We start from the raw sequence: 115343 nt of genomic DNA, 5'->3' as shown, positions 1-115343 counted from the left end.
TATGAGACCACGAATTGCTTTCATTTCAGCAATGCCAGATATGTCAGAAATGTTATCGAAAAAGCTATCCGGTATCAAGCCGTACGTTTGTTGAACCGCCGCCATCCCGCAAAACCAAGCAAGGACGATCTCATGAGTATTTATCCTGAAGATATTCAATTCGATAAGAGCAAGGAAACAGCTTTTCCCATGAACGATTTCACCAATTACAGGGTTATGGATTCGTAGAAAAATAGTGGCTGCACAAAGTACACTTAGGGAAAGAATAGATAAGAACCATTCATTAAGTTGTAATTACGCATAGGGACGTTTACAATTACTGTGAACGCCTCTTTTTGCTGTATAGGAAGGAAATCAGCAAAGCAGATTCCTCTGGCTCTTGGGAGGGATTTGTTCCTATTTCTGAACGGATGAGCGAAAAAAATGAGCTGCAGCTGAAATTTGGTTGCTTATAATTGGCTAAACTAAGCTCTGGGCTCATTTAAGCGAATACCTTCAAAGGAGATTTAATACTATGAAATCTAATGTACATATCATTGAACACGAGCAGCCGCGGGCTGTATTAATGAGCTTGATCACGCCAACGCAGAAGAGACAGGAAGCTTTTGTTGCTGAATATTCATTATCTGAGCTCGTAAGCTTGGCTGAAACCGCAGGTGTAGAAGTGCTTGCCACCATGACTCAAAACAAAGAATCGGTAGATTCCAAATGGTTCGTTGGCAAAGGCAAAGCTGAGGAGTTAAAGCAGCTACTGGAAGAGCATGATGCTAATACAGCTATTTTTGATCAAGAATTGTCCGGAGCGCAAGTTCGCAATCTGGAACAGTATCTGGATGTAAAAATTATCGACCGGACTCAGCTTATACTGGATATTTTCGCTCAGCGTGCAAAGACACGGGAGGGCATTATTCAAGTCGAGCTCGCTCAACTCAGCTATCTGTTGCCACGTCTTTCTGGCCAAGGCAAAAATTTATCCAGATTAGGTGGCGGGATAGGGACGAGAGGACCCGGGGAAACGAAGCTGGAAACAGACCGCAGACATATCCGTGACCGGATAACCGAGCTGAAGAATCAATTGCAGGAGGTAGTTAAACACCGGACTTTGCATAGAGAGCGTAGAAAGAAATCGGGTGTTTTTCAGGTTGCGCTGGTTGGTTATACAAATGCAGGGAAATCGACACTGCTGCGTCAACTGACTCATGCGGATGTGTATGTGGAAAATCAACTGTTCGCGACATTGGACCCTACTTCAAGAAACCTGGAGCTTCCCGGGGGGAAAGAAATTGTGTTGACGGATACGGTTGGGTTTATTCAAAACCTGCCTCATGACTTGGTCGCTGCATTCCGTGCAACGCTGGAGGAAGCTTGTGAAGCCGACCTTATCTTGCATGTTGTGGACAGTGCATCCGATATGATGGCTACACAAATGTATGTCGTTGACCAAGTTCTTCAAGAGCTGGGGGCTCATCAAACGGAGCAAATCACGTTGTTCAATAAAGTGGACTTGTGCTCGCCTGAGCAAGAGGAAATGTTAACGGACAAAGGGGAATATTTGCGTATCTCTGCTTATCGTGACGGGGATTTGAAGCGGGTGTGCGATGCGATAGAATCCAAGCTGATGGGGGATTGCAAAACATTCCGGATCCCGGCAGAAAAAGGCGACGTCATATCGCTTGTTTACAGAGTCGGGGAAGTATTGGAGAATGAAGTAGAAGGTAATGATATGCTGATCCAGGTAAGGCTGAATAACAAAGAATACGGTAAATTGGGGTATTTATTAGCAGCTTATGCCTTGGATCAGGCTTACAATGAGGGAGAGAACAGCGAGCATGTTTAATGAACGGATTACGGCATGGATGGAGAATGCCGAGGAACAAATTGAGGGCAGGATAAAAGAACTGGACCGGATCGTTGACCAGAATCAATGGAAGGTAATCCGAGCTTTTCAGAAGCATAAAGTGAGCGATTATCACTTTTCCGGCTCCACAGGTTATGGATATAATGACCGTGGCCGCGAAGTACTGGATTTAGTTTACGCTGAAGTATTCGGAGCAGAGGCCGCCTTAGTGCGGCCACATTTTGTGTCCGGGACCCATACGATCGGGACAGCTTTATTCGGCGTGTTAAGGCCTGGAGATGAGCTTCTGATGATTACAGGGAGTCCTTATGATACGTTACATAAAGTAATTGGTAAACCAGGTGATGGAAAAGGCTCACTTCAGGATTGGGGTATCGTTTATAACGAAGTAGCCTTGCTATCGGATGGAAGCCCTGACTATGCTTCCATTCGCGAACAGTTATCCGATAGAACCAAAGTGGTCGGTATTCAACGGTCACGAGGTTATTCCTGGCGTCCATCGTTTACCGTTGCTCAGATAGGCGAAATGGTTCGTTTTGTGAAAAGCTTATACCCTAACGTTATAGTCTTCGTAGATAACTGTTACGGCGAATTTACGGAGCTGCAGGAACCGACAGAGGTTGGTGCAGATTTAATTGCAGGCTCACTGATCAAAAATCCAGGCGGTGGAATAGCTGCTACCGGCGGCTACATTGCCGGGAATAAGGAGTATGTGGAGCTGGCATCCTATCGGCTTACAGCACCTGGTATCGGAGGGGAAGTTGGGGCGATGCTTGGAACTGTCCGGTCGATTTATCAGGGATTATTTCTCGCGCCTCATCTTGTTGGACAAGCGGTTAAAGGCTCAATATTTGCTGCGGCGGTATTCGAGCAGCTTGGATTTGTAACTCACCCGCATTGGAGCGATCCCAGAACGGACTTAATTCAGGCGATCCAATTTACGAGTGACCGACATCTGATTGCTTTTGTCCAAGGGATTCAGCAAGCAGCAGCTGTTGATGCCCATGTTGTGCCGGAGCCTTGGGACATGCCGGGCTATGAGCATCCTGTCATCATGGCCGCAGGGACGTTCATTCAAGGCGGCAGTCTGGAGTTGTCAGCTGATGCGCCGATCCGCGAACCCTATATTGCTTATATGCAGGGCGGGTTGACGTATTCGCACTGCAAGCTTGGAGTGTTGACTGCATTGAGCAATATGATAGAACGGGGACTACTGTAAAATATACTTACATCTTGCATGAACCTAACATAACTTGACATGTTTATGTAGGAGGGGTACAATGAGGGTAGTTTTTAGTCCACAGAGGTGATGGGTAGTGACGGATGATATTCGCCGTAATATGGCACTTTTTCCAATCGGTATTGTAATGAAGCTGACCGATTTAACAGCCAGACAAATCAGATATTATGAACAGCATGAATTAATTATTCCAGCAAGAACAGGTGGCAATCAGCGTCTATATTCTTTTAACGATGTTGAGCGTTTGCTAGAAATCAAGGATTTGATTGAAAAAGGAGTAAATATCGCGGGGATTAAGCAGGTACTCCTGCCGGTTTCCAAAGACTCCGAAGAAGCTACCGTTCTAAGTGAGCAATCCGAAGTTAAGCGTAGAGAATTAACGGATACTCAGCTTCATCGTATGTTGAAGCAACAGCTGCTCGGCGGAGGCAAACGGGGTCAGGTTTCACTGATTCAAGGCGAGCTTTCGAGATTTTTCAAGAAGTAAAATGTTAGTTTGTGCATGTTCGGGAGACGTAGTATTTCAGAACATGCGCTGTCAATTTTTCATATTTAAAGGAGGAGTTTCACAGTGACGGAAAAGAACTACACAAAAGAGGATATTACGCGCATTGCGAAGGAAGAAAATGTGCGGTTTATTCGCCTGCAGTTTACTGACTTGCTCGGTACGATCAAGAATGTGGAAATCCCTGTTAGCCAGCTTGAGAAGGCGCTTGATAACAAAATGATGTTTGATGGTTCTTCAATCGAAGGATATGTTCGTATCGAAGAATCCGACATGTACTTATATCCTGATTTAAATACTTGGGTTGTGTTTCCTTGGGTTGCTGAAGACCGCATAGCCCGGTTAATTTGTGATATTTATTTGCCTGATGGCAGACCTTTCCCAGGAGATCCACGTGGAATTCTTAAACAAGCATTGAAGGAAGCTGAGGAAATGGGCTTCACTGCAATGAACGTAGGTCCTGAACCGGAATTTTTCTTATTTAAAACCGATGAGAACGGCAATCCATCCATGGAGCTTAATGACCAAGGCGGTTACTTCGACTTGGCACCAATGGATTTAGGTGAAAACTGCCGGCGTGAAATTGTGTTGACCTTGGAGGAAATGGGATTTGAAATCGAAGCATCCCACCATGAAGTAGCTCCAGGACAGCATGAGATTGACTTCAAATATGAGAATGCAATCAAAGCGGCTGATCAGATCCAAACGTTCAAGCTTGTGGTCAAAACAGTGGCAAGACAACATGGATTGCATGCAACTTTCATGCCAAAACCATTGTTTGGCGTGAACGGTTCCGGTATGCATTGCCATCAATCACTGTTTACTGGCAAATCCAACGCGTTCTATGATGAAAGCGACAAATTAGGACTTAGCACAACTGCGAGACATTATATGGCGGGTATATTACGTCATGCACGCGCATTTGCAGCCATTACGAATCCAACTGTCAACTCGTATAAACGTTTGGTACCTGGGTATGAAGCACCTTGTTATGTTGCTTGGTCCGCGAGCAACCGCAGTCCGATGATACGTATTCCAGCATCCCGCGGCTTAAGCACGCGTGTTGAGGTCCGCAACCCGGATCCTGCTGCTAATCCATATTTGGCATTGGCTGTTATGTTGAAGGCCGGTTTAGACGGTATTAAGCATAAAATGCAGCTTCCGCCTCCTGTGGATCGCAATATTTATGTGATGACAGAAGATGAGCGTGAAGATCAAGGCATCCCAAGCCTTCCAGTCAATCTGAAAACAGCTATCGATGAGCTGCTTCGTGACGATGTCATTTGCGATGCGCTGGGCGATCATGCTCTGGCTCATTTTGTGGAGTTGAAGGAAATTGAGTGGGATATTTACCGAACTCAAGTTCATGCTTGGGAACGCGAGCAGTATTTGACGCTTTATTAATAATCATAACCCTTGACGCTCCAAGCGTTGAGGGTTTTCTTTTTGTGGGCGATTGAAAGGTTGCTGAATAGCATGAGTAGCATGAGGAATAGCGTTTTCGGCTGCTTATTTAAATAAGCTCTGAATCCATCTTTTCTTCTTTCTATGACGCATTGAACGAGGTGGGTAAGGTGTGTCAAGCGGTTTATTGGACTCGACCTTGCTGTCTTTATCTTCTTCATTAGAAAGTAACATTCTAAGTTCTTCATCAGACAAGATGTTATGTTTATTCAACAAATCGCTCACCTCAGAGATTGATTTTTGCTTGTTGTATGATCAAACTATGTATATTAAAGAATACCACATTGAGGCTGTACTTGAAACGATTCTGGGTATAACTTTGCTTAGATGGCAGGTAATATTTAAAATGATGAAAAAACTTGATTTAACGCATTCCTAATTAAATGAAACTCTTGACGCTCCAAGCGTTGAGGTTTTTTTTGTTTGTGGTCGTGATTAGAATTTTGTGATAAAGAGCACGGTTAGGTATGGTGTTTTTTAGGCAATCGCCTGTACATCAATTGGTGGATTATCTGTATCACATCTTATGAAAAGCAAACAGAGTGGAAGCGACTTCCCTATTTTTTCCTATGAAAGCGCCTATTTTTCGAAACTGTCCAATCAGGTAAGGGCTAACATTCATAAGATGCAGAAGTTAAAGCGGAAGGAGGCGGCAACTATGGGATTAGGAGTTGGAACAAGTTGTGGTAGTTTTTTTACTAGCACAGCTACAATCCTTGTTTTATTCATTTTGCTTGTTATCGTTTCTCGTTCCTTTATCTAACAAATATGATCCCTCTTTCCTTCGGGATTGAGGGGCATCTTTTGTTAATCAGAAAAATTCTCCGTACCCCGCCAGCTCTTCGCTAGCGGGGCTTTTTCGTGGTGAAGGGTTAGTACCCATTCGCCCATCAATTTTTAATTACTTGTCAACTTTTATTGCGGTCATTCTCCTGGGGTTGAAAAACGATACCCCTCTTGATCAACTCTTTTTCCAGAAGTTCAATAAATGCTTTGTCCAATTCCAGTTCTCGAGCCAAGTTGTAGGATGCAAGTAAATGATTGTCATTAAGATTCAATAGAAGACCAATCTCCTTGTAGCGAACGGGACCTAACTCCTCACCTATATAATGATTTACACTATTTCCTTTATTATCCTGTATGCCAATGTTGTTCGCTATCAAAATTCACGTAGATGGTTAATCGAAGCAGCATGAGAATAAATAAAGCCAAGAATCAGATCGAGCGACCGAATTCTTGGCTTTATAAATTTGTAATCTTACATCATATTGAATGGTGACTTGCATGGATTAATGGATATCCCGGAATACACCTACGACTCGACCTAAAATGGTTACTTGATTCAATAGTATCGGCTCCATAGTGACGTTCTCGGGTTGTAGCCGGAAATGATCTTTTTCTTTGTAAAAGCGCTTAACAGTAGCTTCATCATCTTCTGTCATAGCCACAACGATCTCTCCATTGTTTGCAGATTTCTGCTGACGGACGATTACATAGTCTCCATCATGAATGCCAGCGTCAATCATACTCTCACCGACTACGCTAAGCATGAAAACGTTATAGTCTCCTACATAATGGCTAGGCAACGGGAAATAATCTTCGATGTTTTCAGTTGCCGTAATGGGAACACCTGCAGTTACACGTCCGATTAAAGGTACACGTGCTACCGAGAGAGCGAACTGGGTACCTTCTGCCGAAGAGCCGTCGGTAATTTCGATCGCCCTTGGTTTGGTGGGGTCGCGACGAATAAGTCCTTTTTTCTCAAGTCGTTCCAAATGTCCGTGAACCGTAGAGCTGGATGCAAGTCCGACTGCCTCACCGATCTCACGAACGGAAGGCGGGTAACCTTTATCCTTGACTTCGTTCTTAATAAAATCCAAAATCGCCAACTGACGATTGGATAGTTTACTCATCTGAATCACTCCCGTATGGGTAATTATTGAAAAAAGTATAACATAGAACCGGAGTTCGTACAAACATAAGTTCGAAAATATATTGACACAAACAAGTGTTCGTGTTAAATTGAGAACAGAACAAATGTTTGGGAGTGATTAATAATGTATATGAATGAACAATTATTTGATCGTTCGGCTGGTTCCACTAATTCTAAACCTGGTGCATACAGTAACGGCAACAATTCGAAATTATCCAAATTTTTTATTTTGCTTGCTGCTGTTGTACTTGTTTTAGTTTTCAGCTTATGTGCTCCCTTGCTTGGTGGAGATCAAGATGCTCTTGCTGCTTCAAGCGGCAGCCATCTGAAACAAACTTTTGAAATTGAAAAAGGGGACACCCTTTGGAAGATAGCAAATCAACATGCGCCTAAAGGACAGGATGTCCGTGAATATATGTATGAGATTAAATTGTTAAATGGATTGAAGTCGAATTTACTGCAAGAAGGTCAACTTCTTCAATTGCCTTAATAGGGAACTGTTAAGCTCACACTCTTGACAATCGAAACCTGTAATGTCAAAGTAGAGGTTGATGTATTCACTGAGTTGGTGAAACTTCATTAATGACACAGGCTGGACATACTGGGAGGATTGGCATGAGTAGTGAAGCAGGGCACGAACAGGACATCAAGCGAATCAATGAGCTTGCCCGTAAAGCCAAGACGGTCGGGTTGACTGATGAAGAAATTGACGAACGCAACATATTACGCAAGCGATATATTGATGCGTTCAAAAGCTCACTCCGCAATCAATTGGATAACATTACATTGGTTGATAAAGAGGACAAGCAATAAGAACAATTAATCTTTAGATTAATTGTTCTTAAGCAGTTCTCTGCTCTGGAGAATGAATACATGCATGTTTGATCTGGAAGTACAGGATTCAATTGAAAGCTCGTTGAAAACATCCTTTGAGGAGAAATGCTATGTCACGTAAGTGGGAACGAATGGTCCAGAAAAACACGAAAATAACGAATAAGGTTAGAGCGAAGCAAGGTAAGCCATTGGTAAGCGAAGCTGTTGCAGATGGTACAGTAACGATTAAGGGGCGCAATTGGCTTATGCCGCTTCTTTTTGTTTTTGTCGGCATATTCTGTTATATTGCCTTCCGAAATACTTACCAAGATGATAATCTGTATTGGATAACAGGTGGAAGTTACATATTGCTGGGAATATTTACTTTTCTAGTTAGACGTCCGTTTATTAAAATCGGTAAAAACTTTTTGGGGACACGCCGGTTTACAGGAGATAAAAGGGCTGAGCCATCGCAAATTCAGGAGATCGTGGTTTCCAAGGATGCTGTTGTTATTTCATTACAGGGCAAGGGCGGCAAGTGGGTATTTACGCGTCTTTACCATCGGATTGATATTTCGGATGCATCCGAACGTTTGAAAGAGTTTGCAGAGCAAAATTCGGTTACTTTTAAAACAGAGTAGTGCTAATTTATATAAATACATAAAAATTTATAAGTTACTTAGGAAAGAGGAAAGAGCGAAGATGACGATTCGAGCCGTATTATTTGATTTAGATGATACCCTGCTTTGGGATGATCGAAGTGTTAAGGAATCTTTTCAAGCAACTTGTGAAGAAGCTGCCAAGCATGTTCAGGTTCAACCTGAAGCACTTGAGGAAGCGGTAAGGAAAGAAGCGCGGGAGCTTTACCAAACATTTGAAACATTTCCTTTCACCAAAATGATTGGAATTAATCCTTTTGAAGGTCTCTGGGCTAACTTCACTGAGGGAGAGAACGAAAACTTCCGTAAGCTCGAACAACTGGCTCCGGGATATCGTACCGAATCATGGACACGTGGATTGAAGGCACTTGGGGTGGACAATCCAGAGCTTGGATACCGTTTAGGAGAGTTGTTTCCTGCAGAGCGCCGCAGCCGCCCTATTGTGTATGATGAAACTTTCGAGGTTTTGAACCAGCTGAAGGGAAACTACAAGCTGCTCCTGCTAACAAATGGCTCTCCTGATCTGCAGAAAGAAAAGCTGGCTGGAGTACCTGAACTGGCGCCCTATTTCGATCATATTATCATTTCCGGAAATTTCGGAGAAGGAAAGCCAGCCGTTTCTATCTTCCATCATGCAATAGAGCTTCTGGGCATTAGCGCTAATGAGGGAGTTATGATCGGTGATAAGCTAACAACCGACATACTAGGATCGAACCGTATTGGGATGCCGAATATGTGGATCAATCGTCATGGACTGCAGCGCACCAATGAAATTATACCCGCGCACGAAATCGTTAATCTCCGGGAAATTCAAGGCATCATTGATACTATTTCTAAATAAATGTCAGGATAAAGTTTCACATCTAACAAGCCGGAATGAAAAACCCGCCAGCTCCTTGAAGGGATCTGACGGGTTTTGATGTATATTTTATGAATTTTGGAAGGAAGGGTCAGCATAAGGATGTGCAATCCAGCCTTCTGTTTCAATGAATAAGCGTACAGCAACAATTTGACGGTTATCCATTAATGTAAAGAAGTGCGCCTTATGCTCAGGAACGGAAATTACGTCGCCTGCTTCAAGCTCTACATCAAAGTAACCCACATCGTCCGTACCTTTAATAATAAATATACCTTTTCCAGCTGTAATTGCGCGAACTTCATCCTCGGTATGCGTGTGAACTTGCTCGAATTTTTTCAACAACTCATCCAAATTTGGAGTTGCATCGGAGAGTGCAATCAAGTCCCAGGTTTTGTAGCCGCGGCGGCTTGCCAAATCATTGATTTCAGAATCAAATGTGGCTAGAATTTGTGCTTTTTCCTCATCGGAAAGAATGAATTTTTCTTGCAGCGCTTCCGGTAGCTTAGTTGCATCCCAATGCTCGTATAATACTTCTTGCTTATCCAAAAATGCCTTCACATTTTGCTCACCAGATATACGATCATTAGTATTGCGGATTCTAATTTCAGCCATGGCCATCCTTCTTTCATTATGAAATTTACGTTCTTAGATGTATTATAGTGGAAGCAGCTGATTCTGTCGATATCACAACTTGATAAATCCGATAGGAATCATTGTATATAATGGGTTGTGATGTATTCTATCTTTTCATGAACATAGCTTTCTGTTACACTTAGTTTTACATTATTCTAAAAAATTCGCGGTATTCCTTTAAGATTTTCAAAATAAATTAACATTTACAAGACTGTTTGTCGGACGGATGTCATTGAAGGGAAGATAAGAATGAGTAAACCAACTCTACAAGAACAGCTAAAGAAAAAAATAATGATTTTAGACGGTGCCATGGGTACAATGATCCAGCAAGAGAATTTAACCGCAGAGGATTTTGGCGGCGATGACCTTGATGGTTGCAACGAATATTTGGCTATTACCCGTCCAGATGTCATTACTAAAATACATGAGGCTTATTTTGCAGCCGGAGCGGATATTATTGAATCCAATACTTTCGGAGCATCGAGTGTGGTATTGGCGGATTATGATTTGCAGGACCGGGCAAGGGAGATCAACCTAGTATTGGCTAAGCTGGCTGTAGATGCAGCTAACAAATACAGTACACCTGAATGGCCACGTTATGTAGCTGGAGCAATGGGGCCAACAACCAAGACATTATCCGTCACAGGCGGGGTCACGTTTGATGAACTGGTGGACAGCTATTATGAGCAGGCTTTAGCACTAATTGAGGGTGGAGTCGATGCTTTACTTCTGGAAACTTCTCAGGATGCACTGAATGTGAAGGCCGGTAGTATTGGTATCCGCAAAGCTTTTGAAACATTGGGCATTAAACTGCCGATTATGATCTCCGGTACGATTGAACCGATGGGAACGACATTAGCAGGTCAAAATATAGAGTCCTTCTACATCTCGATGGAGCATCTTGAGCCAATAACCTTTGGTCTGAACTGTGCTACAGGACCGGAATTTATGAGAGACCACATTCGGACATTATCTGAGCTGGCCCAAACAGCCGTAAGCTGTTATCCCAATGCAGGACTTCCGGATGAGAACGGCAAATATCATGAATCTCCTGAATCGCTTGCCAAGAAGATGGCTGGTTTTGCTGAGCAAGGCTGGCTCAATATGGCCGGTGGATGTTGTGGAACCACTCCTGATCATATTCGTGCGATGGCTGAGGCGTTGGCCCCCTACAAGCCACGTGAGCACGCTGCTGCGCATCCTCCCGCGGTTTCAGGTATTGAAACGGTATTTATTGAGGACGCAAACCGCCCATACATGGTAGGTGAGAGAACTAACGTTCTGGGTTCCCGTAAGTTCAAACGGTTAATTGCCGAAGGCAAGTACGAAGAAGCTTCCGAGATTGCAAGAGCGCAGGTTAAAGGCGGAGCGGCTGTTGTCGATGTCTGCCTACAGGACCCGGATCGCGATGAAGTTAGCGATATGATTAAGTTCCTGGAGCTTGTTGTTAAAAAGGTTAAGGTTCCTTTAATGCTAGATTCCACCGATACAAAGGTTATCGAGCTGGGTCTTAAATATTCGCAAGGTAAAGCGATCATTAACTCCATCAATTTGGAGGACGGGGAAGAAAAGTTCGAGAGTGTTGTGCCTCTTATTCACCGTTATGGAGCAGCGGCAGTTGTCGGAACCATTGATGAGCGCGGTCAAGCAATTACAGCTCAAGACAAGCTGCAGGTTGCTCAACGTTCACATGATTTACTTGTGCACAAATATGGGATGAATCCCAAGGATATTATTTTTGATCCGCTTGTATTCCCGGTTGGGACGGGCGATCAGCAGTACATTGGTTCTGCCAAAGAAACGATCGAGGGTATTCGCCTTATTAAACAAGCTATGCCGGACACACAGACCATATTAGGATTAAGCAACGTATCCTTTGGTTTGCCGCCTGCAGGACGCGAAGTATTGAATGCTGTTTATTTGTACCATTGTACAAAAGCAGGATTGGACTACGCTATCGTTAACACGGAAGCGTTGGAGAGATATGCTTCTATCCCAGAGGAAGAGCGCCGTCTATCCGAAGAGCTTATTTACAATACGAATGATGACACACTTGCCGAGTTTGTAGCCCATTTCCGTGTCAAAAAAGTTGAGAAGAAAGAAAAGATCTCCAATCTAACGCTTGAGGAGCGGCTTGCATCCTATGTTGTCGAGGGTACGAAGGAAGGATTAATTCCTGACTTAGACGAGGCGAGAGGCAAATATCACCCTCTTGAAATCATTAATGGACCCTTGATGAAAGGGATGGAAGAGGTAGGCCGTTTATTTAATAATAACGAGCTTATTGTTGCGGAGGTGCTTCAAAGTGCCGAGGTCATGAAAGCTTCTGTTTCTCATCTGGAGCAATTTATGGAGAAGACAGAGAGTGCCGTTAAAGGGAAGATCATTCTTGCAACAGTTAAAGGTGATGTTCATGATATCGGGAAAAACCTGGTTGAGATCATTCTTTCCAACAATGGTTACAAAATCATCAACCTGGGTATTAAGGTTCCGCCTGAACAGTTAATTGAAGCGTTCCGTCGGGAAAAAGCGGATGCAATTGGTTTGTCAGGCCTACTGGTGAAATCTGCCCAGCAAATGATCATCACAGCCCAGGATTTGAAGAATGCAGGAATTGATGTTCCAATCCTGGTAGGTGGCGCGGCATTAACTCGTAAGTTTACGAAGACACGTATTGCTCCGGAGTATGAAGGTATGGTGTTATATGCCAAGGATGCGATGGACGGCCTGGATATTGCCAATAAGCTCAGCGATCCGGATCAAAGGCAGCAATTGATCAAGGAGCTGCGCGAAAGCAAGGAATCCGATGTAATGGAAGCCGGCAAAAAGGAAGAAACAATGCCTACGTTGACACGCGTCAAAACATCGTCCATAGACAAAACGCTTCCTGTCCAAGTTCCGCCTGACTTGGAGCGCCGCGTGATCCGTGACTATCCTATCAGTCATATTATGCCTTACGTTAATATGCAAATGCTGTTAGGTCATCACCTGGGCTTAAAAGGGAAAGTAGATAAGCTTCTGGCGGAAAAGGATTCAAAGGCCGTTCAATTGAAGGAAACGGTAGATGACATATTCGCACAAGCGCAAAAAGAAGGCATTATTCGCGCTCACGGTATGTATCGCTTCTTCCCTGCACAATCTTCGGGGAATGACGTGCTTGTATATGATCCTAATGATACTACAAAGGTGCTTCAAACGTTCTCGTTCCCACGTCAGGATAAGGAGCCATTCTTGTGTCTTGCAGACTTTTTGAAGTCTGTTGAGAGCGGGGAAATGGATTATGTCGGTTTCTTGGTGGTTACAGCTGGGCATGGCATCAATGAGAAGGCTAGAGAATGGCGTGATAATGGTGATTATCTGCGCTCCCATGCGCTGCAGTCGTCCGCATTAGAAACAGCCGAGGCACTCGCGGAACGCGTTCACGAAATGATGCGTGATGTGTGGGGCTTCCCTGATCCGGCAGGCATGTCGATGCAGGAGCGCTTTGGCGCTAAGTATCGTGGACAACGTTTCTCATTCGGTTATCCCGCTTGTCCTAATCTGGACGATCAGCAGCAGCTGTTCGCCTTGCTAAATCCTGAGGATATCGGGGTGGAATTGACCGAAGGAAGTATGATGGAGCCGGAAGCATCCGTATCGGCGATAGTATTTGCACATCCGGAGGCTCGCTATTTTAATGTAGACAAAAGTTAGGCATGCTAGTGTAGAGTGGAGTTGTTATCGACTCCACTCTTTTCCCTATGTTTACATGAAGAAAGCATGAAACGGAGTAGATGAGGTTTGGAAATTTACTTTCTTGGTACAGGTGCCGGCATGCCCTCAAAAGATCGGAATGTCACATCAATCATCCTGAACCTGTTAGCAGAACGGAATACATATTGGATGTTCGATTGCGGCGAGGGAACTCAGCATCAGGCTTTGAGGTCCCCGATCCGCATTGGTAAGCTCGAAAAGCTGTTCATTACTCATCTGCATGGAGATCATATTTACGGGTTACCGGGCTTGCTGACCAGCCGTTCTTACCAAGGCGGGGTTACCCCCTTTACTGTCTATGGGCCAAGGGGAACCGAGCAGTTTATTTTGACTGCTTTGAACCTGAGTCAAGCTCATTTATCTTATGAGCTTATCATTCAGGAATTTGATGTCACTGAGGAAACGATACTGTTCGAGGATGAGCAGTTTGTAGTCAGCATTGCACCGCTTATACATCGTGTGGATAGCCATGGTTATCGAATCGTCGAAAAACCGCAAAAAGGACGTCTGCTGGTGGAAAAGCTCAAGGAGCTCGGAATCACCTCAGGTCCATTGTTCGGCAAGCTTAAACAAGGGTTTGACGTAACATTAGAGGATGGCACTTTCCTGATTGCAAATGAGTATATCGGCCCTTCTTATCCCGGACGCATAGTCACTATCTTGGGCGATACACAGCCGTGTGAGAATACAAGCAAGCTGGCTAGAGGTGCAAACGTGTTGGTTCATGAGGCTACGTTTGCCGAGCAGAAGAAGCATTTGGCTGTAGAATACGATCATTCCACAGCAATGGATGCTGCACGTGCAGCACGAGAAGCGGGAGTGGAAACATTGATATTAACTCATATTAGCTCGCGTTATCAGAGGGATGAGGCGGAATTGCTGGTACAGGAAGCGAAGCAAATTCATGATTGTACCTATTTGGCCAAAGATCACTGGAGCTATGAGGTGCCAAGGTCCAAAAGATAAGGGTACGGGCAACATTGGAAAACGAGAAAATGGTTAGTCAAAAAAGTAGAAACCCCATCCTTGGGATGGGGTTTTCGTATGATTACCAGATGCCGTACTATTGATTTTGCTGATTTTCGGATTCGTCCTGAATCTCACTTCGAAAGCCCTGCAAGCTTCTTTCACGGCGTTGATTTTTTTCTTGAATGGTTTGCTTTTCGCTTGGACTAATTTCATCGGCATGTTCGGATAAGTAGGCTTCAGCCTCTTCCTGATTTTCAATAGTGTTATTAATGCTGCTTTGCAGTTTTTCTACGTTATCTGCGCGGTTATCCGGTTTTGCCATTGTAATAAACAGCTCCTTTTTCTAAGTTGTGGGTATGCTTGCTGCACACCCTGTTTACGATCCCACAAAGGGATGAAAAATATGCACAGGTTATTGTGATCGTCCTTTTGAGAATGAAAGACACTGAATTTCATATAATTTATAGGTTTATTTATAAAATGATTTTAATGGAGGGAATAAGTTTGCTTGGTTTTTCAATTGTAACCGGTTTCTACTTATTGGGCATGCTTTTGCAGACGGCTTTGCACATTCCAATTCCGGCGAACGTGATAGGACTCATTTTATTCACACTAAGCTTATTTTTGAAGCTGGTAAAGCTGGAGTGGGTAGAGGATGCAGGACAATTTCTCATTAAACACATGCTGCTGTTTTTTACTCCTTTCGTTGTAGGAACGATGGTGTTCTTTCACTATATCGGTGATAATTCGATGCAACTGCTAGTCAGTCTTTTTGCAAGCACCTTTGGCGTTCTAATAATAACAGGCTGGTCGGCCAAACTTTTCAAGGGGAAGGAGAAGAGCCGGAATGAGTCTTTATGATATTACGGAGCAGCCGATTTTTGGATTGGCCTTGTCAGTTATCAGCTATTCGCTAGCACTCTATTTGTACCGAAGATGGCAGTGGCTTCATCCGCTATTCGTAAGCTCGGGGCTTATCATAGCTTTTCTGTTGACGACGGATATACCCTATGAAGCCTATAGGAAGGGCGGAGATACCCTTATTTTATTTCTGGGCCCGGCTACGGTAGCTTTGGGCATTCCTTTCTATAAAAATGCAAAACGTATACGCTCGAGTCTGCTTTCAATTGTTGGGGGCGTTACGGTGGGCTCTGCAAGTGCATTGCTGCTATCCGCTGCTCTAGTATGGAGTTTAGGCGGGTCGAAGGAATTGATGGTGACTATGATGCCGAAGTCGGTAACCTCACCTATTTCTTTGGAAATTTCACGTCAAGCCGGAGGGCTGCCGGAGCTTACTGCGGTATTGACAGTGTTAACAGGGTTGATTGGAAGCATGTTTGGACCTGCATTGCTAAGACTTTGTGGAGTACGTGATGACATTTCGATCGGAACAGCTATTGGTACAGCGGCACATGGCATTGGAACCGCACGTATAATTAAGGATTCCGAGCTTCAAGGCAGTGTAGGTGGCTTTGCTATGGGAGCTGCGGCAATAATAACCTCATTCTTATTTATTCCGCTATATATTTGGCTTCGATAAGTTACAAAAGTGAAAATTCAATGATTCTGCAAAGAGCCCTTAGAGGCTCTTTTTTTTCGTTAAGAGGCGATCCTGTAAAGTAATTTTTTTTGAACTAATCAGGGGAATCAATGGACAAGCCAACCTAATCCTTACAAAACATTAACAACGCGAAAATGCCGGATTAATATTCGTTTGCTACGCTGAAGAGGTAAGAAATACTCCAACTCCGCTAAAGAAAGGTGTGTTGACTTGTGACTCAAACTGCCGTTCAAACAGTACCTCAGCAGACTCGTTTATGTGTCAAGTTGGCTTCAAATAGTGAGGAGATTGAGCAGGCGATGCGCTTGCGGTACCGGGTTTTTGTTGAAGAGGAAAAAAACATGCTGATGTTAAACGATAACGGCTTGGAGCAGGATGAGTATGATGTTTATTGTGATCATTTAATCGTTAAGGACTTAGACAATGACAGAATCATAGGAACGTACCGCCTATTACCGGGAGACCTGGCTATTTTGAACAAAGGGTTTTATTCAGAATCGGAGTTCGACCTGTCTTCTTTTCATAGCTATAAACCTCAGACGTTGGAATTAGGACGCAGCTGTATCGATCCGGCTTATCGCGGCGGTAAAGCTATACAACTATTGTGGGAAGGTATTGCCAGCTATATTACAGAACGCAATTACTCTTATCTAATAGGTTGTGCGAGTGTGCATGTTCCTTCACTGAATGAATTGAATGTGATCTACAGTATGCTCTGCGAAAAGCAAGTGATAACTGACAAATACGGTATTCAACCCCTTGAATCACATAGGATCAGAGGACTGCAAAAGGTTGAAAGCGGACTTAGCGAAAAGGAAGTGTTCCGCAAGCTGCCCCCGCTCATGAAAGGCTATCAATGGCTTGGAGCAGAAATTGGGGGAGACCCGGCCTACGATTCATTATTCGATACGATTGATTTTTTCATCATTTTAGAAAAAGACAGAGTAACCCGTAGATACAAAAAACATTTTTTGAACAACTAAGATCGGGATACCGAAGACATGAGCAAGGGGAGACCTATAACATTGTACGAATGGATTGGAAAAATAACTGGCAATTCCCAAGCAACAAGAAGATTCGCTATGCTATGCAGGTTGCTTCCACAGAGCTTGATGCTGGTACTTTGTAAGGGAATGGGATGCATATTATACTGGCTGGCTGGCGACAAGCTGAGAAGCAAAATAGGGCGTAACATGCTGGAATTGCTGCCAGATCGCAGCGATAAGGACAGGAGCTCCTACAGCCTGCAGTTTTTTCAAAATTTGCTGATCACTTTATACGAGCTGCTATTGGATTCGTATCAGCTGCAGGGAAGTGAAGCACAGAGGTTCTGTGTTAAAGGGGAAAAGCATCTGGAGGAAGCGTTGAGTATGGGCCGCGGGGCCATAGTATACTCACCTCATGTAGGCAATTTTTTCTATTATTACTGGTATTTATGTCAGAAATATGCCTGCTTGACTATTGCTACTTCGGGGAGCTCCGAATTGCGTCCTTTGTATTTGAGATTTAAGGACCTGGGTTGTCCAGGTTTGGATTATGACAGCACGCCTCCATTGGAGCTGCTTCGTAAGCTTCGCAAACATTTATCCGGAAATGGTGTTGTTTATATTTTAGGTGATTTTTGGCGGCCGACGTTTCCTGAATCGTATTTTTTTGGTAAAAGGACCCGCACACCGGAAGGCGCTGCATCATTGGCCATTGAACATCAGGTGCCGTTAGTTCCGTTTTATGGTCGAAGACTCAAAGGCTTCACACATGAACTAATCTTCGAGCAGCCCTTGCAATTGTATGACTTATATTCGAGGTCGCAGAGGGCAGAAGCAACGCTCATGCTGAACCACCATATGGAGAGGGTAATTCGCAAGTATCCTGCTCAATGGTTTTATTGGTTTAATGCAGAGGAGCGATGGGAAAAAGATAAAGCGGCAGACTTAAAGTTAGCGAAAGCTGAATAGAAGGGACACATCAGGAGGGGAACTGGCGATGGATACGGGAAGTCACTTATTATTTGGCGCTACATTAGCTGGTCTAGCAATGCTTGATCCTGTTATTGCTCAGGATCCTGGGCTGTCACATGCGATTTTGACGGCAACCTTGATAGGCTCGCATGCACCGGATTTTGATTCTTTTACAAGATTGCGAGGTTATTCGGCGTATATCCGATTTCATCGTGGTATAACACATTCGCTCCCGGCCATGCTGTTATGGCCTTTGTTAATCACCGTGCCGGTTGCAGCGATGTTTGGTGTATGGCCATATGCTTCGTTACTGTTCATATGGTCATTGGCAGCTGTTGTTTTTCACATTGCTTTGGATTGGTTCAATGCTTATGGTGTACAGTGTTTTCGGCCAATATCCAATAAATGGAGCCATTTGGATTTCATGTCGCTGTTTGATCCTTTTTTATTTTCCATCCATGGGATTGGGCTGCTTGTTTGGATAGTTACCGAATTTTCGCCAGGAATGCTGTTTCTATGTATTTATGGGATATCGATAGCTTATATAGTCGTTCGGGCTATTCAACATCGGCAAATGATAGCTAAAGTTCGCAATAAATTACAGTTGGATGGAAATTGCCAAGTGATACCGGGTCTCAGTTGGTTTCGTTGGCAGTTCGTAATGGAAACCCCTTTATTATTTTATATAGGTACTATTCGTGGTAAAGAAATTGTAGTAGAGGATGTTTATAGCAAGGACGAAACCAACGAAGCTATTCGTGCTACTTTATCGACAGATGGTGTGAGAGCGTTTTTGTATTTTGCACAACGAGTTCATGTAAGCTGTAAAGAAAGGCAAGACGGCTATATGGTGGAGTGGCGTGATGTCCGATTTTGGCATAATCATAAGCTCCCTTTCGGAGTTGATATACAATTGGATCATAATTTGCAAGTGGTCGATCAATGCTTGGGATGGCGAAAGAAAACGTGGGAGCCTCCCTTTGTTTAGAATCTGTTTAGAATCAATAAATGAATGATTTTTGCCTTTTTTGGTTAGAATAGGTCAAGAAGAAAAATTGTTGCTCAGGAGGGGCTGCGGTATGGATTTTACAAGTCACGATATCGCCGTAATCGAACAAGCTTTGCAGTTAGCCATTAATGCCGAAACCAAAGATTCGAAGGTGAATCACTTTCGCGAGGTTCTGAACAAGCTGCAAAAAAATGCGGCTGTGGCTATGCACGGAACGTATCTGCAAACAGCTTCGCAAGACGGAGTTCGATATGATTACGATGATTCCTCGGACTTACTGTAAAAAATCAGAACACAATCCATCCCAGGTTTTGTATCTTAATGCGAATTCTACTTCCCGACAAGTTCCCTTATGTTAATGCAAGAATTAGTTGAAATGAAAAAAATAGATGCTTGGATAAAATGACCCTGATGCAGTGCTGATCAGGGTTTTCTTTTGTTAAATTCACGATTGTAGTGCGAACGTGCATTCGGTATAATGGAGTAGTACTATTAAGCCTAATATTCATTCACTCTGTTCTTCAAAAGGCTTCAAGTATAAGCTTCATAATAAGGAGTCTGAGCTTATGAACCGCTTAACTGGAAAAGTTGCTTCCATAGATGAAATGATAGATTTAATTAAAGACACGCCGGAGCTTATGTCTCAAGTAACCTATTGGCGAACGATACCGCCTAGAGACCCTTCATATGAGGCCTTTCCAGAAGGGACACATCCGCTTATCAAGGCGGCTTTGATGGAAAAAGGCATCGACAGGCTGTATACTCACCAAGCTGAATCCTTTCGAGAGGTGCTCGCAGGTCGTCATCTGGTGACCGTGACGCCTACAGCATCAGGTAAGACGTTATGCTATAACCTGCCGGTACTACAGGGCATATTGGAAAATGACAGTGCGCGTGCGCTATATTTGTTCCCGACCAAAGCATTGGCCCAGGATCAGGTGGCGGAGCTGCAGGAAACGGTCAACCGGATGGGCGCGGATATCAAGACACATACCTATGACGGAGATACTCCGCCAACGGTAAGACAAGCGATCCGTAACGCGGGCCATATTGTAGTTACCAATCCAGATATGCTCCATTCCGCCATATTGCCTCACCATACCAAATGGGTCAAGCTGTTTGAAAATATTAAATACATCGTTGTTGATGAAGTTCATTCGTACAGAGGAGTTTTTGGCAGTCATGTAGCTAATGTGATCCGCCGGCTGAAACGGATTTGTCGTTTTTATGGCTCATCTCCACAATTTATTTGCGCTTCTGCGACCATTGACAATCCACAAGAGCATGCTGAGCGTTTGATCGGCGAGCCCGTGTCACTGGTTGACCGCAACGGGGCTCCGTCTGGAGAAAAGCATTTTGTATTTTACAATCCTCCGGTAGTTAATCAACAGCTTGGAATCCGCAAGAGCAGCGTGCTGGAAACACGAAAAATTGCCGGTTTGCTGCTTAAGCAGGGTGTACAGACGATTGTATTCGCTCGCAGCCGCGTGCGCGTCGAGCTGCTGCTTACCTACTTGCAGGAGCTGGTCAAGCATGAGCTGGGCTCGAAGTCGATCCGCGGCTATCGGGGAGGCTACCTTCCCAAGCTGCGCCGCGAGATTGAGCGCGGCTTGCGCAATGGCGAAATTCGCGGCGTTGTGAGCACGAATGCGCTCGAGCTGGGCATTGATATTGGCCAGCTGCAGGCGTGCGTGTTGAACGGCTACCCGGGCACGGTAGCGAGCACATGGCAGCAGTCCGGCCGAGCGGGCCGTCGCCAGGAAAGCTCGATCACGTTTCTCGTGGCGAGCAGCAACCCGTTGGATCAATACATGATCCAGAATCCGCGTTACTTCTTCGAGCGTCCGCCCGAGCAGGCATTGATCCATCCGGATAATCTGATTATCCTCGTGGATCATGTCAAGTGCGCGGCATACGAGCTGCCCTTCGAAGAAGGAGAAAATTTTGGCGGGGAATCGCTGAAGGATATATTGGAGTTTTTGACCGAGGAGCATATACTTCACAGCGTAAAAAACCGCTACTATTGGATGGACCAATCATTCCCGGCACACGATATATCGCTGCGTTCGGCTGCGCAGGAAAACTTCGTTATTATTGATATAACGAATGGGAGTCGGGTTATCGGCGAGGTCGATCGTTTCAGCGCTCCGACAATGATTCACGAGGAAGCCATCTATATTCATGAGGGAATTCAATTTCAGGTGGAGAAGCTGGATTATGAAGAGAAGAAGGCTTTCATACGTGAGGTGAACGTGGATTATTATACCGATGCCAGTATGGCGGTCCAGCTCAAAGTACTGCATGTTCATAGAGAAGCAGAGGAGGAAGGGCTGCTGCGCCAATATGGAGAAGTGACTCTTAATGCGAAGCCAACGATTTTCAAAAAAATCAGGTTGAGGACACATGAAAATATTGGTTCAGGCCCCATTCACCTGCCGGAGGAGGAGCTGCACACAAGCTCTTATTGGATTACATTCTCCGATGAGATTGCCGCATCGACAACGACCAACGACATGCAGTTTGCGCTGCTGGGTGTCTCCAACGTTCTGGTACATATAGCGCCGCTCTATTTGATGTGCGATCCGCAAGACATTCGGGTGGTTCCGCAGGTGAAGGCGGTTCACAATAAGAAGCCGACCATCTTTTTCTACGACCGATACCCGGGCGGCGTAGGGTTGAGCGAGCGGCTCTACGATGTGCACGGTGAGCTGATGGATGAGGCAAGACGGCTGATCACGGCTTGCGGCTGCTTGAGCGGCTGCCCGGCCTGCGTCGGGCCGATCGAGGAAGTTGGCCTCACAGGCAAGCAGCTGTCGCTGAAGCTGCTGGATCAGCTGAGGGCCGTGCGATGAGCGGTCTGAGGGAAAGGCTGCTGCGGCACAAGAAGCAGAGCGGCGAGGGACCTGGAGCAGATGCCGCAGGTGCCGCAGATGGAGCGGACCTTGCGGCTGTGAAACAGGGAGAGGCTGCGCCCGACGGGGAATGGGCGCAGATTGGCGCGCGCATGGAGCAGGGCGAGTGGGGCTCCTTCGTAATGCGGCGCCGCGTCTACGATGGCGAAGCGATGCACGGTCGCTACGCGCTCCATGAGCTGATCGGACAGTCCGATCAGCTGAAGGCAATGCTCGCGCCGGCAGGCACGAAAAAGCGGTCGGCAGCGGCTGGCACTGACGATCTCCCCAGCTGCCTGCCGCACGATCAACTGCTCTACCTCGACACCGAGACGACAGGTCTCGGCATAGGAGCTGGCAATGTGCCGTTTATGATCGGCATTGGATTTTATGAGCAAGAGCAATTTATCGTCGAGCAGATGTTCATACGCCATCCTGGTGAGGAGCTGGCCATGCTTCATTATTTGCAGTTAAAGCTGCAGGAGCATCCGTATCTGGTGTCTTATAATGGAAAAACATTTGATTGGCCGATTATTAAGAATCGGTATATTTTGAATCGTATGCCGTCCGAGCCTGATATTGCCGGGCATCTGGATTTTCTGTACCCTTCGCGCAGCCTTTGGAAGCACACCTTGCCCTCCTGTCGCTTAGGCAAGGTAGAAGAAGAAAGGCTTAACGTGGTCCGACTTAATGATGTGCCGGGTTCATTAGCGCCTGCCTTGTACTTCCAATACTTGGCGGAGCGGGATGTCTCTATTGTCGAAGGAGTTTTTGTTCATAACGAGCTGGATATTTTATCATTAGCTGGCCTATCGATTCACTTTGCCGATGTGTTGAATGGAAGAAGCAAAATGGCCGAGATGGGCTTGGAAGAGCTGTACCGGCTTGGATTATGGCTCGATAAGCTCGATCAGGGGAGGCTTGCTGAGCAAGCATTAGCACTTCTGGAAGAAAGGCTGTACGAATCGGAATCAGAAGAGTCTGCTGATTATTTGCAGCCATTAGCGCTAGTGTACAAGAAGCAGCAACGTTTTGCCGAGGCATGTCGCTTGTGGACCCTATATGTTGAGCGTAAGGAAGACCGAAGCTCTGCATCCGCTGAGCCGTTCATTGAGCTTTCTATGCATTATGAGCACAGGGAGAAGCAGTTGAGCCAGGCGTTGTATTACGCTGAGCAGGCCTTGCTCAGGGCAAGGCAGCGTCAAGCCTTGAAGCATACCTATGGCATTGACAGCTTCAGAATGGGGAAGGGGCGCGGCGCTGTATCGCCAATGGACGCTAAGCAGCTTGAGGAGATCGCAGCACTGGAGAAACGAATTCAGCGTCTGCGTCATAAGTCAGAGCTTGCTGATCAAGCCTTATCATCGGGGCGGTCCTCCGGTATTAAGCGTAATGTCCTTAAAAACAACGCAAGGAAGGTAACAAAAAAGGAAGCGGATTATATGATGGATCATTTGATCTAATCGCCGCATTGTAAGCCTGGACAAGCCATAGCATAAATAAATGGTTATGGCCCCACAGGATAACTTCACATAAGAGCAACTATTAAATACCCGCCACTCAAGCTGCATTTTATGCTTGAGTAGCGGGTATTTCGGCATTTTCTTGGTTGTTTCGCAAATTTTGCAGAAAATATTGTTGAAATAATACATTGACAAATGATCACCTGAAAACTTATATTTTAATAAGGAATAATTAAGGAATAATTCCTATATAAATTTAGTTCCTTTACGGTTTCATTAGGAGATGATTAGAGTCGGATGGATATCAGTCAGGATGTGCAAGCAATTCAAGACAAGCTTACGCAAAGAAGACGGGATTTCCACATGTTCCCTGAATCGGGTTGGGTGGAGTATCGTACCGCAGCGATTGTCGCGGAGCAATTAAATCAATTGAATTATCAGGTTTATGTGCGGGAGGATGCGAGCAAATCCTCGTCCCGTATGGGCGTTCCCGCAGCCGAAGTACTTCAGTTTCATGAGAATAGGGCAATTTCCGAAGGTGCCGATCCAGTTTGGGTCGAGCAGATGAAGGGTGGACATACAGCTGTTGTCGGTGTCATTCGAACCGGAAAACCGGGTCCAGTTATTGCACTGCGGTTTGATATGGATTCGAACGATCTGAACGAATCTGCCAGTGAGAGCCATCGTCCGGTACAGGAAGGCTTTTCTTCCCGACATGAAGGTATGATGCATGCCTGCGGACATGATGGGCACACGGCTATTGGACTCGGAGTGGCCGAAATTTTGGCTAAACATAGGGATCGGTTGTGTGGGGAAATTCGCTTGCTGTTCCAACCTGCCGAGGAAGGTAGCCGGGGAGCCAAATCGATGGTCGACGCGGGATGGCTAGACAATGTTGATTACTTTTTCGGCGGGCACATTGCTTTCAAGAGTAAAACATTAGGAGAAATCGTAGCCTCGATAAACGGTTTTTTGGCTACTACCAAAATTAATGTCACTTACACGGGCATAGCTGCGCATGCAGGGGCTGCTCCGGAAGAAGGACGCAGTGCGCTGCTCGCGGCTGCTGCCGCTTCGCTGCATTTGAACGGAATTAGCCGTCACAGCGGTGGAGCTACAAGAATTAATGTAGGTACGCTTGAAGCGGGCTCGGGCCGCAACATTGTTGCGGACAAAGCATTGATGAAACTGGAAACTCGCGGCGGTACGACGGAATTGAACCATTTTGTGAAAAATGAGGCTATCCGCATCATAGAGAATGTGGCAATAATGTACAATGTAGCCTGCGAATGGGAAATTGTCGGTGAAGCTCCCGGGGCAGAAAGCAGTCTTGAGCTTATTCCTGTCATCCGTCAGGCCGTGGAACAGATGGGCAGCGTGAAATCGTTTATCCCGTCCATGGATTTAGGTGGCTCAGAGGATATTGTGTATATGATGAATCGCGTTCAGCAGCAGGGTGGAAAGGCATCATATCTATTATTCGGTTCTCCGCTGGAAGATGGACATCATCAGGTAGGATTCGATTTTGATGAAAATGTGTTGGTTATCGGAACGGAGCTGCTCATCAGACTTGTGCTAGCATGTCAAGAAACGATCTTGTAGAAAAGGGGAACTGCAGATGAACCCATCCATGACATTTGTTGCAACAGGGGACAGTTTTATTACACGCAGACTGCCGTCTGTGAAGGAGGAGCGGTTTACTGGTGTTTCGAGCCTTATTCAAAAGGCGGATGTTCGTTTTACGAATTTGGAAGTTACTGCGCATCATTTCGAAGGAACGCCATCAGCTTTAAGCGGGGGCACCTGGGCAATAGCCCAGCCCGAGGTGTTGAAGGATATTAAAGATTATGGGTTTAACATGCTGGCATGGGCCAATAACCATACTTTGGATTACTTGTACGACGGATTGAAAGCTACGGTCAAATATTTGGATCAATACGGCTTTATTCATGCAGGGGTCGGCCAAAATTTGGCGGAGGCTAGTCAAATTAAATACATGGAGACCGCTTCAGGTCGAGTTGCGCTCATCGCGGCGACATCGACTTTCCATGAATTTTGGCTTGCTGGGGAGCAGCGCCCCGATATGAAGGGCAGGCCTGGCATTAACCCTCTTCGTTATCAAGCGAACCATATCGTTTCTGCAGAGAAAATGGATCAATTAAGAGCGATAGCGGATACGGTGTATATCAATGCCCAGCAAAATATGTCTAAAAAGGAAGGGTTTCTTGCAGCATCAGACTCCAATGTGTTTCAGTTTGGCAAATACCGTTTCCAGACTGGTGAGTCAGAGGGCCTCACAACAACACCTCACGAAGCTGACATGCAGCGGATGCTGGATAGAATTGATGAGGCAAAGCGGCAAGCAGACTACATCCTTGTAAGCATTCACGCTCATGAAATGGAAGGAGATGCCAAAGATAAACCTGCGGAATTTTTGAAAACGTTTGCCAGAAAGTGTATCGACCAGGGAGCTAATGCCATCATTGGGCATGGACCGCATATTGTGCGCGGGATTGAAATTTATAAAAATCGACCAATTTTCTATAGTTTGGGGAATTTTATTTTCCAAAACGATACGGTGACGCATTTGCCTGCCGATTTTTATGAAAAGTACGGCTTAGGAAATAATGACAATATTTCGGATGCTTTTGACAAAAGAAGCGGCAATGAAACAAGAGGGCTGGGAACAGACCCCAAAGTGTGGTCTTCTGTTATTCCGTACTGGACGATGGAAAACGGTGATTTAAAGGAACTTGTTTTACATCCAATTGAAATCGGTTACGGGCAACCGAGGTATCGCAGAGGCTGGCCGGATTTGACAGCAGATACTCAGGTATTAGAAAACATACAGCTGTTGTCGGCTCCATTTGGAACAAGAATCGAAATTGAAGGAAACATAGGAAAAGTTATCATTTTGTTAATAAGAAAAGGTGGTCTTGCAGAGATGACTATGCAAATGCGAACGGAAAAAGATTTTCTTGGACAAAAGGAAGTTCCGGCAGAGGCGTATTACGGGATTCAAACGATGCGCGCCGCGGAAAACTTCCCGATTAGCGGCTATACTATTGACCGTGAACTAATCAGGGCAATGGCTGTGGTTAAGAAAGCTGCTGCGATGGTTAATATGGAAATCCGGCAGCTGCAGCCGACATTAGGCAATATGATCGTGCGAGCAGCAGAAGAGATATTGGAAGGGAGATGGCATGACCAGTTTGTTGTAGACCCGATACAAGGCGGAGCAGGCACTTCTATTAATATGAACACCAATGAAGTTATTGCCAATCGGGCCATCGAGCTGCTTGGGGGGACTAAAGGGGATTATTTTACAGTGAGTCCGAACACCCATGTCAACATGGCACAGTCCACGAATGATGCCGTCCCTACAGCTGTACATATCGCTGTCCTTAAGTTGATCGGCAAATTGTTGCAGACAATGGAGGAAATGAGGGGCTCATTGGAAGACAAAGTGGCTAAGTTTGATCATGTTATAAAAATGGGGCGAACACATTTGCAGGATGGGGTGCCGATCCGCCTGGGACAGGAGTTTGGCGCTTATGCCAAAGTACTGCAACGCGACATTAAACGAGTCATGCAGACGCGTGAGCATCTGTATGAGGTGAACATGGGGGCCACTGCGGTTGGCACCGGATTGAACGCAGATCCCCGCTATATTAAAAGGGTGGTCGTGCTGCTCGCAGAACTGACAGGGTTACCGCTTATTAATGCGGACAATCTGGTGGATGCTACGCAAAATACCGATGCTTATACGGAGGTGTCGGCAGCTCTCAAGGTTTGTATGATTAACATGTCGAAGATGGCCAACGACCTTCGGCTGATGGCCTCAGGTCCGCGGACAGGCCTTGGAGAAATAAGCTTGCCTGCCAGACAGCCGGGTTCTTCAATTATGCCGGGCAAGGTGAATCCGGTCATGTGCGAAGTCGTCAACCAGGTTGCATTCCAGGTGATCGGCAACGATCATACGATTTGTCTCGCATCTGAAGCAGGACAGCTGGAACTCAATGTCATGGGTCCTGTTCTTGTATTTAATTTAATTCAGTCACTAAGTATGATGAATCAAGCATTCACAGTATTCAGAACCCATTGTCTGGAAGGAATTGAAGCCAATGAGGAGAGATGTGTCGAAAATGTAGAGAAAAGTGTAGGTGTGATAACCGCACTGAATCCTCATCTGGGGTACGAGACCGCGGCAAGAATAGCTCGGGAAGCAACGCTGTCAGGCCGTTCTGTCCGCGAGTTATGCCTTCTGTATAACGTACTCACGGAGGAAGAACTCAATCTCATACTGGATCCTTATGAAATGACACATCCCGGAATAGCAGGGGCGGCATTATTGGATAAATAAAAACATACAGGCCGGGCGCAGTTTTGCGGCCAGCCTGTGAGGTGCGTATGCTTCAAGTGTTGGAGGAACCTCTTAACGATCAGACCGATTGAGTTAGAGGATTGATACGGTATATTTTGCTTGGTCTGCCGCGGTTGGAGGGAGCCTCTTCGCCTATTAGCTCGGCGAGGTTATGCTCTTCCAAATCCGATAGGATACGGCGTGCGTTTCGTTTCGTCATGCTAAGGGATTCAGCGATGAGCGACGCACTGATGGCATTCTGGCCCAAGTTCTTCTGTACCGACAGCATCTTGTTGTAAGTCGTAATGGTTACTCCGGCCTTTTTCAGCAGCTCGAGCATCTGAAGATCTTCCGTGCGGTAATTAAAATTGATGCTTTTGGCCTGCTGCAGCGGCCCTTCAATTTCTCCCGTGTCTTTAACGAGAATGGCGATGAAATTGCCCGATTTTTTAGCGTGCTGGATCGCAAGCTGAGCATTTCGTTCCGCCGCCAGTGCAGTCACACCATAGCCGATTCCGATATTAGTTTTCAAATCGGTGATCAGGGCCAGCTTTTCGAGCAAAACGGAGGGATCGGCTATAGAATCAGCAGCTTCAAACGCTCCTCTTGTTGTAAACACGAGGAACTTGCCGTTGCCTAAAGCGATAAATGATCCCGATAACGCCTCCACATGGTCAATAATCATTTCTTGAAATTGGAGGTCGAGACGGCGTATATCGTAAGAGCTTTTATTTTCGATGAGCTTTTCCGTTTCTTCGATGTTTATGAGCATGACGGCAATCTGCGATTTTTTGAAATGCATCGTCTCACCCTCGGTGCTGGCCAAATTCAGCATAGTTCGAATGGTCATCCGGTTGGGCTGAATCCGATAGACAGGGATGCCCTTCGCTTTCAGTTTCTCGTAGACGCCGCTCAAGCAAGTAGCGCAAGCATCCACTTTTCCTAAGGCGAACAGCTGGCTGTGAAATTCCAGCAGTTCTTCCTCCGGCTTGAAGCCGGTATACGATAAAAGATGGATATGATCACAGATGAGATCAAGTTCGGTACAGGTTTCGTTGAAATGATGCGGCAGTATTGTATCGAAGCTGACCCGATCCAGAATCAAACGATCGCGGTACACGATTTCCATCAGCACCTTGGTGAGGCTGGAGCCGTTTAATTGGGGAAACAGCGCTTTGCGTTTGATTGGCTGCTCGAGGGCGATCGAATAAGGGGCTTGTCCTGAAAATACCCAAATATCTATATCGTGTTCTTCCCGCATGACAATTTCGCTCGTTTCGCTCATTGAATTGTAAACGAAAGGAATAACAGACAATTGATTTTGAAACTCTTTGCCGATTTCGGCGATCAACTCAATAGAGTCCTTAGGACCGACGGCTCCAACTCTGGCAATCATGTGTTTTAGACTCCTTTCAGGCATTTTCCGGTATAGTTAAGTTTCGTGATGGATAATATTCGCTTACAATATGGAAAATCCTTCTGTATTATGTGATGTTTTATTACACTTGCTTATTGACACTATCATAACACATGTTTTATATTTATTTAAGGAATAATAAAGGAAATATTCCATTATAAAAGAGGTGGCGGGTTTTGAATGATGTGTTTAAATATGTCGAGCTAAACAGGAACAAATATATCCAATGGCTGCAGGATATTTGCCGACAGCCCAGTGTTGCCGCACAAAATCGCGGAATGACAAAAACGGCTGGCATGGTGGAATCTTTGATTCAACAGCTTGGCGGAAAAGCGGCACAGGTTCAAACTTCCGGTTATCCGGTTGTGTATGGAGAGTTTCAAAACTATAAAAAGAGTACGCTTTCTTTTTATAATCATTACGACGTTCAACCAGAGGACCCTATTGAATTATGGGACTCACCACCTTTTGCGGCTGAAATAAAAGATGGTCGAATCATTGCCAGAGGGGTTGCTGACAATAAAGGAAACCTTATAGCACGATTGGCTGCAGTTGACGCCTATATGGCAGTAAAGGGTGAGCTTCCGCTCAACATCAAGTTTATCATCGAAGGTGAGGAAGAGATCGGCAGTCTTCATCTGCGGGAGTTTGTGGATGCGAATAGAGAATTGGTTCAAGCTGACGGATGCATTTGGGAATTTGGTTATAAGGATGCGGACGGCAGTTTGCAGGCAAGCTTTGGGGTCAAGGGGATGTGTTATGTTGAGCTGGTTTGCCGGGGAGCGAACACCGATATGCATTCTTCCAATGCGGCTATTATCGAAAATCCGGCTTGGCGTTTAATCTGGGCTTTAAACACATTAAAAACGCCGGATGAGCGAATTCAAATTAAAGGCTTTTACGATCAAGTAGCCTCTTTAACGAAAACAGACCTTGAAGTATTGAACAACATGGATTACGACGAAGAAAGCACATTGAAGAAGTTTGGACTGGACTCATTCGTTCTTGAGCTGTCGGGCTTGCCGTTGAAAGAAAAGCTAATATATCAGCCTACCTGTACGGTTTGCGGCTTCAAATCCGGTTACATAGCCGAAGGTAAAAAGACGGTGCTGCCATTAGAAGCAAGAGTGAAGATTGATTTCCGTCTCGTACCAAATCAAGAGCCGCATACCATTTATGAGCATTTGCGGAAGCATTTGGACGAGCACGGCTTTTCAGATATTGAAATGATTCCGCATACAATGACTTATCCCGCACGTTCGCCGCTTGACGGACCATTGGCTCGCTCGGTTATTAAAACAGCCAAGGAAATTTACGGCTCTGAGCCTACAATCAAGCCTATGTCACCGGCAACGGGGCCTATGTATATTTTGTGCCAACGAATTGGAATTCCTTCTGTTTCCGTTGGAGTAGGTCATTTCGCATCCAATAATCATGCTCCCAACGAGAACATTTTTGTGGAAGATTTTATTCAAGGTATTAAACATATAGCAGCAATTATGGATGAGTTTTCCAAACAAACATAGGAATGTGTATGAATAAAATCGAGGGGGAAATTATTAATGAAACGATTTGGGACCACGAGTCTGGCCATTATTATTGCATTATCCGCTGCGCTTGCCGGTTGTGGCAAACCTGATGCAAACGATTCAAGCCAAGGGGCCGGTATGGGTGGAGAAAAAGTGCTGACGATAGCCAGAAGCAGCGACATTATCGGATTTGATGTGCATAATCATGGCTTCACAGGTACAGAATCGGTCCATGTCAACATGTTCAATTATTTGGTTAAAAAAAGCCCGGATGGCAAATTTCAGCCGGATCTCGCTCTATCCTGGGAAACGACAAACCCGACAACCTGGAGATTCAAGCTGCGGGAAGGCGTGAAATTTCATAATGGCGACTCCTTTACTGCTGCTGATGTGAAGTTTTCACTGGAGCGCGTGGCTAAAGATCAAAAGCTGGTTGAATACGGAAACTACAAGCAAATTAAAGAAGTGAAAATCGTCGACGATTACACGGTTGATATCATTACAAGTGAAACGGAGCCGGTACTGCTATCCAGACTTTCCCGACTGGGCTCAAGCATGCTGCCATTTAAATATATTCAGGAAAAAGGAATGGAAGCGTTCCTCAAAAATCCTGTTGGAACCGGACCTTATAAATTTTTCGAATGGCTGCGCGACGACCGCGTGACTTTGGTGAAAACCGACACTTATTTTGGAGATAAGCCGAAATGGGATAAGTTGGTTTTCCGGTCTATTCCAGAAGAAGCGACAAGGGTTTCCGAGCTGATGACCGGTGGGGTTGATATCGCGGTGCAAATTCCGCCGACTGACATGAAGCGGGTTAATGAGAACAAAACCACTCAATCGTTATCCGGACCGACAACACGTGTGATGATGCTGGCGCTTCGCACGAAAAGCGGACCTACTGCAGATCCGAAGGTTCGTGAAGCGATTGATTTGGCCATTGATAAAAAAGCCATCATCAAAAATCTGTTTGAAGGCGATGGGAAAGAAACAATGACAGCGATTACTCCGGGTATTTTCGGGGCTAAGCCGGATTTGTTCGGCAAATCGCAGTTCGATCCTGATCGAGCCAAGCAATTGTTGAAGGAAGCCGGGTATGAAAAAGGGTTGACGATTAACTTTACAGGTTCGGTTGGAAAAACGTTGAAGGATAAGGAAACTTCTGAGTTTATTGCCGCTATGCTTGGCGAAGTGGGCATTAAAGTGAACCTCGAAATATTAGAAAGCAGCAAGTTTAATGAAAAACGCAACGCGGGTACAACCGGAGATATGTTTCTGGTCGCTTATGCCAATTCTATGTTTGACGCAGCACTTCTATACAAACGCCTTGCCCCGGATACCGGTTACGACAATCCGGAAGTGCTCAAGCTGTTAAGTGCAGCTGAGAAAAATATGAACGCTCAAGAACGGGAAAAGCAGTTCCAGCAAGTTCAGGATATTCTAGCAAAAGACCGACCGCAAATCAACTTGCTGCAATTGGTAGCTAACTATGGAACGAACAAACGCCTTAACTTTACACCAAGAATCGATGAAATCACCTATGCAGATGAAATTACTATGAAGTAGCCGCTTTTACGCTGGGGGTCTCAGAGGTGGGGCCCCTTATTAATTCAAGGCTTACATTGGGAGGTAAAGCGTGAGGCAATTTTTATTAAAATCGATCATTCAGGTCATCCCGGTATTGTTTATGATTTCCATTATCGTTTTCTTGTTGGTGCATGTTTCAGGTGATCCTGTATCGTTGATGCTCCCGGACACGGCCACTGATGAAGACCGCCGAACACTGAGCATCGCACTAGGCTTGGATCAGCCGTTAATCAGTCAATATTTCAGTTTTCTTGGCAACTTGCTGCAAGGGGATTTCGGTAAGTCATTTCGTTACAACGAGCCTGCGCTGCCAATCGTATTAGCCCGGCTTCCGGCTACGTTCGAGCTTGCTTTTTTTGCGATGATTGTTGCTACAGTTATTGCGATTCCACTTGGCATCATTTCGGCAACGAAGCGGAATTCCTTCTGGGACGTGCTAGCAACAGGAGCGGCGGTACTCGGTAAAGCAATGCCCCACTTTTGGCTAGGGATCATGTTTATTTTATTGTTTTCAGTTAAATTGGGCATATTTCCGGTATCTGGTCGAGGAACGTTCGCTCATCTGATCTTGCCTGCGTTTACGCTTGGAACAGGGATAGCTGCAGAGATGACACGTTTGATTCGTTCCAGCATGCTAGAAATATTGGGCCAGGATTATATTCGTACCGCCAGAAGTAAAGGCTTGGGTGAAAAAATTGTTATTTATAAACATGCTTTCCGCAATTCATTAATTCCTGTTGTTACGATCATGGCGCTGCAAATTTCATCTTTAATAAGCGGGGCATTAATTACGGAGGCGATCTTCGCTTGGCCCGGCATGGGACAATTAATTGTTCAAGCGGTCAATACGAGAGATATGGCGATCGTTCAAGCAGCCGTATTTGTGATCGCAATATTGGTTATAGCAAGCAATATGCTAGCTGATCTGGTATACCGGTTATTGGATCCGCGAATTAAATTTAATTAGCAGCAAGGGGGGGAACATATGAGTTCATTGATCGAGACGCAGAGCGGGCAGGTTAACAGACGAGAAACTACAAAAGGTGTCAGCAAGGCAAGGCGTTTAGCACGCTCACTGTTGAAAAGCAAAACGGGTACGATTGGATTTGTTATCATAGTCGCTGTTGTGTTCATGGCGTTGTTTGCCGGTGTTGTTGCTCCGCACGACCCGGTCAAAACTAGTGCGGCAAAGCGGCTGCTGCCGCCGATGTGGATGGATAAAGGCTCCGCTGATTATCCGCTTGGCACGGACAATCTTGGGCGGGATGTGCTCAGTCGCATTATTTATGGTTCGCAGATATCGCTGCTTGTAGGAATATGCGCGGTAGCCGTAGCTGGTACGATCGGCGTTATTTTAGGGCTTGTTTCTGGATACTATGGGGGTTGGATCGATAAGGTCATAATGAGAACTGTCGATACATTTTTGGCCATACCGAATATATTATTCATCCTTGTGATTTTAGCTGTTTTGGGGCCGGGATTATCCACGCTGATTTTCGTTATTGGGATAACCAATTGGGTTAAATATGCGCGCATTATCCGAAGTGAAGTGCTTAGTGTTAAAGAGCGCGATTATGTGAGAGCAGCCCGTTCGGTAGGTGCGAAAAATTACCGGATTATAGTCAAGCATATACTTCCTAATGTTATTTCTTCATTTATTGTCGTTTCCACTTTAAGTGTGGCTACAACTATTATTTTGGAAGCGTCCTTAAGCTTCCTGGGTCTGGGCATTCAGCCGCCGACTGTTACGTGGGGAGGTATGCTGAGTGATGGCAGACAATATCTTGCCACTAGCTGGTGGGTCGCTACATTCCCTGGAGTTGCTATTACAATCACAGTTCTGGGCATTATTTTCCTAGGTGACTGGCTGAGGGACGTGCTTGATCCTCGAATGAAAACAAAATAATACTACTATTATGATACGGAACAAAAGAGGTGAGAGTATTGGTACAATTGCTGGAAGTTAAAAACTTGCAAACGCATTTTAAAACCGAAGGCGGGGTCGTTGCTTCTGTCAATGATATTTCGTTTTCCGTATCCAAAGGGGAAACGTTGGCTATTGTTGGTGAATCCGGTTGCGGTAAAAGCGTTACCTCACTTTCTATCATGGGGCTCGTAGCTGCACCTGGGAAAGTAGTTGGCGGTGAAATTTTGCTAGATGGTGAAAATTTGCTGAATAAAAGCAATTATGAGCTGCGCAAGCTCAGGGGGAATAAACTTTCAATGATTTTTCAGGAGCCGATGACATCGCTTAATCCTGTGTTTACGGTTGGAAACCAGCTTGGCGAAGTATTTGCGCATCATCAGGGGTTGAATAAAAAACAAGCCAAACTTAAAAGCATACAGATGTTGGATGATGTTGGAATTCCACGTGCAGACAAAGTGGTTGATTATTTCCCTCATCAGCTTTCTGGGGGGATGCGGCAAAGAGTAATGATCGCAATGGCCCTTGCCTGCAACCCGGCTTTATTAATTGCTGACGAGCCGACGACGGCCCTTGATGTGACGATCCAAGCGCAAATACTTGAATTGTTGAAAGCATTATCCAAAGAGCGTGATACAGGAGTCGTTCTGATCACTCACGATCTTGGAGTTGTTGCGGAAATGGCTGACAGAGTGATCGTTATGTATGCCGGAGAGATAGTGGAAGAGGCTAATGTATTCGAATTGTTTGCCTCTCCGAAACATCCGTATACAAGAGGGCTTCTGGGCTCATTGCCGAAAGTCGATGAACAGCTCGATGAGCTGGATTCCATCTACGGCTCCGTACCGAATCCGCTGCAAATGCCGAGCGGCTGTGCATTCCACCCGCGCTGCCCAATCGCCACGGAACAATGCAAGGCCAATAAACCATTGCTTGAGACGGTGAACGACAGCCATCGGGCACGTTGCTTTTACAGCCAGTAAGGAGTGATTTAGCATGAATCAAACGCCCCTGCCGTTATTGGAGGTTAAAGGGTTAAAAAAACATTTTCCGTTTAAACAAGGCTTATTCAGCACACAAAAAGGTTCCGTACGCGCCGTTGACGGTATTGATTTGTCAGTATACCGCGGAGAGACGCTTGGAATTGTAGGCGAGTCCGGATGCGGTAAGTCTACAGCTGGACAGCTCATTCTGCAGCTCATCGAGCCAACGGAAGGGGAAGTATGGTTTGAGGGAAAACAGATGACCGTCCTATCCAAAGAGGAGCTGCGCAAAGCACGCCGCAATATGCAAATCATTTTCCAGGATCCGTATTCCTCACTTAACCCGCGGATGAGCGTGGAGGATATCGTGTCTGAGCCCTTGGTGGTACACGGTCTTTATAAGGGTGCAGCATTAAAAGAAAAGGTTATAGAGCTATTGCGGCTGGTCGGTCTCGATACACATCATCTTTCGCGCCATCCCCACGAATTCAGCGGAGGACAGAAACAGCGGATTGGAATAGCCAGAGCGCTTGCGCTTAATCCGAGTCTGATCGTTTGCGATGAAGCGGTATCGGCTTTGGACGTATCCATACAATCACAAATTTTGAATTTGCTCAAAAAGCTGCAAAAGGAATTGCAGCTGACCTATATTTTTATCGCTCATGGCTTGCCGGCGGTCAAACATATCAGTGACCGTATTGCAGTTATGTATTTGGGCAAAATTGTCGAATTGGCTGATCGCGAATCTTTATTCGCTCATCCAAGACATCCTTATACACAAGCACTGCTTTCAGCTGTTCCAGTCCCTGATCCGACACAACGGAAAGAACGTATCATTTTGCAGGGTGACTTGCCGAGCCCCGCGAATCCGCCCAAAGGCTGCAGCTTTCATACACGCTGCCCTTATGTACAAGAATTGTGCCGCAACATAGCACCCATTTTGCAGGAACAAGCGAATGGCCATGCAGCTGCCTGCCACTTCCCGCTATAATGGGGTATCGGGGCTTACGCCTAATAACATTCGGTAAGGAGTTCAAAAACGATGGAAAACAATGAACATACAGAAGATAACAGCACGCTCCAAGCTTATTTAAACGTAATATTGGCTTACCAGCCGCAGGTAGTACCTCATCGAAACCGGGTTACATTTATAACGAAAAAAACGGGATTACCCCAGCTTTGGAGTTGGGATGCAGCAGAGTCGAGCTGTAAGCAGGTCGTACAGCTGTCGGATCGGGTGATGGCCGTGAAGCATTCTTCCTGCGGCTTCAGGACAGTTATAGGCATGGATCACAAAGGAAATGAGAAGCAGCAGCTGTATCTGTTGGACAACGAGACGCTGCAGGTGCAGGAGCTTGTCTTTTCCCCGGATCATTTCCACCATCTGGGCAGCTGGTCTCCATGCGGGAAAAAAATTACCTTCTCCAGCAACCGGAGAGGTCCCGGTTTATTTGATCTTTATGTGCTGGATGTGGAGACGAAACAGTTGGAGGTCGTCTATCGGCACGAGAGCAAGTGTGTTCCTCTCTGCTGGCTGCCAGATGGCTCTGGACTATTGTTCGTTACCGACGAGACGAGTATCTCGCAGCATTTGTACGTACTTGATCTTCAAGATGGAGGCACCCGTCGAATTGGTTTGGAGGGAGCGGGGGTTTATACTTCCGTACAGCTCTGTGAGGATGGTACAGGTTACTTAATCACGAATGCCGCTGAAAACACGATGGCGCTGTACTGTTTTTCCGCGGATCGAACAGGAGCGGATTTGCTCTGCCATATTCCCGAGTGGGATATTGAGGAGGCCAAGCTGTCACCCGATAGAAGCCGAATTGCTTATACAGTAAATGAAGGCGGCATGTCAGTTTTATATATGTATTATTTGGAAAATGGAAGCTCAGTAGCAACTAAAGGGCAGCCGAAAGGCGTTATACAATCTTTGTCCTGGTTGAACGAGGAGCAGCTCGTTTTTGCCCTCAAGAGTCCAATACAGCCAGGAGATGTCTGGTCCTACCGGACAAACGACACATCGTTCCAGCAGCTTACTCATTTCGGTGCGGCGGAGAGCATCGCGCATTTACTGCGTAAACCTGAGCTTTGCACATTCAAATCCTTTGACGGTGTTGAAGTTCCGTATTTTTATTACAGACCCGATCCATCGAGGTATACAATGGGGCAATCCAAATCGGAAGGAGCAGCGCTGACGGCCCAAAAGTCACCAACAGTCGTTTACGTACATGGCGGGCCGGAATCGCAAATTCGCTTCGAGTTTCAACCGGTCATCCAATATTTGGTTGGAAAAGGGTTTAACGTTATTGCACCGAATGTTCGCGGCAGTATGGGCTACGGCAAAAACTATTTGAATCTCGATAACGGACGGAAAAGGATGGACACAGTCGCGGATTTGGCAGAGATGGTGAAGGATCTTGGCCGCTTCGAGGAAATCGATACAGCCAACATTGGCATCATGGGACGGAGCTACGGGGGATTCATGGTACTCGCTGCGCTCACGCATTATCCTGATTTATGGGCAGCGGGAGTGGATATCGTAGGGATAACCCATTTCCGTACCTTTCTGCAAAATACAGGCGAATGGCGCAGAAAGCTGCGCGAATCGGAGTACGGTACGCTCGCTGACGATTCTGACTTTTTTGAGGAAATCGCGCCATTCAATCATTCGCATAAGATCAAGGTACCGCTGCTCATCTTTCACGGACGCAATGATACACGGGTTCCGGTTACGGAGGCCGAGCAGTTGTTCGCGGATATGCAGGCTAGAGGTCAAGAAGCCGAGCTGGTCATTTTCGAGGACGAAGGGCATCAGACAGAGAAAATGGAAAACCACATCGCAATGAATTCGAGAATCATTCGCTTTTTCCGTCGTCATTTAGAAAAATAAAGCTGCATATTGTAAAATGAAAATCCTCTGACGCCTGTATTGGTGCAGAGGATTTTTTGTGAAAGAACCTACGCGGATATGGCTGGAGTTGTTTCCGGAACGATCTATTTCAACGCATACTGGGATAAAGCAGCCAAAAATTGGTTACATATAGAAAGACAAGTGTTACCAATTCAGCGAAGTTAGGTTAATTGGTACACATAAGAGTCTCTTATTCATTATGATAAGGAGCCGAGATATGTATGCCTGAGCTACCGGAAATGGAAAATTACAGGCTTCTGCTAAACCCGAGAATTACCGGCATACCGATAACAGCAGTTGAAGTCGGAAGAGAAAAATCAATCAATACTTCAGTGGGGTTTTTTCAGCAGCAGCTGATAGGTGCCTCCATTCACACGATTGAACGCAAGGCTAAGCATCTTTTGTTCCATCTTAACACGGGTAAGGTGCTTGTGCTTCATCTTATGCTTGGTGGAATGATGTATTACGGAAGCGGCGATGATAGGCCGGAACGGACTGTACAAATAACTATAAGCTGGGGAAACCGTCATTTATATTTTATTGGATTGAGGTTGGGGTATTTGCATTTATACGATGTCTCGGATGTCGAGAGGCTGCTGCAAAAGCTCGGACCTGAACCTTTGGAGCCCGGGTTCTCCTTCAATGATTTCGCCCTATTACTGCAAAGGAATCGGGGAACCTTAAAGTCAACATTAGTTGACCAAAGTGTTATTTCTGGAATTGGCAATTGTTATTCCGATGAAATATGCTTTGAAGCGGGCTTGCTTCCGTCACGTCGCTGCCAGCAGCTTCACCAAGAGGAGCTGGAACGTCTATTTCTTTCTATGCGACATGTACTTCAGACCGCTGCACATCAGGGTGGGTATATGGAAATGCCGCTGTACTCGGGAGATCATCTAACGGGCGGGTATGATAGTCAATGCAAAGTATACGACCGGGAAGGAGAGCCCTGTGTACGCTGCGGGCGTCCTTTGCTCCGGCAGGATGTGTCATCCAAGAAGTCTTTTTGCTGTTTGAACTGTCAGAGCTAGTGATTGAATTTTGTCTGAAAGAGCACTGGGAGGTGGGAAGAAACGATGAAAATAGGCTGTCATATTAGCATACGCAAAGGTTATGAAGAAGCAGCCAAAACAGCGATTAAGCTGCAAGCGGGAGCATTTCAATACTTTCCCAAAAACCCGCGAAGCTTAATCATTAAGCGCTGGAATCCCAAAGATGCCGAAGCTTGCTTCTCGCTGTGCCGTGAACAGGGCGTCCTTTCGATCGCACATTCTCCCTATCCGACCAACCTGGCCTCTGAGGATTCCGAGCTTCGTCATGCAACCGTTATGTCATTGCGCAACGATCTGGAGATTGCCGAGGCTTGTGGTTCCGTAGGCGTTGTGGTGCACTTTGGCAAATATAAAGGCGGGGATACGTTACAAGGCTATAAAAATATTATACAATGTTTACATGAAGTGCTTTCAGACTGGCAGGGCCAAGCCAAGCTGCTTATTGAGAACCAAGCTGGAGAAGGCACGAGGATGGGCACCTCTTTGGAGGAGCTTATGCAAATTCGGAATTTGTCGGATTGCCGTGAGCATATCGGTTTTTGCTTCGATACATGCCATGCTTATGCTAGCGGTTTATGGCCATCACACCCGAATGGATGGGGAGAGCTGGCTGCTAAAGCCTCTTCACTTGGGTATTTTGATCATTTAAAAGCTATTCATATTAACGATTCGTTGTATCCCGGAGGTATGGGGAAGGACCGGCATGAGAATATAGGCAAGGGATATATAGGTGAGCTGCGGTTCCGAGAGTTTCTACAATCACCATCCTTATGTTCTCATCCACTTGTACTAGAGACCCCGACTCCTGCCAATGGATCACATGCTTCTGAGATTGAATTTGTTCTTGAGTTGTCGCGCACCAAGGACGTTCAATGAAGTTAGTTTTATTCCGGTTCATAGTTTCATACTTCATAATTTATGTGAGAATACGGCTTAATAAAGCTTTCTTTTGAAAAGAGGTGATTTCCATCATTCATGTTTATCTGGACGATATGAGACCTTGTCCCAAAGGATTTGTAGCTGCCCACAGCGCCGAAGAGTGCATTCTTTTGCTTCAGGAATGTGAGGTTGGTATTCTTTCCCTCGATTTTGATTTGGGTTGGGGGCAGCCTGATGGTTTGAATGTCGTACATTATATAGTTGCTGCGGGACGATATCCGGAAGAAATCTACCTGCATACCTCCAGTCTAAGCGGCAAAAAAGCTATGTATCAGCTGTTGTACCAGAATAAACCTGAAGGTGTGCAGCTAATTAATGGGCCCATGCTTTATGATACACTACAAAAAATTTCCAATACTGTACAAGAATAGGTTGTGATCCTGCGCATGCAAGTTTTATCATTGAAAAATATTCATTTTGTCCGCGAGGAGCGGGCGATTTTATCCGATATTGAAATTCAGGCCAACTTGGGTGAGCACTGGGTTATTCTCGGTAAAAACGGTTCCGGCAAAACGACCATTTTGGAACTGATTAACGGGTATCAATTTCCGAGCCGCGGTCAAGTTCAAGTGTTAGAGCATACATACGGTCAATGTGACGTAAGAGAAGTGCGTAAAAAAATTGGATACATCAGTCAATCCTTATATGAGAAATTAAACCCGGCCGATCCCGTTTGGGAGGTTGTTGCTACCGGTGAGTATGCATTTTTGCGGTTTTATGAAGAAATTCCTGATGAGGTTCGGCAAAAGGCATTGCGTATGCTGGAAGAGGTAAGACTGCCGCATCTAGCTGATCAAGCACTAGGTTCATTATCTCAAGGTGAGCGCAAAAAAATCATGCTGGCTCGATCGCTTATGACTAATCCCTCGATTCTTATAATGGACGAGCCCTGCTCAGGCCTGGATTTATTCGAGCGGGAAAGGCTGCTGGAGACAGTGAACCGACTGGGGCAACAAAACATTACAGTATTATATGTAACTCATCATATCGAAGAAATAATGCCGATGTTTACTCATGTGGCGCTTATAGATGATGGAAAGCTTATCGCATCGGGCCGCAAAGAGGATGTATTGACAGAAGATAATTTACTCAAGGCGTTTCAGGTTCCGGTATCGTTGGAATGGTTCCAGGGGCGGCCTTGGATTAAGGTGCTGTAATGATAGTAGATACGGTAAAAAGCAGCGTTTTTATTGGAACAGCGAACCATGGCTTCGGACAGCAGGCACAAGAAGAAATTCGGCGTTTGTTTGGCAACGAGGCTAAATTTAGTCATGTGGTGCCTGCCGAAATATTTCTATATTCCTTGCCCCTTGGAAAAATGGATGCGATAAGCAAGGTGTTGGAGCAAGAGCCTATGTTTCTTCGTCATATGCAACCTGTGGATACTGAGCTGGACTGGGATGGTTCCATAACCTCGCTTCAGTCATGGATTAGCAACAGCTTTCAACTGGCTGAGGGGACCAAACTCGCGATACAAATTCGTAAGACGGAGCAGACATCCCAATTGTCAACAGGCGAGTGTAAAAAGGCTTTGGATAGTGTTCTGATGGATGCTTATGCAATTGTGCCGGTTGCCAAGGATGCGGAGCTTATCTTGTCGGTCTATTTGACACCGGAGAGAGCGTATGCCGGAATTTCCAAGCCAACAGACAATTTATCCGATTGGTCGGGTGGGGCTATTCGTTTCCGTAAGGAGGATGGTCAAGTATCTCGGGCCAAGTTCAAGCTGCTGGAATCAGAAGTAGCGTTTGGTCTTGATTTCACACAATATCGATCGGCAATTGATATTGGTGCGGCGCCGGGTGGATGGACGTCTTTATTGCTGGAAAGAGGAGTTAAGGTCACTGCGATTGATCCGGCCAAGCTCGATGCAAGTCTTCTTAAACATCCGAATCTGACATTTCATAAGAAAAATGCAAGTGATGTGCTACTTCAGCCAGATTCTTTTGATCTTCTCGTATGCGATATGAGCTGGAGCCCACGCCAAATGGGCAGACTCGTAAAAGGGCTGCTTCACGCACTTCAAAGTGGAGGAACTGCAATCATTACGGTCAAGCTAATGCATAAAAAGCCGTTTCAAACTGTTCGTGAGCTGCTGGAGGATATTGAGCCTGAGCTGAATTTGCAGAAAGCGAAGCAGTTGTTTCATAATCGGGAGGAACTGACCTTGTTTTTTATCAAATCCTGATGACGGTTAAGGGAGGACTCTATGCAGAAAGAACAAAATTATTGGAACCAAGTATTTGCTGAAATGGATAATGGCAAGCCCGTTTATGATGACTGGCTGGACAAACATACGTCTCTATTGGAGCTGACACGCAATATTCCTGTTATTGATCTGGGCTGTGGCGTTGGCTGTGACACTCTATATTTAAACGAGAGGGGATTTCGCGTCATTTCATGCGATTTGTCAGAGGAAGCGCTGCAGAAGGTTCAGCAATATGTGCCTGATGCGGTAACCATGCAGGTAAATCTGTTGGAAAAGCTTCCATTTGAATCGAATAGTGCTATGACCGTTATCGCCGATTTAAGCTTGCATTATTTTTCCTGGTCTGATACTGGGTCCATCCTTGCGGAGCTGCAGCGTGTGCTGCAGCCTGGCGGGAACCTGCTGTGCAGGCTGAATTCCGTCCATGATGTGGATTTTGGAGCGGGTCAGGGAATGGAGATCGAACCTAATTATTACGAGCATGAGGGGCGCCGGAAGCGATTTTTTAATGAGGATCAAGTTGATCATTTGTTTGAAAAATGGCGTGTCGTTTATAAACAGGAGGCCGTCATGACTCGTTACAGGCTGCCTAAGCAATTATGGGAGCTTGTCGTAACTAACACAGATGTATAGTTGAGCAGCAGGAAGCTGAATAAACCAATAACCGATTACATCGGAGAAGGGGAGAATTCAAATGAAAGCCGTTTATGCGGGAAGCTTCGACCCTATTACATTAGGTCATTTATCCGTTATTGAACGTGCCTTAAAGCTGTTTGAAAATGTGCATATCATTATCGCTAATAATCGTTCGAAAAAACATTATTTTTCATTGGAGCAAAGAACGGAATTAGTGAAGTCGTCTGTAGACAGCGAGTTTTTAAATCAGGTAAATATTGTCCCGTTTGAAGGTATTGTTGCTAATTATATAAATGCTCATCAGATTGATGTAGTCATTCGGGGGATTCGAAATGCAACGGATTTGGATTACGAGCTCCAGATGGAGCAGTATATTCGAAATACGACTTCTGCGGATACGATATACTTATCACCTTATACGCCTGATATGCTGACAAGCAGCTCGCTGGTGCGCATGTTTTTTCAATCGGCTAAATCAGAGCTTGCTCAAAGATATATGCATCCGGTAGCGTATCGCAAAGCAATTGGGTATTTGAAGGAAATGAACCAATCATAAACGACTATGATATTGGCTATCCAAACAGCTCATTCCTCTTAGAGGAATGAGCTGTTTTTGTTTTGTTTATTTTCAAATATACATCTGTTCACAGAAGGAAAGCAGCCAAGATTGTCGAATGTACAATTGACGCATTTTGGAAATGGAAAACAAAAAAATAGCTTAAGCCGGAGGAAAGTCATCTATGTTAAGTTATTTCAAAGATTTTATCGTCAATATATTTTTTATCTTTTCTCCATTAGTCTTTTACCCGTATATATATAGAACCAAAAGCAGAGTGCCGTTATACAAATTTTTATTGTACATCTTGTTTTCCGTTGCCTTAGTAATAACGATGTCTTTCCCGCTCAATATAAATGGAATGGTTTATGATTTCCGCTCCATCCCTATTGTACTTGGTGCACTATATGGAGGCCTTGAGGTCTCTATTTTATTGTTTGTAACTCTTATCACATATCGGCACCTATTGGGAAGTCCAGTCAATTTGCTGTATAGTGTAGCGTCAGTGCCGAGTTTTACAATGATTGCAGTCTCATATAAAAAATTCGTTAATCTCAAGTTATATCAAAAAATTGCAGCGGCAGTCATTTTATGTACATTTTTTAAATTGATAACGAATCTAATTTATTATCTTCTTACTCATAGGATTCAATTTTTTTTCAAAAGTGTGATAACAACTATAGAGACCTATTTGTTGCAGGGGCTCATTATCGGCATATGCGTTTATTTAATAGAATTTTTGAATAAATACTTCCATATGCAAGAAGAGGTTATAAAAAGTGAGAAAATGAAAATCGTTAGCGATATGGCTGCATCTGTAGCTCATGAGATTCGTAATCCGCTTACAACGGTGAGAGGATTTATCCAATTGTTTGGAGCACAAAATTTAGGTGAGGAAAAGAAGCTTCTTTACCAGAGAATTTGCTTGGAGGAATTAGATCGTGCACAATTAATTATTACAGATTATCTTTCTCTTGCGAAACCGGATCCTGAAATTATTGAGAAGATGAGTGTAAAGGACGAAATTAGCTATATGTCAAATGTTCTCCTAACTTATGCTAATTACAATCATATAGAGATAAAGGAAATTTTATCGGAAAATGATGCGCTTTATATTGTTGGAGACCGTCATAAATTTCGGCAAGCGTTAATTAACATTGGCAAAAATGCAATTGAGGCCATGGACAGTAAGGGTATTTTAGAAATAAAAGCCGTTAAAATCAACCATAATGTTGCAATTATCATTACCGACACGGGGGTGGGAATGACGTCTGAACAAATCAAAAGACTCGGAACCCCTTATTACTCAACAAAAGAAAAAGGAACAGGGCTCGGTACTATGGTATCGTTTGGTATTATTAAGAAAATGAATGGAAAAATAGATATTAAAAGCGAACTCGGTAAAGGCACCCAATATACATTAATATTTGCAGAGGCATAATCAAACATAATATTCCAAAATAGTTGATAATTCCTAATAATGTGCTATAATTCAAAGTAATATTAATAGAACCGCAGGCGGAAGCACCGCTGATCAAGAGTTTTTCTTGTTCAGTGAGTGCTTTTTTTGCGTTCCTATTTGAGGAGGCGATAGGTTATTACAAACAAAGTTAAAGCTGCGGTCGTGCTGGCGATACTATCGGCAGTTCTGATAGGCAGTGGACTTTTGCAATTAAAGGGGATGATGTAAGCATCAACGAAAGCATGACCGCCGCTTTTCAGGTGTAGTGCGGGGGCTTAGTGCTCTTGAGAATGCTGTCAGATAAAGGGGGAGGGGCCGGAAGGATATGTCTAAGATGAAGCTCGTTTTGCTGGAGCAGGATAGTTATTTTATCGATATGATTTCGTCGTACATCCGGACTTCAGATTATGCAGAAACTTTTACAATGAGTGTGTTTACAACGAAGGAGCAAGGATTTTCTTATATTGGACGTACTCAGGAGCTGTATATATTGCTTGTAAACGAAAGCTTTATGCCGCTACCGGAGCTTGTGTTTCGTCAACAGCATGGGTGCCTGATCCTATTAAGTAATACACGGGTCCAGGCGGATATTGTGGAGTATCCGGTGCTTTGCAAATATCAGCCGTTAAATCAGCTGTTGTCTCATATTGTTTCACATTTCAACGAATTTACTACGAGTAGGATGCTTAAGGGGAACCGAAGCTCCGAGGTTATTGCTGTATATTCTGCTGTGGGAGGCAGCGGTAAAACATTAGCAGCGGTACATCTGGCGAGAGAACTTACTTATAAGGGAATGAGGGTCTTTTACTTAAATTTTGAACAATTGCCTTCCCCATCATGGCTTAAGGGGGCAGGCTCAGAGAGTGAGAATTGCTTCTCCAGGATGCTTTATTATGGGAAAACGGATCCTCGTGTGCAGTCGGCGAAGGTGGAGCGTTATAAGCGAAAGCATCATGCAATGGGATTTGATTTTTTTCCTGGTGTATCGGATTCTGCCGAGATGTCTGAAATGACCGAATTGGATACGGAATCCATTATAAAGGCTGTGCTTGCAACGGGAAGGTATGATTGTATTTTGCTTGATCTCGATTCATCGCTTTATCCCAGAACTTTAGCCTCGCTTAAACTAAGTGATTCAGTGCTTTGGCTTGTTATTGATGATCGAATTCACTTGGAAAAAACGATGCTGCAGATACGGCAGTTTGCTGATAAGGAGGTATTGTCTGCAAAAGAAGTTAGTCAAAAGCTGAGATTAGTATTCAACAAGTATAGTGGTTCAATGAAGAATGAGGTTGCAGCACTTGAGTTTCCGGTTTTAGGCTATCTTCCTTATATTCCAGAATGGAAAGCGATTGGCACGATGGATGTACTGCAAGCACGTGGCGTATTTAGCGAAAACTTGGCTGCTCTTTCATGGCTTGCAGCTCGACAACAGGGAGGACAATCGAATGTGGTCGGATGAAACCGTTATGCTGTTGAAACAAACGATAAAAGAAAAACTGGATGTATCCTTTTCTGTTACTGACGGCCTGTTGATGGAGATGATCGAGCAGGAGGTGTTCGGCTATCCGTTCGATGGATATTTAACCGCAGGGCAAAAACATCTGTTAGTTATGCGGCTCTTTAATTCGTTCCGCGGATTGGATGTACTGCAGCCGCTAGTGGACAATGCAGAGGTGACGGAAATTATGATTAATCGTCATGATCAAATTTTTATCGAGCAGAATGGCCGCGTCGAGCTAACGGAAGTGAGGTTTGAAAGTAAAGAAAAGCTCGAGGATGTCATTCAGGCAATAGTTGCCCGAGTGAACCGTGCAGTTAATGAGTCCAGCCCGATGGTTGATGCAAGGCTGTTGGATGGCTCTCGCGTTAATGTTGTACTTTCGCCGGTTGCCTTGGAGGGGCCGGCCATGACGATTCGTAAGTTTCCTGAATCCCCACTCACTTTGAACGATTTGATTGAGAAAGGCGCACTGACAGATGAAGCTGCTTTGTTTTTGACAAAACTGGTAAAGGCCAAATACAACCTTTTTATAGGAGGAGGTACCGGTTCGGGTAAAACTACATTCCTGAATGCTCTGTCACAATATATTCCGGAAGATGAAAGAATCATTACGATTGAGGATTCGGCTGAGCTGCAAATTCGCACGGTCCCGAACCTTGTCCGGCTAGAGACACGTAACGCGAATACGGAGGGGAAAGGAGAGATTACAATTCGTGAATTAATTCGATCCTCCCTTCGTATGAGACCTAATCGAATTATTGTCGGAGAAGTGAGGGGAGCTGAGGCACTGGACATGCTGCAAGCAATGAACACGGGACATGATGGCAGCCTATCCACGGGCCATGCAAATTCAACTGGCGATATGCTGAGCAGGCTAGAAACGATGGTGCTCAGCGGCGCCCCTCTGCCTGTAGAAGTGATTCGCAAACAAATATGTTCAGCTATAGATGTGATGATTCATTTACATAGGCTGAGGGACAAGTCTCGCAGGGTTACAGAAATTAGCGAAATTTTAGGGTTGAAAGGTGGCGAAGTACAGCTAAATCCATTATTTCAATTTATTGAAAGAGGGGAGGACAAGGACGGTAAAGTTATTGGGGAGCTTCAAGCAACAGGAAACAAGCTTTTGTCAGCACATAAATTAGCAATGGCCGGGATGATGTTGTAATCCTATTCCAATAGGACTGTGCTTTGCAGGGGAGGGGGGAAGTCAGCTGACTGCTGTAGTTTTGATCATTCTGATTGGGGGAGCCTGCTGGATCGGATTCTCATTCTTGAAAAGGAGCCAACAGCCCCGCAGAGAGCTTGTTAATGGGAGTTTGATCCATTACAACGAGTATGTCATGACTACCGGGCAAATACTCATTTCAATATTAGCTGCTGGCAGCTGCTTGGGTATTGTCGGCTATATTTTTTACAAACATATCGATGGCGCTTTGATCCTTTCATTTTTTGGGTTGTATTACCCTGTCATACGCCGAAAGGAATTGATACGCAAGCGCAAAAGCCAACTGCAGCTGCAGTTTAAGCAAGCATTGGCCTCCATATCTTCTGCGCTGGGTGCTGGCAAATCAGTAGAAATTGCATTTCAAGAGGCTTTACTGGATTTGCGGTTACTTTATCCTGATCCCAGAGCGCTAATAGTTAAAGAGCTTGAAACGATAAATCATCGCATCAACAATGGCGAAACCATTGAAAACGCCTTGAAGGATTTGAGCGAACGTTCAGCTTTGGAGGATATCCAACAGTTTACTGACGTATTTATGACCTGCAAACGAACTGGCGGTAATTTGGTTCATGTAATTCGTCGTACCTCTTCAATCATTCAAGAGAAGCTGGATATTCAGCAGGATATTCAAGTTATGATGTCACAGAAACGGTTTGAATCCAAGGTTCTTGCGTTTGCTCCGCTTATTGTAATTGCTGTATTAAGCTTTAGTTCCCCGGATTATATGGAGCCGATGTACCAAGGCTCAGGTTTTTTAATCATGACAGTGTCTTTGATTATTTTGATCGGATGTTATGCAGTAACCAAAATGATTATGAACATTAAGGTGTGATGCACGGTTGGTTATTCTGATGCTGTTAGGCGTACAACTTGTGATCGGAGGATGGCTGCTGCTGATAGCAACACCTCACTACAGAGCCTTTTTGAAGGATCAAAAGATCTATTTAAAACTATCCTTTGCCGCACCATTGTCGTTGTGGCTGATGGACCGTTTGCGGCTAGCGGATCACCTGTCAGAGCCGTTATCCCGTGTTCATCAAGTAATGGCTGGATTGCACGGAAGTAAAACCGCTGTTATTCGCACTAAATGCTTTGCTGCTAATGTAATTACAGTTGAGATTATTGTTTTGTTTGGAAGCACGGTACTATCCTTGGTTTCTGAGGGCGGTGCTGAAATGCTGCTTTACGGCTGCTGCTTGAATGCGCTGCTGCCGTTCATATTTTACAAAGAGCTGGCAGTCAGGCTGCAAAAGAAAAAGAGGCAGATGCTGCTGGAGCTCCCTGAGGTGGTTAATCTAATTGTTTTGCTTGTAAATGCGGGGGAAACGCTGCAAAAGGCTCTGATGAGGTGCATGGAACGCAAGCCGGATATTGAAGCGAGCCCACTGCTTACTGAGCTGGCTAAAGCCGCTTACGAAATCCAGATGAATGCATCCTTTACTAAATCGATGGAGGATTTCAACAAACGCTGCGGTGTACAGGAGGTGTCTTTATTTACAACCACGCTACTGCTCAACTATAAAAGGGGCGGTGATGAATTGGTCATGTCCTTAAAGGAGCTGTCGTCCAGTCTCTGGGAAAAGCGAAAATCGTTGGCTAAAACATTGGGTGAGGAAGCTTCTTCCAAAATGGTTTTTCCAATGGTTGTCATTTTTATGGTTGTTATGGTTGTTGTAGCGGCGCCTGCCATCATGACCATGGGTTAACCTATTCAAGGATGAGAGGAGAAATAGTCATGAAAAGGATGAGTGAAGCGCTTAGCGGCTTTTGGGAGGATGAGGATGGGTTAGGAACCCTTGAAATATTATTGATCGTAGCTGTGCTTGTTATTATAGCGATCGCTTTACCAATGTATTTAAAGAGATAAACTTTAAGCCCACTCCACTTTTGTGATAGCCCACTTACGCTCGGTTTTTGTTATACTGATCCCCTTAAACAAAGTATTGATAAAGTCTTTCCTAGTTTCTCTTTCTAAGTAACTCCAATTTTCACTGAGGTTGGCGATGGTTTCTACTACTTCTTCAGCGGTAATTTTTATTGGCTTATCCTCAGGCAGCAGTTTAAGTTCATTTTTTAATTCTTCAACCCTCATCAATTCCTCGTCTATCAATTTAACATAATCCTCATAAGGCATTTTCCCATCACCTAAAGCATGATGCCAAGTTTTTCGCCGGCGTTCGCTATCTAGGAGTTTCTTTTCAAGTTTTTTTCGTTCTACTTCTAACTCGTTCTTTGTCGCGGCGACCTCTTGAAATTCTAAACCCTGATTTTGAAAAACAAAGTGCTCGAAGAACATTTTTTCAAACTTATGTTCAGAGAGATCACTTTGATCACATTTACCGCGCAATTTATTAGTACAACGATAATAGTAATAGGTGCTTCCGGATTTTGGCATCGTGTGGCCATGATATGGACCTCCACACTTACCGCAGCGAATTATTGTTGAGAAAGGGTAGTTATAGGAAGAACGAGACATTTCTTTTCTTGATCTGCGTTGGATGATCGTTTGAGCTTTGTTAAACGTTTCTTCGTCAATGATCGCTGCATGTGTAGCGTTTCGAATGATACGTTTGGATTCAGGAAGGTTTTTTGCCTTCCAATGATTCTTACCGGTATAAGTGTGATTTTTAAGTATTCGTTCTACAGTACTCCCATGAAATGATCCGCCGCGAATCCCGATCTTATTATTTAAGTTCAAATGCTTAGCAATTGTCACGTATCCCCACTTTTTTTCAAGGAGAACCCTGAACACCTCTCGAATTACTTCAGCTTTTTCTTGGACGATTACCAATTCACCAGCTTCATTCATCTCGTATCCATACGGAGCAAAAGCGTTTCTCAAGCCTAAGTCAGCACGTTCTGATAATCCCTTTTTAACTTCTTCACTTAGGTTTTCCCGGAACATTTGAGCAAAGAGACCTAGGAAATATATCATAGCGCGCCCCATAGCTGAAGAAGTATCGATGTTTTCACTTAGAGAGATGAGTTTAATGTCCATTTTGTTAACTAACTCTACTAGCTTATGAAGATCTGAAATATTGCGTGTGAGCCGGTCCAATTTGTGAACTAAAACAGCATCAAATTTTTTTGCCATTAAATCTTGGATTAACTCTTTAACGCCTGGCCGGTTTAAATTCTTCGCAGAGATACCGGGATCGGTATAGATGCGTATGAGCTCCCATCCCTGATTCTTCGTATGTTCCACTAAACGATCATATTGTGCTTGTAAAGAGAATCCTTCTTCAACTTGGGTTGTTGTAGAAACACGTGTATAAATACAAACTCGCATAATAAAACCTCCAAAATAGAATGTATGTTCGTATTTGCAATAAAAAGAAAAGCCCAGAGGGCCAATAGCATTGTTGTCATTTTAAATGAATAATATATGTTTTGCCCTTATAATCAGGGATGTATTTTATTTGACGATTTTCTATTTTAGTCTGAAGAAAGCTGACTTCATCAGTAAAGGACTCACCAGGTTTAATAGATAGACTAGGACTATAATATTTACTTTTAGAAGGAGTTTTATAGGGTTCTGCCATTTCAAAATCCTTGTGGGTATAAGACAAGTTTTTATTACCAATATTCTCGATGGTGATCGTTACCCGTACAAACTCGAATTTCTTATCGGGACCTGCTGGATCAAGTATGAAACTGTTTATAGTTACTTTTTTGTCTTTGACAATGATTGGTTCTCCCATTTCAAATTCTGTTTTGTTCGCTAATTTTTTTGCTTCTTCATCTGTATCGTTCATTTTTTTTTCTGAGTCCGATTTAACTATATTCTCGTAAAGTGCTGTGCCAAAAGATTCAACTGTTGCTTTTGAGGCTGCTGCCGAGCTTTCTGAAGACATAGATCCAAATGGTGGAACATAGGGTACCACTATCCAGGCAATTAAAAAATAATAAAAACTAACTCCCGAAGCAAAGAAAAGTTTTTTGAAAACCTTCTTCCCTATTATCAAAAAAATGAGAGCAAGGAAAAACGAAATAATTGAACTAAATAAAAAGATGACTTTAATGATTAATTCAATAATTACCATTGTCTAATACCTCATATTGATCAGAATTCAAACTGGTAGATGATTATTTCGCTATTGAAGCTCTTCTTACTTTAAATTGACAGTTTTCTTTTATAAAGTGGCCACCATTTATGTAAACACAATCCTCAGTATGTTTTTCAATCACACCACCGTAGTCAATAATCTCACTTTCCTGGTACACGGTAACTGGTACACCAAGGAACATAGCATTGTCGAAGTCAGCAGGGGAATTGAGTTGCTGATGAATTTTGAACATTTCGTACACCTCCAAGAGTCTGTTTTTAGGATTACTCACAGGCTATTCCATCATTATCACGATCCAATGCACTGCGGTAACCCGGGTCACCACGATGAAGAGGGGCTTTGCCCGCATTCTTGACCTCAGTGCAGTTCTTATAATAGACCGTTGTTGGAGCTGGTTCTTTCACAGTAGGGGCAGGATCAGCCTTAGGAGTTTCGGTCTGTTTTGGCATTTCATCAACTGACTTTTGAACTTTGCTCTCATCATAGCCTTTATCCGTTGCGTAGTTCTCAATGCTCCAGATGCCAATCTTAGCCATTTGTGCACTCTTTTGAAGTTCCCTAAACCTATCGACATATTTCACGTCTGGCGGGTATACAGCGACTCTGGCAAGGCCTTTTTCAAGCAGTATCTCATTGAACATCTTATCCCCGACATAAACATAGTAGAGAAGCCGTTTGTATTGATCACGTTCAGTCACATCGCGTTCCAGTTTGATGTCTTTACCCTCAAGTGTTTCTTTGGTAAAAGCAGATGCTTCAGGCCCGAATGGTTGGACAGGAGTATTCGGTTTTTTAGTCTCAGGTGTATCCACCAAGATCATGCGAACCGTTTCCTTTTTGCCATCAATTGTGACCTCTAATGTGTCACCGTCAATGACTCTGCTTACTTTTGCATCAATAAGTTTTTTATCCACGACCGTTAATGAGGGAGTTCCAGTTGATTGCTTTGGAGCTGGGGCATCTTTAGCTGCAGTTTGGCTTGCTGCTGGGGCTACCTCAGGTGTGACTTGAGCTATCTGTTGTACTGCTGGAGTTGCTGCAGACTGGTCCTTTGTTGCAATAACGCAACCGGATGTTAATGCAGTGAGTAGAATAAACGTGATTGCTTTTTTCAATACAGTACCTCTTTCTAATAAACATAAAAATTAATAGTAGGTCTATTATACCATTTGGTGATAGATTATGTAATATTCTGGATGGATTATCATGTCGATTCCATTGATGTTTAATAGTGTTGTCGCACATTCATTTGCAATACTTCTTCAAGATCACCAAGCTGTATAACAAATTGTTCGATATCATAGGGATCAACGGGTAGTTGTTGCTTATATATACGTTGCAGGACCCTATCTAATCGAATACCGTAGTAGCCGGCTTCGTAGGGGTTAATGGTGAGGTCTTCAAGGAGTATGCTGAGGCTCATGGTATCTTCATGAATTTCTTCGGATTCAATGCGATGGAAGGGGGCCTGAATGGGCATATAAAGCTGCTCTTTGGTCCAGTCTATTCCGCCGCGGCCAAAGTGAAGGAGCAGCCAGATAGGTGAGAGGGTGTCATTGAAATAATCGTAGTATACACGTACAGTAGCCATTTATAAAGCTCCTTTCCTGGCTTTGAACTGCTTTGATTTTTCCAGTAAACGTAGAGTCTCAGAAGAGTAGTTATAGCGAACTGGCACTGATTTGTTATTCATCATGAACTGATGATCCATGCGTCCTTGGTAGATACGTCGCTTGATTTGATCCATCCGTTTTTGGACAAATGTAAGTGAAAGCTTAAATTCTTCTGACAAGATCTTTAGAAATGATGGTTTTCTGCTGATCTCCCTATATTTTTCTACTATGTATATGGGCATGGCTGCGTAAAGCTGGAAGTGGGCTGCTTGGGTTTCTTGAAGTTCGACAAAAGCACGGGGCATCTTTTCTTGGCGACCTGAGTGCTGTACAGGGTGACTGAGTTCGTGGAAGAAGTGTTCGCGTTTTTCCTCGAGGCTCGTATTTTCATTAATAAATATAAGGCAAAAATCCTCATCCCAAATGACTTTTGATTCACCAGTGGTGGTTATAACTTGGGTGCTAAAGATGGTAGCAATCTGATCGACGTCCATATCTGAAGCGTAGTGTATTCCATTTGCTAGATAGAGATTGTTAATCCAATCTTCCTGTACAGTGGCTTTATAATAATTTAGATTCATCTATAGCCTCCAGCTATGAAAATTGTCGAAATATTACTAATATAATAACAGATAAATGCAAATAAAGGAACGAGTGTTCTATTTTTGTGTGACGAAACCTGACCATATTTTCAAAAATATGGTATGATTGGTTACAAAGAACTATAATTTTATTGGTTATTTTAGTGAAGGAGTAATGGTGTGGAGAAAATATTAGCAGAATTATTTATTAACGGTAAAGTAGAGACAATGTACATATTAATATTTGTTATCGTTATTTTGTGGTTATTTAAGGAGGTACGCGCTAGGTATATTAAAGATGATGAAACTACAATTAATAGAATCGACAAATCTTTAGAAAGTCTCGGAGTTCTCGAGGGTTCAATGATTAAATATTTAGATAGCTCAACCGACGAAAATAAAAAATTAGTAAAAGAGGCTATAAGTAAATCGTACTCTCATTTACCCCAGAGATTGTATAAAGATGCTTCTCTGATAATGGATGATTTGAAAAGGGATAAAATAAAGAGTTTTTTAGGCGAAATACGTAAAGAAGTAACCAGATATAAGCTTGTCCAGGAAAAAAAATTTCCTATTTTCTTTGGGGAGTCAGCTTCAGATATTGTTAATTATTATTGGCATTATTTTAGGACATTTTTTATCCCTTTTACTATGACCTATGCACATTTAATGTTAATCTTTTTAGTTATTTATGTTATGGCATATTGGAATCAACCCTCAGTTCAGTGGCAAGATAAAATTAGTTTTACATTAAATTCTGTTAGTGTAATGGTTTTGATAATTTTGTTTATAACTGTATTTGACATAATATTAGAGAAAAAATTCAATCATTCATTGTGGATCTGGCTCCTAGTAACTACGTTTTTAGTTGGTTTTTATTTAATGGTTATTAGCCAGATTTGGTATATATCTATTATTCTGTTACTCTATTGTATTTTTTTCATATTTTTTGTTTTTCCAAAAACAATCTCTAAGCGGAAGATCAATGAAATAAGTTGAGGCGAGTTGCTATGAATTTAATTAGTTATGATTTTAATAGATCAAGATGCTTAATGGAAAGATCCATACTTTTCTTAGCACCTTATCTTCATCTAGTTGATCTTCTTGATAAGGATTTGATAAAAACGAAGGCAAAGGAGGAAATAGTTCATGAAGCAGGTTGACGTGGTTGGCGCTGTTATTGTCAATGAGAGTGGTGAGATTTTATGTGCTCTTAGGTCTCAGCAAATGTCACTTCCAGGCCTGTGGGAATTCCCAGGCGGAAAGATTGAACCAGGCGAGGAGCCTCGTGATACCCTTGTGAGAGAAATTAAGGAAGAGCTGCTCTGTGACATTGGGGTAGGGGATCTAATCGTTGACATTGTTCATGAATATCCTACAATTAAAGTTCGACTTATTACTTATTTTGCTAAGATCACTTCGGGTATGCCACTAGCTACTGAGCACGAGAAGCTAAGATGGGTTTATCGAACAGAACTATTGTCTCTAAATTGGGCGCCGGCAGATGTTCCAACTGTTGAGAAAATTTTGACTTAAGGTGCATGTCTATTAAGGTGTTTGAAAAAGTAAGACAAATGGGTGCGGCGGATTTGAAAAGTAATTGTTAATTATATCTACTAATTAAATTTTTGAATTTATTTTGAAAAAATAAAAGCAAGGGGTATTCAGAGTGAATAGTAGGTTCTGGGAATTTTATTTAGTTAGGTATCTTGCTGGTACAATATTTGGCATCTTAGTTTTATGGTATTTGTTTTTAAACCATGGGCCTGAGATTAGTAAGTCATTCTATAATGGGGATTTAAGTAATGTTCTACCAGGGCAAATCTATAACATGCTATTTGAAACCACATATACTTTTGATAACATTAATATTAATTTTAATGGAAGCAATGGTTTTATTTTAAGCACTAATAATTCGGATGGAGTGGTTACCTTTAAACAAGATGGACTTACTGTATTAACATCAGTTATTCTTGCCATTGCCGGCTTTCTATATATGTATATTTCCAGTATGTTTATTCTTGTTTACCATGCATTTAGAATTATAGTCTTTAAAGGGAGAAGAAGTACGGGGATATACAATTTTTATATAAACTTAAGTCAGATTAGAGCAAAAGGAAACTTTAAGGAGACATCGATAAAAAAAGAGGGCAAATCAACTAAATCAGAAGAGACAAACTTTAACGAAATAAAGGAGTTTGTAGAATCTTATAGACACCTTAGAGAACACGGAAATGCATTCTTCATTTTATTATCGGAAATATTTTTTGCAGCTTGGCTAATTCTTTTCAAATTTGATGTTTCCGGATTGATTATATGGTTTTCTATTGGAACAATAGCGTGGTTTATCGGGACCTATCTTGAAATAAAGTTTGTTGACGAAAATACTAAGGATAATGGTTTTTAAATCGATCCATTCATTGGGTCTTTTTTCTTGTTTATAAAAAGGAATTTTTGATTAATTTGTAATATTTAACTAACAAAATAGAAGGAGCCGGCGTAGACTTTGTCGAATTGTTTGTAGATGTCCCATTTTTTTTACATATACCTATAATGGATAGGCTGAAATAACTATACACAAAAATAGTCCGTTAGAATTGGTGTTGACCCATAGGAGGTAATTAAATGGCAGCAAAACCAAGATCTCAAAACTTTACATTTCTTTTAAGTCTCTCGCCTATGTTAGAAAAGATTGCAGGATTTGCCGAAGCATATTTGATGGAAGATCCCAATGGATCACTAACAAAGACAAGGCAATGGGCTGAGATATTGGCAAAACGTCTTGCTGCAAAGGTTGGACTCGTGCTAGAATCAAATGCTACCCAACTGGATCTACTCAAGAAGTTAGAGGATTCTGGAGCTATAAGCGGAGAAGTGGCGCGTCTTTTCCACTCTATCCGTAAGACGGGTAACGCTGCGATCCATGGAAATGCAGGTGATAAAGAAGAGGCTGAAACTACTCTTCGAATGGCACATACACTCGCTGTGTGGTTCATTCGCTCATATGGTGGAGAACCTACATACCAATCACAAGCATTTAGACTACCTACATCACCAGATAATTTAGCTGCAGAGAAAGCTGAAGAACAGGCACAACTTAAAGCTGACCTTTTTAAGGCAAAAGAAGAAATTGAGGCTTTAAAAAAAGAAGCCGAGAAGCTATCTCAAAATCAGGTCAATCAGATAATTTCGACCGCAAAAAAGCTGTCTGAGAAGGTAGAAATAACTGAAGCAGAAACACGCCAAATCATTGATCAAATGCTTAGAGAGCAAGGATGGACTGTCAACAGTAGTACCCTTACGTACAAAAAGGGTAGCCGGCCGCAGGCTGGTAAAAATATAGCTATTGCTGAATGGCCGTGCGGTAAAGATCGAGCTGATTATGTCCTTTTTGTCGGACTGATGCCTGTTGCGGTTGTTGAAGCGAAGAGAAGAACTAAAAATGTAATGTCTGCACTTGAACAAGCTGAACGATACAGCAGGCAGTTTGAACTCACTGTTGAAATGACTAGCCCTGGAGGTCCGTGGGGCGTCAATCGAATTCCTTTCCTTTATAGTACAAATGGCCGTGGATACCTTAAACAACTCGAAGAGAGTTCAGGCATATGGTTTAGAGATGTTCGAACTCACTTAGGTGGAAGCCGTGCTTTACCAATCATTCATACTCCTGAAGACCTAGCTTCAATACTGAAGCAAGATCTGTTGGCGGCTCACGATAAATTGGCAGCAGAACCTTTAGAAGCGCTTAAACTTCGTGACTATCAATATCAAGCAATTCAAGCAGTAGAACGTTCACTATACCAGGGTGAGAGACGAATTCTTTTAGCAATGGCAACAGGAACTGGAAAGACAAGAACTTCTCTTGGTCTTGTTTATCGATTACTCAAGTCTGGGCGCTTTCGTCGTATACTTTTTATGATCGATAGAGAAGCACTGGGAGAGCAGGCTTTAGCGACTTTTCAAGCAACTCACCTTGAAGGACCTCTCTCATTGACACAGATTTACGATGTAAAGGGACTTAAGGATGAGGCACCTGAGGCTGCTACCCGGTTAGATATAGAAACCGTACAAACTTTAAGCCGACGTATTGTGTCGCCTGGTGAAGAAGGGGTTCCTCCGGTTGGTCTCTACGATTGTATTGTAGTAGATGAGTGTCATCGTGGTTATACATTGGACCGACAGATGGGTGAAGTCGAGCTTGAATACCGGAATGAGGAAGAATATCTATCAAGATATAGACGGGTAATTGAGCACTTTGATGCAGTTACTATTGGTTTAACAGCTACACCTGCACTTCATACAACTCAAATTTTTGGTCATCCAGTATATCAGTATTCATATAGACAAGCTGTTGTTGACGGTTATTTGGTTGATCATGGCCCTCCAGTACGCATAAAGACGGATCTTTCCGAGCATGGGATTCACTGGGACAAGGGTGAAACTGTTTCTGTCTTTAAAACGCTGGATGGAACGATTGACTCTGTTGAACTAGAAGATGAAGTTGATCTTGATATTGAAAAGTTCAATAAAGCTGTACTAGCTAGCGGATTTAATAAAGCTGTTGCTGAAGAATTGGCCTTAACTTATGACTTGCTAAGTGATGTTGGAAAGACTCTGATTTTTTGTGTAACTGATCATCATTGTGATACTCTTGTTAAGGTACTAAGGGACGAATATAGGGAAATGGGTGTTGAAGACACAGACGTGGCGATTCAGAAGATTACGGGCGCTGCTGACAAACCTGGGGAGTTAATACGACGTTATAAAAATGAGGAATATCCTAAAATAGCTGTGACCGTAGATCTTCTTTCCACTGGTATCGATGTACCGGCGATTACTAATTTGGTTTTTATTCGCCAAGTTCGATCCCGTATTCTTTATGAACAAATGCTTGGCCGCGCAACACGATTATGTCCGGAGATTGATAAAGGAAGCTTTAGAATCTTTGATTTCGTACGACTTTATGAGGCTTTGCAACCAGTAAACACAATGAAGCCTGTTGTAGTTAATCCTAATATATCTTTTGAGCAATTAGCGGATGAATTAGGGGGGGCTGGAAGCGAAGAGATAAAGCAGTTAGCGAGAGATCAGTTCTTAGCTAAATTGCATAGACGTGCAACGCGACTTGTAGAAAATGAAAGTTTCACATCTATGGCGGGCATGGATGCCAAACAACTAGCCGGAACAGTTAAGAAATGGAACCCAGAGCAATTAGCTGATTACTTGAAAAAACATCCAGGAGTGGTTCGCTTTCTTGACGAGATAAAAATCGGAGATCCTAGGTTACCGTATATTTCAGAACACGATGACCACGTTACAGAGACGAGTCGTGGTTATGGCGAGGCGAAAAGACCTGAGGATTACTTAGAATCATTTAAAGTGTGGGTAAAAGCCAATATTAATGAAATACCGGCTCTTCAGGTAGTTTGTTCACGTCCTCGAGAGCTTACACGTAAAGACTTAAAAGAGGTTAAACGGATTTTAGATGAAGCAGGATTTCCGGAGCAATATCTAAATACTGCTTATTCGGAGACAAATCAGTCTATTGCTGCCTCGGTGATTGCATACATCCGACAGCAAGCCTTAGGCAGTGCTCTAGAGCCATTAGAAATTAGAGTTGAGCGAGGGCTCCAAAGATTACTCAGTTCTCGTTCGTGGACAGAGGCGCAAAAAGGCTGGTTACGTGCATTGGCTGATGGAATTAAGGGCAATGTCATTTTAGATATTGAGGCATTGAATGAAGGACAGTTCCGCACTAAAGGCGGGTTACAAAGAATTAATAAAATATTTGACGGCCATGTTCAGGAGATCCTTGGTGATCTTCAAGAGGCTATTTGGGAGGATGTTGTTTAACCGTGGCAACTACACAAGATATTGTTTCTAAGCTCTGGAATTTATGCAATACTTTAAGAGATGATGGTATAACGTATCAACAATACGTCACAGAGTTAACGTATTTATTATTCCTTAAGATGATGCAAGAAACTGGTCACGAAGATGAGTTACCTGAAGGATACCGGTGGGAAGATGTTCTAAATAAGGGAGGAACAGAACAACTTGACTATTACCGGACGTTGCTCATTTACCTTGGTAATCATGGTTCTAAGCGGGTCCGCGACATTTTTGCAGGAGCAAATACGTCTCTTCGTCAACCGAAGAATTTATCCCAGCTTATCGCTGAAATTGATCAACTCGACTGGTTTTCTGCTAAAGAGGAGGGCCTCGGGAACCTTTATGAAGGACTTCTAGAAAAGAATGCGAGTGAACTTAAGTCCGGTGCGGGGCAGTATTTTACGCCGCGCCCACTAATCGATTCAATTGTGCACCTAATTAAGCCTCAAATGAATGAAGTGGTACAGGACCCGGCTGCTGGTACTGCAGGGTTTCTTGTTACTGCCTGGCAATATCTTAAGGAGAGTACAGATGATTTTGCCTCAGTGCAGATTGAACTGTATGAAAAGCAGCGGACTAAAGGCTATGTTGGTATGGAACTAGTTCCTGATACTCATAGATTAGCGCTTATGAACTGTATGCTTCATGATCTGGAGGCTGACCTTCGCTCTGGGGATACACTATCAGAGGTGGGAAAACAACTTCCGAAGGTAGATATAGTAATAACAAATCCTCCGTTTGGAACCAAGAAGGGGGGCGGGGGGGCTACTCGGGATGACTTTACTTTTGAGACCTCCAACAAGCAACTTGCGTTCCTTCAACACATCTATAGGGCTTTAAAACCAGGTGGTAGAGCTGCCGTAGTACTTCCTGATAACGTACTATTTGAGGATAATGTTGGAGCACAGATAAGAACAGATCTAATGCATAAGTGTAACTTGCATACAATTCTTAGGTTGCCGACAGGTATTTTCTATGCACAAGGGGTCAAAACAAATGTTTTCTTTTTCCAAGCGGGTAGACCCACTGATGGTGTTTGGGTTTATGATATGAGGACAAACATGCCTACTTTTGGTAAAAGGACCCCGCTTACTCGTGAACACTTTAAAGATTTTGAAACTTGTTTTGGTACCGATCCAAATGGAAATTCATTTCGACAAGATATGGGTGACACTGGACGTTATCGGTATTTCACTCGAGAGCAATTAAGGGTTCGTGGAGATAATCTAGATATTTCCTGGCTACTAGATGAGTCATTCATTTCAAATGGTAACTTGCCTGATCCTATAGAATCGGCAGAAGAATCAATCATAAAATTAGGTCAGGCTATAAACTTGCTTGAAGAAGTAATTAGAGAGCTAAAGTGTGGTGAGGGGAAAGTTTTATGAGTAACTCTAAGGTGTTTCCCCTTGCTGATAATATAAACAATTTGGTGCTAGTAAAGAAAGAAGAACAACCATTTGAGATTCCTGAGGGTTGGAACTGGGTTACGATCGGTTCAATTTGTACTTTAATCAATGGTTTTGTCTTTAAACCCTCAGATTGGACGGAAACCGGTTTACCAATTATAAGAATTCAGAATCTTAATGCAGATAATCCGAATTATAGAAACTTTAATTACTATCAAGGAGAAATCGATCCTAAATATATTGTAAATGAAGGAGATTTGTTATTTGCTTGGTCAGGGAATATCGGTACTTCTTTTGGATCAAGAATTTATTCAGGTCCCACAGGAGTCTTAAACCAACATATCTTTAAGGTACATTTAAAGGAATTTGTCATTAAAGAGTATTTTTATTATTGCATACAATCAAGGATTGACGCTGTTCATAGTAATACACATGGAGGGGCAGGTCTAGTCCATATCACTAAAGGTAAATTAGAGTCAATTGCGTTCCCGTTACCTCCACTTAATGTTCAAAAAAGAATTGTTAAGCGGGTTGAAAGTTTTTTTGCAAAGCTTGACAAGGTAAATGAGCTAGTTTTGAGTTCCCTTGATACCTTTGAAACCCGCAAATTTATCATCCTCCAGAAAGCCTTCACAGGCGAACTCTCTGCTAAATGGCGGGAGCAACATGGTGTTGGGATGGCTAGTTGGGAGAAGAAGCTTTTTTCTGAAATTTGTAATATAGTTCGAGGAGGTTCTCCCCGACCTGCGGGAGACCCCCAATATTATGGAGGAAACATTCCATTTTTGAAAGTTGCAGATATTACAAGAAATGACGGTCCATTTGTCTCTTCTGCTGAACATTCAATTAAGGAAGCTGGCTTAAAGAAAACGCGTATGGTAGAAGCTAATACATTACTCTTGACTAATAGTGGCGCGACTCTTGGAGTCCCAGCTATTTCTTCTTTTCAAACAACTTTTAATGACGGAATTGCGGCATTTCTTAATCTTGATAAGAGAAGTTTAAAATTCTTTTATTATTTTTGGATTAGTAAAACTTCGGAATTAAGAGCAATTAATAAAGGCGCCGCCCAACCAAATCTAAACACCGACATTATTGGTGCTGTTATAATAAATCTTCCTACTATAGAAGAACAGCAGGAGATTGTTCGCATATTGGATAGCTTATTTGAAAGTGAGAAAAAGGCAAAAGAACTTTGTGATGTAATTGATAAAGTCGACCTAATGAAAAAAGAGATCCTTGCCCGTGCCATCCGTGGTGAGTTAGGTACAAATGACTTCACCCAAGAAAGCTCATTGGAGCTGTAAAAAGACATACTTGCAAATAAATAACTTCGTTCGCTGCTCCATTAGAAAAAACAACGACACTCTCAGGGTGTCGTTTTTAGTTCTTTTTTCCTAAAAATATATACTTTTTTGGCGAAATTTGCTATTTTATAAACAGTATTACTATTAGGGGGTTAATATATGAAAGTTATTAGTTTAATTAACATGAAAGGGGGGGTCGCAAAAACAACTCTAGCTGTTAATATTGCGGATTGCCTCTATCAAAGGCATGGTAAGAAAGTGCTCTTAATTGATGTAGATCCTCAATTTAATGCTACTCAATGTTTGATGTCAGGTAACGAATACTTTAATTACCTTAAGGATGGAGAAGATACGGTTCTTAACATTTTTGATAGAAATATCAGGCCTACAATTAGTTTTACAGAAGGTGTGAATAAAAGAGTACCTAAAAATTTAGATGAGATAAAACCTTATCAAACTAGAAGGGGATTTAAATTACTACCTGGAGCATTGGACTTATACAAATTGGAAATGGCACCAGGTCAAGGTAGGGAATTCAGAATTAAAAACTTTTTGACCACACTCGGTAATTCATATGAATATGTTATTATTGATACACCACCAACGCCATCCGTTTGGATGACTAGTGCTTTACTAGCATCGCAATACTATCTTATACCAGTAAAGCCGGATCCCATAAGCTTAACTGGAATAGATCTTCTAAATGGGATTGTCACTGAGAAAATGGATAATTTTGGAAATAAAATTGCTTGTGCTGGAGTCGTTCTTACTGTTGCAGAGGAAAATACATATGTTTTTAGGGATGCAAGAAGGAATTTGGCGCGAAGTGAGGTTTGGAAAGATAAACTATTTATAAAATCTTTACCGAAAAGAGTAGAAGTTGCTAGAAGACAATTAAAACAAGAATTTATTTTAGATATTGATGATTCTTTATTAAAAAGTAACTTAGTGGGGATTGTCAAGGAGCTCATCGAAAGGATTGGCTGATATGAATATTCTATTAAATAATAAGAAAAAAGATGAAATCTATAAATCGATAGAATTTATAGAAGAGTTAATTTGGTTAATTGATTCCAAAAAAATTTCAAAATTAAAAGACACTCCTCAACTAATGAGAGATCTTTTAAAGAACAGTCAAGGTTTAAAAGTAGCTGAAGAATTTAAATCACCGAACCCAAACATTCACTTCTTGATTGGGGTTTTACCTCGACTTTTTAAGGATGAAGTGTTGTTCTCTACTAACTTATCGATAATTGAATTTGCAGAAGATGTTCTCGGAATAAAAATGCCTAGACAAGGTAAGAGGTCTAGATATGAGCTGATAGGTTTAATAGTTTGTGAAACTGATACTTTATCCGATAGTGAGTTAGAAAATTTGGTGAATGTATTAACAAAAGTTACCTCAAATGAGGAGCAATTGAGAAAAATTAAAGAGGATAGAACAAATAATAACTTCTCGTGGAATGAAACTATCCAAAAACTTACGGAGAGAAAAAATGAGTAGAGAGATATCTCAAGATGCTGCTGTGCTAACTACTTACTTAAAGGATTTTGATCTTAGTGAGTCTATCTCAAATCCGCAATATTTAAACTATCTTAAATCTATGCATAAAAAATCGTACGGTTATTTGTTATTTCTAGCTGAGCTAGAACAACAGTACAAAGAAATTAGCTTAGTTACTGAGCTTAGTATTACCTACTATAAAGAAACTGCATCAGATCTTATGCAATCGATTTTTTGTTGGTCAGTAGGTTCATATAAAACTGCAAATCTCACATTGAGAAGCGCAATAGAAACCTTTCTTAAGGCTATTCTAGGAAATGATAACGCAGGGATTTACGACGAGAAAAGTGTTTACAAAATATTTGAAATAGCAAGTCAGCATTCGTTTTTTTTAAATGACATTGGAAAAAATTATTATACAACTATACACGCTTTATATAAAGAATTGTGTATGTTCGCACATAGTGCTAGGAATGTTGATTTGGGAAGTATAGCATCATTAAACCTTCTACCGAGATATGACCATAAGATGTCCTCTAATTTTAATTCATTTTATTTAAAACTTCTTGATTCAATCTTAGGGATTATTTTACTAAACTACAATGCATTAATAAATAATATGCATCCTTTAAATAAAGGCATTTTTTTATCAACTATGACCCTAAAAACAAAAAAGGAAATTTTTGAGGCAATTGAAGACGGAATTTTGATAGTGTAGGTACCTGATATTGGAATTTTAAATAAAGTACGAAATGAAGAGTAGATTTAAATAAAATTGATTACTTCATACCATATTTTTCTATGCGAAAAACACTACCTTTTTCGTAGCCTATAATCCATTGATCTTTGCAATAATGTGCGTATAATTATCCAATTAGGACTACTCCTTATTTAATAGCTGTACCAAGTGGTTTGATTCTAGCGGAATATTATGGACATACGTATAGAGATTCAATGCCAATGGATTTGCAATATCCCTACATACGTATCCTTATTAATAAACCACTCCCTAGCCAGGAGTGGTTCTTGGTTTTATGATTTGTTGTTGTCCTTTTCTCTCAACTTCTTTTCTTTCAACAGCCGAAACATCTCCAGTTCTTCTTTAAGCCGCGCTGCTTCTTCCTCAGTAAGTTCCTCTTTGGCGCCTCCAAAGTAAGCTACATTTATCTCTAATTCATTTGATTTTTTCGTATTGTTTGTAGAGATGGATTCATTAAGGTATCCAGCTTTTTCCATTAATAATTCATATGGAGTCATTTTGAGGAACCTAGATATGGCTTTAAGTGTTTCAGGTTTAGGTTCCTGTGTTCCAGCTTCAATTCTAGATAAAGTTGCAGGGGAAATGCCAGCATCTAAAGCTAATTGTCTTTGACTTTTATATCCATTGTTTTCTCTTTCTTTTGAAAGGAAATTTCCGAATTCTTTTAAGTTAATTGTCATGTTATATCACCTAATTTATATTTTATCATAGTGTATTGCGTATGCGTAATAGTTTGGTTGTGCGGCAACGAAAAATTTTTCTTTTTAGTATTGCGCAAACGCACAATTTGAGTTATATTTATGTTGCGAGTACGCAATAATACTAAAGGAGGGAAACGGCAATGGCAACGATAACTGATAAGACAACAGTTAGATTAAATGTACAAGCTTTGGAAAAAGAACAATGCAATTTCGATCTTGCTTCAGATACTCAGCTTGCTGCAACAATAGGTATTTCAGTAACACAACTATGGAGAGCCAAACTACCGATTGAGGATCCTCGGCACAATTCACCAGGACCGACTTTTATCGCAGGAGTTATTAATGCTTTTGGCGGTCCATTTGAAAAGTACTTTTTTTTGGACAAAATTGTGCGTCCGCGCAATGGAGATGAAGTTGAAAGTGTTTCATCAGCATAATTTTGTTAGATACTTCCTTCCGGTAAGGAAGTGATCCATAGAAACCCCATTAACTCAGCCTATCGAGAGGGCATGGCATAAACTTCACGAATTCTTTGTCCGGATGCAGTTAAGTATTGAGAAGTACTGACGAAGGAGGCAAATGAGAAGGATGACGATAAGGTGGCTTAAATATTAGGAAGGTGGCGGCAATGAAAGAGCAAGGAGTAGGTGAAGTCGTGCAGGTGGAGTTGGAGAAGAAAGCCACCGATGGAACGACGGCTGAATGCATCTTATGTCGGGTTGAGTTAGGAACACTGTGGATTAATGATAAAGAAGCAGTTTGTGATTCTTGTGCTGCAGATATGAGCGATCGAGCACCATAAATAATCTGATTGGGAGGAGGTGAGGTTAATCATGGAAACCTACTTTATTTATGACAACAAAATCCCCATTGAGGAAAAGAAAATGATTGTTTCAACTAAAAAGTTACAGCAGCCGCTGCTTGAGAAAATGGCAATGGATGTTCGAATCAATAAAGCCAAGCAGCAAGAAAAAGCAAGTGGGGGCTAGGAGAAAAGCCCGCCTCCATGGAAGGGCGGGCAGTAAAGGGGAAGATTTAGGGGAAGTGGTCATCTTGCTTAACTTCATCATAACGGGTTCCCTTGTCATAAAGCATCCTCGATAAATGACAAAGGAGGTGAAAACGAAATGGCTATAGGACAATTTGGTCAAACCTTAGCAAAGGTTCGGTCGGAGAGAAACGAAGGTCAGGGCACAGCAGCTCGGGTCGCCTATGTCAGCCAATCGTATATTAGCAAAATTGAAAAAGGCGAGCGCAGGGCGCCCAAGGATGTAATGAAAAGCACAGTCGAACATTACGATGATCCTCAACTAGCAGTAGCCGCCGCAAATGAGGCAACGGGTGGTGGTTGGATACCTTGGCTCAATAATACAGATTTACACCGAGCGAATACACACCTTAAGACACTTGAAGAGATCGAAGAGGCAGTCATCGCGCTGAAGGCTGCCCCCATTACTAAGCTGCGGACGCAAATGGATGAACATGAGCTGCAGCTGATGAAAACAGCAATTCGGGAGTGTATTGAAGCTATTACTGCGTTGACGCATCACGTGGCTATCTTGTGCAAGGAATACTGCTTCAGTTGGATGGCGATGTGGAATGAACACAGGATAAAACTTAAAGCAAGTAAATACATAAAGTGAGGTGTTCAGGTTTGAAGTCAGGGGATACGACAGGCTTAATTAAGACGATCTGCAATGGGGATTTGATCGATAATATGGCGCGAAAAGTAATCACGATAGAAGAGACGGTCATGTCTTATTTTGAGTATGAGAGGAGTGCACTATATGAAGGTTCAAGTCAATCAGTATCTAAGCCCGAAACAACGAAGTGAGTTTGGACAAAAGAAAAACACCCGTCGGTCAGGACGGATGTCATTGAGAACCCGCTTAAAGGAACTCGTTGCACTTATTTTATCATAAATCAATTGATCAAAGGAAGAGACCAAATTCAAATAAAGCGAGGAGCTAACCCATATGAAAGCAACTGGAATCGTAAGGCAAATGGACCATCTTGGAAGAATTGTTCTTCCGATGGAGTTAAGGAAGACACTCAATATTAATGAGAAGGACCCTTTGGAGATTTATGTAAATGGAGAGACAATCATTCTAAAAAAATATGCACCGGGTTGCACATTGTGCGGAAGGGTTGAGCAGCTTACTTTCTTATATCCGGGAAAAATGATTTGCGCCGGTTGTGTGAAGGTCATTGTGAATGATGCTGAAAAGTTAACAGCTCAACTAGTTTGACCCTATCTGGTGAGGGGGCCGCTGCGGCGGACCTTCGGAGATGCGGCCAAGCGCTTCATCAGGAAGGAGGAAACGTGTGTGAGGGTACTCACAAAAGTAAAAGGCCCTTTGCAGAGGGCCAATTGAATACAAATTGTACCGCCAGTTTAACATGAGCATGGCAAAAAAATCAATGGAGGTTTTATTCATGGACAAATCGAGCATTGTTTACCGTTTACTGGAATTGCCGGCAGAGATCGCTGCAGCTGAAACAAAATTATTGGATGCGAATGCATTGTTATTAGGAGCTAAGGCTGAGTTGCAGCATAAAGAGGATGGTTTGTATGTTGGAGTTTTTGAAGATGACGGTATGAAAATTGATGGTAAGAACGCTGAAATTCGCAATGCTCAGCTTCGTCAATTCACTGAAGTCGAGCGGCACGCTGTGGCAGCTGCTGAAGATGGCGTTGCCATTCAGAAGCATCACCTTAATAAACTGCTTAACGAATTTAAGGCCTTGCAGTCCGTCGCTGACCTACTGAAAGGGGCGGCATAATTTGAGTGAACTCACGGTTATTCAGCCCCAAACCTCCGGTGGACAAGCCGGGGGTGGAGCGATTATTGACTATGAATTTGGTAGTGCGACGGATCTGCGAAAAAAGTTAGCGGATATGAAGCAAAAACTGAATTTAACAAAGGAGTTTTTCAGAGAGGTTATGCAGGAAGGTGTCGATTACGGCATTATTCCTGGTACAGACAAGCCTACTTTGCTGAAACCTGGAGCAGAGGGATTATGCGAATTCTATAATTTCGCTCCGACCATTGCGAACAAGGTAGAGGACAAAAACTTTGAAACCGGCTATTACGGAGTGGATATTACCATTCGCCTTATCCATCGCAGCTCAGGAGCCATTATCGGTGAAGGGGTTGGACATGCCAATACCTTTGAGAGCCGGTACCGTTGGCGTTGGGTGTATGAAAAGGATATTCCACGTGGAATCGACAAAGATGATCTTCTATCAAAGGAATTCAATGGGCGAGGAAATGGCAAATACACCAAGTACCGTATGGAAAATGACGATATGCATTCCATTTGGAATACGGTATTAAAGATGGCGAAGAAGCGAGCTCTCGTTGATGCAACACTGGCTGCTACGAGGTCAAGTGGCATCTTTACTCAAACTGAACAGGAGCTTGAGGCTTTTTTGAACGGTGAGGATCCGGAGGCTGAGGGAGGGACATCGGCTTCTCCGCGTCAGCAGCAGAGGTCGCAGACTGGATCTACTAACAGTAATAGCAGTTCTGGATCACAATCTCAGGGAAGCCGAGCAACAATCAATGTAGACAAAACAAGATCTAATGAGCTGACCAAGGAAATTGCGGGGAAAATGGATTGGAATTGGTTAGCAGAACGTGCAAGCGAAGCTTTGGGTAGACCTATTGTGAAAGTGGTCCAAGATGTAAAAGACCATGAGTGGAAAGCAGTCGCTGATTATTTGGAATATTTCAAGGGAGACAGCAATCAGGATTCAAAGAGAATCAATCCTGATGATCTCCCGGAAGAGCTGAGGTAATCAGATGAAGATTGCTCATGTAGCTGACAGCCATTGGGGACTCGGTTATCCGGGTCCGAATCCTTACTCCCGTTTTGAAGACATCACTCGCTCGATGGATTGGATTGCCGAGCGAATTATTGAAGAAAAATGTGAAATCGTCCTTTTCTGCGGGGATGCATTTAAGGATGCACGTGTGTTTCTGGACCGGGCAAGCATAGAAATTGCTGCTTTCACAGCTTGGCTCCGGAAGCTTAGTAATAAAGGAATTGATGTTATCGTGATTAGCGGTACACCTTCACATGATGCTATCAGTGCTTACGAATTAATTAAGGAAATGCACATTCCTCATATATATGTTTTAACACAGCCGCAGATATTTCAACATCGCGGCATTAACATTGCTGGACTGCCTGGTATGAATCGGTCCGGATTTGCAACACTGGATGAATTCAGAGGGCTGCCTCCACATGAGTTTCATTCAAGAATGACCAATTGGATCACAGCTGAAGTATCACGTTTACGCTCACTTTGCCTCCCGGGGCTACCGTCCATCTTAATGTCGCATCTTACTTTTGATCTCGCTGACACCGGATTTGAGGACGCTTTGCTGATGAATGAGCCGATTCTTACCCAAGAAGCCGCAGAAATGTTCGATATGGTCGCGCTTGGCCATATTCACCGCCCTCAGCAAGCTGGAACGAATGTGTTTTACAGTGGTGCGCCAGAAAGGCATAACTTCGGGGACGAGAAAACGAAGCCGGGCTTTTGGATCCATGAATTTTTAAATGGAATTCGAAGGGGTTCCAATTTTATTGAAACATCAGCCCGCATCTTTAGAACCCTTCGATGGTGCGACATGGATATCGAGGCTTGGCTTGAAGGACAGATTGATGACTTCGCTACCGTACAGGATGCAATGGTTCGAGTGCAGTATTCATGCAGCGAAGAACTCCAAAAGCGTTTTGATCGCCGTACTTTAGAAAAAGCATTATACGAAGCCGGTGCCTTCTTTGTAGCTGAGATTAAAGCTGATGTTGAACGCTCCGAGCGTGTGAGGGATGTGGAAGTAACCGAGTCCCTCGGACCTGCCTCTGCACTTGCTAAATGGGCTGAGAATCAAGCAATTGAAGCAAGCGAAATCAATGAACTACAAGCATTAACAAGCAGCTTACTCGAGGAGGTTCGGGTATGATTCCACTACGTATTGAGCTTACTAATTTTCGAGCGATTGCTTATGCAAATATTGATTTAACAGGTGTCACGCTCGCCGCGGTTTGCGGTCGTAATGGTGCTGGTAAGTCATCTACTTTTACATTAGCACCAATCTTTGCCTTGTTTGGTGACAAAATTAAAGGGATCAGCATGGATGATCTGGTTCGCAGAGGAACTCAGGAAATGGCTGTTACCTTGGAATTTGAGCATCAGAGCAGCACTTATAAAGTTATTCGTACTCGTTCAATTAAAGGTAATGGTAAAAGCACTTTAGAGCTTCAACAGCGAGTCAGTGACCGCTGGGAAAGCCGTTCAGCTGAGAAAATCAAAGACACTGAGGATGTAATCCGGACATTATTGAATCTGGATGCTGAAACATTCACTGCCTCGAGCATGATCCTGCAGGGAAAAGCAAATGAGTTTACAGCTCAAACTGCTGGTAAGCGTAAGGAAATCCTTCAACAAATTCTAGGGCTAAATATTTATGACCAGTTACAGGTGAAAGCCCGGGAACGTGCCTCTGCTCTTCATCATGAGATTGAAAGGGCGAAGCAAAGGCTAGCGGACTTAAACGAACGATTAAAGGCTAAAACTGATAAAGAGGACCTTCTTAAACAATGCAATGATCAATTAGGGACTACACAAACAACTATTCAAGGTAAGGAGTCAGAACTTCGGCAGCAAGAGCAGCTCATTAAGGAGCTTCAATTAAAAGCTGAGAAGGCCCGGGAACTCCGCAAACAAATACAGTTATTGCTTGATGAAATAAAAACATTGAATGCTGAAAAACTTAGCCATACGACCAAATTGGAGAGAGCAGAGAAGATTCTTGTCAATGAGGTCGATATCCTCGCAAAATCGGAAGAATATCTGCAGGTGAAGGAACAAATTGCTGGATTGGAAGCGCGACAGCCGGAACAAGAACGGTTACTTAATGAAATCCGGTATGTTGAAGGGGCAATTGCAAAGAACCAGCAGGATCAGTTACCACTTATTCAGCGCATAGAGGATATACAAAAGTTGTTAACGAACCGCGCTTTATTGACAACGAAAGCAACTGAATATAAGGCAGCTTCAAGCTCTCTGCTTAAGATGGAGGCTCTGGCCGATGAATGGGATTTGTTCGAGAAACAAATCGGGGACACTCGAGTAAAGCTTGAGGCTGAACGGACACGTATAAGTACAACCGAGCAACTGCTAACCGCTGAGATCAAGACGTTGGAAAACAAAGCAGGCATGCTGGAAGACTCCAATTGTATTGATGTGGACAAAGCGGCTTGCCGGTTCCTAGGTGATGCACAGGAGGCTAAGCAGACGCTTGTAGAAAAACGTGCATTGCTGGCAGCGATGGACCGTTCCATACTTGGACAAATTGAAACGAATTTAACAGATCTTGAGAAAAAACAACAGGAGCTAGGGTATGAATACACTGCTCACCGTACCCTTAAACGTCGCGTTGATGAGCTCCAGCCATTGGCAGAGCAGGCTGCTCAATTGCAAACAAAAGAGGAATTGCTTTCATCAATACAGGAGCAATTCAAGCATCTTACAGATCAGCAGCAGGAGCTGATAGGCAAACAAGAGAGGTTGCAAGTGGAGCTCCTAACCATTCAAGAAGTCTTGTCACCGCTTCTAAGTCTTCAGCAGCGTGTTACTAAATTACAGGCATGGGCTGCTTTAAAAGATGAGTTGGCTGCTGCGAGAGTAATTAAAAATAACGTAGATGATCGCGTTTCTGCGATTGATCGTGAACTTCTTAAAAAAAATTCTCATCTTGATGAAACTGAACTGGCTCGCTCGGTTCTCACAATTGAGATTATTGATTTGGATAATGAACAAGCCAAAGCACCGGCTATGGAGACGGAGCTTACAGCTCTTCGAGAGCAACAAAACATTCTTATCGGACAGATTGGCGGTTTGAAGTCGGAGCTGGCCCCGTTAGAGAAGGATGAACAACTTCGGCAGCGACTGAGCGCGGAGCTGGAACCTAAGGCTAAGCAATGGTCCCGGTACCAAACCCTCATACGGGCATTTGGTCGCGATGGTATTCCAGCATTAATTATTGAAAATGCGGTACCAGAACTTGAGGTCATTGCCAATGATATCCTCGGTCAGATGAGTAAAGGTAAGCACTATATCCGTTTTGAAACGCAGCGGGAGCTAAAGAGCCGCGATGGTATTACGGAAACGCTGGATATTATGATTGGTGACTGGACCTCTGAGCGGCCGTACGAGACGTTTTCTGGTGGAGAACAACTCCGTATTGATTACGCGATTCGTTTCGCTCTAGCAGAGTTGCTGGCACGTAGAGCAGGTAGCAAAGTGGAATGGCTTACGATTGATGAAGGGCTAGGCAGTCAAGACGGAGAGCATCGTGCGCTTGTACTTGAGGCGATCAAGTCGGTCGCTGATCGGTTCAAAAAGGTGCTGGTTATTACTCACATAGAAGAGGCGCAGGCTGTTTTTGATCAATTGATACATGTACACAATGAATTAGAAGAAGCACAAGTTAAGATCGCATGATCGATGTCCCACCTACCAAAATAATGATCGCTCGAGTGATTTGGAAGCTTAGGGAGACAAACAAAGTGCAATTTAAGCAACGTTTGCTTTCTTACCTGAATGCAGGCTATCCCGGATGGCATCCCTTACGACTCGAGGATCCTTTCGTAATATGTGAGGACAGACGAAACAAGCAGGCTGGGAGTTGACACAATGCCTCAAAGCTACCCCTTTCCTATATTCTCTGGTTTATTGGAGCCCAAACACTATAACCGAATAGGCAACGCAGTGTGGTTGTTCCTGTGGTGCATTAGCTCCACGACCAAGGATGTAGAGAAGGATGGGGTAACGTGGGGCATTGTACTAGGGAATAAGCCAGTGAAGCTTACCGACCTGTCAGAACGGTTTGGTGTGACTGAGAGAACCATTCGATCATGGATCAAGGACTTAGAAAAATATGAATATATTCGTGTAACCCGGGCTCCTTACGGCCTGATTTTCACCGTAAAGAACTCCAAAAAATACAAAATCAGACCGGAAGAAAACTTCCTATCTGATCCAGAGCGGAAGAAAACTTCCGATCCAGACCGGAAAGAAACTTCCGATCACCCGGAAGAAAACTTCCGATCTAATAAAGATATTACAAAGATATTAAATGATGTTGTTGATGTTAGTGATCCGAGCTCTAAAATTTCAGATGATTCAAAATCAGATTTGATGATTCAAGTTTTAGATGCTTTTTGTGAAATCCATACAAAATCTGATCGTAATGTTACGCAGCGTGAAAGAGCGCTTATGAACCAGATGATCGCCGGGGGTGTCCCGTCACCCTTTATCATCCAGGTCATGCATGAGGTCTTCGTCGAACGTAAAGCCGGGGGCGAAGACATCAGCTCTTTCCTGTATTACGAAAAGCCGATTTATAAGGCTTGGAAAAACCAACAGCCCATAACCGATAAGCCAGCCCCGACTGTAGCGGTCCCCCTTGGAGTTGTTCGGAAAAGTAATCTGCAGCTACGAAACGAAGAAGCAAAACGAAAAATCAAGGAGGCTGAGGAGCGTGAACGAGAGCGAAGTGAGGAAGCTTTTCCTAGTCATCCAGAACACATACAACGGCTTTGATTACGATGACGACAAGGTTGCTGTGTGGCAGGATGTTTTGAAGGAAACGCCATTTGAATTAGCGCAGCGGAACCTGCGAGCGCATATCTTAACTGTCAAATTCCCTCCGGTACCGTCCGAAATCGCGATGCTGGAGCCCGAATCTGCGCAGCTTGCTATGTATCATGCGGAATTACGTGATTCTGCTCAGCAATATATAACCAAGTTGGATGAGTGGAAACAAACGGCTGTAGGTCCGCCTGAAGAAATAATAGCCATATTCCGGTTGCCATCGGAGGAGCGAGCGGAGGCGCTGCGTGAATATGCCAAACGAGATCGAGTCAATTGATTTTGCGAAACAGCTAGAGGCGGAGCAAGCGGTGCTCGGAGCTGTCTTACTGGAGAACGATTCAATCATAATTGTCATGGAGCGGCTAATACCGGAGGATTTCTTCCAAGCAGCAAACCGAATTATTTTCGAGTCGATGCTGGAGTTATGGGATGCTGCTGACACAGAAACACCGATCGACTTGATTACGATCACAGACCATATCAGGCGCCGGCAACAGCTGGAGTATATCGGTGGATTCAAGTACTTATCTGAACTTGCAAATGCAGTACCGACAGCAGCAAATGTTGATTATTATGCCAAGTTGATCTTGGATGCTTCGTTGGATCGGAAGACGCGCTCCGGTATGAAACGCATTTACGATAATAGCGATCTGACAGCCGAGGAAATGGCAGAACAAGCTCAAGTCGTTGCGGAGGAGGTCGCTGAGCGATCCACTAGTAAAAAGGGCGGGTTTAAGACTTTCAGAGAAACGGCCATGAAGGTTTATGACAAGGTTGACCATAGTTATACAAATCCCTCAACCGGAGGAATTACCGGCATTCGATCTGGATACGATGATCTGGATAAGATGACCTCGGGGTTTCAACGTCAGGATTTGATCATCGTTGGTGCACGCCCTTCTGTTGGGAAGACAGCCTTTGCACTTAACATTGGCCAGAGTGCCGGCAAGACTTCTGGAGAATCGATCGCAGTCTTTAGTCTGGAGATGGGTGCCGAGCAGCTTGTACAGCGGATGATATCTGCCGAGGGTAATGTGGATGCCAGCCGGCTGCGGACCGGGCGTTTGGAAGGCGAGGATTGGCAGAAGATGACGATGGCAATTGGGGTGCTATCAGACGCAAATATTTACATCGATGATAGCCCATCAATTACAGTGAACGAAATCCGATCCCGATGCCGCAAGCTGAAAAAGGAGTCAGGCAGTCTAGGGCTGATTTTGATTGACTACTTGCAACTCATTTCGGCTGCTGGCCGCTCTGAGAACCGGCAGCAAGAGATATCCAAAATCTCACGTACTTTAAAGCAAATAGCCAGGGAATTGGATGTACCGGTCGTTGCGTTGTCCCAGCTCAGCCGTGGCGTAGAGCAAAGGCAAGACAAGCGGCCCATGATGTCGGACTTAAGGGAATCCGGTTCGATTGAGCAAGATGCCGATATTGTCGCTTTTCTTTACCGCGATGACTATTACGACAAGGAGACTGAGAAAAAGAATATCATCGAAATTATCATTGCAAAGCAGCGGAACGGTCCTGTTGGAACGGTTGAGCTGGCTTTCCTGAAAAACTTTAATAAATTCGTTTCCTTAGATCGTACACATCAAGAATCGACACCGCCGCCAAAAAAGAGCGGTAAAAACATTCCTGATATGCGGAGGAGATCCGGATGAATCAGCCCCTGAACTGGAAAGAGGCAACAACCTCGCAACTGTTGACCATAGCATTTCACGAGCTTGGAGCCCAACTGGATGATCGATATGAGGCGGTGGCCGAGCTTCAACGCCGGGTGATGCCCCGGTACCGCAGGGAAAATCACAAGATAAAGGCGGTGTATCCCAAGTGACGAAACGGAAAGCTCAGGAAGAGCGCATCTGCGTTAACGTGGAGCATCTAAATGAAATGTATGTATCGGGAGCAGCCATTGGTGAAATGGCAGATCATTTTTGCATCAATGAATCTCAAATTTACGAAGTGATCAAGCGTGAGCGGAAGAAGAATCCCGATCAGTGGCCGATTCGAAAACGAAGGGCCAAGGGTCAGGCGTTGAAGAGGAAGACAAAATTAACAGAATTGCAGGCAACCTATGAAAGACCAACTTCGCTACCAGCTATAGCAAGTCCAATAACGTTTCGCCAAATGACAGATGAGGAGCGAGTTAAATATGGAGTCTACACACCGCCAAGGGATTCATATGGAGAACTGAGAAAGGCTCCGATCCATTTCAAAGACCGACCTACTGGAAGGAGTTCATCCATATGCGAAGGTTAGACCCTATGTTTCAAACCAAACACAAATATATCGTCATCGGCAAAGCCAACAAGGAGTTGGGCGAGGTTTATGTATTGAATGAGAACTACATCATGTGCAGCAAACGAACGCAGCGTGGACCCGTTAGATGCGTGAGGGCAGTATAGGATGCCAAATTATGTAGGATTAGACACTTCTACGAAAACCGGATTTGTTCGGATTGATGAAGAAGGTGAGATTTGGGCAGCCGAAGAAATTGAAGTTCCAGGTAAGGATCCGACACGAATGGCGAACCTCATTGACAAAGTGATTGGCCGCATCAACGATGATGACGTGATCTGCATTGAAGATTTTGCTTATGCGCAGGCCAATCGTATGGCAATGCTAGGTGGAATAGGTTGGGGCGTTAGGCTGGGCTTGTGGCACCGCGGGATCAATTACACCGAAGTTTCAACAGGTCAGCTGAAGAATTATGCAGGGTGCAAAGGAAATGTCGGCAAACCGGAGCTGATCATCCCGATTTTTGAACTTTGGGGTTTTAAGAACAGCAGTGATAACGTCCGGGATGCTTTCATACTCGCTCAAATTGCTCGAGGAATGCATGAGTCACTAAAGTTAAAACCATTTCAAAGGGATGTAATAAAAAAACTGAGAGGATGATAGGCGTGAGTTACATTGAAGCAGAGGGAGTTTTGGTCAATGCCAATATGAAGAAAGGCGGAAAGTTGCTTCTGCAGATTGAGATTTCGGAAGATCTGGATAATAAAGAGGATTATTTTCACCTTCGTAAGATGATTGAAAAGAACGTGCGCTTTTCCTTGGAAAGCACAATTGTCTCGTACAAAGTGGAGATCAATGCGAAAACGAACAAGCCGATCCGAGAGTACAAAGTCGATGAAACAGGCATTGTTTCAGAGGTAGCGAGGCCTGAAGGGGAGCAACTCGAAGCAGAATTGGGTCTGCCAAAAGAGCAAATTCCAGTCAAAGAGGAGAATGTTGAAACTGATCTCATTAAGATCGATGAGTTTATCCGGAGTGGACTAGCCCCGATTTATGAGGATATGACATATGACTTCCCACATATTCTTTCTCGTGTTAGCGATGGTGTTACTTATGCAAAAATCGCTTATGAATTAAATATCTCCCTAGGAGAGTTTTCAGTCATCATGGACGAATACCGTAAGCGCGTGGCACCTCTTGCTATGAAGTGGCATGAGTGGAAGGAAGGCCAAGAAAACGGACGTGCTGATACTACAGATGAGCAAGCTGTTGCTAAAGAGGGTAATGAACAGGACGGATCCAAACAAGAAGACGGTAGTAATCCGGAAGGATCCAACCAGAATCCAGACGATGTTGTACGACAAACGGACGGCAGTGGAGATTCAGATCAATCCAAGGATAATTCGGGTTCTGGACAAGCTGAAAGTAATCCGGAAGATGTTGAGGGATTTATCTTGAAGAATAGCCCATCCTTTGAAGATATCCAATTTGACTTCCCAGGACTCCTGAAACGTAAAAAGGCTGGGGAGACTTGGATGGAAATTGCACAGAGCTTGAAAATTCCATCAACGACACTGCAAACGGCTTGGAATAAATACAAAAAGAAAGTGAAAGAAGCAATGAAGGGGAAAGACGGGGCGGCATAAGCTGCTCCTTCCAATTATGAGGAGGGAGACAGGATGATTTGGGAACTATCGCACAGAGCCGACACTAAAGCCAGGCTTATTGCAGACAGGCACTATAACCGCCAAAAGATAGGTTCGCCGCAGTTTGTCCCGCCCGGCCGCTGCCTCGTCTTGTACACAGAAAACGATGCGGGCCGAGCTCTATGGGTCACATCATATCCGTTCGCGGAATACGTCAAGCACGAATGGGCAGGCGCTTGGGTTTGCTCAGCCTTTCGGAATGAAGGAGCTGGCGTAGCGTCGGAAATGATTACGCAAGCCGTGGCTGCTACCAGAGCATATTTCGGGGAACCGCCCGAAATGGGACTCATTACTTTTATCGACCGCAAAAAAGTTAAACCAATAATGGTTCGCGGCAAAGAAACATGGGGCAGGACTTGGATGATGGCAGGTTTTGAATACGCCGGCGAGACAAAGGGCGGATTACTCGCCCTACAGTTAAAGCCCGAACGAATGCCTGAAGCATTAGCAGCTGCTGGCACTCAATTACAGATGGCGCTTTTTTGATGAACATTCGCTGAATAAAGAAAGACTTGATCATTGAAAATTGAATAGTGCGGCATAATGATGTATTATTTTTCCATAATGAACTAGGTGGGGTGTCAAATGAAAAGAGTGATCAGATACTTCGAAGTAACAGTGACGGATGCGGAAGGGAATGAGATTTCTCGGGAGATTTACCCGGGTGAAAGCATTTTTGAGTCGTCCGCTGTTTTTGAACACGAACAAGGTTCCAGTTACCCACTTGGAACAATCGTCACCTTTAAACCGATTTTCGTAAATCAAAAATAAAAAAATGCCGCACTGTTCAATGGACAGCAGCGGCATTTTTATTTTTACGGAAATTCATGAATATTGAATGACTTGAGGTGAAAATGCACATTGGTATCGAACCTGAAATGTTGCCCGAAATGCCAATCAAATGAAGGATATTATGTCAAGCAATCTGTAAAAGGAAAAATTATTTTTAGGCAAAATTTTGATGGTAGCGAAGCCGACAACGGGGATATGTACGACCATCTAGAGCATACCTACATTAGCAAATATGCTTTTTGTCTTAACTGTAAGGAGAAAATCTTTCGTATCGAATGATGAACATTCGCTGAATATTGAGGAACTTGGGAGGTGCCGCATGAAGTTTTGGGAGATTGCGGGAATAAAATACCGGATCGGGCAACAGGGGTATACGAAGCTCCTATTCTACTGGTTTTATGATTGGAACGAGTCATGGGATGAAAAAGATATTCAATGGCGAATGGAGGAGCTAAACAACCTCTTATATCCTCCACCACGTCGCCCTCCACTAAAGCATTGGGTTGATACCTATCCCCATGTAATTCACGCAAGTGTATTGCTATTGGACAACAAGATCGAAAATTGGAAGGTCGGGCAGCGCAGTAAAGAAACATACGAGTTCAGAGGATTTTGGAAAAAAGATCGATTGAACGATTACACATCATACACGATTTCGTGGACAGTAAATAATTCAGAGGAACACAATGCGGTTTTTACTAAAATTGCCCCGATGTGGTTTAGACAATGGGAAGTTGCAAGTGATTTTAATGGTTCCGTGCCTTACGGACAGCTTTGAATACGGAAATACAAGGGAGGGTTCAAAATGAATCAAAAACACAATTTGAATATTGAGGCGATGTAATACCTTGAAATAAGGTTCAGTTAAAAAAGAATGGGGAGATGACAAACAGAAAGACGATTAAAATAATAATGCTACTAATCCGGCTCATAAGAACATAAGCGTCACTTGGCTCAGACTCACCTTTAACCATCCATCCATACCTCATATACCATCCGAATTTAGGAAAGAAAATATTGAGTATCGCCATTAAGACGAAAAGAAAATAGAAAATTATCATAATCATCAACTCCTTACTATTATTTACGCTTTAGGTTAAATGAATGTTTCAAAATCAGATTCTGAAATACATGGAGGAATGAACTTATGCAATGGAAACAGGAATTATTATTTATTAAAAGAGATGCAAATGGAGTGATCGTTGCAATTAGCGAACAAACACCAGATGGATATGTGGTCGAAACTAATGAAGAAATAGAAGTAGAAGAACAATCTTCGATAGTAAATAAATAAAGAAATTCCCCAGCGTGTACCTTGGTCGGAGGCGCTGGGGAATATGTGTTCCAATCACCACTATATCATAGGGGATGGTGTTGGGGAATGGGACAATTAACTTTTCCATGGGAAATAGATAGAGAAGCAACGCGGCAGGCTGTAGAGGAGCGCTTAGAGTCTGCCCGCATCTATAAGCAATTGGGGTTTGTACGCCGCGAAACTAAGATGACAGCCTCGTACGAGTTGAGAGAGGGCGGTTCTACAAATATCATATCAAGGGCTGCTGAAAATGCTGCTGTATATAACGTTGATACCGAGAACCGGATGAAAGAACAACAAGAGCAAGTGGACCGGGCTGTAGCTAGGCTTGGACGGACGGAGCGTAAAATCATTGAAATGCGGTATATGGAGGATGACGAGGTTTTTGATTATAACGTATATAACGAGATCCACATAGGGTCAACCAAGTATTACGAACTGAAATCGAGAGCGATATACAAGCTGGCTTTTGCTTTGTGTTTGGAGGTTTACGTGGCGCCTAAAGAAGTAATTGCGAATTGAAAAAGGCGAAGAGAAAGAGAATAAAAAACGAATGTTATTCGGTGAGCGTTTGGTGTAGGAGGTGATATATTGATATTGTGGAATTTGAAAGAAACAGTTGGATACGTTCAGCGAGGGGCGCCAGAGGCGTCCTTTTTGCTGTGCTGGGTCATTCATCCATATTAGTGGCAGGGGAGGGAACTGGAGTGAGATTAAAGAGGTTAGTTGATAAGGAACCACCGAAGCAACCGGAGCAGTGTAAAGGTTGTGTTTGGGGGAAGTGGGACGGATTGAAACAATTTTGCTCTAAACAAATTTGTGTACAAACAAATAATTTATAAAATTTATTGAAACCTTTCTAAAAGGACTCTTTATTAGCAGTATAATGAATATATTCTTTGAATCACAGGAGGAATATATCATGTTAAACTATCACTTCAAAACAGAAGGTTCGAAAGAGACCGGTGATTATAAGGTATATGAATGCAATAATGGGAATTGCAAGCTAATTTATGAAATCAATGGGTTGATTAATATCGGAGGATTAAAGGAAGCAAGACAAGCTATTGGTCGTTATTTAATAAGTAATGGTCATTCCGTTGATAAAGTGTTTCAGCACCAATGTATTAAGCCAGGCAGAGAGAAAAACCCAACTCATAAATGGACTGTTCAAAATTATTTAATCGGCGTTCCTCAAACAAAGAAAAGATAAGCACCCTAACCGGTGCTTTTTCTTTTGCCCAAAACCAACTTAACATTATGGAGGTGTAATATTGAGAATAGAAACACTACGACTCAGTCAGCTTCAGCCCAACGGTTGGAACCCCAATGAAATGGATGATTACATATATAAATCGTTGGTGGAGAGTATCCGTAAACATGGGGTGCTGCAGCCGATTCTAGTCCGGTCTGATATGACCATCATCAAAGGTGAGAAGCGCTGGCGGGCTGCCGGCGAAGCAGGCCTAAACGAAATCGTTTGTGTCATCGTGGAATCGAGCCAAGAAGAGGCAAAGCTACTAACCGTAAGCCTGGGGCATCTTCGGGGCTACACCAATGAAGAGCTGCTTGCATCTTTATTGGAGGAGCTCTCGACTCACTTTTCTCTCGAGGAGATTGCGCTTCAAACCGGTTATCAGGCTGCCGAGCTCGACAACCTTCTCCAGGGCCTGCCGGCCAATACGGATATTGATCCGCCTGTCATAGAAGATGACTTTGACATTCAAGGCGCGTTGGATGAGATAAAGGAGCCAGAGACCCGATACGGCGATGTATGGCAGCTCGGCAGGCATCTATTAGTCTGTGGTGATGCAACCAAGCTAGAGGATGTGCAGAAGCTCATGGCAGGAGACAAGGCTGCGCTGGTTGTGACGGACCCACCATATAACGTAGCATTTAAAAGCGATTCAATAAGGTTGGCCGCTGACGGCCGGGACACTATCATGAATGATGATATGCCAGCAGAGCAGTTCAAGGGGTTTTTGAATGCAGTCTTTGGGAGCTATGCTGCAGTAATGAACCTGACAGCTGCTATTTATATTTTTCACCCTTCTTCTTATCAACGCGAATTTGAAGATGCAATGAACGAAGCCGGCATCGTGGTGCGTACTCAGTGTATCTGGGTAAAGAACGCATTCTCCTTCGGTTTTGCTCAGTATAAGTACAAGCATGAGCCTATCTTCTATGCGCATTTAAAAGGAAAGTCGCCTGCGTGGTATGGTGATCGAAAACAAACGACGGTTTGGAAGGCGGGGCTGCCAGTTGAGAACTCAGAACCTGAGACTATCTGGGAAGTATCTCGTGGTGATGTGACCAAGTATGTTCATCCCACACAGAAGCCGCTTGAACTTCTTGCTATTCCAATTAGAAACAGTAGTCAGCGCGGTGATATTGTACTCGACCTATTCGGAGGCAGCGGTTCAACGCTTATGACCTGTGAACAAACAGAGCGTGATTGTCGGACCATGGAGCTCGATCCGATCTTCTGTGATGTAATCCAAAAGAGGTACCTCGAAGCAACGGGCGTAGAGCCGGTTCTTTTGTTTCGGGCTGAATCGGCAGCGTAAAGAAAAAGAGGGCGCATCAACGCCCCCTTAGCCACCGGGACACCCCCCGGTGAGATCGTGATAGCCGTGGCCACGGAATCGAACGCACGATCTCATATCCATTGTAACGGAACTGCGGGGTGTTCGCAATTGTCTAATGAAAATACGAACAGTAAAAATGATGATCTGCTTTTACAACATGAAATAGAAGTTATTCAAGGCATCCTTGAGTCAAAGTCCAAATACCGGAAAATCGTACAAGCCGGCATTGCTCGGTGGGTGAAGGACTTTCAGGATGGGAGAATTGAAATCAAGACGGTAGATGATTTGAAGAAGTTGATTGAGATTGATCTGGAGCTACAGAAAGAAGAAATATAAAAAAACACCACTTTTCAGTGGTGTTAGTTATTCGCTTTACCCGAGGTCCTAGCGGATTGAATAGCGGTCGTTTCAAACTTAAGTGACAAGAAAGGTAATCTTATGTCAAAGCCTTTAAATTTAATGGATTTGATTATGTTCATTCCCATCCCCCCGATACGTTTAAAGATTGCTAGGACCCTAACCATAGGCGGCTTTTCCAAGCCGTCGGGAATCGAGTAAAACGAACAACATTAAGCTAATAATAGCACATATGGTAATGAATAACAAATGGGGGTGGTGGTATGTAGTGGCTCGTGAGAGAAGCCCTGATCGTGATAAAGCTAAACAAATGTGGCTGGACAGCGGCGGCGAAAAGAAGCTTAAGGACATTGCTGCTGCTCTTAATTTAGGGGAAACACAGATAAGAAAGTGGAAGTCACAAGACCAATGGGAAGCCGTTCTGAATAGTAACGTTACTAATGAAACGAAAGGTAACGTTACTAAACGTCCGGGTGCGCCGAAAGGTAATAAGAATGCTCTAGGCAACAACGGCGGGGCTCCTAAAGGAAACCAAAATGCCAAGGGTAACCGGGGAGGACATGGCGGGCCATTCCGTAATAAGAAAGCCCTCAAAACAGGTGAATATGAAACGATATGGCTAGACGCTCTCGAAGACGATGAGCGTCTTTTGTATGAACAGATTGATACCGACCCGTTCATTCAAGTGGATGAAGGAATTAAGCTGGCTTCAATGCGAGAACGAAGGATGCTGCTCCGGATACAAAAGTTAATGAATGGGTTAACCGAAAAGGGAAGGCGCGTTCTACAGCAGCGGGTTACAGTTAAGGATCCTGTACAAATTCATGACGAGAAGACAGGGAAAACATCAATCATTGTTCGAGAACGACAGGAAATGGTGACAACAGAGCTTGAAGAAACAGAAAAGCGACTTATCGATGATATTCTTGCTCACGAGGAATCATTAACTCGCATCCAGGACAAGAAGGCCAAATGGATTGATCTGAAGTACCGTATGGAAGCTGTTGATGAAGAGAAACAGGTTCGGATCGAAATGATGAAAATTGAGCTACAGAAACTACAAGGTGGAACCGGAGCAACCCAGAGCTGGACTGACGCCCTAAAGGAGATCGCGGAGCGTCGCAAGGCCAAGCGGGCGGAGGTGAGCGGCAATGAGTAAACCTTTTAACGCCGTATCTGACCTTGCTGAGCTGCTTGAGCTATATTGGGATGACCCTGTTGCATTCGCTGAGGATATGCTCGGTTTTGAGCCTGACGACTGGCAGAAGGATGCCATGATGGACGTCGCTTTACATCCTATGACCAGTGTGCGATCTGGCCAAGGGGTAGGAAAGACCGGTTTCGAGTCTACGCTAGTAATCTGGTTCCTTTGCTGTAGGCCTAATCCGAAAGTAGTTTGCACGGCACCGACCAAGCAGCAACTGCATGATGTGCTATGGGCCGAGGTCGCCAAGTGGCTCGAAAACTCTATGGTCAAAAACCTTCTTAAATGGACCAAGACCAAGGTTTACATGATAGGGCATGAGCAGCGCTGGTTTGCAACCGCCAGGACGGCAACGCGCCCTGAAAACATGGCTGGCTTCCACGAAGATTACATGCTTTTCATCGTGGATGAAGCTTCAGGCGTCGCCGATCCGATTTTAGAGACGATTCTCGGTACGTTAACCGGACCGGAGAACAAATTGTTGATGTGTGGAAACCCTACACGGACGGCTGGAGTTTTCTACGATTCCCACAACCGAGACCGAGCACGCTTTAAGACCCACAAGGTAGATAGCAGGGATAGCAAGCGAACGAGTCGAGGCAACATTCAAATGCTTATCGACAAATATGGTGCTGAGAGCGATGTTGTCAGGGTCCGGGTTTATGGTGAGTTTCCTAAAGCTGAGGCTGATGCGTTTATTGCACTTGAGTTGGTAGAACTGGCTGCTTCGGGTCACATAGAAGCTAAGGGCGATACATTACATCTTGGTGTGGACGTTGCGCGCTTCGGTGATGATGAAACGGTTATTGCTCCGCGTATAGGTATGAAGGTGTTTTCCCTTAAATGTTACAACAAGCAGGATACGATGGTAACGGCAGGCTGGGTCATTTCGATAGCGAAGGATATGCTGCAGAGGTTTCCTTGGCTTAAGCAGGTCGAAATCAAAGTCGATGATAGCGGTGTTGGTGGTGGAGTGACGGATCGTTTAAACGAAGTCATCCAAGAAGGTGAGTTATCGAATTGGCGGGTTGTCCCGGTTAATAACGGTTCTAAGGCTACCAATGATGAGGAAGAGCATTACGACAATAAGGGAACTGAAGCGTGGGCAGCCGTTCGAACCATCCTTCAGGAATGTTTCTCTAAACACCTGCAGGGAGAGCACATCGATGTGGAATTGCCTAATGATGAACGCTTAATCACCCAGCTGTCACAACGTAAATATCGCATGACGAGCCGTGGGAAGATTTCGCTCGAGCGCAAAGAAGATATGAAAAAGCGAGGACTAGATTCGCCAGACCGAGCGGACGCAGTTGTCCTTGCATTTTGGTCCGAGAAATTGGTGATTCCAATGGTTACAACGTCAAGTGTTTCGATTGAGGATATTGCTAATGCACTTTAGAGAAAGGAGTTACGTTCATGGGTCTATGGAATCGGGTTACAACTATATTTCGCAGAGGGTCCCCAGAAGTAACAATTCAAAAGGAAGAAGAGTTACGCCCGGATGCAACACCGTTCACACACAACACTGAGGATATTCGAGAGACTGACTTTATCTATCGTAGCCTGCAGGTTGAGACCAATAGGCGGGCTACTCTCCGAGATGTTGAACTTATGCTTCTTGCGGATCCGCTGATTGACGAAACCAACGACCGAGTAGCCCGAAAAGCAGTGCGTGGGGGCATTTTCGTAACGGTAACCGGTAGTGGTAAGCATCAGCAATCGAAAGCAGTCAAGACAGGTTCAAAAGCTGTAAGAGGACAACAAGTGGCAAATAAGGCGCAGCAGATCATTGATGATTTCATGAAACGTTGTCAGGTCGATGCTCACGCTAAAACATGGGCATCGCGTCTGCCGGCGGATGGCGACTTATTCTTAAATGTGGTGGTTAAGGATTATGGGGGGCAGCCCAAGATCGAATGTATTCGCCGAACACCGCCAGCTATCATGAAGCGAAATGAGGACCAATTCGGACAGTTTATTGATCTGAATCGTGCTTATTCTGAAATAGATCCTCTTAACGGCCTGTTTTTTACAACAGTAATTCCAGAGAATGCTTACCGCCATTTTCCACTTTGGGCCATTAACCATATTCGTTGGAAGTACCGTGGTGGATTATACGGTAATAGTCAATACATCTCCATCCGAAAGCTCTCAAAGCAAAACGCATCAGCTGATGATGATATGGTCGTGCGACGAAAGACAAGGGCGCCGCTAAGGAGAGCACATATGATCGGAAACAAAGATAACCCTGGTGACCCGAAGGTGGTCGAGAAGTATAAGACTGAGCATAAAGATGCGATCGTAAACGGTAAGTATATGGCAACGACAGATTATTATATGAATGGCCTCGGTGATGTGAAAAACCTCGATGGTGATAGCAATCTAGACAAAATCGGTGATGTCGAGTATTTGTTCAACAAGCAGAACACCGGTACTCTTGTACCAAAGGGATTAATCGGTTTTGCAGAAGATATCAATCGAGATGTGTTAGATGACCAGAAAGAAGAGTATTACGATACCATTGAGGATATTCGTCATCTGCTGGAATACGGTGACGGTGGTCCTTTTTCTGGTCTGAGAGCTATCATTAATTTTGAACTATTGCTACATGGTATTGATGTTGAAACGGCTGGTATTAGTTATGACGTTGCTTTCAGTCAGCTTAGGACAGAGGATCCAGATGAAGTGGTCAATCGTACTAAAACGGCTCGGGATGCACACTTAATTGATCAACGTACCGCTGTTCTAGCTATTGCTCATATTTTCAACGTTGAGGATCCGGAGCTTATGCTTTTAGCTCTTGAGGAAGAGAAAAAAGAACAGCAAGAGCAGTTGGCAGTGAAAGGTGGTGACAAAGCGGATGAAGTGAACAAGGTCGTTACCGACTCGGGGGAGTCTTGGGGTGATGAAGGGGACGATGAGCACCTAAAGGACCTGGAGCTGATAGAATCCAAAACAGAAAGGACGTGGAAGCTTCGATTTAAAAGGATTCAACGAGCAGTAAGCCAGATTGAGTTGAACTTTGAAGAGACAGTTACGGATGCCGAAGGTGAAGCTGAGAAGTCATTTTTGAATGAGGAAATGATCGAGTGGTTTATGTCTGAAGTGGCATCTATTCAGCAGGATGACTGGGACGAGTATTCTAGTGAATTGGGGTATGTCTATATACATTCTGGAGAAGTCGGTGGGAAGCTCGCTGCGGCAAGAGTCGGGCTTAATTTTGGCATTCACCGAGAAGATATCCTTGATGATCTTTCAAAGCGATCTGTAACAAGGGTTAAGAACATTGACGAAACAACAGAAAAACAGTTGCGGAAAGCCTTATCGCAAGGTTATCTATCCGGTGATAAACATGAATTAATTAATGCTGTGCGCGCCGCGTTAGGAGAGGTTTATGCAGAGGCATATAAAAATCGAGCCCGCATGATAGCAAGGACTGAAAGTATGTGGGCCTACAACGAGTCAGGCAAACGTATTTATGCTGAGGCTGGGTATGATGTGACTAGTGCCCCAGCGCTACCGGCGCATCCAGAATGCCGCTGCGCCTATTCTTCGGATGGTGAAAATATTATTGTTCTCGTCACCCGGGATGAGCGTACTTGTCCGAAGTGCAAGCATTTCATAGGAAAACGATACTAAAATAAAGGGGTGATTTCGTGCAAGACGAACCAGTTATGCTATTCTTGGACAACCAGCAGCTGCTGGAAATTGAGTTTTCCGATGTAGCGATCGGCAGCGCTCAAATGCTGGATAGCGGGTCCGTTGGATTTGTTCAAGGTAAGAAAACGTATCGAATGCTTGGCACTAAGGTCGATGCGGTTAATGGTAATAATCGTGTGTATCCGCGGTTGATTATGACAGATGCCATTAAGCGTTGGAAACAGGCTAGGAAAGGAGCGCTTGGTGAGGCGGGCCATCCAGAGTCTTATACGGACTCAGATGGAAAACTTGCATGGCGCTCGAAGATCGAAAATCAGGTCATCAAAATATTGGACATTCATCTGCCAGATGAGCAGGGGGGTGTCTTTTTTGATTTCCAAACTTTAGACACAGCTAAGGGGAAGGACTTACAGGCGATTCTCGACGCTGAGGGTAAGATTGGCTGCTCCATGCGGGCTGGCGGCCGCGGACGTCCCGGGAAAATTGGCCAGAAGACAATTACGGTGGCCACATTTATAGATCTTTTCGCATTTGATACGCTCTTTGATCCAGCAGTGAGGGATACTTTAGGTTCAATCACACCACTAACGGATAGCCAGATGAATGAGCTGCTAAAGGAAGAGAGTCAACCTTATTCTGATGCTGTGGACCCTTTGATCGAAAAAATCAAAGCGTCGAATTCGGTAGTGGATATCAAACGGCTCGGTATTCAGGTTGAGCAGATGGAACTTGATGCTGTGGATCGCTCCGCGGTAGATTCGGCTTATTATCGTCGCTTTTACCAAATCATGCAACTAGATGAGATTCATGCGTCTGAGCAATCCGCCCGCCGAAGAATTGGATTTACAGATAATCAAACAAACCAAGGAGATGATGTCAACGTGTATACATTCGAGCAATTGATGAAAATGACGGATGCTGAACTTTTACGTATCCGTGGCGAAGCAGGGATAAGTGTTGAAGTAGTAGCTATGTGTGATGCAATCGTTGGGCAGCGTAAAGCGACAACGCAGGAGGCAGAGCTTCAGGTGATGAAAGATGAGCAGAATAAACGAACTGCTGCCGATGCAGCTCGAGCATATCTAGATAGTGAAGATGTGAAATCAAAATTGAGCAAGCTGCCCGTTCATGTGCAGGATACGGTCCGTATTAAGGTGGATTTAACATCGAGGGAAGCTGCGGAAAAGACGTTCACAGATGCGTATGATTTTGTGGTATCGCTTGTGGCTGAAGATAAGCTAAAGGCAATGGGTTACAACCGGAATGCTCCCTTGACAGATGGTCAAGCGAGTGTAAATGGAGCGGTGGAGTTTGGTCAGGAAGGGCAGGGTTGGAGAGAATTTACAGATAAGCTCCGAGAAGCATCTGACGATTTTCATATTGCTTTTTCCGGTTTGAAGGATGAAAACCTGTTAAAGATCAACAAGCCTATTGTGGATCGACTATTGCGTGAGTTTGATAAAGCCAATGCAGAAAACCTATCCCGATTTGCTGATGATTTTTCATCTTCTACCAATACGGCTAGTGTATTAAATGCAGTGGCTTTCCATCGCCAAATCATTGAACAAGCATTTCAGACACTTGTTGCATTGCAATTCGTTCAGGTGACTCCTTTCAGCGGAGAATTCATGGAGATCCCGAGGGAGAACTATCAGCGTTCTAACAGCCGTCCTTTGAACAACGGCGAACAACAACCGATGGCTAAAGGGAAGCTATCTTTAGACTTCCTGCATGTTGCTGCAGAAGCGCGCAAGCTTGCTGCGGAAGTAACGTTGGAAGCCATGCGTCGACTTCAATCTGGACCCTTAAATTATGATATTCTCGGCAGGCTTAACTATCATCTGAGCCAAGATTTGCAACGAGAATTGTCCTTGCGACTTCATAATGAAATGCTATTTGCTTCCGATGAATACGGAGCTGTTGAAAAGAAAGGGGAAACGCCGAACATCGATGGGGGGCGCACTGTCATCACCCTGTTACGTGGAGGAACCTCGGGTTCACCTAACACGTATGTACCTGTTGTACGTCCGAGAACGACATATTACTGGACACAGAGCGGTAAACAGGCCGTGACAATCAACTCGATCAAGTTGTACTTGGCTGGCAATCCGGTCAGCCTAAGTGGTGCTGTGATTGATTACGAAAACGGTAAGATTACCCTGGGTACGGCACTTGGTGCGGGTGCAGTCACTGTTGATTACAGCTATGCAACAAATATCGCTTTGTTCGATTTAACCGTTCCCAACGGTGTAGAAACGGACAAATATTATAATCAGTTGGTGCATCTTATTGGAACTCAGAAAGCGTTCATGGGCGCAGAACCAAGGTTCTATTCTCCAAACTATCTGCTAATGTCGGAAACGATCTCGAATGAGGTTTCTCAAGCCGAGCAATTTGCAGAATTATTTAAACGTAACGGTACCGGGCTGCAGCCGAATGGTTATGTCGGTCGAATTAAAAATATTGATGCTTACGAGCACAATGAACCATGGGGGGCTGGAGATACTCGTATCCTGATGGGACAGCGGTTGGCCACAAAATACGGTGTCGGAACCAGCATGACGACAAAGGGGCCTTTCCCAACCCGCGATGCTAATAGTGAGCTGACCGGCGGCGAAGAAATGTACATTTTCATGGACGACGCTACTATTACACCAATCAAACAACAATTGCGTACAATTCGCTTGTATCGATCTTAAGGAGGTCTAATCATTCATGGTGATGAAACTGAATAATACGGGCAAGCCGATCTTCGTTGAGGGTCGGCTTATTGCTGCTGGAACTTTTTACGATGCGAAGGAAGAAGTGGAATTTGTCACGACAGGTAATCCGATCAACGAAAATATCTTTGAAATCCCCAAATTGGAAGACATTACGGTTCCTCAAATAAAAGAGAAATTTGAGGAGTGGGGCGTTGACTTTTCAACTGGTGGTAAGGAAAAAGCGGTAGTGTACGCTGTTTTCGTAGAGGAGGCCAAGAGACGTGGCGGATTTGAACAAGCTGATACAACTGGTGCGAGCACAGATTAGGGATAAGGGCGGGGTAATTTTCGCCCTTCCTAAACCTGCTAGTGAAGAAACTCCTGCGGAACCGGATGAGCTTGAGCCGATGGTCCAGAACGTTGTTGATGATTATAGCCGCTGGAGGCCGCTGCGGGGAAAGCCAGGTCAATTAGAATTGCATATAGAGCAGATCGAATACACATTACCGGACGACCTCATTGAATTAGAATCCTTTCCAAAAGAGTATTTCCGGTACAATAAGTTCCTTACTCTTTCGGACGCTCCTATTCAGGAAGAAACGATCAGATACGTTTATACTGCAATGCACATGGCTGAAACTATCCCTCATTATGATGTGCCTGCTTTGGTGGGGATGGCTGCTGCTAATGCACTGAGAGCTGTCGTATCAGATCCCAATAAAATTGAAGAGTATATTTCTTTTAAGTTGGAGGGTGTGTTGGATATTGACACTAGGAACACATCGGAAGTAAGCAGAGAAATCCTTAAAACCGCAGCAGAATTTGAAAAACAATACTTGTTAAGGGTTCAGCATCAAACCTCAGGTCCCTACATGTCATTCGGGTGATGCGATGGCTTCTATTGATTTAGTTAAGAAAAAAATAGCCCAGGTGTTTAACGACCATGGAATTGAGGTTCGCCTTATGGGGCAGGCGGATGTCGTTAAAAATGCGTTAGGTGAAGTGATCGCGGCAATTACTACAGAATTGTCCCAAACCATTGTCTTAAAACGGTTGACTCTGAAACTGCAGCTAGAATTGGCAGGTGATTTGCCTGATGGGACGGTAGATATTGTAGCACCTCCAGATACTCTTATCAAAGAGGCATCCATAATAAAGGTGGATGCCCGTCTTTACCAGGTGATTGAGCTGATTCCTTACAGAGCTTTTGGGGAAGTAATCTGCTATGTAGGCAGAGGAGAAAGGGCTGATGGAAATGAATAGTCTGGCTGATATCGCCAAGAAGCTTTATCAAATGTCTGATCAAATGCATGAAGGCATGGCAGACGGTGTCCATAAGACGGCCACTAGGGTAGTATCCAATGCGAAGAATCGCTTAGGTCACTACCAAGACGGATGGGCCAAGCTCAAGGAGAAGACGGTTCAACGCAAGCTGCGTAAAAATGTGAAAGCCGTCATAAGGGCCAAGAAGAAAGGTGCTTATACTGCTACGGGTACAGACTCTGACGCTCCTTTAATCGATGACGGATTGTTACGTGCAAGTATTACGGTGCAAACCAACCGCAGGCACTTGCAATCTGAAGTGGGTAGTCCCATTATCCAAGCCGCTACGCATGAATTTGGAAATGAGGAACGAGGAATTCCTGAGCGCCCTTACCTGCGTCCAGCTTTAAAAGAAGAGGTTCATAAACATTTTGTCAACGATCTGAGGGACGGTATTTTAAAGAGGGTGACCCGAGGATGATTCGGAATGAATTGGAGATTGTCTACGACACATTAACCTGCATTGTTGCCGGGTACCCGTTTCTCAGCGGCAGACCAGCGGCTGTCTATGATTACAGTCCGAATGCAGTAAAGGCTGCCTCTTATCCGTGTATCGGAATTCGCCGAATTGCTGAATCTCTTTATAAGCATATTGATAAAAACGAAGAGTACAAACGAACAGATTCAGCTGGTAGCGTATTTGCTTGGTATGAGGCAGGCAACTTTGAATATACCTGTTCGGTAGGCTTGTACATGACGGTCACAGAGCAAGTGCCCAATCCGGTACCTTATCTCCGCGGTTGGTCCCAATGGCTTCAAAAGCATATTGTTCGTCATGTTCGGTTCGATTGTGAATACGATCCATCCGGATCAGGGGAATCGCTGATCATCAAATCGGCAGCACAGCCTTTTGAGACCTACGGTAAACTGCTGTATTCCGTAAAGCATACATTTGATGTAAAAGGGAAGCTGTTGGTAGGAGAGTTGTTGAGAGGGCCAGTAAGTAGCAGCGGATCCCCTGCGTGGAAAGTACATCAGAATCCGTATGTTTGGAAAGAAGAATAAAAGGAGGTATTTATATGCCGGTTTTACGTGGCGGTGTAACAGCGGACCAATACAATACGCCCGATATATACATTGAAGAATTAGTCCCTAAGGTAGATGAAAAACCTGCGGGGATTTCAGGGAAAGTGATGGGAATCATCGGCCAGTTTCAAAAGGGCTCTGTGAATGATGTGCTTACAGTGAATGGCGATGCAGAATTTATTGAAAAATTGGGGGATTTTTCGGAACAATACAGCGGATCAAAGGCAGCATGGACTGCGTTTAAGCGCGGTGTGAAGAAAATCATCTGCGTCAATGTTCGCGGCGCGGGAGCTGGGGCTGCATCCCTTACCTTAAAAGACAAGGCGGGGACTCCAGCGGACACACTGAAAATAAGCTACAAAGGGCCCGGACTATACGGTAACAATTGTACTGTTGAGGTTCTAGCTGGGTCCGGGGTTGGAACATTTAAGATTGTTTTGAAAGGTCCCACTACCAAAACGGAAACTTATGATAATCTCACTAGCCCTGCGATGGCTACGAGCAGTATAAATCAATTCTCTAAGGAGTTCGCAGCGGAGAATTTGTCAAGTACCACGGTTACTCCAAACAACAATCCTGCGGTACTGGCAGCGACAAAATTAACCGGGGGTTCGGACGGTACCGCACCAACGGCAACCCACTATAAAGGGACGACGGACAGTTCAACCGGCAAAAAGAGTGGTCTGGAGCTGCTTAAAACCTCTGTTGAAGTAACCGATGTTGTAACCGATATTTATGTTTCCGATACGATGAACGGTCATATGTGGGTAGCAGCAGAACTAATGAACTGGTTTGCGTATTTGCCATTAGCTGTAGGAACGAGCGTGAGTGCTGCGATTACAAACCGTGGAGCCTACAACACAGAATTTGCGCATCTATGTATTGGGCATGCCCGGAGCAAATCAAGAAATTGGACTGTGCCGGTAGCGGTCTACGATGCTATTGCTCATATTTTGACTCCTGTTCAGGATGGCACCGCAGGCTTTAGTTTTGCTGATGTATCTGGAATTGATGTGGAGTTGTCAGCTGACGATATTGAAACCCTGACCACAAATCAGGTCGTTAGTATGGGGCAAATGTTGAATTCGGAACGGCAGCTTGTGTATGGCATGAAGAGCGATTTTACTTTGGATAGTGATCCCAGGTTTAAGCAGACCTATCGTAGGAGGGTGACTTCTTTACTAGAGAAGGATTATTACATTGTCATGACTCCTTACCGTAGTAAGCATATTTCCAAGTCCTTATTGGAAGATGCGGAATTGGTCAGCCGCAGCTACCTTGATAAGGCTCTTGGAGAGGAAATTATTCAAGCCTATACGATTAAATTTACTACTCCTGAAGAGATAGGGAATATCGATGAGTTGATTGAAGACTTGGTTATCGACCTGTATAACATCGCAGATAAGATTCGAATCCGGCTGCTGAGTGCAGCTAATGCTATAGGAGGAGGCGAGGTGTCAAATGGCTAAGGATGGATTGTTAGGGAAGGACTTAACGATTAGTTTCATTGAATCCGGTGGAACTCCATTTAAAATTGAAACGGAGAAGTTTGATGAGGAGCATAAAACTGAAGAAAAAAAGAAACATCCGCTGGGTGATTCAGCCGAACATACTCGGGTAGTTCATATGGGGTGGGAGCTTAGTGTTGACGGAGAAATCGTTGATCCAACTGTAGATGATTTGATTGACCGTTTTGAGCAAGCATATAGAAGCAATACTCGGCTACCTCAACTCGAAGTACGTACTAAAGAAGTGTTTGCAGATGGAACCGTTCGTCAATGGAAATTTTCTTCAGATGGTGGTGTTCGTATATCTGGTTTCAAAAAGACTGCGGATAAAGGGAATGAGGCTCGGAAATACAGCTTTAAAATTCATGCAATGAGGAGGGATCAGGTTTAATGGCTGAATATACATTAAGTACTGGGAAGAAGGTTATCACTCGGGAATTATCGGCGTACTCTGAATTCCTAATGTCAGGCTTTTTAAGTGTACCGATGGTAGATGCGAGTAATAAATTTACTGCTGCCTATATCACTCAAGCAGGCATGCTTAACGCTATTTTCAGAACTGATTCCGTGAATGGAAAGGCTATTGAGGTTCCGACAGATCAGAAATCTTTGATCATAGCCTTTTCAAATTTCTCGAGTGTTGAATTGGGAGAATTTATGGTCAAGCTCGAAAGTTCAGATCAATCGGATGATGCTTCGGGAAACGTGCATACGGCCCCTGGCTCAGAGAATGTGCCTACCTCTTAGTGCATGGGGTCGATTGGAATAGTGCTTTCCAGATGCCTGTTAGTTTAAGAAGGTTATTAATTAAAGAAATTGAATCGTTGAACCAATAGGGCGCTTACCATGCGTCCTATTTCCTTTGAACTTAATGGAGATAACACGCTTATACGTGGAGGTGAGTAAATTGGCTTCGGGTTCAGTTTTGATGAATGCTAGTGTAGTTGTGAGTCTGACGGATCGGGTAAGCCGGGGATTAAATAGCGTTGGAAACCGATTCGATATGATTGATAAAAGAAGCGAGCAAACTCGGAAGCAATTAGAAAAATTGGATCGGATATCATTCCTAGGACTTGGGACTACCGCAGCGGGAGCAGCGGGTTTAACCACTATGGGTGCTGCAGCTCAGTCCACTCTAGACTCTGCGGGTAAGCTGCAGGATGTCATGACTTCGTTTCGTTCTAATGCATTTGGGCAAGCTATTCTTCCGAATGCTCCAGTAAAAGCAGTACAAAACGTGATTGATCAGGCACAGAAGATCGCTGATTCTAAGGGTCTAGGCATTCAAATGAAGTTTACAACCAAAGACGACGCGATGTCCTTCATCACAAAGCAAGCAGATATACTGGCCCAACAGCTCGGTAATGACACTGTTTTCGGTAGAAAGGATGCTCTTGCGGCCTTTGACACCTTGCAAAAAAACGGGGTCGCCATGGAGAGCGTACTTAGCGGTGCAGGTAAAGCTACTTTATTTCTCGCTCAGATATCGAAACAGGCTCCAGTAGAAACGGCGGAGACAGTTTCGAAGATGGCTTCTGCTTATCAGCTGGCTGGAAAACAAGTCGAGGATCTTGCTGATGTTATGGTTAAAGTAGACGGTGCTTCCTCGGCCACAGTACAGAGCATGGCGACCGGTTTTAAGTATGCCGGAGGTACTGCCAAAAATCTTGGATTAGAGTACCAGGACTTAATTGTTGCATTGGGATCTCTAAACTCCCGTGGTGTCGATGAATCCACTGCGGGCACGGCATTGAATAATATGCTGCTAGCTTTAGCAGCTCCTTCAGATAAAGCACAATCCGCTCTAAAAAGGTTCGGACTCAGTGTTAAAAGCTTCTATGGCGCAGACGGTAAACTTCTTCCTATGCAGCAGGTCATCGAGAAGATTAAAACCGTAACGGATAAATTAAATCCACAGAGGACCGCTGAATTCATGAAGGTCTTGTTTGGTGAGGAGGGTGCTCGGGCAGCCACTGCTCTTTTACAAGACGGAGCAGGTAGTATGAAAGAAATAAGAGAGCAAATGGCGACTTCTTTAAGCTTAACAGAGCGAGCAGCAGAAGCTAATAAAACATACACTGCCTCCATCCAAAGAGTGCAGGAATCCTGGGATAACTTCAAGACATCTATGGGTACACCGATGCTTGATAAGGCGGCAAACGCCTTGGACAAAATCACCAATGAATTTGCTTATGTCTCCAAAGCCATGCAGGATAATCCCGATTTATCCAAGGTGTTCTTTATTGGTGGTACGGCTGTTGCCGGCATTTTGATGGCAGTAGGAGCGACAACCGGGCTCTTAGCTATTCTACAGAAAACCAAGTTAGTATGGGGTACTGCTTTTTCTAAGAATAAAAACATGGATGAAGCTGGTCGACAGGCTGACAGAACTAAAAAAGACTTCAATGAACTTCGACAATCTGCCCAGCTTGCCAAAACATCAGTGGACGGAGTTGCAAGGTCGCTTATTAAGGTGAACTCTAAGAATATAAAAATAAATGTTGATCGAAAGAAGGTCGATCAATTTGTCGTTTGGTTGAATGCCCAGAAATGGCAGAAGACTGTTTATGTGAATTATCAGGAAGTTGGTGGTCCTGGGGGAAATATGGCTGGAGTTAATAAGAAGGGAAACAAAGGTGGAAAAGGTGGTAAGGGTTCCACAAAGAATGGATCGATAGGCAACGCTAAAAGTGTTCCAGTTACAAGTCCTATCAAAGAACCACCAAGCCTACCAAAGTCAATTCAACCTAATACTGAATTTAAAGTGCCACCCTCTAAACCAACGCAACTCCCTTCTGATATAAAAACACCATCAAGCGGATTTATACCTAGAGGTGCAAGCGGAGCGTTAAAAGGTGTTGGTGCAGTAGGTATTGCTTTAACAGCAGGACAATTAATAGAAACGACCATCAGCGGCAACCTTGAAAATGAAATTAAACAACACGGTGCACAGATGGCTTTATCAACAGCAGGTGCTTGGGGTGGTGGTGCTCTCGCCGCTGCGCTAGGTAGCATTGTTCCTGGAGCCGGTACAGTTCTTGGAGGTATTATTGGGGCTTCAGCAGGTGGGTGGCTTGGATCTAACCTAGGAGAATGGATCGACAATAAAAAGTGGACAGCTCAGGCAATAGATTGGGGTAAAAATCTCGCCAAGTCAATGTCTATGGGAATGAAGCAGGGTGAGCCAGAAGTTACCTATTCCTCTAATCGATTGGCATTGAGGGTATGGGAGCATTTGGGTGTTAGTTCGCCAACGGAGAAAGGTCCGCTTCGGACGAATCACTTATGGGGTGAAAACCTTGCGAGAGCGTTTGCCGATGGAATGGTGGGAAGCGTTGATCTCCTTAAAAATGCATCAGGCCAGGTAGCTGGTGCTTCTGTCCCTAATCCTAATTTATCAATTGGCAAATCGGGATCAAGCGGGCTACCTTCTATTGTCATGGCTGAAGGGGCCATTCAGTTTCATGTAACCATAGATGGAAGCAAGGATCCAATCGATACATGGAATCAGTTGAAACCAAAACTTGACGAGTGGTCACGTACTGACTTGCCAAGGCATGTTGAGAATATTAAACGACGTAGGGCCATTAATGATGCGACCTATCAACCAGGGATGGTGTAGACAATGCTTACAGTTGGTTTTGTAAACTTCGAAGGGCTCGCAGCTCCTGAATTCTGGCCATTTGGTGGGGAGCAAAAGCTTCCGATGCGGGAACTGCCGGGTGGCGCAATCTATTATCAACCCCGTGGAGATTTTCCTACGCTTGATCATTCTTGGGAAGGTATTTTCAATAATACAGATGCCATGCATAAAGCCCAATTGATTGATGGGTACCGAAAGGCTGCTCTAAGTGTAGAAGTTACGTTCAATACCTTCAAGCTTTACTACTTCATCGAAAAATTTATATGGAAATGGCACAGAGAAAATTGGGTAGAATTCTCGATCTCAGTAAAACGTGATTTGAGTAAGGAAGACTTCATTCCTGACGGTAAGAAGGTCGATGCCTCAATTGAAGCCCTCTATGCTCAGATGCAAGGTAAAAAAACCGAGCCTGTAACACACACGGTTGCTGCTGGGGAATATCTCGTCATGATAGCGGAGCATTACTTTAACGGTGATGGGGACAAATGGGAGAACATCTATCTGGACAATAAAAATACTATCGGTACCGATCCAGACGTGTTAACCGAAGGAATGAAGTTGGTGATCCGGGCATGATTATTCAGAAACCTAGTTTTCATGTGGAAACATTATTAGGTAGGGTGTTCATACAAGATACTTTAATTGATTGGGAGGAATATAGTATCGATCGCCCGGCCTTCGATGAGGCTGACAATTTTTCCATTCGTGCACCCTGGTTCGTCGGCGGAACTAACATCATGTCATCCAACGGCAATCAATTAACCAACTTGGCTGCGGACAAAGACATACCAGTGAGAATCGAATTGAGCGGCGTGACACTCCTTGAAGGATTAATGGATTCGTCAGAATGGGCTTTTGATATGAACGGAGAGAGTGTGACAATAACAGGGCGTGGGAAAATTGGGCGTCTGATTGAGAGAAGCGAAACACGTACTATTAAGAATCAAACCGCATCTTCCGTAGCACACAGCATTTTTAATTATCATGGTATTACAGCTCAGATCACTGAAACTAGCAGACAAATTGGGGCCTATGCAGACGAGTCCCAAACGACCAACACAGATCAGAACGACTGGGAGCTTCTGAATTGGTTGGCTGAGTGGGAAGGTTTTGTTGTTCGTGTTTCAGGTAGTGCAGGTTTCTTTGGGCCGGCGGACCAACTCCCAGGTCAAATGCTGGAGCCATTAAGCTTTACCTATGGCGTCGACTGCGAAGTCAGGTCAATCCGAAGAGAGCCTTCAGATTCCCGGGACCTTATTGTTGAGGGAAGAAGCTACTTTAACGGAAGATCCATTGTGGAGCACTATCCCCGAGCGCCAAAAGTCAAGACGAAAGCAACTAAAACAAAAAAGAAAGATGGATTTCTTTTTAGTGATGAAGAGGTTTTGAAAGAAAAGTTTCTGTTCAGTGATGAGAAGGCGGACAAAAAGAAAAAGACAGAGGAAGAAAGCGAGACAGCAAAAATTGTTCGACGCTATTTAAGCGGATTGTCCCAAGAACAATTAAGGCAAAGGGTTCGATCGATTTATCACGAGTTAACCAAATTCGGTGTTGTAGGGGAGCTCTTTATACCGAAATATACAGAAATTCAAACTGACCGGAGAATATCACTATTTGGTGTGGGGCAAGGACTATCGTTGGACTATTACTGCACTAAGGTTTCTTACAACGAGTCCAAAGAGGGCATTATCACAACTGTGTTTATATCAAGCAAACCGAGGGAAGGGTGAGGGAATGAATAAAGCCAGTTTAGGGAAAATCACAGGCATTTTAACGGAAACAGCTAAAGTTAGAGCCGTAATTGAGCCTTCGGGACAGGAACTGGGTTGGTTACCGTCCCTAATTCCTCCCAATGAATCTCTAGTTGAATCCGAGTGTTTGGTCGTACCTTGTCACGGAAGTTATGGTCAAGGACTTGTCATTCCGTTTCCACTTCCTATGGGGCGTACTGGGACATTGCAAAACATAAGTCCGCTTAAGGTTTTGAGTGATGGAACGGTTTTTGAATGCTTGTCAACGGTACAAATAGAATCTGATGATCTAGGGAAAGTGGTCATTATCATTCCTTTATCGAATGCTCTGTCACATGTTCTGATCGGGGTGATCCGATGAGCGGGGGAAGGGACATCTATTATAGTCCAGTACAAAGGGATATTACATTTATAGGTAACGAGCTTTCAACGATGTCCGACCTTGAGAATTTACGATCTCAATTGTATTTGAGATTGCTCTGTGAAAAGGGGGAGCTGCGCGGTTACCCCGAATATGGTACGAATTTATATAAACTGCTCAGTAAAGCATTAACACCAACCCGAACACAGGAAATTCAGCGAGAGGTGACGGAGACTTTGAAACAGGACGCGAGGGTTATTCGTGTTGACACGGTGCAGATCGTTGTATCGGAAGACGCTGTCACCATCTCCACAACAGTCTACGATGTTGAGAATCGTCCGGTTGAGATTTTGATAAGCGAGGGGATTTAATGTGACGGTACAATACCCAACATTAGATAGCATCACAAAAGTGATGGTTGAAGCATTAGCCGGTCCGGGAAAGACTTTGCAGGATCTCCCCGATCAGTGGTTAGCTAAATCTTTAATTATTGCCGCTCGTAATGCAGCTTACGCCCCGGTTGTGGCCGCCAAAGGTGTTTATCAGGCAAATGATTTGTTTCAAGCTGTAGATAATGATTTGGATCGGCTCTGCGAAGAAAGGTCGGCAACAGTTAGACGCAAGCAAGAGAAGAAGGCTGTTGTACGGTATAAGCTAAAGAGAACGCTGCCGGCTTCTGCAAATAAGACAATTCCTTCCGGATCTTTAATCACGACACAAGCTGCAGGTGATAATGCCGCTGTGGATTTTTTGGTCATGAAAGAAAATGAAGGTGAGGAGAACGAGGCCGATCCTGTCTTTTTAGCTGGAACCACTGAGCTTATAGTTATGGCTCGCTGCTCTAAGGGAGGCGTCATAGGCAATTTGACAACAAATTCAGTAGTGTATTCCGGTATGGTCTGGGTTGATAAAGTAGAGGTGCTTGCTCTTATAGAAGAAGGTACTGATACAGAGGACAATGAGGTATTACGCGCCCGCTTGCTGGAGGAAGTTCGGAATATCGAAAAAGGCGGGACTGCAACGGATTATGAAATATGGGCCAAGCGTGTTACAGGTGTAGTTTCAGCAAGGTGCATGCCGTTGGTTAGAGGAAACGGTACAGTTGACGTTATCATAACAGGTTCGAGTGGAATACCAACAACAGAGCTTATTACAGAAGTGCAAGGATATATAGATACCAAAACGCCTGCAGGGGGAGCCAATGTTTTAGTTAAAGGACCGACTCCTGTCATGATAAATGTGACGGCAACCGTTAAATTACTTTCGGAATTTACCTTCACGCTGATCAAACCGAAGATAGTTGACGCATTGACTGTTGCTATTGATAAGGAGAACGGAGCTCTAATGGTCCGTCTTAACAAGTTAGTTGGAGCTATCAACGGAATTGAGGGCGTTTTTAACTTTACAATAACATCCCCAGCTTTAGATATCGTTATAGATGGTGATGAACTTGCTATTCCTGGTATCTTTTCACTGACTGAGGTGACATGATGAGTAGTGTTGAACTGGTTAAGCAACAGTTAAAAAGACAACTACCTAGAAGATGGTTCCAGTATAACGGAACTGAGATGGACCGCCTGCTTGAAGTACTAGCAGTAGGTTTGTATGAAGGGAAGAAGATAGTTGAAAAGATTAATAAGGAGCTGCCTGTCTCGACTTCAGAGGACTCATTTGACGAAAAAGAAATGATGCTTGGGCTGAATAACGGCGGATCAATGAACACAGAAGAACGAAGAAAAAGAATCATAGCGAAACAGTGGGAACGCGGTGGTCCTACAAATAAAGCTCAATTCGAAAATGCTTTAAGCTACCTTACAGGCTACGAAGTTGAACTTGATGCAGACTATATGAATTTTATTTTGCTCATTAAATTCAATGCTCCACCGAGTACTTTACTCAATCTGCCAGTAATTGAAGACTATATCCGTCGTAATAAATTGGCACATTTGTCTCATCAGATTTCATTGGTTGATAATCAGGAGATGTTTTTGTACTTCGGCAATGTTCTGCATATTGGAGACAACATAACGTTTAGGCAGGTGATGTAAATGGGGGCTTTTGGCGGATTAGTGATGACTAACAGAGGGAGAAACCTTCAAATTAAAGCACAACTAGGTGTAACCTTGCAATTTTCCAAAATTGCAATCGGTGATGGATCTCTTTCTGGCCAATCTATCTTGGACCTAAATAACTTAGTCAATCAAAAAATGACATTAACCATTAATAAAGAACAGGCAAACTCAGACGGTACGTATACCATTGGTGCTCCTTTATCGAATCAGACCGTAGTAACCGGGTTTGCCTTCCGAGAAATCGGGTTATTTGCACAAGATCCGGACTTAGGTGAAATATTGTATAGTTATGCAAATGCCGGTACCAATGCAGATTATATCCCTGCTATTGGGGGCGCGGAAATTATTGAGAAGCAACTAGATATAATCACCATAGTTGGAAATGCCACGAATGTAAATGCAAATATAAATCAATCCTTGGTTTTTACAACACTGCAGTCATTTAACACCCACAAAAACGGTAGTGTGTTAGATCATCCAGACGGATCCGTTACAACGCCAAAACTTGCACCTAAATCGGTTACCGCGGCCAAAATCTCTGATAATACCATTGGTAGCGGACAATTGGCTAACGGAGCCGCAACGGATATCGTCATAGGAAACCGTACTATTGATGATACAGCAGCTCCAAGTACAGGGCCTAATACTATCACGAATTTGTTTAGCTTCATCGGAAAAATGATTCGGCAAATCACCGGTAAAAGCAGTTGGATAACAGCTCCTGCAACCACACTGGAAGCCGCAAATACTCACATCAACGCTACTACCGGAATACATGGTGCCGTGTCAACAGCAACCGCTAATACGATTATTCAGCGTGATGTAGCGGGCCGAGCACAAGTAGCTGTACCGGCAGCAGCTGCCGATATTGCTAGAAAAGATACCGTGGACGCTGTTGATGCGAAGCTGAAGACCACGCAGTTGCTTACCACAAACCTGAATTACGGCTTGCAAGCTGTCAATGCAGACCAGGCGGGTCCAGTTGATTTGGGAGCGCGTGGCAGGACGTTGGTTAACTTCTTTGAACGTTTGAGTAGAGGTGATTCTCTTAACGGTGGGTGGCTGTTCGCTGGTGGTGTCCTCTCAGTTGACCCTACTGTTAACTCTAATGGAGCTGCTAGTTTAAAGGCACTTATTCCGACAGGAATATCCAGTTCTACAGTATCTGTTAGGAGGCTAACTCCAACTGTAGATCAAACAAAACACTATTTGTTTTTAGCTGATATAAAGAATACCAATTGGGCGTCATATTACTTGTATGCTTATGGTAGTGCTATTTCAGGGTCATCGTATGGTAGTGCCAAAAATGGATTTAAACGACACTATCTAAAACTTACTCCAGCCCAAATTGCCGTGACTTCGCACCTCTCGGTATACGGAAGTGCTGCAGGAGACAATTACCTTAATACGTCCAGTTGGTCACTCTATGAAATTTCTGCTGCTGATTATGCCAAAATTGACGTTGATCCTGAATTTACAGGGGATAAACTTGCAGCCAAGTACCCATACACCGAAGGCATAGCTAATGTGAATGGACTGTATGTAACTAAATCAGGGAAGAACCTATTGCCTCCGTTTAACGAGTGGATGGTACCCTCCAATGCAGTAGTGACAGAGACTTACAAATATTCCCTTAATGCTACTTCCGTTTCACAGTATTGTAGTGTAAAAGTCAATGTTCTTAGGAACACAAACTATACCCTATCATGTGCGCATAATGGTAGAATGGCTGTTTATAATGAGGCGGTTAACACCGTTATACTTGGATATTCTGCTTTACAATTGATAACGTTTAACAGTGGGAACAATGACGTTATATCTATCATTTTAGGGAATGACACTGTGGGGGTTGGAACTTATACTTTCACCAATCCAATACTCAATCTGGGCTCCACTGCCTTGCCGTTTGAACCTAAATCAGACCAATCCATCTATGTCCCTAATCAGCAGTTTGCATCCAGTGTAGACGGATCAGTTTACGATTCGCTGTCTAAGATGGGGAACAAGTATTATAAGGAATCGCGGTTTAAGCGTATGAACTTGGACGGTAGTTTGGCGTGGACGTTTGACTCAGATCCAACCGGATTTAAGCGAGTTAAGATTGATTTAATTGGCGTATCCGGTAATAGTGACGATAGTCTACGCACCATGAAATACGATGGGGCAATGATTAAGTTTGATAGCGGGTCGTTATTATCAGCGGACCTCAGATTTTATAACGCCGGTATATCGAAATATTTTATTACCATTGCCGACACAGAAAGCGGCTGGGGCGAAACGTACACGCCTAGTACTGCCGAGATTCAAGCCTACTTTAATGGATGGAAGATGTGTGATGGTGTCTCACAAATAAACAAATATAACAGCGGTACTAAATGGTGGACTTATAGGTTAGACGGTGTGAATGGTGCAAATAACGCTCAGTATAGCACGATGCAAGGTACATTACCTACAATGCTTGCACCCAACTTCTCACCGTATAAGCTTCAATATCAGTTGTCAGTTTCGACTATCGAGGAAATCCCCGTAGAGGGCGATATAGCGCTTCATGAGGGTGGGAACCAGATCGAGGTTGGTAGTGGGATCATTGTTAGGGAGAAAGCTAATCCGCAGCTCGTTGCTGGAACTTATAAGATCAATGACGGAAATACCCCGTTGACGCTTTTAAAGTACCGTAGCTTAGATATTTTATCTGTAAACAAAGGACTGTTACAAGCCAAGGGATCAAGAATTTATGACAGTTTTTTTAAGCTCCATCGGTACGAAGTCACTTCCGTAGACTACGACCCAACAGCCGATTACTACGTTACGTACATCACCTTAGATAAGTATGGGATTACATGTAACCCTACAGACGTAAGCATACAATACGGGGCAAATATGGCTACAGTGGTCAGTAATTTGGCGCAGGACTTAGCGGACAACACGACAAAGGATAGCATTCAAGATTGGTTATTGTTGCAAGATGGTGCATATCTGGATAATTTACGAATTGATGTAGATACGCATCGAAACGCTAGTACTGCTCATGGCTCAACTCCCAATGCCGCAGCCAGTACGATAATGCAACGTGATCCTAACGGACAAGCCAATGTCGGAACACCCACAGCAAACAGCCATATTGCCCGTAAGCAGGATGTGGATAACGCATCAAATGCAGCTAATACAGCTCAGACCACAGCCAATAGTGCGCTTACACGGGCAAATGCCAGTTTGCCGAAAGATGGTTTGGAACAAATGACTGGGCCGCTGTCATTTAGCGGTATTGGTCGGATTAGTTCTCCAACTTCATTCGCTGAAATTGACGCTAAGGAAGCTTGTTACTTCGGTTCCAATTGCTATTATGACGCTGGTGCTTGGAAAAGACATGACACATCAAAAGCAGCTTGTTTGATGGAAGTTAACTATGCCAGCACAGGCATGACTAGGTTTTATGTTACGACAGCTGGAGCAAACCCTATAACTTGGTCTAATAGTTCTCCGGTGTGGACAGGTTCCAATGATGGAGCAGGAAGCGGACTTGATGCTGATGTGTTACGTGGTTTCGCTCCATTTTACGCAGCTACTGGTGATACGATAGTGACAAGGGAACCGAGCGGTAACATCAACGCATCCTCATATAACGGGTATATTCCTGTTAATAAGGGCGGCGACCAAATGACAGGAATTTTCAGGAGTGCCCTTGCAAGCGGCAGAATTTCAGACGTAAGCGGGGTTCCTGCGATAGAGGTTAACTCAAGTGCAGCAGCAGCGGCATATATGGCGTTCCATAGAAACGGCGCGTTTGCTGCTTATTTTGGCATGGACACGGATAACTATTTGAAATTTGGAGGATGGAGTCTTGGCAATGTGGCGTTTAAGGTTTGGACGGAACAACTTTTAAGGAGTAACGGAAACGGAGCGCTTGAATGGAATGATAGCGGCACATGGAAGGCGGTGGGGGGAGTGAAAAAGGTACAACGCGGTGTTTCGAGTGGCGGTGATATTACGGTAACTGCTGTAAATATGGACAAATCGTTTTTAACTTTTACCAACAATAGTAAACCGCAAAATGGGGATATGTTCGCGAGTGCATATTTATTAAATTCGACAACAGTAAGAATCACCGCGACTAACCCCACCGGAAGTTATTCATGGGAATTAGTCGAATTTTACTAATAAAGGAGAGTAGGCAACGATGCCAAAATATGCACAAATCAACCTTGACACAGGTGTTTGTATTGCCGTGTCGCAGTTATCAGGCGAGTTTGATGACCCTAAAATGATCCTGCTTGATGACAATGATGATGTAAGCCTCTTTGATACTCTGGTTAATGGCGAATGGGTAAAGTATGTTCCTCCTGACCCTGAACCGGAGGGCCCTTCACTTGAGGAAAGATACAACTTACTTGAACATGAGAAAGCACTACTTGAACAGCGCCTCCAAGCAACGGAGAGCGCTATTTTATTTCTCATGGATCTAGCATAGAGAGGAGGTAATAGCTCATGTATGATTTCGTATTGAACATGTGGGTTATGAAGCGTATCAACGAAACAAAGGTTCAATCCTATGTAACTAAATCATTCATTACACAGCCCGAGGCAGCTATGATTATTGCAACACCTCAGATGGATTAAATAAATGCCCCGAGCCTATCGGTGCTATTTTTATACAAAGAAAAGGCTGGTGATCAAATGCACGATGAAGAAACAGGAGAAATCCTACAGCGATTAACGCGAGTTGAAACCAAGCTTGATCTAATGATCAATGCCCGAGATATCGCGAATGAAGCATTGCAGTCAACAAAGGCTGCACATAAACGATTAGACACATTGGAAGAAAATCAAACGTGGCTCTGGAGGACGGCAATTGCCGCCCTTATTGTCGGAGGTATCGGGTTGTTGTGGAAAGGAGTGGGGCACTAATGGACGGCCAATTTTTCACATGGGAAGCTCTTTCCGCTATGGGAGGAGCTTCTTTGTTGACGTTTTTTATTGTGCAATATACAAAAGTCCTTGCTGATCGATATGTCACTTTACCGACAGATGTATACGCCGTTTTCGTAGCGTACTTTGTTCTGTTGCTTGCGCAGCTAGCATTAGGAGCCAGTTGGTCGGACTGGAGAGTGTACGCTTTGACGTTCGCTAATTCGTTTCTAGTGTCGGCTGCAGCTGGGCAAATTCAGAATAAATCTATTAAACCTCCAGGGCAATCGCAAGATTCGGAAAATTCCAGTTCCGCATAAACTATTAAAAATGGAGTTGATAGCTGTGAAGGCACAGGATTTTATAGACATACTTGCACCCATGGCTGTAGCAGAGCAAAAGCGAACCGGTATTTTAGCTAGCATCACGATTTCTCAAGGAGCATTAGAAAGCGCTTGGGGAGCTGCTGCCCCTGGTTACAATCTGTTCGGTATCAAAGGTACGGGACAGGAGTTTACCACACAAGAATACATTAACGGAACCTTTGTAACTGTTACAGACGGTTTTCGTGTTTACTCCAGCTGGGAAGGCAGTGTAATCGATCATAGCAACTTTCTAATAGAAAATAGCCGATACACAAAGGCCGGATTCTTCGACAGATGTTCCGTACTAGATTATGCAGGTGCTGCACAATCACTTCAAGCAGCTGGTTATGCAACGGATCCTAGTTATGCCACGAAGCTGATTTCGATCATAGAAAGCAATGGATTGGCTAGATACGACATTTTGGAAGAGTTACAAATAGAGGAGGATGAAACGAACATGCCTATGAAACTGGAACAATGGCAATGGGATATGCTGTACCAAGTGATGGGGAAAGCATATAATGCGGACCAGCTCAATTGGGACTGGATGCAGAAGATCGTAGACAAGACGCTAACGGCTTCAGAGCTTGCTTTCCTGAACACGGTGTTGGATGGTCGGATTGATAGAAAGATTGAGGTATAAGGCCGGATAAATTATATTGTCGTAAGCCCTCTTTCCGTTGGAATTGAGGGCTTTTGCCTTTTGTTTACGAAAAACACACTCAATTCATTACTAAAATTACATTATATGGGTTAATTTGTTTAGACATTCCATGTAATTATTTGTATTCTACTATTTGTGCTTAACATAAAAAATGTAAATAGAGGGAGAGATTTAGTTGAAAAAGTATTTATCATTACTAATGCTATCTGTATTAATTTTTTTACTTGTGCCGGTTAATTCTGCTTTTGCTTATACTTCAGAAGGTCTTTTGAAAGGTCTGCCAATATACTATACTACAGGGACGGTAAACCTAGCTTCAGGTACATATTCCACAGCTTCTGAAGCTCCTACACGTCAATTGTGGACAGATGGAAACCCTGAAAATGGTACTAATGTGGGTAACAATGGTCATGTAGCAGTAAGACTATCAACCCCAGTTACAGTAAGATCATTTGTAGTCTACGTGACAAGTAACTCCTCTCCAGTAGTTGTTAAATTGTATGACTCTAATTTAAATGTTTTATCAACACAAAACATTACTGTAACTAATTCGTCACAGAAGGACATACCTAAAGTGTCGGGAGTAAAGTATGTTGAATTTTACTTCAGTGGTGCTAGTGGTGGATATTTAAGAGAACTTAATATTTTTTCAGAATCTGTATGTGGCTGTGATATTGAGAAACCTACTGAATTAACCGCGACAGCTGGAAATACTCAAGTATCGCTTAATTGGGCCGCTGTAGAAGGGGCAACCGGTTATAATTTAAAACGTTCTTTAACGCTTGGAGGACCTTACAACACAGTAGCAAGTAATGTCTACGGCACATCATACACTGATACAACAGTCACCAATGGCACTACATACTATTATGTTGTAACGGCACTTAACGCTGCAGGTGAAAGCGAAAATTCAAACGAAGCATCGGCTACTCCTATGGGAACAAGTAGAGTCATCCTTACTACAACTATGACCAATGGAGATACATTTGAATACAACATCAGTCAATCAGAATTAACAAGCTTCCTTGCTTGGTTCGATGCTAAAGCGGCTGGGAATGGGCCTGCAAAGTATACATTTACTAATCAGCATTTGAAAGGTTCTTTCTTGGCTCGTAAAAACAGTCTCATCTTCGATAAAATTATAAAAATTAATTATGATGAGTACAGTGTTGACGGCACCGGCAAAGGTACCGAAGTAGCAGAAGTGACTACAGGAACTGCTTTGAGCATATCTTTAACAGACGGTAGAGTAGAGGGATTTATCCTGTCTACGGCGGACTACAATGCTTTCGTTGCTTGGTACGATGCAAAAGCAGCTGGTACAGGTCCAGCAAGATATACGTTCGAAAATCCGCTAAAGAAAGGTCCATTCTCAGCTAGACATGAAGTAATAATATTTGATAAAATTTCTTCTTATGATTCAGAGGATTTTAACTGATCACCATGAATTAAGCTCTCTTTTATTCGAGGATTGTTAGCTCAGGAAAACTTGTCTGACCCCGCCAGCTCATCACTAGCGGGGCTTTTCTTTGTGGTGAAGGGTTAGGACCCATTCGCCCATCAAATTTTAATTACTATTCAACTCTCATGCTCGTCCTCCGATGACCGCGAAAAAACAATACCCCTCTTAATTAACTCTTTTTCTAGTAATTCTATAAATGCCTTCTCAAGCTTTAGTTCAAGTGCCTTGTTGTAGCATTGAAGTAGATGATTGTCATTAAGATTCAATAGAACATCATTCTCCTTGTAGCGAATGGCATCCTATCCCCTCACCTATTAATAATTATATTATTATTAACATTATTTACTTTATTTAACTTTAAATGTTTAGACATTCCATGTAAATATTTGTATTCTACTACTTATGTTTATACATAAAATCAGGAAATAGAGGAGAGATTTGTTTGAAGCGTTTTAAATTATTAACAATGATGGTTTTGATTGTGGTGATGGCATTGTCGATGGTAGTGCCAGCGTTTGCGGCTGGAGATACTTGGATTCAGAAGGCAAATATACCAACAGCAAGTAAAAGTCTTACAGCTTCAGGGCTAGATGGGAAAGTATACGTTATGGGAGGGTGGTATGGCAGTGCTCCGAATGTGGTTTATTCAAAACTAGTATACATGTATGACCCTTCTGCAAATACATGGACTCCTAAAAAAAGTATGCCTTATGGCGTTGCAGATGCATCTTCTATAACTGTTAATGGGTTGATTTATGTGATAGGCGGGCTGGAAGGTGGAGTCGCCACAAATCGTGTTCAAGTATATGATCCGTCCTCAGATTCATGGGTAGTTAAGGCAAATATGCCATCTTCTAGAGCAACACTTGGTTTGGGTGAGGTAAATGGAGTGATATATGCAATAGGAGGGAGTGCTCCTTCGGGAAAGAAAATTGAAGCATACAATCCGACAACGGACACATGGACCATAAAAACGGATCTATCAGTAGCTATAAATAAATTTGCAACAGCAGTAGTTAATGGAAAGATTTATGTGATCGGTGGAGAGAAGCAAAATGTAACGAATGAAGTTACACAATATGACCCTGTTACGGATTTATGGTCAATAAAAACTAGTCTCCCAATCCCGAATTTAACACATATTACTTCTGCTGCATCTTCAGCAAATGGTAAGATTTACGTTGTTGGGGGGACAGCCTCAGGGAATGTTTCAGACAAATTATTTGAATACGACCCATCTTCGGATAATTGGACAACCAAAGCAAGTATGCCACAGCCAAGCGCATATTTAGCCTCTACAACAGCAAGTGGGAAATTATATGCAATAAGCGGAAGTGGGAGCAACTCAGGTGGGTTTAGTTCAAGTGTATTCGAGTATACACTTTCAGAGACCCAACCGTTGGCTCCGTTAAATCTCACAGCTTCATCTGGCAATGCCCAAGTAACTCTTAACTGGACGGCAGTTGTAGGTGCAACAGGCTATGATATCAAACGATCAACTACTACTGGTGGACCTTACACAACAGTCGCTACTAACGTCTACGGCACTTCTTATATAGATACAACCGTCACAAATGGCACGACATACTATTATGTTGTCACTGCGATTAATGCAGCAGGAGTAAGCGGCAATTCAAACGAAGCATCCGCTACACCGCAGGGAACAGTAACGCCTCCTACAGGCAATAAAGCCCTACTTGTTATCACCCTAGTAAGTGGCCTTGAAAAAGAATATGATCTTCCGATGACTGAAGTAAATAATTTCATTACTTGGTACAACAGCCGTGCTACCGGCACTGGATCGGAAGTCTTCACAATCAACAAATCTTTCAACAAAGCTAATTTCTTAACACGGAAAGATTATATTGCATTTGATAAGATTGAAACTTTTGAAGTGAATGAGTACACTCCAACTCCATAATCAGTACAGAGAAGCCCTCATTCCTAAATTGGATTGAGGGCTTCTCCCTACTTGATTGATTAGGGTTCATTAATAATGTCTTTACTCGCCAGTAAATAATAGGTTTCTTGATCTTTATCTATAATGACTACTCTTCCCTCAGCATAGTAATTCATATCTAGGATATCGGCAGCCGTCAGTATCTTAATTTCGTGTGTTAGCAAGTGGATAACATGGTATAGCATACCCTCACACCCTTTTTCTTTTTTGCAGGTAGAACTTATAATATGAAGTCAACAAACACTGGCGACCTGAGCAGCCCTGCTTTCGTCCAATTTCGTATCTTAACCCTCGCTTTCAACTGTGGCTCTAAATAAACATGGTCACGATCCTCGCCAACTATTAGCTGATCTTTGATGCTGTAGAATGCCATCTTATGCCGCGGAGTAACTCCAAGCTCTATAACCCCTAATGGCCGTCCCCATTGATCCGCAGCTAACCATCCAAAATCTTTCTTACGGTATCCCGAAATAAAAACATCAGCAAAAGTCCAATTAATGATTTTCTGCCAGGCACTCGATCGGCTACTAACGTAAATAGAGTTAGAACGTTTAGCTACGATTCCCTCCATTTTCAGAGCTTCAATTTTGGTAAATAGCTGTTCCCCCTCAGCTTCAAGTGACGGAATGAGCGCCATGTGAGGGTTACCAAAAGTCAACGTTGATAGCAATTCCTTGCGCTTATGTAACGGGTAGCCTCGCAGATCCTCACCTCTATAGCGAAGGATATCGAAAACAACATAATTGACTGGACTACTTTCGGCGGCTTTACGAACCTTGTCGGTATTGCGAAGAGAAAAACGTTCCATAATAGCTTCAAAGTTAACGTGGCCCGATTCGTCTGTAGCCGCGACTTCGCCATCCAATATAACGTCATCGAGAGCAATTTCATTAAGTTCAGGATACTGATGTGTACAATCGTTGTTGTGGCGTGTATATAAGCGAGTTTGACCGCCGGTTCGCGATAGTATCAGTCGATGGCCGTCAATTTTAGGCTCGAATATGTAATCATCGTGAGAAAATGGTGCGGGTGCTGTCTCTAATAACATTGGTGCAATAAACACTAATTAATCACCTCTATAGTAATTATAAAGGATCAATAGACGTAGAAGCGGCGGTAAGTATTGGAAGGCAAACTCAAAAAGACTTACATGTTACTCTCGGAGGTAAGAGTGATGTAAGTCTTTTTTTATTTATTTTAAATTGAAAGGAGTTGAATCAGCGTTTAAAGCTCGAAAGATTCTGTTCTGCTATCTGCACTAGACGTCTTGTGATATTGCCACCAATTGCCCCTGCATCGCGTGTAGCTAGGTTGCCATTGTAACCGGTTGGAGATAATTGAATACCTAATTCTTGGGCCACTTCATACTTCAGTTGATTGATCGCTGCCTGTGCTTGCTGTACCACTAAAGAATTATTGTTTGCCATTTGGTAATCACTCCTTTTTATTGGTGTAATAGTAGTATTCAATGAAACAACTAGGTTATACATGGAAAATTAAAGAATCGTGTTCAACCAACCTGCATTGAACCATGCATGTTTGATGAAATAAGTATTAGAATGGGTAGGTCATTAAGGGAACTGGCAGGATAGTTTAATTCACTTCGCGAATACCTTAAATATGGAAAAATCGCAAAGTTCGTAAATAAGACATTAACGGAAACATTTGAAAAACTATATTTAAACCATTAATAGAACTTCATATGGGGGTAAATCAATGGATCCAACTAAACTTAATATACTTAGTTTGATTATTAGTTTTATAGGTGGGGGTGCAGTAGGAGCAATATTAAACTGGATTAGAGCAGATTTAGCTGATAAAAAAACGAGAAGAATTAAATATATCGAAGATCAGTTGAAAAATTTATATGGGCCTTTGTACTTTGTCATTTCCCAAAGTGCTAAGTTGTTTGAAATCGAAAGGAAATATCAACAAGCATATAAAGAAGAATTTATTGATAAACAATATAGTAGAGAAAAACTTACACAAGATCGTCTTAATGATGAGGCTACGAAGACTTTGGATATTCGAAATGAATATATTAATCAAGTTCGTTTAAATAACAATAAGATCAAAGAGATCTTGGATAACAATTTTTCTTATATAGACGCTGAAGATATTGACCTAGTTGTTAATTATTTTTATGAAAATTATACTAGACTTCAAACAGAGGTGAGAGGTAAAGTTCCGTTTATAATACATAATCATATAGGAGATATTTCATTTTTGAGACCCGAATTTATAGAGGGAATGAAATCCAAATTTCTTAAGAAGAAGGAAGAAGTAGAACTCTTGTCAGTTAAGTAGTGGGTCGGAAGCATTCGATAATATCATGTTCATGCTGCTGGCCTTTCGATCCTTGGTCTTCCTGAGGCATTTCGGGGAAGTGAATTCGGGCGGATAGCCCTACGAGGCTGAGTCTTCGACCCAGTCGCTCCACTCCTTTAAGCCTATCGGGATCTCGGGTTCGTGAATACAAAAACGTTATCGGAAATGATGAAAAAAATATATTTAGAGGTATGCCAATGAAGACATGTGTATATTGTGGTAATCCTGCGAAGACAAGGGATCATGTACCACCTAAGTCATTTTATATTGAACCCTTGCCAGTAAATCTGATTACTGTACCTTGTTGCTACAATTGTAATCATAACTTTTCTACAATTGAGGATTATGCTAGGACAGTTCTTAGTTCGGCCAGAGAAGAAGTTGCATCTGCTGAATTAGCAGTAGAGTTATGGCATCAAAAAGTTGAGAGGAGTTTAAAGAGGAATATTAAGTTAGCTGAAGAGATTTATTATAGTTTCAGACCTTTTGGAAGCGACAGATTAGCATTTAAGATTGATCGAGAGAAAATAGATTTATTTATTATAAAGATCATCAAGGGATTATATTTTTATCATTTTAAGAAACCCTTGGATAATTCCTATAAAGTCATAGTTAAATTGTTCCCAGGTACGGATAGAATACCTATCCAATTTCCACAGGAATTTGTAGATATGTTATATCAAATTCCTATTGAAAGTATTGGGAATGGTGTGATTAGATATAGACGAATGCATGCAATAGAAGATGAGTATTTTACATGTTGGATAGTCAGCTTTTTTAATAGTGATTATAACACATTCTTAATCTGGACAAAAAATATAGATTAATTAACATTTTTTAGTATTATAAAAGAAGACAATGTAGTTCATCGGATCGCAGTAAATCATTAAACTGAATACAATAGTTCAATTATAACAGCGGCAGTTTAGGACTTGCGCGCCTAGCCAAGCTAGGCACAACTTGCCGGTGAAAGTCCGGTCGGAGTAAAGGCCAAGCTGCTCCGTAGCTAACAGACGGCTTGGAAGAGAGAT

The 115343-nt window shown here is 43.5% G+C and carries 122 protein-coding genes and 1 pseudogene (1 of these 123 running past the window's edge); 107 read left to right on the top strand and 16 right to left on the bottom strand.

Features of this window, described 5'->3' with window-relative positions; all coding sequences use genetic code 11:
* The 6 genes from ACFQ0C_RS37165 to ACFQ0C_RS37140 form a co-directional block, all read left to right on the top strand.
* Positions 1-228 carry the final stretch of an AAA family ATPase gene (locus tag ACFQ0C_RS37165; RefSeq protein ID WP_258213498.1) on the top strand. 783 nt of this gene lie to the left of the window's left edge, so the window shows 228 of its 1011 coding nt (coding positions 784-1011); the start codon falls outside the window, past its left edge; the stop codon is at positions 226-228.
* Between the two features lie 286 nt (positions 229-514).
* On the top strand, positions 515-1837 hold the full coding sequence (gene hflX, locus ACFQ0C_RS37160; RefSeq protein WP_379374732.1) for a GTPase HflX: 1323 nt from the start codon (positions 515-517) through the stop codon (positions 1835-1837).
* Positions 1830-3077 (top strand): methionine gamma-lyase family protein, encoded by a 1248-nt coding sequence (locus ACFQ0C_RS37155; RefSeq protein WP_379374730.1) that lies wholly within the window; start codon positions 1830-1832, stop codon positions 3075-3077. Before hflX ends, ACFQ0C_RS37155 begins: the two co-directional genes overlap by 8 nt.
* Positions 3078-3174: 97 nt before the next feature.
* Positions 3175-3585: a MerR family transcriptional regulator gene (locus tag ACFQ0C_RS37150; RefSeq protein WP_171655203.1), complete on the top strand. Its 411-nt coding sequence runs from the start codon at positions 3175-3177 to the stop codon at positions 3583-3585.
* Positions 3586-3669: 84 nt separating this feature from the next.
* Positions 3670-5007, top strand: a complete 1338-nt coding sequence (glnA, locus tag ACFQ0C_RS37145) for a type I glutamate--ammonia ligase (protein ID WP_379374728.1) — start codon at positions 3670-3672, stop codon at positions 5005-5007.
* A gap of 718 nt (positions 5008-5725) precedes the next feature.
* The gene (locus ACFQ0C_RS37140; RefSeq protein ID WP_379374726.1) at positions 5726-5830 is read left to right on the top strand and encodes a YjcZ family sporulation protein; all 105 of its coding nucleotides are present in this window, start codon (positions 5726-5728) and stop codon (positions 5828-5830) included.
* Between the two features lie 145 nt (positions 5831-5975).
* Here the strand turns inward: ACFQ0C_RS37140 and sda (ACFQ0C_RS37135) are convergent, their stop codons facing one another.
* Together sda (ACFQ0C_RS37135) and lexA are read right to left on the bottom strand one after the other, a co-directional pair.
* On the bottom strand, positions 5976-6125 hold the full coding sequence (gene sda / locus ACFQ0C_RS37135; RefSeq protein WP_379374724.1) for a sporulation histidine kinase inhibitor Sda: 150 nt from the start codon (positions 6123-6125) through the stop codon (positions 5976-5978).
* A 231-nt stretch (positions 6126-6356) separates the two neighbouring features.
* Positions 6357-6980, bottom strand: a complete 624-nt coding sequence (lexA, locus tag ACFQ0C_RS37130; RefSeq protein WP_379374722.1) for a transcriptional repressor LexA — start codon at positions 6978-6980, stop codon at positions 6357-6359.
* 144 nt (positions 6981-7124) lie between these two features.
* On the opposite strand from lexA, the gene ACFQ0C_RS37125 reads away from it, so the two are divergent.
* The 4 genes from ACFQ0C_RS37125 to ACFQ0C_RS37110 all read left to right on the top strand — a co-directional run bounded on the left by ACFQ0C_RS37125 (position 7125) and on the right by ACFQ0C_RS37110 (position 9313).
* On the top strand, positions 7125-7490 hold the full coding sequence (locus ACFQ0C_RS37125; RefSeq protein WP_379374720.1) for a LysM peptidoglycan-binding domain-containing protein: 366 nt from the start codon (positions 7125-7127) through the stop codon (positions 7488-7490).
* A 125-nt stretch (positions 7491-7615) separates the two neighbouring features.
* Complete coding sequence (locus tag ACFQ0C_RS37120; RefSeq protein WP_258213490.1) at positions 7616-7813, top strand: DUF896 domain-containing protein; 198 nt, start codon at positions 7616-7618, stop codon at positions 7811-7813.
* A 131-nt stretch (positions 7814-7944) separates the two neighbouring features.
* Positions 7945-8454, top strand: coding sequence for a hypothetical protein (locus ACFQ0C_RS37115; protein ID WP_379374718.1), 510 nt, complete (start codon positions 7945-7947; stop codon positions 8452-8454).
* A 61-nt stretch (positions 8455-8515) separates the two neighbouring features.
* Positions 8516-9313, top strand: coding sequence for an HAD family hydrolase (locus ACFQ0C_RS37110; RefSeq protein ID WP_258213488.1), 798 nt, complete (start codon positions 8516-8518; stop codon positions 9311-9313).
* Between the two features lie 87 nt (positions 9314-9400).
* Here ACFQ0C_RS37110 and ACFQ0C_RS37105 read toward each other — a convergent pair whose 3' ends face one another.
* Positions 9401-9943, bottom strand: coding sequence for a 1,2-dihydroxy-3-keto-5-methylthiopentene dioxygenase (locus ACFQ0C_RS37105; RefSeq protein WP_258213552.1), 543 nt, complete (start codon positions 9941-9943; stop codon positions 9401-9403).
* Between the two features lie 270 nt (positions 9944-10213).
* Here ACFQ0C_RS37105 and metH point away from each other — a divergent pair, with 270 nt between their 5' ends.
* Positions 10214-13657, top strand: a complete 3444-nt coding sequence (gene metH / locus ACFQ0C_RS37100) for a methionine synthase (protein ID WP_379374715.1) — start codon at positions 10214-10216, stop codon at positions 13655-13657.
* A gap of 87 nt (positions 13658-13744) precedes the next feature.
* Positions 13745-14683: a ribonuclease Z gene (gene rnz / locus ACFQ0C_RS37095; RefSeq protein WP_379374713.1), complete on the top strand. Its 939-nt coding sequence runs from the start codon at positions 13745-13747 to the stop codon at positions 14681-14683.
* A gap of 97 nt (positions 14684-14780) precedes the next feature.
* Here the strand turns inward: rnz and tlp are convergent, their stop codons facing one another.
* Positions 14781-15008 (bottom strand): small acid-soluble spore protein Tlp, encoded by a 228-nt coding sequence (gene tlp, locus ACFQ0C_RS37090; protein ID WP_379374711.1) that lies wholly within the window; start codon positions 15006-15008, stop codon positions 14781-14783.
* A gap of 182 nt (positions 15009-15190) precedes the next feature.
* Between tlp and ACFQ0C_RS37085 the strand changes: the two genes are divergently transcribed.
* From ACFQ0C_RS37085 to aspA, 11 genes and pseudogenes are all read left to right on the top strand, one after another.
* Positions 15191-15547, top strand: a complete 357-nt coding sequence (locus tag ACFQ0C_RS37085) for a CidA/LrgA family protein (protein WP_379374709.1) — start codon at positions 15191-15193, stop codon at positions 15545-15547.
* Positions 15534-16226, top strand: coding sequence for an LrgB family protein (locus ACFQ0C_RS37080; protein WP_379374707.1), 693 nt, complete (start codon positions 15534-15536; stop codon positions 16224-16226). Before ACFQ0C_RS37085 ends, ACFQ0C_RS37080 begins: the two co-directional genes overlap by 14 nt.
* Before the next feature lie 233 nt (positions 16227-16459).
* Positions 16460-17230: a GNAT family N-acetyltransferase gene (locus tag ACFQ0C_RS37075; protein ID WP_379374705.1), complete on the top strand. Its 771-nt coding sequence runs from the start codon at positions 16460-16462 to the stop codon at positions 17228-17230.
* Between the two features lie 42 nt (positions 17231-17272).
* On the top strand, positions 17273-18202 hold the full coding sequence (locus tag ACFQ0C_RS37070) for a lysophospholipid acyltransferase family protein (RefSeq protein ID WP_379374703.1): 930 nt from the start codon (positions 17273-17275) through the stop codon (positions 18200-18202).
* A gap of 28 nt (positions 18203-18230) precedes the next feature.
* On the top strand, positions 18231-19193 hold the full coding sequence (locus tag ACFQ0C_RS37065; RefSeq protein WP_379374701.1) for a metal-dependent hydrolase: 963 nt from the start codon (positions 18231-18233) through the stop codon (positions 19191-19193).
* Between the two features lie 91 nt (positions 19194-19284).
* Positions 19285-19497 (top strand): hypothetical protein, encoded by a 213-nt coding sequence (locus tag ACFQ0C_RS37060; RefSeq protein ID WP_379374699.1) that lies wholly within the window; start codon positions 19285-19287, stop codon positions 19495-19497.
* Between the two features lie 283 nt (positions 19498-19780).
* Positions 19781-22066 (top strand): DEAD/DEAH box helicase, encoded by a 2286-nt coding sequence (locus ACFQ0C_RS37055; RefSeq protein ID WP_258213478.1) that lies wholly within the window; start codon positions 19781-19783, stop codon positions 22064-22066.
* The gene (locus ACFQ0C_RS37050) at positions 22063-23568 is read left to right on the top strand and encodes a ribonuclease H-like domain-containing protein (protein ID WP_379374697.1); all 1506 of its coding nucleotides are present in this window, start codon (positions 22063-22065) and stop codon (positions 23566-23568) included. Before ACFQ0C_RS37055 ends, ACFQ0C_RS37050 begins: the two co-directional genes overlap by 4 nt.
* A gap of 297 nt (positions 23569-23865) precedes the next feature.
* Positions 23866-25170 carry an amidohydrolase gene (locus ACFQ0C_RS37045; protein ID WP_379374695.1) on the top strand — a complete coding sequence of 435 codons (1305 nt, stop codon included), beginning with the start codon at positions 23866-23868 and terminating at the stop codon, positions 25168-25170.
* Positions 25171-25186: 16 nt separating this feature from the next.
* A pseudogene (locus tag ACFQ0C_RS37040) lies at positions 25187-26125 on the top strand (CapA family protein); the annotation flags it as partial.
* Positions 26126-26512: 387 nt separating this feature from the next.
* Positions 26513-27931 carry an aspartate ammonia-lyase gene (gene aspA, locus ACFQ0C_RS37035; RefSeq protein ID WP_379374888.1) on the top strand — a complete coding sequence of 473 codons (1419 nt, stop codon included), beginning with the start codon at positions 26513-26515 and terminating at the stop codon, positions 27929-27931.
* A 79-nt stretch (positions 27932-28010) separates the two neighbouring features.
* On the opposite strand, the gene ACFQ0C_RS37030 is transcribed toward aspA, so the two are convergent.
* Positions 28011-29327, bottom strand: coding sequence for a helix-turn-helix domain-containing protein (locus tag ACFQ0C_RS37030; protein WP_379374693.1), 1317 nt, complete (start codon positions 29325-29327; stop codon positions 28011-28013).
* A 206-nt stretch (positions 29328-29533) separates the two neighbouring features.
* Between ACFQ0C_RS37030 and ACFQ0C_RS37025 the strand changes: the two genes are divergently transcribed.
* The 20 genes from ACFQ0C_RS37025 to ACFQ0C_RS36930 all read left to right on the top strand — a co-directional run bounded on the left by ACFQ0C_RS37025 (position 29534) and on the right by ACFQ0C_RS36930 (position 49738).
* Positions 29534-30874: a M20/M25/M40 family metallo-hydrolase gene (locus ACFQ0C_RS37025; RefSeq protein WP_379374886.1), complete on the top strand. Its 1341-nt coding sequence runs from the start codon at positions 29534-29536 to the stop codon at positions 30872-30874.
* A 36-nt stretch (positions 30875-30910) separates the two neighbouring features.
* Entirely contained in the window at positions 30911-32443 is a 1533-nt protein-coding gene (locus ACFQ0C_RS37020) for an ABC transporter substrate-binding protein (protein ID WP_379374691.1), read from the top strand.
* Between the two features lie 70 nt (positions 32444-32513).
* Positions 32514-33431 (top strand): ABC transporter permease, encoded by a 918-nt coding sequence (locus tag ACFQ0C_RS37015; protein ID WP_379374689.1) that lies wholly within the window; start codon positions 32514-32516, stop codon positions 33429-33431.
* An 18-nt stretch (positions 33432-33449) separates the two neighbouring features.
* On the top strand, positions 33450-34370 hold the full coding sequence (locus ACFQ0C_RS37010) for an ABC transporter permease (protein ID WP_379374687.1): 921 nt from the start codon (positions 33450-33452) through the stop codon (positions 34368-34370).
* A 38-nt stretch (positions 34371-34408) separates the two neighbouring features.
* Positions 34409-35371 carry an ABC transporter ATP-binding protein gene (locus ACFQ0C_RS37005; RefSeq protein ID WP_379374685.1) on the top strand — a complete coding sequence of 321 codons (963 nt, stop codon included), beginning with the start codon at positions 34409-34411 and terminating at the stop codon, positions 35369-35371.
* Between the two features lie 13 nt (positions 35372-35384).
* The gene (locus ACFQ0C_RS37000) at positions 35385-36362 is read left to right on the top strand and encodes an ABC transporter ATP-binding protein (RefSeq protein ID WP_379374683.1); all 978 of its coding nucleotides are present in this window, start codon (positions 35385-35387) and stop codon (positions 36360-36362) included.
* A 51-nt stretch (positions 36363-36413) separates the two neighbouring features.
* Positions 36414-38264: a S9 family peptidase gene (locus tag ACFQ0C_RS36995; RefSeq protein WP_379374681.1), complete on the top strand. Its 1851-nt coding sequence runs from the start codon at positions 36414-36416 to the stop codon at positions 38262-38264.
* A 242-nt stretch (positions 38265-38506) separates the two neighbouring features.
* Positions 38507-39316: an Fpg/Nei family DNA glycosylase gene (locus tag ACFQ0C_RS36990; RefSeq protein WP_379374679.1), complete on the top strand. Its 810-nt coding sequence runs from the start codon at positions 38507-38509 to the stop codon at positions 39314-39316.
* Positions 39317-39361: 45 nt separating this feature from the next.
* Positions 39362-40213, top strand: a complete 852-nt coding sequence (locus tag ACFQ0C_RS36985; protein ID WP_379374677.1) for a deoxyribonuclease IV — start codon at positions 39362-39364, stop codon at positions 40211-40213.
* 83 nt (positions 40214-40296) lie between these two features.
* Complete coding sequence (locus tag ACFQ0C_RS36980) at positions 40297-40647, top strand: cyclic-phosphate processing receiver domain-containing protein (protein ID WP_379374675.1); 351 nt, start codon at positions 40297-40299, stop codon at positions 40645-40647.
* A gap of 15 nt (positions 40648-40662) precedes the next feature.
* Positions 40663-41433, top strand: coding sequence for an ABC transporter ATP-binding protein (locus ACFQ0C_RS36975; protein ID WP_379374673.1), 771 nt, complete (start codon positions 40663-40665; stop codon positions 41431-41433).
* The gene (locus ACFQ0C_RS36970) at positions 41433-42464 is read left to right on the top strand and encodes an SAM-dependent methyltransferase (RefSeq protein ID WP_379374671.1); all 1032 of its coding nucleotides are present in this window, start codon (positions 41433-41435) and stop codon (positions 42462-42464) included. Before ACFQ0C_RS36975 ends, ACFQ0C_RS36970 begins: the two co-directional genes overlap by 1 nt.
* Before the next feature lie 21 nt (positions 42465-42485).
* Positions 42486-43118 carry a class I SAM-dependent methyltransferase gene (locus tag ACFQ0C_RS36965; protein WP_379374669.1) on the top strand — a complete coding sequence of 211 codons (633 nt, stop codon included), beginning with the start codon at positions 42486-42488 and terminating at the stop codon, positions 43116-43118.
* A gap of 61 nt (positions 43119-43179) precedes the next feature.
* Complete coding sequence (gene coaD, locus ACFQ0C_RS36960; RefSeq protein WP_258213460.1) at positions 43180-43677, top strand: pantetheine-phosphate adenylyltransferase; 498 nt, start codon at positions 43180-43182, stop codon at positions 43675-43677.
* A gap of 184 nt (positions 43678-43861) precedes the next feature.
* Positions 43862-45118 carry an ATP-binding protein gene (locus ACFQ0C_RS36955; protein WP_379374666.1) on the top strand — a complete coding sequence of 419 codons (1257 nt, stop codon included), beginning with the start codon at positions 43862-43864 and terminating at the stop codon, positions 45116-45118.
* Positions 45119-45464: 346 nt separating this feature from the next.
* Entirely contained in the window at positions 45465-46601 is a 1137-nt protein-coding gene (locus ACFQ0C_RS36950) for an AAA family ATPase (RefSeq protein ID WP_379374664.1), read from the top strand.
* The gene (locus ACFQ0C_RS36945; protein WP_379374662.1) at positions 46588-47811 is read left to right on the top strand and encodes a TadA family conjugal transfer-associated ATPase; all 1224 of its coding nucleotides are present in this window, start codon (positions 46588-46590) and stop codon (positions 47809-47811) included. Before ACFQ0C_RS36950 ends, ACFQ0C_RS36945 begins: the two co-directional genes overlap by 14 nt.
* Positions 47812-47917: 106 nt before the next feature.
* The gene (locus ACFQ0C_RS36940; RefSeq protein ID WP_379374660.1) at positions 47918-48703 is read left to right on the top strand and encodes a type II secretion system F family protein; all 786 of its coding nucleotides are present in this window, start codon (positions 47918-47920) and stop codon (positions 48701-48703) included.
* Positions 48704-48710: 7 nt separating this feature from the next.
* Positions 48711-49577 carry a type II secretion system F family protein gene (locus tag ACFQ0C_RS36935; protein ID WP_379374658.1) on the top strand — a complete coding sequence of 289 codons (867 nt, stop codon included), beginning with the start codon at positions 48711-48713 and terminating at the stop codon, positions 49575-49577.
* Positions 49578-49606: 29 nt separating this feature from the next.
* Positions 49607-49738, top strand: a complete 132-nt coding sequence (locus ACFQ0C_RS36930) for a Flp1 family type IVb pilin (RefSeq protein ID WP_379374656.1) — start codon at positions 49607-49609, stop codon at positions 49736-49738.
* Between the two features lie 3 nt (positions 49739-49741).
* On the opposite strand, the gene ACFQ0C_RS36925 is transcribed toward ACFQ0C_RS36930, so the two are convergent.
* From ACFQ0C_RS36925 to ACFQ0C_RS36900, 6 genes are all read right to left on the bottom strand, one after another.
* The gene (locus ACFQ0C_RS36925) at positions 49742-51160 is read right to left on the bottom strand and encodes a recombinase family protein (protein WP_379374654.1); all 1419 of its coding nucleotides are present in this window, start codon (positions 51158-51160) and stop codon (positions 49742-49744) included.
* A 76-nt stretch (positions 51161-51236) separates the two neighbouring features.
* Entirely contained in the window at positions 51237-51914 is a 678-nt protein-coding gene (locus ACFQ0C_RS36920; protein ID WP_379374652.1) for a DUF4352 domain-containing protein, read from the bottom strand.
* Positions 51915-51957: 43 nt separating this feature from the next.
* Positions 51958-52170 carry a hypothetical protein gene (locus ACFQ0C_RS36915; RefSeq protein ID WP_379374650.1) on the bottom strand — a complete coding sequence of 71 codons (213 nt, stop codon included), beginning with the start codon at positions 52168-52170 and terminating at the stop codon, positions 51958-51960.
* A 31-nt stretch (positions 52171-52201) separates the two neighbouring features.
* On the bottom strand, positions 52202-53053 hold the full coding sequence (locus ACFQ0C_RS36910) for a thermonuclease family protein (RefSeq protein ID WP_379374648.1): 852 nt from the start codon (positions 53051-53053) through the stop codon (positions 52202-52204).
* A 110-nt stretch (positions 53054-53163) separates the two neighbouring features.
* Positions 53164-53529, bottom strand: coding sequence for a hypothetical protein (locus ACFQ0C_RS36905; RefSeq protein WP_379374646.1), 366 nt, complete (start codon positions 53527-53529; stop codon positions 53164-53166).
* A complete protein-coding gene (locus tag ACFQ0C_RS36900; RefSeq protein ID WP_379374644.1) occupies positions 53530-54132 on the bottom strand; it encodes an ImmA/IrrE family metallo-endopeptidase in 603 nt (200 codons plus the stop codon). It abuts the gene before it with no gap.
* A gap of 180 nt (positions 54133-54312) precedes the next feature.
* On the opposite strand from ACFQ0C_RS36900, the gene ACFQ0C_RS36895 reads away from it, so the two are divergent.
* The 9 genes from ACFQ0C_RS36895 (at position 54313) to ACFQ0C_RS36855 (ending at position 64962) form a co-directional block, all read left to right on the top strand.
* Positions 54313-55131 (top strand): hypothetical protein, encoded by an 819-nt coding sequence (locus ACFQ0C_RS36895; protein WP_379374642.1) that lies wholly within the window; start codon positions 54313-54315, stop codon positions 55129-55131.
* 150 nt (positions 55132-55281) lie between these two features.
* Complete coding sequence (locus tag ACFQ0C_RS36890) at positions 55282-55668, top strand: (deoxy)nucleoside triphosphate pyrophosphohydrolase (protein WP_379374640.1); 387 nt, start codon at positions 55282-55284, stop codon at positions 55666-55668.
* A gap of 133 nt (positions 55669-55801) precedes the next feature.
* Positions 55802-56539, top strand: a complete 738-nt coding sequence (locus ACFQ0C_RS36885) for a hypothetical protein (RefSeq protein ID WP_379374638.1) — start codon at positions 55802-55804, stop codon at positions 56537-56539.
* Between the two features lie 218 nt (positions 56540-56757).
* Positions 56758-59985 (top strand): type I restriction-modification system endonuclease, encoded by a 3228-nt coding sequence (gene hsdR, locus ACFQ0C_RS36880; RefSeq protein WP_379374636.1) that lies wholly within the window; start codon positions 56758-56760, stop codon positions 59983-59985.
* Positions 59986-59987: 2 nt separating this feature from the next.
* A complete protein-coding gene (locus tag ACFQ0C_RS36875) occupies positions 59988-61412 on the top strand; it encodes a class I SAM-dependent DNA methyltransferase (protein ID WP_379374634.1) in 1425 nt (474 codons plus the stop codon).
* Entirely contained in the window at positions 61409-62740 is a 1332-nt protein-coding gene (locus ACFQ0C_RS36870) for a restriction endonuclease subunit S (protein ID WP_379374631.1), read from the top strand. The genes ACFQ0C_RS36875 and ACFQ0C_RS36870 overlap by 4 nt, the downstream gene beginning before the upstream one ends.
* 159 nt (positions 62741-62899) lie before the next feature.
* Positions 62900-63727 carry a ParA family protein gene (locus tag ACFQ0C_RS36865; protein ID WP_379374629.1) on the top strand — a complete coding sequence of 276 codons (828 nt, stop codon included), beginning with the start codon at positions 62900-62902 and terminating at the stop codon, positions 63725-63727.
* Positions 63720-64244, top strand: a complete 525-nt coding sequence (locus ACFQ0C_RS36860) for a hypothetical protein (RefSeq protein WP_379374627.1) — start codon at positions 63720-63722, stop codon at positions 64242-64244. Before ACFQ0C_RS36865 ends, ACFQ0C_RS36860 begins: the two co-directional genes overlap by 8 nt.
* A complete protein-coding gene (locus ACFQ0C_RS36855; RefSeq protein WP_379374625.1) occupies positions 64237-64962 on the top strand; it encodes a hypothetical protein in 726 nt (241 codons plus the stop codon). Before ACFQ0C_RS36860 ends, ACFQ0C_RS36855 begins: the two co-directional genes overlap by 8 nt.
* A gap of 314 nt (positions 64963-65276) precedes the next feature.
* On the opposite strand, the gene ACFQ0C_RS36850 is transcribed toward ACFQ0C_RS36855, so the two are convergent.
* Complete coding sequence (locus ACFQ0C_RS36850; RefSeq protein ID WP_379374623.1) at positions 65277-65684, bottom strand: helix-turn-helix domain-containing protein; 408 nt, start codon at positions 65682-65684, stop codon at positions 65277-65279.
* 161 nt (positions 65685-65845) lie between these two features.
* On the opposite strand from ACFQ0C_RS36850, the gene ACFQ0C_RS36845 reads away from it, so the two are divergent.
* From ACFQ0C_RS36845 to ACFQ0C_RS36745, 21 genes are all read left to right on the top strand, one after another.
* Positions 65846-66142: a hypothetical protein gene (locus ACFQ0C_RS36845; RefSeq protein WP_379374621.1), complete on the top strand. Its 297-nt coding sequence runs from the start codon at positions 65846-65848 to the stop codon at positions 66140-66142.
* Between the two features lie 191 nt (positions 66143-66333).
* Entirely contained in the window at positions 66334-66507 is a 174-nt protein-coding gene (locus tag ACFQ0C_RS36840; RefSeq protein ID WP_379374619.1) for a hypothetical protein, read from the top strand.
* Positions 66508-66538: 31 nt separating this feature from the next.
* On the top strand, positions 66539-66694 hold the full coding sequence (locus ACFQ0C_RS36835; protein ID WP_379374617.1) for a hypothetical protein: 156 nt from the start codon (positions 66539-66541) through the stop codon (positions 66692-66694).
* Positions 66695-66832: 138 nt separating this feature from the next.
* Positions 66833-67348: a helix-turn-helix domain-containing protein gene (locus ACFQ0C_RS36830; RefSeq protein ID WP_379374615.1), complete on the top strand. Its 516-nt coding sequence runs from the start codon at positions 66833-66835 to the stop codon at positions 67346-67348.
* 11 nt (positions 67349-67359) lie between these two features.
* Positions 67360-67539 carry a hypothetical protein gene (locus tag ACFQ0C_RS36825; protein ID WP_379374613.1) on the top strand — a complete coding sequence of 60 codons (180 nt, stop codon included), beginning with the start codon at positions 67360-67362 and terminating at the stop codon, positions 67537-67539.
* Positions 67540-67681: 142 nt separating this feature from the next.
* On the top strand, positions 67682-67954 hold the full coding sequence (locus ACFQ0C_RS36820; protein ID WP_379374611.1) for an AbrB/MazE/SpoVT family DNA-binding domain-containing protein: 273 nt from the start codon (positions 67682-67684) through the stop codon (positions 67952-67954).
* Positions 67955-68141: 187 nt separating this feature from the next.
* The gene (locus ACFQ0C_RS36815; RefSeq protein ID WP_379374609.1) at positions 68142-68489 is read left to right on the top strand and encodes a hypothetical protein; all 348 of its coding nucleotides are present in this window, start codon (positions 68142-68144) and stop codon (positions 68487-68489) included.
* Position 68490: 1 nt separating this feature from the next.
* Positions 68491-69507 carry a hypothetical protein gene (locus ACFQ0C_RS36810; RefSeq protein WP_379374607.1) on the top strand — a complete coding sequence of 339 codons (1017 nt, stop codon included), beginning with the start codon at positions 68491-68493 and terminating at the stop codon, positions 69505-69507.
* Between the two features lie 4 nt (positions 69508-69511).
* Positions 69512-70681 (top strand): metallophosphoesterase family protein, encoded by a 1170-nt coding sequence (locus ACFQ0C_RS36805; protein ID WP_379374605.1) that lies wholly within the window; start codon positions 69512-69514, stop codon positions 70679-70681.
* Positions 70678-73224 (top strand): sbcc family protein, encoded by a 2547-nt coding sequence (locus ACFQ0C_RS36800; protein WP_379374603.1) that lies wholly within the window; start codon positions 70678-70680, stop codon positions 73222-73224. The genes ACFQ0C_RS36805 and ACFQ0C_RS36800 overlap by 4 nt, the downstream gene beginning before the upstream one ends.
* A gap of 357 nt (positions 73225-73581) precedes the next feature.
* A complete protein-coding gene (locus ACFQ0C_RS36795; RefSeq protein ID WP_379374601.1) occupies positions 73582-74325 on the top strand; it encodes a hypothetical protein in 744 nt (247 codons plus the stop codon).
* Positions 74264-74653, top strand: a complete 390-nt coding sequence (locus ACFQ0C_RS36790; protein ID WP_379374599.1) for a hypothetical protein — start codon at positions 74264-74266, stop codon at positions 74651-74653. Before ACFQ0C_RS36795 ends, ACFQ0C_RS36790 begins: the two co-directional genes overlap by 62 nt.
* Positions 74628-76043, top strand: coding sequence for a replicative DNA helicase (dnaB, locus tag ACFQ0C_RS36785; protein ID WP_379374884.1), 1416 nt, complete (start codon positions 74628-74630; stop codon positions 76041-76043). The genes ACFQ0C_RS36790 and dnaB overlap by 26 nt, the downstream gene beginning before the upstream one ends.
* Positions 76040-76216: a hypothetical protein gene (locus ACFQ0C_RS36780; protein ID WP_379374597.1), complete on the top strand. Its 177-nt coding sequence runs from the start codon at positions 76040-76042 to the stop codon at positions 76214-76216. The genes dnaB and ACFQ0C_RS36780 overlap by 4 nt, the downstream gene beginning before the upstream one ends.
* Entirely contained in the window at positions 76213-76641 is a 429-nt protein-coding gene (locus ACFQ0C_RS36775) for a hypothetical protein (RefSeq protein WP_379374595.1), read from the top strand. The genes ACFQ0C_RS36780 and ACFQ0C_RS36775 overlap by 4 nt, the downstream gene beginning before the upstream one ends.
* Positions 76629-76787, top strand: coding sequence for a hypothetical protein (locus ACFQ0C_RS36770; protein ID WP_379374593.1), 159 nt, complete (start codon positions 76629-76631; stop codon positions 76785-76787). The genes ACFQ0C_RS36775 and ACFQ0C_RS36770 overlap by 13 nt, the downstream gene beginning before the upstream one ends.
* Before the next feature lies 1 nt (position 76788).
* Positions 76789-77280 (top strand): hypothetical protein, encoded by a 492-nt coding sequence (locus ACFQ0C_RS36765; RefSeq protein ID WP_379374591.1) that lies wholly within the window; start codon positions 76789-76791, stop codon positions 77278-77280.
* 5 nt (positions 77281-77285) lie between these two features.
* Positions 77286-78266, top strand: a complete 981-nt coding sequence (locus ACFQ0C_RS36760) for a hypothetical protein (RefSeq protein WP_379374589.1) — start codon at positions 77286-77288, stop codon at positions 78264-78266.
* Between the two features lie 33 nt (positions 78267-78299).
* The gene (locus tag ACFQ0C_RS36755; protein WP_379374587.1) at positions 78300-78812 is read left to right on the top strand and encodes a hypothetical protein; all 513 of its coding nucleotides are present in this window, start codon (positions 78300-78302) and stop codon (positions 78810-78812) included.
* Between the two features lie 99 nt (positions 78813-78911).
* A complete protein-coding gene (locus ACFQ0C_RS36750) occupies positions 78912-79097 on the top strand; it encodes a hypothetical protein (protein ID WP_379374585.1) in 186 nt (61 codons plus the stop codon).
* A gap of 340 nt (positions 79098-79437) precedes the next feature.
* On the top strand, positions 79438-79896 hold the full coding sequence (locus ACFQ0C_RS36745; RefSeq protein ID WP_379374583.1) for a hypothetical protein: 459 nt from the start codon (positions 79438-79440) through the stop codon (positions 79894-79896).
* 82 nt (positions 79897-79978) lie between these two features.
* On the opposite strand, the gene ACFQ0C_RS36740 is transcribed toward ACFQ0C_RS36745, so the two are convergent.
* Complete coding sequence (locus ACFQ0C_RS36740; RefSeq protein WP_379374581.1) at positions 79979-80179, bottom strand: DUF6199 family natural product biosynthesis protein; 201 nt, start codon at positions 80177-80179, stop codon at positions 79979-79981.
* A gap of 86 nt (positions 80180-80265) precedes the next feature.
* Between ACFQ0C_RS36740 and ACFQ0C_RS36735 the strand changes: the two genes are divergently transcribed.
* The 31 genes from ACFQ0C_RS36735 to ACFQ0C_RS36585 all read left to right on the top strand — a co-directional run bounded on the left by ACFQ0C_RS36735 (position 80266) and on the right by ACFQ0C_RS36585 (position 110000).
* Complete coding sequence (locus ACFQ0C_RS36735) at positions 80266-80412, top strand: hypothetical protein (RefSeq protein ID WP_379374579.1); 147 nt, start codon at positions 80266-80268, stop codon at positions 80410-80412.
* Between the two features lie 87 nt (positions 80413-80499).
* Positions 80500-80955, top strand: a complete 456-nt coding sequence (locus ACFQ0C_RS36730; protein ID WP_379374577.1) for an ArpU family phage packaging/lysis transcriptional regulator — start codon at positions 80500-80502, stop codon at positions 80953-80955.
* Between the two features lie 400 nt (positions 80956-81355).
* Complete coding sequence (locus tag ACFQ0C_RS36725) at positions 81356-81646, top strand: hypothetical protein (protein ID WP_379374575.1); 291 nt, start codon at positions 81356-81358, stop codon at positions 81644-81646.
* A 61-nt stretch (positions 81647-81707) separates the two neighbouring features.
* A complete protein-coding gene (locus ACFQ0C_RS36720; protein ID WP_379374573.1) occupies positions 81708-83000 on the top strand; it encodes a DNA methyltransferase in 1293 nt (430 codons plus the stop codon).
* 129 nt (positions 83001-83129) lie between these two features.
* Positions 83130-83357: a hypothetical protein gene (locus ACFQ0C_RS36715; protein WP_379374571.1), complete on the top strand. Its 228-nt coding sequence runs from the start codon at positions 83130-83132 to the stop codon at positions 83355-83357.
* A 289-nt stretch (positions 83358-83646) separates the two neighbouring features.
* A complete protein-coding gene (locus ACFQ0C_RS36710; protein WP_379374569.1) occupies positions 83647-84537 on the top strand; it encodes a phage terminase small subunit-related protein in 891 nt (296 codons plus the stop codon).
* The gene (locus tag ACFQ0C_RS36705; protein WP_379374567.1) at positions 84530-85981 is read left to right on the top strand and encodes a DEAD/DEAH box helicase family protein; all 1452 of its coding nucleotides are present in this window, start codon (positions 84530-84532) and stop codon (positions 85979-85981) included. The genes ACFQ0C_RS36710 and ACFQ0C_RS36705 overlap by 8 nt, the downstream gene beginning before the upstream one ends.
* Before the next feature lie 17 nt (positions 85982-85998).
* Entirely contained in the window at positions 85999-88221 is a 2223-nt protein-coding gene (locus ACFQ0C_RS36700; RefSeq protein ID WP_379374565.1) for a hypothetical protein, read from the top strand.
* A gap of 17 nt (positions 88222-88238) precedes the next feature.
* Entirely contained in the window at positions 88239-90941 is a 2703-nt protein-coding gene (locus ACFQ0C_RS36695) for a hypothetical protein (protein ID WP_379374563.1), read from the top strand.
* Between the two features lie 16 nt (positions 90942-90957).
* A complete protein-coding gene (locus tag ACFQ0C_RS36690) occupies positions 90958-91272 on the top strand; it encodes a hypothetical protein (RefSeq protein WP_379374561.1) in 315 nt (104 codons plus the stop codon).
* A complete protein-coding gene (locus ACFQ0C_RS36685) occupies positions 91226-91831 on the top strand; it encodes a hypothetical protein (RefSeq protein ID WP_379374559.1) in 606 nt (201 codons plus the stop codon). The genes ACFQ0C_RS36690 and ACFQ0C_RS36685 overlap by 47 nt, the downstream gene beginning before the upstream one ends.
* A gap of 4 nt (positions 91832-91835) precedes the next feature.
* A complete protein-coding gene (locus ACFQ0C_RS36680; RefSeq protein WP_379374557.1) occupies positions 91836-92207 on the top strand; it encodes a hypothetical protein in 372 nt (123 codons plus the stop codon).
* Positions 92194-92688 (top strand): phage virion morphogenesis protein, encoded by a 495-nt coding sequence (locus ACFQ0C_RS36675; protein WP_379374555.1) that lies wholly within the window; start codon positions 92194-92196, stop codon positions 92686-92688. Before ACFQ0C_RS36680 ends, ACFQ0C_RS36675 begins: the two co-directional genes overlap by 14 nt.
* Positions 92685-93272, top strand: coding sequence for a hypothetical protein (locus ACFQ0C_RS36670; protein WP_379374553.1), 588 nt, complete (start codon positions 92685-92687; stop codon positions 93270-93272). The genes ACFQ0C_RS36675 and ACFQ0C_RS36670 overlap by 4 nt, the downstream gene beginning before the upstream one ends.
* Positions 93273-93286: 14 nt before the next feature.
* Positions 93287-94762, top strand: a complete 1476-nt coding sequence (locus ACFQ0C_RS36665) for a hypothetical protein (protein ID WP_379374551.1) — start codon at positions 93287-93289, stop codon at positions 94760-94762.
* On the top strand, positions 94755-95192 hold the full coding sequence (locus ACFQ0C_RS36660) for a hypothetical protein (protein ID WP_379374549.1): 438 nt from the start codon (positions 94755-94757) through the stop codon (positions 95190-95192). The genes ACFQ0C_RS36665 and ACFQ0C_RS36660 overlap by 8 nt, the downstream gene beginning before the upstream one ends.
* The gene (locus tag ACFQ0C_RS36655; RefSeq protein WP_379374547.1) at positions 95192-95548 is read left to right on the top strand and encodes a hypothetical protein; all 357 of its coding nucleotides are present in this window, start codon (positions 95192-95194) and stop codon (positions 95546-95548) included. Before ACFQ0C_RS36660 ends, ACFQ0C_RS36655 begins: the two co-directional genes overlap by 1 nt.
* Before the next feature lie 160 nt (positions 95549-95708).
* The gene (locus ACFQ0C_RS36650) at positions 95709-98423 is read left to right on the top strand and encodes a phage tail tape measure protein (protein WP_379374545.1); all 2715 of its coding nucleotides are present in this window, start codon (positions 95709-95711) and stop codon (positions 98421-98423) included.
* A gap of 3 nt (positions 98424-98426) precedes the next feature.
* On the top strand, positions 98427-99020 hold the full coding sequence (locus ACFQ0C_RS36645; protein WP_379374543.1) for a LysM peptidoglycan-binding domain-containing protein: 594 nt from the start codon (positions 98427-98429) through the stop codon (positions 99018-99020).
* On the top strand, positions 99017-100174 hold the full coding sequence (locus tag ACFQ0C_RS36640; protein WP_379374541.1) for a hypothetical protein: 1158 nt from the start codon (positions 99017-99019) through the stop codon (positions 100172-100174). The genes ACFQ0C_RS36645 and ACFQ0C_RS36640 overlap by 4 nt, the downstream gene beginning before the upstream one ends.
* Before the next feature lie 4 nt (positions 100175-100178).
* A complete protein-coding gene (locus ACFQ0C_RS36635; protein ID WP_379374539.1) occupies positions 100179-100556 on the top strand; it encodes a hypothetical protein in 378 nt (125 codons plus the stop codon).
* Positions 100553-100927: a DUF2634 domain-containing protein gene (locus ACFQ0C_RS36630; RefSeq protein ID WP_379374537.1), complete on the top strand. Its 375-nt coding sequence runs from the start codon at positions 100553-100555 to the stop codon at positions 100925-100927. The genes ACFQ0C_RS36635 and ACFQ0C_RS36630 overlap by 4 nt, the downstream gene beginning before the upstream one ends.
* Before the next feature lies 1 nt (position 100928).
* The gene (locus tag ACFQ0C_RS36625; RefSeq protein ID WP_379374535.1) at positions 100929-102047 is read left to right on the top strand and encodes a baseplate J/gp47 family protein; all 1119 of its coding nucleotides are present in this window, start codon (positions 100929-100931) and stop codon (positions 102045-102047) included.
* Positions 102047-102604 carry a putative phage tail protein gene (locus tag ACFQ0C_RS36620; protein ID WP_379374533.1) on the top strand — a complete coding sequence of 186 codons (558 nt, stop codon included), beginning with the start codon at positions 102047-102049 and terminating at the stop codon, positions 102602-102604. Before ACFQ0C_RS36625 ends, ACFQ0C_RS36620 begins: the two co-directional genes overlap by 1 nt.
* A complete protein-coding gene (locus tag ACFQ0C_RS36615; RefSeq protein ID WP_379374531.1) occupies positions 102605-106786 on the top strand; it encodes a phage tail-collar fiber domain-containing protein in 4182 nt (1393 codons plus the stop codon).
* A 19-nt stretch (positions 106787-106805) separates the two neighbouring features.
* Complete coding sequence (locus tag ACFQ0C_RS36610; RefSeq protein ID WP_379374529.1) at positions 106806-107096, top strand: hypothetical protein; 291 nt, start codon at positions 106806-106808, stop codon at positions 107094-107096.
* A gap of 17 nt (positions 107097-107113) precedes the next feature.
* A complete protein-coding gene (locus ACFQ0C_RS36605; RefSeq protein ID WP_379374527.1) occupies positions 107114-107245 on the top strand; it encodes a hypothetical protein in 132 nt (43 codons plus the stop codon).
* Between the two features lie 57 nt (positions 107246-107302).
* On the top strand, positions 107303-107533 hold the full coding sequence (locus tag ACFQ0C_RS36600) for a hemolysin XhlA family protein (RefSeq protein WP_379374525.1): 231 nt from the start codon (positions 107303-107305) through the stop codon (positions 107531-107533).
* Positions 107533-107853, top strand: coding sequence for a hypothetical protein (locus ACFQ0C_RS36595; RefSeq protein ID WP_379374523.1), 321 nt, complete (start codon positions 107533-107535; stop codon positions 107851-107853). The genes ACFQ0C_RS36600 and ACFQ0C_RS36595 overlap by 1 nt, the downstream gene beginning before the upstream one ends.
* Positions 107854-107878: 25 nt before the next feature.
* Positions 107879-108541, top strand: a complete 663-nt coding sequence (locus ACFQ0C_RS36590) for a glycoside hydrolase family 73 protein (protein WP_379374521.1) — start codon at positions 107879-107881, stop codon at positions 108539-108541.
* 196 nt (positions 108542-108737) lie between these two features.
* Positions 108738-110000, top strand: a complete 1263-nt coding sequence (locus ACFQ0C_RS36585) for a fibronectin type III domain-containing protein (protein WP_379374519.1) — start codon at positions 108738-108740, stop codon at positions 109998-110000.
* A 140-nt stretch (positions 110001-110140) separates the two neighbouring features.
* Here the strand turns inward: ACFQ0C_RS36585 and sda (ACFQ0C_RS36580) are convergent, their stop codons facing one another.
* Positions 110141-110290: a sporulation histidine kinase inhibitor Sda gene (gene sda / locus ACFQ0C_RS36580; RefSeq protein ID WP_379374517.1), complete on the bottom strand. Its 150-nt coding sequence runs from the start codon at positions 110288-110290 to the stop codon at positions 110141-110143.
* Between the two features lie 176 nt (positions 110291-110466).
* On the opposite strand from sda (ACFQ0C_RS36580), the gene ACFQ0C_RS36575 reads away from it, so the two are divergent.
* On the top strand, positions 110467-111945 hold the full coding sequence (locus ACFQ0C_RS36575) for a Kelch repeat-containing protein (RefSeq protein WP_379374515.1): 1479 nt from the start codon (positions 110467-110469) through the stop codon (positions 111943-111945).
* Positions 111946-112204: 259 nt separating this feature from the next.
* Here the strand turns inward: ACFQ0C_RS36575 and ACFQ0C_RS36570 are convergent, their stop codons facing one another.
* Positions 112205-113047 carry an ATP-dependent DNA ligase gene (locus tag ACFQ0C_RS36570; protein WP_379374513.1) on the bottom strand — a complete coding sequence of 281 codons (843 nt, stop codon included), beginning with the start codon at positions 113045-113047 and terminating at the stop codon, positions 112205-112207.
* 154 nt (positions 113048-113201) lie between these two features.
* Complete coding sequence (locus ACFQ0C_RS36565) at positions 113202-113411, bottom strand: alpha/beta-type small acid-soluble spore protein (protein WP_171654113.1); 210 nt, start codon at positions 113409-113411, stop codon at positions 113202-113204.
* 289 nt (positions 113412-113700) lie between these two features.
* Here ACFQ0C_RS36565 and ACFQ0C_RS36560 point away from each other — a divergent pair, with 289 nt between their 5' ends.
* Both ACFQ0C_RS36560 and ACFQ0C_RS36555 read left to right on the top strand, forming a co-directional pair.
* Complete coding sequence (locus tag ACFQ0C_RS36560; RefSeq protein ID WP_379374511.1) at positions 113701-114291, top strand: hypothetical protein; 591 nt, start codon at positions 113701-113703, stop codon at positions 114289-114291.
* A gap of 218 nt (positions 114292-114509) precedes the next feature.
* Positions 114510-115139 (top strand): hypothetical protein, encoded by a 630-nt coding sequence (locus ACFQ0C_RS36555; protein WP_379374509.1) that lies wholly within the window; start codon positions 114510-114512, stop codon positions 115137-115139.
* Positions 115140-115343 lie beyond the last annotated feature (204 nt).

Source organism: Paenibacillus sp. GCM10027630 (assembly GCF_042676305.1).
GTDB lineage: Bacteria > Bacillota > Bacilli > Paenibacillales > NBRC-103111 > Paenibacillus_S.
This window is presented reverse-complemented; position numbering and strand designations above follow the sequence as displayed.

Excerpts from the sequence above, each read along its gene's own strand:
- ACFQ0C_RS36635 (WP_379374539.1), top strand. The coding sequence starts at position 100,179 with ATGAATAAAGCCAGTTTAGGGAAAATCACAGGCATTTTAACGGAAACA.
- ACFQ0C_RS37110 (WP_258213488.1), top strand. The coding sequence starts at position 8,516 with ATGACGATTCGAGCCGTATTATTTGATTTAGATGATACCCTGCTTTGG.
- ACFQ0C_RS36730 (WP_379374577.1), top strand. The coding sequence starts at position 80,500 with ATGGGACAATTAACTTTTCCATGGGAAATAGATAGAGAAGCAACGCGG.
- ACFQ0C_RS36670 (WP_379374553.1), top strand. The coding sequence starts at position 92,685 with ATGATTCGGAATGAATTGGAGATTGTCTACGACACATTAACCTGCATT.
- ACFQ0C_RS36830 (WP_379374615.1), top strand. The coding sequence starts at position 66,833 with ATGGCTATAGGACAATTTGGTCAAACCTTAGCAAAGGTTCGGTCGGAG.
- ACFQ0C_RS36905 (WP_379374646.1), bottom strand. The coding sequence starts at position 53,529 with ATGGCTACTGTACGTGTATACTACGATTATTTCAATGACACCCTCTCA.
- ACFQ0C_RS36815 (WP_379374609.1), top strand. The coding sequence starts at position 68,142 with ATGGACAAATCGAGCATTGTTTACCGTTTACTGGAATTGCCGGCAGAG.
- ACFQ0C_RS36680 (WP_379374557.1), top strand. The coding sequence starts at position 91,836 with ATGGCTTCTATTGATTTAGTTAAGAAAAAAATAGCCCAGGTGTTTAAC.
- ACFQ0C_RS36595 (WP_379374523.1), top strand. The coding sequence starts at position 107,533 with ATGGACGGCCAATTTTTCACATGGGAAGCTCTTTCCGCTATGGGAGGA.
- ACFQ0C_RS37050 (WP_379374697.1), top strand. The coding sequence starts at position 22,063 with ATGAGCGGTCTGAGGGAAAGGCTGCTGCGGCACAAGAAGCAGAGCGGC.
- ACFQ0C_RS36850 (WP_379374623.1), bottom strand. The coding sequence starts at position 65,684 with ATGACAATTAACTTAAAAGAATTCGGAAATTTCCTTTCAAAAGAAAGA.
- ACFQ0C_RS36930 (WP_379374656.1), top strand. The coding sequence starts at position 49,607 with ATGAAAAGGATGAGTGAAGCGCTTAGCGGCTTTTGGGAGGATGAGGAT.
- ACFQ0C_RS36845 (WP_379374621.1), top strand. The coding sequence starts at position 65,846 with ATGGCAACGATAACTGATAAGACAACAGTTAGATTAAATGTACAAGCT.
- ACFQ0C_RS37010 (WP_379374687.1), top strand. The coding sequence starts at position 33,450 with ATGAGTTCATTGATCGAGACGCAGAGCGGGCAGGTTAACAGACGAGAA.
- tlp (WP_379374711.1), bottom strand. The coding sequence starts at position 15,008 with ATGGCAAAACCGGATAACCGCGCAGATAACGTAGAAAAACTGCAAAGC.
- ACFQ0C_RS36745 (WP_379374583.1), top strand. The coding sequence starts at position 79,438 with ATGAAGTTTTGGGAGATTGCGGGAATAAAATACCGGATCGGGCAACAG.
- ACFQ0C_RS36890 (WP_379374640.1), top strand. The coding sequence starts at position 55,282 with ATGAAGCAGGTTGACGTGGTTGGCGCTGTTATTGTCAATGAGAGTGGT.
- ACFQ0C_RS36735 (WP_379374579.1), top strand. The coding sequence starts at position 80,266 with ATGCAATGGAAACAGGAATTATTATTTATTAAAAGAGATGCAAATGGA.
- ACFQ0C_RS36740 (WP_379374581.1), bottom strand. The coding sequence starts at position 80,179 with ATGATAATTTTCTATTTTCTTTTCGTCTTAATGGCGATACTCAATATT.
- ACFQ0C_RS36865 (WP_379374629.1), top strand. The coding sequence starts at position 62,900 with ATGAAAGTTATTAGTTTAATTAACATGAAAGGGGGGGTCGCAAAAACA.
- ACFQ0C_RS36840 (WP_379374619.1), top strand. The coding sequence starts at position 66,334 with ATGAAAGAGCAAGGAGTAGGTGAAGTCGTGCAGGTGGAGTTGGAGAAG.
- ACFQ0C_RS36705 (WP_379374567.1), top strand. The coding sequence starts at position 84,530 with ATGAGTAAACCTTTTAACGCCGTATCTGACCTTGCTGAGCTGCTTGAG.
- ACFQ0C_RS37080 (WP_379374707.1), top strand. The coding sequence starts at position 15,534 with ATGAGTCTTTATGATATTACGGAGCAGCCGATTTTTGGATTGGCCTTG.
- ACFQ0C_RS36970 (WP_379374671.1), top strand. The coding sequence starts at position 41,433 with ATGATAGTAGATACGGTAAAAAGCAGCGTTTTTATTGGAACAGCGAAC.
- metH (WP_379374715.1), top strand. The coding sequence starts at position 10,214 with ATGAGTAAACCAACTCTACAAGAACAGCTAAAGAAAAAAATAATGATT.
- ACFQ0C_RS36805 (WP_379374605.1), top strand. The coding sequence starts at position 69,512 with ATGAAGATTGCTCATGTAGCTGACAGCCATTGGGGACTCGGTTATCCG.
- ACFQ0C_RS37045 (WP_379374695.1), top strand. The coding sequence starts at position 23,866 with ATGGATATCAGTCAGGATGTGCAAGCAATTCAAGACAAGCTTACGCAA.
- ACFQ0C_RS36780 (WP_379374597.1), top strand. The coding sequence starts at position 76,040 with ATGAATCAGCCCCTGAACTGGAAAGAGGCAACAACCTCGCAACTGTTG.
- ACFQ0C_RS36855 (WP_379374625.1), top strand. The coding sequence starts at position 64,237 with ATGAGTAGAGAGATATCTCAAGATGCTGCTGTGCTAACTACTTACTTA.
- ACFQ0C_RS37120 (WP_258213490.1), top strand. The coding sequence starts at position 7,616 with ATGAGTAGTGAAGCAGGGCACGAACAGGACATCAAGCGAATCAATGAG.
- ACFQ0C_RS36965 (WP_379374669.1), top strand. The coding sequence starts at position 42,486 with ATGCAGAAAGAACAAAATTATTGGAACCAAGTATTTGCTGAAATGGAT.
- ACFQ0C_RS36700 (WP_379374565.1), top strand. The coding sequence starts at position 85,999 with ATGGGTCTATGGAATCGGGTTACAACTATATTTCGCAGAGGGTCCCCA.
- ACFQ0C_RS37140 (WP_379374726.1), top strand. The coding sequence starts at position 5,726 with ATGGGATTAGGAGTTGGAACAAGTTGTGGTAGTTTTTTTACTAGCACA.
- ACFQ0C_RS37020 (WP_379374691.1), top strand. The coding sequence starts at position 30,911 with ATGAAACGATTTGGGACCACGAGTCTGGCCATTATTATTGCATTATCC.
- ACFQ0C_RS36600 (WP_379374525.1), top strand. The coding sequence starts at position 107,303 with ATGCACGATGAAGAAACAGGAGAAATCCTACAGCGATTAACGCGAGTT.
- ACFQ0C_RS36660 (WP_379374549.1), top strand. The coding sequence starts at position 94,755 with ATGGCTAAGGATGGATTGTTAGGGAAGGACTTAACGATTAGTTTCATT.
- ACFQ0C_RS36915 (WP_379374650.1), bottom strand. The coding sequence starts at position 52,170 with ATGTTCAAAATTCATCAGCAACTCAATTCCCCTGCTGACTTCGACAAT.
- ACFQ0C_RS36995 (WP_379374681.1), top strand. The coding sequence starts at position 36,414 with ATGGAAAACAATGAACATACAGAAGATAACAGCACGCTCCAAGCTTAT.
- ACFQ0C_RS36985 (WP_379374677.1), top strand. The coding sequence starts at position 39,362 with ATGAAAATAGGCTGTCATATTAGCATACGCAAAGGTTATGAAGAAGCA.
- hflX (WP_379374732.1), top strand. The coding sequence starts at position 515 with ATGAAATCTAATGTACATATCATTGAACACGAGCAGCCGCGGGCTGTA.
- ACFQ0C_RS37155 (WP_379374730.1), top strand. The coding sequence starts at position 1,830 with ATGTTTAATGAACGGATTACGGCATGGATGGAGAATGCCGAGGAACAA.
- dnaB (WP_379374884.1), top strand. The coding sequence starts at position 74,628 with ATGCCAAACGAGATCGAGTCAATTGATTTTGCGAAACAGCTAGAGGCG.
- ACFQ0C_RS36560 (WP_379374511.1), top strand. The coding sequence starts at position 113,701 with ATGGATCCAACTAAACTTAATATACTTAGTTTGATTATTAGTTTTATA.
- ACFQ0C_RS36690 (WP_379374561.1), top strand. The coding sequence starts at position 90,958 with ATGGTGATGAAACTGAATAATACGGGCAAGCCGATCTTCGTTGAGGGT.
- ACFQ0C_RS36765 (WP_379374591.1), top strand. The coding sequence starts at position 76,789 with ATGCCAAATTATGTAGGATTAGACACTTCTACGAAAACCGGATTTGTT.
- ACFQ0C_RS36620 (WP_379374533.1), top strand. The coding sequence starts at position 102,047 with ATGAGTAGTGTTGAACTGGTTAAGCAACAGTTAAAAAGACAACTACCT.
- ACFQ0C_RS36945 (WP_379374662.1), top strand. The coding sequence starts at position 46,588 with ATGTGGTCGGATGAAACCGTTATGCTGTTGAAACAAACGATAAAAGAA.
- ACFQ0C_RS37060 (WP_379374699.1), top strand. The coding sequence starts at position 19,285 with ATGGATTTTACAAGTCACGATATCGCCGTAATCGAACAAGCTTTGCAG.
- ACFQ0C_RS37105 (WP_258213552.1), bottom strand. The coding sequence starts at position 9,943 with ATGGCTGAAATTAGAATCCGCAATACTAATGATCGTATATCTGGTGAG.
- ACFQ0C_RS36990 (WP_379374679.1), top strand. The coding sequence starts at position 38,507 with ATGCCTGAGCTACCGGAAATGGAAAATTACAGGCTTCTGCTAAACCCG.
- ACFQ0C_RS36955 (WP_379374666.1), top strand. The coding sequence starts at position 43,862 with ATGTTAAGTTATTTCAAAGATTTTATCGTCAATATATTTTTTATCTTT.
- ACFQ0C_RS36565 (WP_171654113.1), bottom strand. The coding sequence starts at position 113,411 with ATGGCAAACAATAATTCTTTAGTGGTACAGCAAGCACAGGCAGCGATC.
- ACFQ0C_RS36925 (WP_379374654.1), bottom strand. The coding sequence starts at position 51,160 with ATGCGAGTTTGTATTTATACACGTGTTTCTACAACAACCCAAGTTGAA.
- ACFQ0C_RS36615 (WP_379374531.1), top strand. The coding sequence starts at position 102,605 with ATGGGGGCTTTTGGCGGATTAGTGATGACTAACAGAGGGAGAAACCTT.
- ACFQ0C_RS36665 (WP_379374551.1), top strand. The coding sequence starts at position 93,287 with ATGCCGGTTTTACGTGGCGGTGTAACAGCGGACCAATACAATACGCCC.
- ACFQ0C_RS36835 (WP_379374617.1), top strand. The coding sequence starts at position 66,539 with ATGGAAACCTACTTTATTTATGACAACAAAATCCCCATTGAGGAAAAG.
- ACFQ0C_RS36605 (WP_379374527.1), top strand. The coding sequence starts at position 107,114 with ATGTATGATTTCGTATTGAACATGTGGGTTATGAAGCGTATCAACGAA.
- coaD (WP_258213460.1), top strand. The coding sequence starts at position 43,180 with ATGAAAGCCGTTTATGCGGGAAGCTTCGACCCTATTACATTAGGTCAT.
- ACFQ0C_RS36645 (WP_379374543.1), top strand. The coding sequence starts at position 98,427 with ATGCTTACAGTTGGTTTTGTAAACTTCGAAGGGCTCGCAGCTCCTGAA.
- ACFQ0C_RS37000 (WP_379374683.1), top strand. The coding sequence starts at position 35,385 with ATGAATCAAACGCCCCTGCCGTTATTGGAGGTTAAAGGGTTAAAAAAA.
- ACFQ0C_RS36640 (WP_379374541.1), top strand. The coding sequence starts at position 99,017 with ATGATTATTCAGAAACCTAGTTTTCATGTGGAAACATTATTAGGTAGG.
- ACFQ0C_RS36555 (WP_379374509.1), top strand. The coding sequence starts at position 114,510 with ATGAAGACATGTGTATATTGTGGTAATCCTGCGAAGACAAGGGATCAT.
- ACFQ0C_RS36655 (WP_379374547.1), top strand. The coding sequence starts at position 95,192 with ATGGCTGAATATACATTAAGTACTGGGAAGAAGGTTATCACTCGGGAA.
- ACFQ0C_RS37055 (WP_258213478.1), top strand. The coding sequence starts at position 19,781 with ATGAACCGCTTAACTGGAAAAGTTGCTTCCATAGATGAAATGATAGAT.
- hsdR (WP_379374636.1), top strand. The coding sequence starts at position 56,758 with ATGGCAGCAAAACCAAGATCTCAAAACTTTACATTTCTTTTAAGTCTC.
- aspA (WP_379374888.1), top strand. The coding sequence starts at position 26,513 with ATGACTATGCAAATGCGAACGGAAAAAGATTTTCTTGGACAAAAGGAA.
- ACFQ0C_RS36750 (WP_379374585.1), top strand. The coding sequence starts at position 78,912 with ATGAAAAGAGTGATCAGATACTTCGAAGTAACAGTGACGGATGCGGAA.
- ACFQ0C_RS37030 (WP_379374693.1), bottom strand. The coding sequence starts at position 29,327 with ATGATTGCCAGAGTTGGAGCCGTCGGTCCTAAGGACTCTATTGAGTTG.
- ACFQ0C_RS36755 (WP_379374587.1), top strand. The coding sequence starts at position 78,300 with ATGATTTGGGAACTATCGCACAGAGCCGACACTAAAGCCAGGCTTATT.
- ACFQ0C_RS36800 (WP_379374603.1), top strand. The coding sequence starts at position 70,678 with ATGATTCCACTACGTATTGAGCTTACTAATTTTCGAGCGATTGCTTAT.
- ACFQ0C_RS36610 (WP_379374529.1), top strand. The coding sequence starts at position 106,806 with ATGCCAAAATATGCACAAATCAACCTTGACACAGGTGTTTGTATTGCC.
- ACFQ0C_RS37065 (WP_379374701.1), top strand. The coding sequence starts at position 18,231 with ATGGATACGGGAAGTCACTTATTATTTGGCGCTACATTAGCTGGTCTA.
- ACFQ0C_RS36630 (WP_379374537.1), top strand. The coding sequence starts at position 100,553 with ATGAGCGGGGGAAGGGACATCTATTATAGTCCAGTACAAAGGGATATT.
- ACFQ0C_RS36675 (WP_379374555.1), top strand. The coding sequence starts at position 92,194 with ATGGAAATGAATAGTCTGGCTGATATCGCCAAGAAGCTTTATCAAATG.
- ACFQ0C_RS36900 (WP_379374644.1), bottom strand. The coding sequence starts at position 54,132 with ATGAATCTAAATTATTATAAAGCCACTGTACAGGAAGATTGGATTAAC.
- ACFQ0C_RS37115 (WP_379374718.1), top strand. The coding sequence starts at position 7,945 with ATGTCACGTAAGTGGGAACGAATGGTCCAGAAAAACACGAAAATAACG.
- ACFQ0C_RS36820 (WP_379374611.1), top strand. The coding sequence starts at position 67,682 with ATGAAAGCAACTGGAATCGTAAGGCAAATGGACCATCTTGGAAGAATT.
- ACFQ0C_RS37125 (WP_379374720.1), top strand. The coding sequence starts at position 7,125 with ATGTATATGAATGAACAATTATTTGATCGTTCGGCTGGTTCCACTAAT.
- ACFQ0C_RS36870 (WP_379374631.1), top strand. The coding sequence starts at position 61,409 with ATGAGTAACTCTAAGGTGTTTCCCCTTGCTGATAATATAAACAATTTG.
- ACFQ0C_RS36770 (WP_379374593.1), top strand. The coding sequence starts at position 76,629 with ATGCGAAGGTTAGACCCTATGTTTCAAACCAAACACAAATATATCGTC.
- ACFQ0C_RS36950 (WP_379374664.1), top strand. The coding sequence starts at position 45,465 with ATGTCTAAGATGAAGCTCGTTTTGCTGGAGCAGGATAGTTATTTTATC.
- ACFQ0C_RS36725 (WP_379374575.1), top strand. The coding sequence starts at position 81,356 with ATGTTAAACTATCACTTCAAAACAGAAGGTTCGAAAGAGACCGGTGAT.
- ACFQ0C_RS36920 (WP_379374652.1), bottom strand. The coding sequence starts at position 51,914 with ATGGTAATTATTGAATTAATCATTAAAGTCATCTTTTTATTTAGTTCA.
- ACFQ0C_RS36975 (WP_379374673.1), top strand. The coding sequence starts at position 40,663 with ATGCAAGTTTTATCATTGAAAAATATTCATTTTGTCCGCGAGGAGCGG.
- lexA (WP_379374722.1), bottom strand. The coding sequence starts at position 6,980 with ATGAGTAAACTATCCAATCGTCAGTTGGCGATTTTGGATTTTATTAAG.